The sequence below is a fragment of the Paraburkholderia sp. 31.1 genome, from assembly GCF_014397645.1.
Lineage (GTDB): Bacteria > Pseudomonadota > Gammaproteobacteria > Burkholderiales > Burkholderiaceae > Paraburkholderia > Paraburkholderia tuberum.
In genome coordinates, this window is the sequence record NZ_VZQN01000004.1 from 1 (window position 1) to 114,214 (window position 114,214).

Below are 114,214 nucleotides of genomic sequence, written 5' to 3' on the forward strand. Positions count from 1 at the left end.
GTTTGCCCGGCGCGGCTCTCATCATGGGGCGGGAACCTGTTCCCACAACGACCCCGGATAGATTTGCGCAAGCCCAATTTACGTCAACACCACCTCGCTTGCAAAAGTCAGGCTGACCATAGATTTGTTTTTGAAAGCGCCTGGAAGGTATATGCGTTCCACTAGAACGCAATGTCGAATGAGTACGTTTTCGAGTACACGAAAGTTCGAGCTCCGGAAAACGTACTCACCGCACGCCTGGCATCTTTCCCTCCCCGATAACCGGGCACCACACATGAGGCAAAGTTTGTCCTTCACCACTTTGCCGCTCTATGCCGCATGGCCCACACCGTGCGTCACAAAAGATCGCTGACGAGTTACTGCGCCGGCCTGGCGATCCCGACAATATGCGCCTTAATCTCGTCGCGATCGTAAATTTGAGTTCAGCACAAATTCTTCTGCGTGGCCGCCCCCGTTCACCGACAGGGCTCCTTTGGCAGCAAGCGAGCGTAGGGAACCTGAGGGTTGTGGCTGCCTGGCAGGTTCTCGGTTGCGAGGCACACCAGGCCGACCATGTTCGAATCCGCAGCGGACCGCGCACGGCCCGCGGGCAGCCTGGTCACACCGGCCCTTGGCACGCGAGCGCATCGACCACACGATTTCGCCGCTGAAAACAAATCGATGCGTCGTCTGGCACGGGCGCTGCCCGCCTCGGACGGCGCCATGCTGCAGACGCTCTCCAGACATGGCGCTCGATCTGTGCGAGGCGGGCAGCGCCGGCATCGGCCTGCTGGAACGCAACAGTGACGGCCCCTCAGCCTTCAGATGGATCGCGGTTCCAGGCGCGTGCGTTGGCCTACAGAAACGCCTTGTTAGAGGCTCGCGCCGGCTTTGGGCACGACGTGCATCGCGAGGTCGAATGGGCCGCTCACGACCCACACCGCCCGCATTCAACGCTGAACTTCGTCAGGCTGCCTCACACCTGTTTAGCGGCGCGAGACCTGGGCGTCCGTTACGCACATGAGAGAAGGTTTCGCCGACGGCTTTCCGCTTCAACGTCCTTGAATAGAGAAAGACTCGGCTTGCGCTGCTGTTACTGTTTTGCCGCCCGCGGAGCATCAGGATATAGAGTTTTTCAGGTTTCGGATCCAGCGACGAACTTCTCAATTGCGTCCTTCACCTTCTCGATGCTTCGTGTCGACGTAACCTGCGCCCCTATCTTCCCGTCGAGCGACAAAAGATCAATAGCGGGGTGGTTTGGATTTTCTATGTTCAGTTTCGTGAACGGTCCCCAGCCGCACAGGTCCGATAGCAGATCACACATCAGAGTCTCAGTGAGCCGGGTGCTGTCGAACAGGAACCCTCCGTTCTTGATTTGAAAGACTGGATGAATCTTGTGGACGCCGTGCAGCTTGGCGGGTGGGTCATCTATCCGCTCAGTGTGCTCGCGATCGTGGCGATTGCAATTACATCTATTAGCAAGGAAATTCGTGAACAGGCTTGCTCACGTGCTGTACCCCGTCGCGCTTGCGCTTGCGATTGGCGTCTGCAGCCAAACGGTGGCGGCGGCACCGTCGGTACCCGTCCCGGCCGTGATTTTTACGGTGACGTGGTCAGGCAGCTCGGCGGCGACCACGTGCAGGTCACAAGCATCCTGAGCAATCCCGACCAGGATCCGCACCTGTTTGAAGCCAGTCCGAACACGGCGCGGGCGCTGCAGGGTGCGGCGCTCGTTGTGTACAACGGCGCTGATTACGACCCGTGGAGGGAAAAGCTATTGGCGGCCTCGAAAAGGTCGAACCGCACGACAATTGTCGCGGCACAACTCATGGGACGAAAGTCCGGTGATAACCCGCATCTCTGGTACGACCCGAAGACGATGCCCGCCGTCGCGAAGGCGGTGAATACGTATCTGGTAACCACCGATCCGGCGCATAAAGGTGACTACGATGCTCGCCTGGACCGCTTTCTCAACTCGCTCAAACCCGTCGACGACAAGGTCGCTGCCCTGAAAGCGCACTACGAGCACGTGCCGGTGACAGCGACGGAGCCGGTTTTTGGTTACATGGCGAGTGCAATCGGTCTGGACATGCGCAACGAGCGCTTCCAGCTTGCAACGATGAACGACACAGAGCCGAGTGCGGCGGATGTCGCGTCATTTGAGACGGATTTGACCGCTCGCCGCGTACACGTCCCACAACAGCCAGGCGAGCAGTGCAATGACCCGGCACATGCTGAAGCTCGCGAGCAACTCGCACGTACCAGCCATCAGCGTGACCGGGACTTTACCCGCTGGGAAGAATTTCCAGCAGTGGATGGGTTCGCAACCCGACGCACTATCGGCCGCGCTGAAGCGCTAGCCTGTTGAAGGCTACAGCTCCGCCCAACCGATGCCCGGACGCCCTCTTTCCCTGTCCCATCGTTGACGACGGTGTGGGTGATGCCATTAACGCACGCGCAAGTTCATGACGTTTGCCGTCCGGCAGTCGGGGCCGCGCACTTCTCCGCGCTGGGCGTCACGATGCGCGAAGGCGGTCTGATCGTTATACCCGCAGGACCGAGCAACCTTAACTGACAGGTAATCAATCATGACCGGACTCGCCGACCCGGCTCCCGTTGCCCAGACATTCTTCGTCGACGAGACAGTGCAGGAAAACTACCTGCTCGACGCGATCGTTACAGTCGTCGATGCCAGGCATGGGAATGCACAGCTCGCCGAACATCACGAAGCGCAGGAACAGGTTGGTTTCGCTGACCGTATCCTCGTATCAAAGGCAGACCTGGCCGGCGACGCGCAAACGCAGGCACTGATGCAGCGGCTGCGGCAGATGAACCCGCGCGCGCGCGCTCGACCAGCAGAAGCTCGAAGCCTTCTTCAGCACGATTGTCACGATTTACGGCACGTCGATGCTGCGCTACAAGGGTGTGCTGAACGTGGCGGGACTGGAGCGGCGCCTTGTGTTCCAGGGGGGCCACATCTTCGGCGCCGACCTGGGCACGCCGTGGCGGGAGAACGAGTTGCGGGAAACACAGATCGTCTTTATCGGCAAACAGCTCCCCGCAGACGTCTTCACAGCGGGGCTGGACGGTTGCCTGTAGGCTGGCCGGCTGCGACGTAGCCAGCGGTTCCACACTGGCGACATCGGCGAACGGGAGCTACGCCCGTTCGCCCCGTATCAGCCACACAAGGCACGCACCGCCAAAGAGCGAAGTAACAACGCCGATGGGCAGATCGTCGGGCGCGGCGAGCATGCGCGCGGCCACGTCCGACCAGACCAGCAGCACGGCGCCAAAGAGCGCCGACGCGGGCAACAGCCGAGCGTGGCCGGCACCGACCAGCCGTCGGCACACATGCGGCGCAACCAGCCCGACGAATCCAATTGCACCACTCACCGCGACCATCGCGGCCGTGACGAGCGAACTCACGACGAACACTTCGCGACGCACCCGCGCGACATCCACGCCGAGCGTTGCGGCGGCGACATCGCCACTCATCAGCGCGTCGAGCTCACGCCGGCGTGCGGCCAGCAGCACCATGCCGCCGACGGCGAACGCGGCTGGCGCGCCCAGCAGGTCCCACCGCGCCAGTCCAAGACCACCCAGCATCCAGAACAGCACCGACGACGCGGCGCGCTGGTCCCCAAGATAGAGCAGCAGGTTCGCCAGCGCCATCATCACGAACGACACCGATACCCCCGACAGCAGCAGGCGTTGCGAATCGAGCCGGCCGGCGCGCGCACCCAGCGCGACGGCGAGCGACATCGCCGCGAGCGCGCCGGCGAACGCCGTGGCTGGCAGCGTCAGCGGGCCGAACACGGCGCCGAGCCACAGCGTTGCGGTCACCGCGCCGAGCGTCGCGCCCGAACTCACGCCGAGCAGATGCGGATCGGCCAGCCGGTTAGCCGTGGCAGCCTGCAGCGCCACGCCGACCACCGCAAGCGCCGCGCCGACGACCACTCCGAGCAATACGCGCGGCAGTCGGATCATCCAGACGATCGCATCCTGCGCATCAGCCGGCACGGCTCCAGTTAGATCGCCCGACAGATGATGGAGCAGAATGCGGACGGTCATGCCCGGCGAAACCGGCACCGGTCCGAGCCCTGTTGCGACCATGATCGACCCGGCGAGCACCAGACCCAACAAGGTGAAGGGAATGAGCGCGCCACGACGTGTTCGCGACGCCGGCCTGCCGCCCGATAGCGTATCCATGCTCAGCGCGCCTCCCCGGTAGCGGCACCGGCCAGTGCGCCGAACACCTCCGGATGCAGCCCCCGCGCGAGGGTCTCGACGGCCCCGGCGTTACGCACGCCCGGCGTCGCGGCATCGTAAGGCACGACGATGAAACGGCGTGAGCGCACCGCGTCGACTTTTGCGAGCACCGGATTGCCGGTGAGAAAGCGGATTTTCTGTGTGGCGGTCACGGCGCCATAGTCAACGATGACGATGGCCTGCGGATTGCGTGCGACGACGCTCTCCCAACTGACCTGCGTCCAGCTCTGCTGAACGTCGTCCATCACATTGCGACCGCCTGCCGCGTCGATCAGGGCGGTCGGCATCGCCAGCGCCCCGGCCGTAAACGGCTTGTCCTCGCCGCTGTCGTAGACGAACACGCGCGGGCGCACCGGGTCCGGTCCCAGGGCACGCGACACCGTCGCGATACGCGCCTGCATCGACGCGACAACGCTCGCCGCACGCGCGTCCACATCGAAGATCGCGCCGAGGTTGCGCAGGTCGCGATAAACGTCGTCGAGCGACGCCGCCGGCATCGGCATAACGTGCGCGCAGGACTCCGTGAGCTCGTACGACGCGATGCCGAAGCGTGCAAGCGCCTCGGGCGTGACGGGACCGCCGACGCGCATGCCATAGTTCCAGCCGGCCAGATAGAAATCCGCACCGGCGCCGACGAGCGTCTCGATGGACGGATAGCGGCGCGCCAGTTCCGGGATCCCCGCAAGGCGTACGCGCAGAGACGGATCGTCCGTCTTCCAGCCGCCGATTCCCGTGAACCCCGCCATCCGTGTCCTGAGCCCCAGCGCGAGCATCATCTCCGTCAGGTTCGAATCGTTGCTGACCGCCCTGGCCGGCGCACGCGCGAACGTCACATCGCGGTTGCAGCTGCGCACGGTAACCGGATAACGGTCAGCCTGTGCGTACGATGCGGCTACGCAAAAAATGGTGGCCGCCGTCGCGCGCCAGAGGGAAGTCTTCCTTTTCGTCATGTCCCGGACTCCGGTCCTGTAATCAGCGTGATGCGCGGACGTCCCGTCACCGGGTGCCGGTCGACAAGCGCATCGACGCCATACACCGTCTTCAGCAAGGGCTCGGTTAGTACCGCCTGCGGCGTGCCGCACGCGACGATCTCACCCGAGGCAATCACGTACAGCCGGTCGCAGAACGCAGCGGCGAGATTCAGGTCATGAATCGTGGCCAACGTGGTGATCCGCTGCCGCCGCACGAGGCCGAGCAGTTCGATCTGATGCCGCGGATCGAGATGATTGGTCGGCTCGTCGAGCATCAGCACACGCGGCTGCTGCACCAGTGCACGGGCCAGCAGCGCGCGTTGCCGTTCGCCGCCCGACAGCGAAGCGAACGGCCGCTGCCGGTGCGCGTCGAGTTCGACATCGTGCAGCGCGGCGTCGACGAGCGCTGCGTCCACGGCGGTGTCGCCGTCGAGCAGCCCCTTGTGCGGCGTACGGCCCATCGCGACGACCTCTTCCACCGTCAGGCCGAAGTCGTCGGGCGGGTCCTGCTGTACCACCGCGATGCGTTGCGCCGCCCAGCGCCCGGACTTGACCCAGACGTCGTCGCCGTCCAGCCTGACGGCGCCGCTGTGCGGCCTTGCGTAACGGAACGCACACCGCAGCAGGCTCGTCTTGCCGCTGCCGTTGGGTCCGATCAGGCCGACGAATTCGCCCGGCCGCACTTCGAGCACGATCCGCCGCAACAGGCTCTCGCCGTCGTCCGGGCGTCTCGCGTCCCGCGACGGCGGCGACCAGCGTAGCCCTTCGATATGCAGTGAGGTCATGGCTTTGCCGATCAATGAGGCTAGAAAGTCATCGTCGCGGTGACCCACCCCGAGCGCGGCGCGCCGAGCAGCCATTCGGTGCCGTCGTTCTGCGTGGAGACCGCATAGGTCCGGTTGGTCAGGTTGCGCAGATAGAGCGCGAGCGTCAGGTTGCGCGTTGCGCGCCACGACGCGGACGCATCGACCAGTGTGTACGACGGAATCGACACGCTGTTCGCGTTGTCGCCGAAGCGCCGTCCGACATACTGCACCCCGGCTCCCGCGCGCCAGCCAGGCGCGAACGCCCAGTCGAGCCACACGTTCGCGGTCTGCTCGGGGATGTTGTAGGGCACGTTGCCCGCGCGCGACACGCTCTGACCATCGACCGCCTCGTCGAAATCGTCGTACCGCGCGCGCAGCAGCGCCGCGTTCGCCTCGACCGACCAGCCGCCGCCCAGCCGCAGCGCGCCCGACCATTCGACACCGCGCGACGACTGCCGGCCGACCTGCTCGCTCAGGTCCGGGTTCAGCGGATCGGTGCTCACGAGGTTACGCTTCACGATCTGGTACACCGCGAAGGTCCACGATCCGCGGCCGCCGAGCACTTCCTGCTTGATACCCGCCTCCCACTGCTGACCGGTCGACAGCGTGAACTGACTGTTCGATTGCGACAGCGTAATCAGCGAACTGACGCCGTCGGTGCCGGTCGTGTACTGACCGTACACGGACAGTGTCGGCGTGAGCGAGAACACAAGGCCCGTGCGCCATCCGGTATGGGCGAACGTCCTGTCGAACGACGACGCCGCAGTCGTGGCAGTCGCGAACGTGTCGCGATGCAAGTCGATATGGTCGTAACGCAGGCCACTCACCCACGCGAGCCGCTCGGTCAGCTCGAACCGGTCCTCTGCAAAAAGGGACGCCTGATGCGTGACGGTGCGAAACGCGGGCACGGTCGAATCGGGACTGTCGAACACGCCCGGATCGAAACCGAATGCCGGCACGATCGACGAGCCGCCGTATGGTGAATTGCTTGTATCGACAAACGAGATCACATTGAAGTCCGCGCCGACGACCAGCCGGTTCTGATGGCCCCATGCACGCCCGTCGATCGTCGTGTCGAGCTGGTCGCCGATCTGCCGCTGATGATGGAGGATCTCGATGTAATCGCTGCGCAACACATCGCCATCCGGCTGCAGGGCGTAGCTCTCGCTATCGTGCCAGTGGCGGTTGGTCAGCAAATAATAGAGCTGGTTGCGCACCGTGATGCCGGGCATGGCGTGCCACTTCGCGTTCAGCCGCGTCCACTGGTCGTAATAGGAGATTGCCGAATCGGCGACGTTGTAGTTCTGGTAGCGGAACGCCGGATTGAGCGCACCGTCGAGCACCGGAATCCCGAAATAGCGCGCCGGCTTCTGGCGGCCGTAGTCGTAGTCGAGTGTGAATGACAAGGTCGGATCGACGTCGAGGCGCAATGCGCCGCCGAGCGCCGTAGTGTGCGAATCGCCGCGCGGTACCCAGCCGTTCGAGCGGTCGTCGCTCACATAAAAGCGATATGACAGCATGGGCCCGAGCGCGCCCGTCGTATCGAGCGCCACGCGCTTCTCGCCATAGGCGCCCGCGCCGAGCTGGACCGTGGTCGCGTAGTCGCGCTGCGGCGCCTTCGGCACGACGTTGATCACGCCGCCGATGCCACCCTCGCCATAGAGCACCGACGCCGGACCGCGCAGCACCTCGATCCGGTCGACCGACCACGTATCGAACGGAAAGGTCACCGTGCCTGCGCCAGGATACATGCGCGTGCCGTCATAGAGCGTCGTGATCGACTCCGGCCCGCTGAAGCCGCGCACCGAGACCGACGTGCCGCCATTGCCGGGTGCCGCGTCGGTGGCAAAGCCGGCCGCACGCGTAATGGCCTCGTTGACCGTGGTGTCGCCGCGCACCTGAATCTGCTCACCGGTGAGCGTCTCGACGCTCGCCGGCGTATCGAGGCTCGACAGTCCAAGCCGGCTGCCGGTACGGATCGGCGTGCTCAGGTCCGGTGTATCCGTATGGCCCGATGCCTGGACCTTAACAGCCGGCAGCGTCTGTGCCGGCTCCTGCGCAGATTGCGTGCTGTCTGCCGCCGGGCCGCTGCCGTCATCGGCAAACGCGGACGACGCGCCGATCAGCCACGCGCAGCCGAGCATCCCTGCTGTGAGCTGACGGCTGCGGCGTCGCTGCGTTCGCGACGGCGAAAGGATCGAGATTTTCTTCATTGTCCTGCTCTCTTTTCTTTTTTCTCTGGCGCTACCGTATGCGGTGCGCCTGTTTTTTATGCGCTCGACACACGTGCCTATCCACCATGTCATCGACGCAGTGAAACACCGCACGATTGCCGGAAACACGAACCAGGCATGCCGTGCTGACCGGCGACACTTACCGGGTCAACACAGACGACGGGAGAAAAAGAGGAAGCAACGGGCAGCCGATGCCCGGTGGACACTGACGATGCAGGTCATGACGGTTCTCCTGGGGTTTCGCGCCCCATGACAGGTGAAGGAAGACAAGGCCCAGGTCTGACTCCCGGTTTCAGGAAACCGGTCACAGTGGCGCGACCGCGCTGGATTTGCACCAGCTTCCGGGCTTTGCGTGCGCAATTCTAATCGATCGCACACTCAATTCCGCCGCGCCCCAGCCTGGCTACCGCATGCCTGCCCTTGCAGGCTGCCCGCTTCATGTCCGGGTCATCGCGCCAGCGGTCGGATCGCCCGCGATTCCGGCAGAACGATATCTAACCCGCATCGTAAACGCAACATAGTTGCGATAATTAGAAAAAGGGAACGCTATACTTGAGTCTGCTTCACCGCATACATTCCTGCATTCATGCCCCGCCTGATCCAGATCCGACGCAGTCCCATCCATGGCAAGGGTGCTTTGCCGTTGCCGACATGCCGCGCGGCATGCGCATCATCGAATACAGGGGGGCGCGCATTACCCACGCGGCAGCACGACGCCAGCATCCCGTCAACGCCGAAGACCCGTTCCACACCTTTCTGTTTGCGCTGGGTGACGGCCGCTACTGCATTGATGCGGGCACCGGCGGGAACGCCGTCCGCTGGATCAATCATCGTTGCGCACCGAACTGCGAGGCGGTTGAAGACTACGACCGCCAGGGGATCCTGCGCGTGTACCTCCATGCCGCCGCAGTGAACGATGGAACGAGCTGTGCCATGGCTGTACCCGGCTTGATTTTGCGCTGCTCGATCCAGCCTTCGATGGTCGCCAGCCGGTCACGCCAGCGCGTCGCCGCGCCGACCCGGCAGGCTGGGCCCGTGACGTCGACCGCCTCGCTGCGCTGTTCGACGACTATCGGCCGCGCATCGTCTTCTGCCCGCACGAGCGTGATGGCTCTGCGACGCACATCGGTGTCCACTGGCTCGTATGTGACGCCCTGCAGCACCATACCCACGCCGTCTGGCTTGCGCAGACAGAATTCTGGGGCACGCTTGAGCAGCCCAACACCCTCGTCGAACTCGACAGCTCAAGCGTCGCGACCATGATCGAGGCGCTGACCTTTCACCGTGGTGAAATTGCCCGCAACCCCTATCACCTGCGCCTGATGTCATGGCTCGCGGACAGCGTGCGGCGCGGTGGCGAGGCTGTGTTCGGTGCCGGAATGCAACCGCCGTCCTTCGCCTTCGGCGCGTTGTACCGGCTCGAGCGCTGGGCAGGCGGCCGGCAGACGGCAGTCGGGCGTCCGATGGCCATCGCTGCGGAGGATGGCCTGCAACCGCTGTTCGACCAGGGCATGCCGCCTGGTCCATGACGACGACCATACGACACGCGTGGCCTTGCCCGCGCGGGACGATGTATCATTCCATCATTGGACAGTTGCATCCACGGTCATCCATGCCTACCCGCCACTCTCCGCGCAAACATCCACCACACGCTCCTACCGACTGGCCATCGCGCCTGCGCGAGGCGGGGCTGCGCTCCACCGCGCTTACCGTTGCCGTGCTCGAACGCCTGGAGGGCGCCGAACAGCCCCGTTCGCACGAAGAACTCGCCCGCGATCTGGGCGCCGCTACAGGCGCGGGAAAAGTGGATCGCGTGACCCTCTACCGGATCCTCGACCGGCTAACTGCCGTTGGCCTGCTCACCCGAATTCAGGGATCTGACCGGGCCTGGCGCCATGCAATCGCAGAGCACGAGACCTCCACTGGTTATTTCGAGTGCGATCATTGCCACAACATTTCTGCGCTTCCGGAAGATCCGGAACTGGCCGGTGTGCTCGCCCGGATAGAGCGCAAGCTTAGCCGCCGCGGCGTTCATAGCACGAACTCTGCCGTCACGATTCACGGTACCTGCCGCGACTGCTCGACCCACGGCGTGTGAGCACGCAGGATCATTGCACCTGATTCGGCGGGTCCGAAATCAGGTTATTAACGCCACTTTGTTGCATTAATAACCAACCCTGCTACCATGGGATTTTCCGCTGGCGCCCGCCGTACCCATGACCTCGCCGATTCCCCAGAGCTTCGATGACTGGCAGCACTGCATTGAGCACGAGTGCGGCATCACGCTGACACCGGCGTTCATCCAGGCACGGCTGGCCGTACTCGGCGACCCCGACAATGCCGAGACACAGCGGTTTGCGCGGCTCTACGGCGAAGTGCACCTGCAAAGGGTACTGGGCTGGTTTGCTGCCGCGCTGGAAAACACGTCACTTCGGGCATGATGCATCGGGTGTGAACCAAGTGCCTCGTCTGCTGACCGCCCCCCAGGAGAATCTTCCCATCATGACTGCCTCGCTTCAATTCGCTCCTCGCACATCCGTCGCCGAAGTCGAGGAAGGTCGCTCGCTCTCGCCCACATTTGGCCCTGATGGACTGATTCCCTGCGTCGTCAGTGATGCGGGCAGGGACGACGTCCTGATGGTCGGCTATATGAACCGGGAAGCCCTTGCGCGGACGATCGAGACCGGTATCGCCCACTACTGGAGCCGCAGCCGCCAGACGCTCTGGTCCAAGGGTGCGACGAGCGGACTGACCCAGCGCGTAGTCGAGATGCGCATCGACGACGACCAGGACGCGCTGTGGATTCGCGTCGAGGTGGCGGGCAGCGGCGCGAGTTGCCACGTCGGTTATCGCAGCTGTTTTTACCGCGCGGTTAACCTGCCCGAAGCAACCTTGCGGTTCACGGAAGGTGCGAAGAAGTTTGACCCCGTCGCCGTGTACGGCGACGCGCCCAATCCCACGCAGCTCTGACAGCTTCCGGGCGTCATACCGGCGTGATCGCCATTGCCCTGTCGAAGCGGACCGGCTGTCCCACTGGGTATCCCTGCACGGCGTCATCGCGCATCACCACACGGCCACGAATGATTGTGGCGACCGGCCACCCCGTCACCCGCATGCCATCGTAGGGCGTCCAGCCACAGACGCTTGCGATCCAGCGGTTCGTGATTTCGCGCTTTGCCTTGAGATCGACGAGCGTCAGGTCGGCGTCGTAGCCCACGTTGATGCGTCCCTTTTCCGCTATCCCGAACACCCGCGCCGGACCCGCGCTCGTCAGTTCCACCAGACGCTGCAGCGACAGCCGTCCCTCGCTGACGTGATCGAGCATGACCGGCAATAACGTCTGCACGCCCGGCATGCCGCTGGGTGACTGCGGGTACGGGCGGCCCTTCTCTTCCAGCGTATGCGGAGCGTGATCACTGCCCAGCGTGTCCACTCGTCCCTCCCGAAGCGCGCGCCATAGCGCCTCCCGGTGCCGGGCCTCGCGGACCGGCGGGTTCATCTGCGCAAGCGTGCCCAACCGCTCATAACATTCGGGCGCACACAGGGTCAGGTGGTGCGGCAATACCTCGACTGTCACCCGGCTGCGGTGCGACGCCAGCAACGCGATTTCTTCCGCCGTCGAAACGTGCAGGATATGCAGCGGCCGTCCTGTTTCGCGCGCCATGCCGACGATCCTGCGCGTGGCATCGAGCGCGCTGTCCACGTCACGCCAGCGCGGATGGTCGCGCACGTCGCCCGATGCTTCTGCGATTGACCGGCGCAAGCGCAGTCTCGCCTCGTCCTCCGCATGCACGGCCACCCGCCGCCGGCCGTGCTCGAGGATGCGCCGTAGTACAACGTCGTCATCCGCGAGCAGATCGCCGAACGAGCTGCCCATAAAAACCTTGATGCCGGCGCAGCCCGGCAACGCTTCCAGGGGGCCCAGCTCACCAGCGTTGACGGACGAGCCACCGATGTAGAACGCGATATCACACCACGCGCGTCCCGACGCTGCCGCGATCTTCCGTTCGAGGTCGTCGCGGCGCAGCGTCAACGGACTGGTGTTGGGCATCTCGAAAACGGCCGTCACGCCACCGAGCACCGCGCCTCGCGTGCCCGCTTCGAGATTCTCCTTGTGCTCGAGGCCCGGTTCGCGGAAATGGACCTGTGAGTCGATCACGCCAGGCAGCACGTGCAGGCCGTATGCATCCACGACCTGGTCAGCGCTCCAGCCGCGCGCGTCGATCGAAACGATCCGGCCGTCAACGCAGGCAATGTCCGCCTGCCCACTTCCTTCCAATCTGACCACGGTACCGCCGCGCACGAGCAGGTCGGCATGACGGCTGGCGGCGCCCATCGACGTCAGCATGCCGGTGCGCACGCCACAGCGCTGGTCAGTTCATCCAGGATACCGGTCGTCGCCTCCCGGCGCACGGCATCCGAGAATCCGATCAGGGCGGGACTGACCAGCCCCATGCGCGGATTGTAGGCATCGCGCCGGAAGCACTGTGCGTAGCCGGTCGCCGTCTCATGCACGATCACCGACTGGACCGTGACATCCGCCTCGCCGTTACGCATCGGCATCGCACGCATCACCACATCGACCAGCACGAAGAACACGCGCGAGAGCTGCTCCGCGCTGGGCGACACCGGCAAGGCAATCCAGCGCTGCGAATGGCTACGGCACATCTCCATGTACGCCGGGTCGTCGCAGTTCCAGAACACGAGCGTATGGTCGAACGCGTCCACGATCTCCCGGACCTCCCCCTTGAGGAGGCCGAAGTCATAGACCATCTGGCCGTGATCGAGCGCATCGGCCTCGAGAATGATCTCCACGCGATAGGAATGGCCGTGGATCGACCATGCACAACGATGCGATGACGCATGCCGCACGACATGCGCACCTTCAAACGAAAACAGCTTGCGGATCAACATCAGTCATCCCCTACGGTCACAATTCGTTCGCGATGCGGCGGTATCCCTGAACGAGCCTCACATTGGTCTGGGCGACGTCCTCGGAGAACTCTGACGCACTGGCAGTCACCTTCGGAATCGTCGACAGGTCGGTGCCCGGCCCGATGCGCTGGGTCGACGGCACGTAAAAGCCTGCGGGAAGGTTGCAGCCGTCAACTACGGCATTGTGGCGGACCACACAGCCTTCACCGACGGTGCAGTTGAACAGCACGCTGTTAAAGCCGATAAACACACGGTCGCCGACTTCGCAGGGACCATGCACAATCGCGCGGTGAGCGATCGATGTATGGCTGCCGACCGTTACCGCAGCGCCCGACTTCGAGTGGATCACAACGCCATCCTGGATGTTCGAGTGCGCGCCGATATGGATCGGTTCAATGCCGCCCTGCGCATCCGTCTCGTCGGCACGGATCACCGCGTACGGGCCGATGAATACATTCTCGCCGACGATGACCCGTCCGCACAGGATGGCGGTCGGATCAACAAACGCGCTTTCGTGGACCACAGGCAGGTCCCCACGTGGATTTTTGCGGATCATGCCAGGACCCCGTGACTTCGGTGCCAGACTGTCCCTTCCAGCGTGTCCTCGATCTGGATACCGGCGCGCAGCAACTCGTCGCGCAGCGCATCGGCCTCCCCAAACGCGTACTGCCGGCGTGCCTCGGCGCGGCGGGCCACGATTGATTCCACCCACGCGTCTTCCGTGACGGATGTCGCGTCGATACGGCCGCGCAGTGCCACCAGTGCCTGAGCCGGTTCCTGCTGCAGCAGGCCGAGCAGTTGTGCGGACGCCAGCAGGCGCGCCTTCGCCCATTGCTGCGCCGATCCCTGGGAAGCTTGCTCAAGATCCTCCAGCAGCCGATACAGACGGGCGAGCGCGCGCGGTACGTTCAGGTCATTCGAGAGGGCCGCCTCCACCTCGCTGTCGGGTCCGGTCCCAAGATGCGGAAGCCCCGAGACGGCATCGAGCGCCATATAGGCCCGCTGCAGCGTCCGGCATGCCGCCTGTAGCCGCTGCACGCTCCAGTCGAGCGGATGACGGTAGTGGGTCGAAAGCAGCGCCAGCCTGAGCGCCTCGCCGGGCGCGTGCGCGAGCAGATCGCGCACCAGCAGCACGTTGCCGAGCGACTTCGACATCTTCTGGCCGTCCACGGTGACGAAGCTGTTATGTACCCACATCCGGCAGTACGGCTCACCATCGTGCGCGCAGACGCCCTGCGCGATCTCGTTCTCGTGATGCGGAAAGATCAGGTCCTGGCCGCCACCGTGGATGTCGATGGTACGTCCCAGATGTCGTCCGATCATCGCTGAACATTCGATGTGCCATCCCGGGCGGCCGCGCCCCCATGGACTGTCCCAGCCCGAGATGTCGTCGCTCGAAGGTTTCCAGAGCACGAAGTCGAGCGGATCGCGCTTGTATGGCGCCACTTCCACCCGCGCCCCGGCAATCATGTCCTGGGTGCGGCGCCCCGACAGCCGGCCGTACTCCGTAAAGGACGGGACATGGAACAGTACGTGCCCTTCCGCCACATAGGCGTGTTTCCGTTCGATCAGGGTTTCAATGAGCCCGACGATGTCGGGGATATGCTCTGTCACGCGCGGCTCGATATCCGGTGGAAGGACGCCGAGCGCCTGCATGTCCTCGTGGTACGCGTCGATATACCGCGACGTGACGTTGCCGATCGGCACGCCGTCGCGGCGCGCCATCTCATTGATCCGGTCATCGACGTCCGTGAGGTTGCGCGCATAGAGCACGGAGCGGTAGCGCCTGCGCAGCAGCCGCACGAGCACGTCGAACACGACTGCCGGCCGTGCGTTGCCGATGTGCGCGTAGTTGTACACGGTGGGACCGCACACGTACAACGTGACCGCATCGGGCATGCCGGTCTGCAGCGGTTCCCTGCGGCGGGTCAGCGTGTTGTAGAGCGCAATGGGGAGCCTCGTCATCCGGAATGCGCCTCCTGCGCACGGATGGCGCCCACCTCGCTGAACAGCCGGAAAGTCGATTCGACCGTTTCACGTTCGACCGCGCGGGTAATGAACACGATCCGCGAACGCCGGTCCTCACCCGGCCAGGCGTCGAGCGGCACCGGCGGGTGAAAGACGTGCTGTACGCCATGGATGACGATCGGCCTGTCCTCGCCTTCGACATTCAGAATGCCCTTGATCCGCAGCATCGACGGCCCCATCAGCGACAGCAGCACGTCGAGCCAGTCGGTCAGTACCTGCTCCGGAATGGGCTCCTCGACCGTGAAGCAGAACGCGCGGATCTGGTCGTCGTGCCGGTTGACGTCATGTGCATGGTCATGATGCGGGTGTTCACCATGCTCGTGCGGCTCATCGGCATGAGCTTCCTGCGCTTCGTGATCGCCGTGTCCGGGCCCGTCACCTTGCGCATGCGCAAGGTGATCCACATGATCGTGGTCGTGATGGGCTCGGCCGTCGTGATGTCCATCGTCGCCTGAACCATACTGCTCTTCGGCGAGCCACCGTTCGACGTCCGCAATCTTGCCGTCTGCCGTGAAAAGACCCAGGTCCAGTATCCGGCTTGCCGCCAGCTCGCCGTGACTGACGCGGATAATGCCCGCGGCCGGATTGATCGCATGCAGCCGATCGGCAAGCCGTTCCAGCGTCTCCACGTCCACGAGATCCGTCTTGGTCAGCAGCAGCCTGTCTGCCATCGCGGCCTGTTTGACCGCCTCGGCGTGCGCGTCGAGCGTCGCCTCCGCGTTTCGCGCATCGATCGTCGTCACCAGCCCATCGAGCCGGTAGCGCTCGCGCAGGTCGCGATGCGTGGCCAGTGTATGCACAATCGGCGCCGGGTCCGCGAGCCCGGTCGTCTCGATCACCACCCGGCTGAACTGCCGCCGACCGTCGCGCGAGAACCGCCAGTGGATATCCTTGAGCGTGCGGACCAGGTCGCCCCGGATCGTGCAGCACAGGCAGCCGCTGCTCATCTCGACCACGATGTCCTCACGGCTGTGGGCGATGAGCATGTGATCGAGCCCGATCTCACCAAACTCGTTGATGAGCACCAGCGCATCGGCCATTTCCGGCTGCTGCACCAGCCGGTTCAGTACCGTCGTCTTGCCACTGCCAAGAAAACCCGTCAGCAGCGTTACCGGAATCAGGTCCATCGCGCACTCCCCGTGTGGTATGTCCAGCTTTCCAAGATCTAGCGGTTGTGCCTGGGTGCCCGTACGGGACCCGCGCCCCCGCCGCGTCGGGCGTTGCCCACCACGCTGCGAACGACGTGTCGTCGCGCCGGCTCGCGGGGTCATACCGCGCCTTCTTCCTCGGGCACGCGGCCGCCCCACGCAGGGAACGGGTCGTCATACTGCGTCCATGCCTGCGGACCTTCAGCCATTTCAGCGTCGGTCAGCAGGCACGCATCCAGGCGTTGGCGCAGTGCCGGCTCGTTCATGTCGACACCGATCAGTACCAGTTCCTGGCGCGCATCGCCGACGTCCGGCTCCCAGTTGCGGTTGATGAATTCGAGGGATTCGGGATCGGTCGGCCAGTGCGATTTCGGCACTGCCGCCCACCAGAGGCCCGCCATGCCGTGGCGGCACACCGCGCCCGCCTGCGACCACGAGCCCGCGTGCGTGGGACGGCTCGCGAGCCAGAAGAACCCCTTCGAGCGCACGACGCCCGGCCATTCGCTGTTGACCAGCGCCCCGAAGCGCTCAGGATGCATCGGACGCCGTGCGCGCCACACGAAGCTGCGGATGCCATATTCTTCCGTCTCGGGCGTGTGCTCCCCGCGCAGTTCCTTGAGCCACCCCGGCGCCTTCGACGCTTCCTCGAAGTCGAACAGCTTCGTATCCAGTACGCGGGCGAGCGGCACGCGACCGAATTCCGAGATCTCGATGCGGGCCCGGGGATTCAGACTGTGCAGGATCGCCATCAGTCGCTCACGGTCAGCAACGCCGATCAGGTCGGCCTTGTTCAGCACAATGACATCACAGAACTCGATCTGCTCGATCAGCAGGTCAACGACCGTACGCTCATCTTCATCGCCGAGCGATTCTCCGCGCGACTGCAAACTGTCCTGTGAGCTGTAGTCGCGCAGGAAGTTGAACGCGTCGACTACGGTGACCATCGTATCGAGGCGTGCGACATCGGACAGGCTCTGACCGCTCTCGTCGGCAAACGTGAAGGTCTCGGCCACGGGCAGCGGCTCGGAGATCCCGGTCGATTCGATCACGAGCTGGTCAAATCGTCCCTCTTTCGCCAGGCGGTTGACTTCGAGCAGCAGGTCCTCGCGCAGCGTGCAGCAGATGCAGCCATTGCTCATCTCGACCAGCTTCTCGTCGGTGCGCGAGAGCTGCGCGTCACCGTCACGTACGAGCGCGGCATCGATGTTCACCTCGCTCATGTCGTTGACAATGACGGCGACGCGCCGCCCTTCCCGGTTGTTCAGAATGTGATTGAGCAGCGTCGTCTTGCCCGCGCCGAGAAAGCCTGAAAGGACCGTAACCGGCAGTCGTGCATCCATGAAATGACTCCTTGTATTTCTGTATCAGGGGATATCGATCGCAACCATGACGCGGGGGCTGGCGCCGGGCGACATCGCCGGCGAACGGTGAATCGCCCCGTGCGAGCGCGCATCGGGCCACCGCTCGCCCTTGAGGACGGCAACGGTGAAGGTGGGAATCTCGTGAACGCACGCACTGTCGGGAATCAGGCCCGAGCGCCCGTCCGGCAGGCCGCCGCTGTCCGGCCCGAGCCGGCTGCGATCGGCACACCGGCCCTCAAGATATTCGGTGCCGGGGCCCCGCCACGTGCATAGCAACCGCGCCGGCACGTTGTCCACGTGAAAGCGCGGGCACGTCGTCTGCCTTGTTACCTCAATGCGTAGCCTTGCACTGCGACTGTCGAGCAGTATGCAGAGCGTCGCCGCAAGCGTTGACAGCTCGCGCCCGAACACCGCGCCCCCCTGCAGCCGTGGCCACGGGCCATCGACCACCGGCTCACCCTTCTTCCACTGCGCCATCCAGCGTGCGGAATCAATACCTGAACGAACGACGGCATCCAGATAGCCGCTCACGCGCGCGTCGCGTAATCGCGCTGCCCACGCGATCTCACGCAGCGGATCGTGGATCGCCGACAGTTCGCCCGCCAGGTTTTCGTACGCCTGATCGCAGACGTCGGCTTCTTGCGCATGCATCACAGCTTCCTTAATCGGGTACTGCATAGGGAGCGGGCTTGCGATGCGCTCCGGCACATCGCCCGAATTATACACAAACGCAACTATGTTGCATTTGTGAAGGTTGATGGGATTGTGCGGATTGCGCGTATGCGCACGTATTGAGAGGTGACAGCAGGAACCGATCCGTCGCGTCGCGTAACAGAATGGCCACCGGCTGGATGACGGCATGTGGCACATCCCGTGCCGACGGGGCCGCGTCGACGTTGCCCTGAAAAGGGGGGAGACATGCGCCGCCCCCTACTGCCGATGCATGTCCGGCGGCCAGGCTAGAACTGTCAACGCAGCCGTCGCGTTGGCAAAGCCACCCAGGCGTCCGCCTGACTACTGGGGCCCGGCATGCGCCCGCGCGACCGGCTGCGTGCTACATGCACGCGAGGGATATGTTCAGGTCGATAATCGGTACGCCAACCATGGGATCCACAGGATTGTTCATCCGGAAGCCCGCTGATTCGACACAGTTCGGGCGCTCGCGAAAATCTGGGGGCAAGACGCCAGCTGCCGCCACGGTGGTCGCGCCCGGCGTACTGCCTTGAACTGGTGCATAACCGCCAAATCCCGCAGATCCACTGCGGCCATGCCATCCAGCCCGCATTGGCAACGGGACCTGTTGGGCCCCTACTTCCGGCGAAAGCACTTGACAGTCCCGCAGAAGCCTTTATCATTCTAACGAACTATAGATTGATAAATATGACGCCTGCCTGTACTCACAACTGTTCGGACCGGCCACCCGTTGCCGCTTCGCCCGCCCAGCTCGAAGCGGCCGGTGCGATGTTTCACGCGCTGCGCGATCCCGCACGCTTGCGGCTGCTTGTCCTGCTGTCGCAGGGCGAGCGTTGCGTCACCGAACTTGTAGGGTTTGAGCAGGCCAAGCTGGGCAGCATTTCAGCCCGACTGAAAGTGCTGCATGCCGCCCGGCTGGTGAAGCGCCGCCGGGAGGCTAAGCATGTTTTCTACGCCCTCGCGGACGAGCACGTCCTGACGCTTCTTCAGAGCGTTCTGACCCACGCCGCCGAGCACCCCGAACCTGCATCATCCTGACGGAGCAAACACCATGGCCACCTGCAACGAACCGCACCACGTTCACCACGACCACCAGCACGGTCCGCACTGCGGACATACGGCGATCCGGCATGGCGATCACGTCGACTATCTGCACGACGGTCATCTGCATCACCCGCATGGCGACCACGTTGACGAACACCGCCTCGAGGTGAACACCACCAACCCTGATCGTTGCACGCCCGATCATCAGTGCGGCGGACATGAGCCGGGCCACGTGCATGGCCCAAGCTGCGGCCACCCGGCCGTGCCGCACGGCGATCATGTCGACTATCTCGTCAACGGACATCTGCACCACCCGCACGGCAACCACTGCGACGATCACGGACCGGTCAGCATCGTTCAGTAACTTCGCATCGAGCTATCCGGCGGAATGTCCGACGTTCGTCTGACCGGCCGGCGTCCGATGCAGGGCCGCCGGTGCGACGGCCTGGCCAACAAGCCCATCCGGCTGCCCCTTGGACGGGCGCAGCAGCTTTTCCTCACAACGCGCAGGCCGCAGGTCGAGGCGCTGTCACGTTGATGAGATGGCCGAGTAAGAACGCGTGATAAAGAACGAAGAGGCGCTTTATGGTGGTCACCGCTTTCCGGTAACGGTTATCAGTTGCGTGGTGCGCTGGTAGAGCGGGATCCGCACGCAAGCGGTGACGCTTCGCGAGTGCCATCGTCACATCCGGTCTTGCCGACGGTTCGACATAAAGCGTTTGCGCGGCCGGCCGAAGCTGCCCTGTCAGTTTTGCGGCAGCAACCTCCCCGCCCCACCACGCCTGCCTGCCCTGCAGGGAGCTCGGCATGCTGCCACCACGATGGATCGCCTACTGCGAACCGTTGCACGTTGAGCTTCGGCAGCAGGCGAAGCGGATGGTTGATCGCCCACTCTTCCCTGAGCGCCGCAGGATCGAGCAATCGCCGGTCGTCCGTGCCCGCCAGCAAGCCGCGCTCACGCAGGTCGTCCAGCACACTGCCAACTGTGCCAAGCGCCACACCAGCCGCTGCCGCAATTTCCCGGTATGGACGGTTAAGCAACTCTGGAGCAGATAACAGCACAAAAATCATTCTGAGCGCAGAGGCGCTCGCGGAGATGGCGGGCTTCCCCGATTTCGATGTCAAACGCCTGATCTCGGAATTCGCGGGCCTGCCTGTTACAAGTCTGTACTGGCCAGGCGCGTGCACGTACAGATTACCGGCCAGATCGATGAACTGCAGGTCATGCTCGACGCATTCCTGCGCCAACGCGAGCGTCAAATAGGCAGTGGCCAGCAGGACTGGAAAAGCCGCGGTGCGGTTCTTCGCCACAAGGACGCTCACTTCCGCCCGCGATCTTATCCGGCCTCGGGCCGCGAGCGTGTATTGCTGGACCACGCCGTTCACATCGAGCGTCAGCTTCCCCTCCTTGGTCAAACCATCACTTCGCCCAGCCGGACGAAAGCCGATAACACTCAATGGAACGCGGCTGCGCCGGGTTGCGTCGCTGATAAGCTGGTTCACACTTTATGAACGCATAAAAAATCTGAACATCCCCTGACTTCCCTGCGGCACGTGTGGGCGCGGGGGAACCGTAACCTGAAACATCCATCACTGTATCGTCGACCCAGCGTTGCGTTTGCGCAAAAAGCGTCACAATTTCAAGCGAGCCGCAAATGAGTACATAAAGAAGTACGTTTTAAGGGCGATTTTGAAAAATAATCGTTAACAATCAATGCACTACAAGACAAATGCGAGTCCTCTCCTGGCACCACAAGTTCTTCCGGCGTAAGCCGGAGTAGTTCGAGAAACCCGGTAAGATCAACGTCTTACGGGGTTTTTTGTTCTCTACGGATCCCTTGCGTTCCACTGACATCGACGATTTTTGCGTATCCCAGATTCGGGGGCAAACCCATGCCCAGACGCGTCGAACCGAAGTCAGAGTTGGTGATCCGTGCCGCCAGAGCTCTCGACCGTTCCTACCTGCTCGCGGATGGAAACGGGCTCGCGCTGAGGGTCCAGCCGAACGGCACCAAAACCTGGCTGTTCCGCTATCGACGACCGAGCACGAGCAAGGAGAACTTCCTCAGCCTCGGGCCCTACCCCGATATCACGCTCGTTGATGCGCGACGGTCGGCCACTACCGCGCGCAATCTTGTACGCGAAGGCACCGATCCGGTCGAACATCGCCGCGCCGAGTCCACCGCACGCAAACGCGTAGCCGAAGGCTCCTTCCATCTCGTGGCCCAGCGCTGGCTCGACTTCAAACGCAAGGAATGGGCAGACGAAACCCTACCGGAAGGCGGAGTTTGTCGTACGCGAATACCTGACTCCTGCGCTCCGCAACAAGCCCATCTCAACGCTCGCCACGCCAGAGGTCAAACCCATACTCGAAGCGATCGCCTCCCACGCGCCCAACCTCGCAACCAAAGCACGGCAATATGTCGGCGGCATCGTGACGTACGCCGTCCAGAACGGACTGCGCGAAGATGGCGCCGCCTTGACACTCCGCGGCGTTGTGCCACGCCACAAGAAAGGCCACATACCAGCGATTACCAAGCCTGCGGACATTGCTCCCCTCGTCGTGGCTATCAATGCCTACAAGTCGCGCATCACCCGCGCCGCCCTCAGCTAACCATGTTGACCGGCCTTCGCCCAGGTGTGGTTGCCGCAGTGCCGTGGGATGAGGTGAATCTCAAGACAAGGGAATGTCATGTCGCGGCCGAGCGGATGAAAATGCGCCACGATCACATCGTGCCATTGCCAACGCGGGCAATCGCCGCTTTGAACGGGTTGCAGGCACTTACCGGAAAGGGTCATTACGTGTTTCCGTCACCAGCCCGTCAAAAAACGCCTCATTTACATCGGGACCCGTTGAGCAAAGCATTGCGGGAAATGGGATTTCAGGGAAAACATGCAGCGCACGGATTCCGCGGCATGCTTCGTACGGTCGGACGAGAACGGCTCGGCATTGATATAGATGTACTCGCGGCGCAACTGGCGCACGCCAAACGTGGCGACGTGCAAAAGGCCTACGACAGAACAACGTCTGACGACGATCGTCGCAGGGTCATGCAGGAATGGGCCGACTACATTGATCGACTATTGATTTTTCCGTAAATCATGACAAGTTTGAGCGTCTCAAGCGTTATATTTTCAGGACGGTCCTGGAGACAAGTTGGCATGGCGCAACGGCGAATGAGCGAAGCAGCAAAGAAGCGATTGAAGGCGGGTCGGCTGCTGCTGGCGGGCAAGGGCTGCGCCGAGGTGGCGTTGGCGGTGGGTGTGGCTCGGCAGACGGTGTACACATGGAAGCGGCTGCTCGATGAAGGCGGCATCGATGCGCTGCGAGAGGTGCGCGAGCGAGGGCGGCCGGCCCAACTCGATGAGCAACAGTTGGCGGCTGTTCGCGCCGCCCTGCTGCAAAGCCCCGTCGAGCATGGATTTGGCACTGAACTGTGGACTCTCAAGCGTGTGGGCGCGGTCATCGAACGCATGCACGGCGTTCGCTTTGGCCAGACGCAGGTTTGGCGCATCCTGGGCTCACTGGGCTTTAACCCGCAAAAGCCCGAGAAGCGGGCCATCGAACGCAACGAGGATGCCGTGCGCAACTGGAAGCGCCGCACCTGGCCGGCCCTTAAAAAAAAGCCCGACGAGAAGGGCGGCTGATTGTCTTCGTGGACGAGTCCGGCATCAGCGAGCGCCCGACCAGAGTCCGCACCTGGGCGCCCAAGGGACAGACGTCCATCATCCAGTTTCACTTCAACTGGAATCACGTCTCTGTCATCGCCGGGCTCACGCGCACCAACTGTTTGTTCCGGCTGCACGAGGGGAGCATCAAGAAGGAAGAGATCGTCCAATTCCTCGGCCTTCGATCATTGCCGCTTGCTGGATGCAGGCTACGCTGTGGTGACGTCATGAATTATGGAACTCTCAAATAAACGCGCGCCAGCGATTTTCGAACCCAGGTCCCACGTCTTGCAAGGGAGCAAGCGCCTGGCGCTCGGTAGCAAGGCGTTCGATCTGCGTACCAGGCTGACGATCAGTTGAGACGGAATAACTACGGGGCACTAGCTGTTGTCCGTTTGATGCCGCGCGCTCGTTGGACGCGCCCTGTCGTTGTAGTCTCAGCGCCCTTCCTTTTTCGCCAGCCAATCATGACGCCATTCGATCCAGATCACCTGCTCCGCCCCATCGATGACAGCACGCCGACAGGCGAGAACCTCGAATACGATCCAGAATTCATCGCGCTGGAGCGGCTCGCCACACCGACATCCGAGCGGGCGATGGGCGACAGCCTGAAGGCCGCCGTAGAACCGGACTGGGATAAGGTGGCAACCGCCGCCGAGGCTTTGTTCAACCGTACCAACGACCTGCGTGTGGCCATCCATCTGACCGCCGCCTCGACCCGCATTCATGGCATTGCAGGCTGGAGCGCCGGTCTGGGGCTGGTTCGCGGTCTGCTGGAACGTTACTGGGAAGCGGTGCACCCGCAATTGGACGCCGCCGACGACAACGACGCTACCGCGCGCACCAACGCGATCATGCCGCTCGGCGATCCCCGGAGCGTACTCGCCTATTTCCGCAGCGCGCCCTTCGTGAGCTCACCGCGACTCGGCCGCTTTTCGTTGCGCGATCTGCGTATCGCGACGGGCGCAATCACCCGGCCACCCTCTGCGGAGGGCATGCCTGCGCCCACGCTGATCGATCTCGAAGCGTGCTGCATGGATTGCCCCGAACACCAGTTGCCCGATGCGGCCGCAGCACTCGCGATAGCGCTAGAGCACGCGCGCGCCATTGATGCAATTGCGAGCGAAAAGCTGGGTACCGCTGGACCCGATCTGGGCCACCTGACCGACGATATCGAAGAGTTGAAGAAGTTCGTCGATGCACAGTTGGCGCGGCGCTTTCCAGAGCGCGGCGAAGCGCTCGCCGCCGGATTGGTGTCGACCGGCGAAGACGCGCCCACGAACCCCGCCCCTCGGCGCGATAGCGGACGAATCCAGGGACCCGATGACGTCGTCCGGTGCATCGACGAAATCTGCGACTACTACGAACGTCACGAACCGTCCAGTCCGCTGCCGATCCTGCTCAAGCGAGCCAGACGTCTGGTCGGCAAGCGCTTCGCGGAGGTCCTTCAAAACATCGCGCCCGGCGGCCTCGCAGAACTGCAGACGCTATCCGGGCCGGACGAAGAATAATCCCTGCAGATCGGCGCAACATTGAGCGGCTGTTGCGCTCGGACTGGCTGCTTCGAAAACGCGGCTCAATAGGCGAAGACAAACCAGCAAAACAGCATGACGCCCACCGCGGCCACGCCGAGCAGCACGGCGGCCCACGCGGCGAGCGGTCGCGCGTCGAGGTCCGTGCGCACTGCCCCCGCTTCAGCACTTGCCGCACTTCCGGCATCGTGACCTTCCGCCAATACGTCCGGCTGTTGCATGACGCCCGACAGCACGACCCGCCGCACGGTGTCGCCTGTACCCGCAGTGTCCCGCCCCAGCGATTCGAACAACATGCGTCGGCGGTACCGGTATTCGTTGCGCTGAATCCGCTGTAGTCGATGGGCTTCGTCGAGCGCGCGCAATGCGTCGTTGACCTGCTGCTCGTCCAAACTCATGCCTGCTGCCTCCTCGGTCGCAGCCGCTCGCACTGCACGACATCCTGCCCGTCCGGATCGCTGCGGACCGACAGCGCAGGCGGCACGATAGTCATGCCGTGGTTGCGGCGCACGGATGCCGATAACGCACCGGCCATCTGTGCGGACGATGAAGTGGTGGAACGCGCGCCAGTTCTCGCGGGTGCCGACCCGCTGCGAAGAACGTCGATCTGACGCTCACAATGTGTCCTGAAAGCGTCGGATAGCGCGGTCAGCTTCGGCGTGCGCCCGTGATAAGCGGAAGGAATGGGGTCCGGATGGTTCATGGCGGAAATTTCACGATGCTTCGAGCCGCACGATGACGGCGGAAATGTTGTCGCGCGCGCGACGCGCAAGGGCGAGCTCGAACAGGCGCTCGATCTGCCGGCGTGGACTGTGCTGCTCGCGACAGGCGGCGGTCAATTCGCCATCACTCAGCTCCTTGTTGACGCCATCCGAGCACAGCAGGAACTGCATGCCGGGCCGGCTGCCGGCCATGGCCCAGTCGACGTAGAGCGTCTCGTCGACGCCGACCGCCCGGGTCAGCACGCCAGTGCCCACGCCTGCCGGCGCGCGTCGTCCGAAATGCGTGATGTCGACCGGTTGACCATGCACGTGGTCGCGAGTGAGTTGCGTCAGTGCGCCGTTTTCCTGAACGTACACGCGGCTATCGCCGACCCAGCCGCACAGCACGAACTGCTGGTCATGCACCAGCAGCGCGACGGTCGAACCGATCACGTCGGTTTGTCGCGCGACGGCGGCCTCGCGCAGTTCGGTGTTCACCTGCTGCAGGCTGTCTTCGATCGCAGCAATGAAGTCGAAGACGCTGCCTTCGCGCGTCAGCGCACCAAGGCGTTCGATGATCAGCGTGCTCGCGTAGTCGCCGGCCGAATGGCCGCCCAGACCGTCGGCCACAGCCCACAGTCCGAGGTCCTCGCGAACCAGAATCGCATCTTCATTGCGGCGGCGCACCTTGCCTGTCTCGGTGTGGCCGGCGGAGCAACAATGCGTCGTCATGAGCCGGCTTCAATCACGGCCAGCGGCCATTGCGCGGGCTGCGTGCCGAGGCCCGCGCACATCGCGAGATGCAGGCGGGCGTCCTCGTTCGTGGTCAATGCCAGCGCCTCGAGCAGACACGCGTGCGGAAGCTGGATGAGCGCGCGGGTGACGAGCAACAGCAGGCGATCGTCATCCTCGAGCGTGATGCACGCTTCGTCGCAATCCGGCTCTTCGGAGGCGCCGATGCCGGGCATCGCGAGCCATGCATCGCCGAACAGCAGATCGTCAAATTCGCCGCCCGCGCCTGCCGCCCGCTCGACGAACAGTGGTTGCAACTGGCCGCGCCGCCAGTGCCAGGCTGCTGCGGCGCCGATCCGCAGCAGTCGCACCTGCGCTGCGTCAAAGCGCGCGACGAGGGCAGCGCCGTTTGCTGCCGCTGCGTAGCGCGCATCGTGCGCATCGTGCCGGGCCCCGCGCAGTTGCGCGTGCAGCGCCAGCAGGCCGGTCCGCAGACTGGGCAGATCCGCCGCACTGCGCTGCGCCGTCTCGCGGATGGCGCGCGCTGCACGTTGATGCGAGTGAGACGGGCCGTCATCGGCACTCAGCACCAGCGTGCGGCCGTCGTCGAGTAGCAGCAGCGCATCGCTGGCATCTGCAGCGTGACCGGCTGCCGATGAACCGACGGGCAACACTCGATCATCGTGACCATCCTCCGCGCGCAGACCGGATTGCCCGGCAGCGAACTCTTCATCGCCCGGCAACGCAACAGACTCCCACTGACGAGCGAATGCCGAGCCGAACTCGCGCAGCGCATCGCCCATGTCACCCACGTCGCCCACGTCGCCCGCCTTCGACACCACCGGCTCCAGTAGCGCTGCGTAGCTCAACGGCAAACCACGCGTCGCCAGCAGGCACGCAGCACGTTCGGTCCACCAGAGGCACCACGGCCCCGGCCGCTTGCCGAGTTGCGACCATGCCTCGGCCAGCACCATCCCAACGGCCGCGCCTTCGGGCATCGCCAGTCGCCATTGACCGCCGTCCCACGGCAGCGCGCGCCAGAACGCAGCCATGTCGGTCGCCGGTCGCACGTGCGTCAGCGGACCGGGCAACGCCGCCACGCGCACATCGAAGGTGTCGACGCTCACGACCTCGTGCTGCGCACTGCGATAGACGCGCTCGAGCGCGTCGAACCACGCGTGATTGCCGAGCACGGTCGCGACATCGCCGCCACAGGGCGCAGCCAGCACCATCGGAAAGGCGCGGCCGAGCCGATCGACGGCCGGTCCGATCAGACCGCACCACGCGACGTTGCCGCACACCGGTGCCGGCAGCACGAAGCGCCACGCCGCGCCCTGTCGCCATGCGGCGTCCCAGTGCGCTCCGAGTTCGCGGCGCCCGGTTTCGACCGCGCGCTGGAAGTCACGGTCCCAGCCTTCGACGAACACGGACGGCAGCCGTCGCTGAACAAAATCGCCCGCGCTGGGCAACTTCCCGAAGAAGCCGACTCCACCGTTCATCGCGGACACCTGAAACGACGGACTTCGTCGTTGAGGAACGGGTTCTTCAGACTCGCGGGCGCGATCGGCAGCTTCACTGCATGGCCGCCGAAGTCGAAGGTCGCGAGATAGCGCAGGTCGCTTTGCTTTTGCAGACGGGCCGCATCGAGCGCGTGGAAGAGTGCCCAGTCCCCATCGAATTTCAGCGGCGTGCCGACCGGCTGGCCGGACGTATCGAACGCACTGACGACCACGTGTCCGGGCTGCGGTCCAGGCCACGTCATCGATATGCTCGGGGGGCCGTTTGCCGCGTAGTCGTACTTCTGCCCGTCGATTTCGACGGTCAGCTTCGCGATTGCCGGATCGAGCTGCGGCGCGAGCAGCGTAAAGCCGACCTGCAGTTGCGCGCCGTTGCGGAAATAGATCTGGCGGATCGCGTCGGCACTCTGCGCTTCGCTCAGCACGGCGTCGGGGCCAGCCGGCGCGCCGGGCTTCCAGCGCCAGTTGCGGCCACTCGTGTCGACTGATTTCGCGAGCGTCGACTTGAAGAAACTGTCGAACCGTCCGCCATTGCCGAACAGCTCGGCGAAGTTCTGCACGGGGATGTCCGATGCACGGTTCGACGCAAACGGATAGCGGCCATCGACAAAGCTCGCGCAGTCGTTGCCCGCTGCCTCGCGAAACTGGCTGGCGAGCGCGGCGCTGCTTCCGCTTGCGACCAGATCCGCGCTCCTGCCGGTGAGGCCGGAAATCAGCGAAGCCACCTGCGGCGGCAACTGGTCGCTCTCCTGGCGCGCCGCGAGCACGGCCGGATTGTTCTGCGCGCCGGGTGCGCTCAGGTCAGTCATCGTCAACAGGTTCTTGCCGAGCTGGTCGAGCACGGTGGACATATGATCGAGCGGCGTCGAACCCGGCGTGCCGACGCTCATCTGGTTCAACTGCGCGAAATGCGCCTCGATGGCGGCGCCCGGCTGGCTGGCCGGCGCTTCGCCCGAACCCGGTTTGGTGCTTGCGGTGCCGTTGGTCGTGGTGCCGTCCGGCAACGTTGCGCCCGCATCGCGCAATTCGCCGGCAAGGCGCGTGTTCGCAGCGCGTCTCGCGACCAGGCTCTCGCCTACAGACGCCGCCTGCGCGCCCACCGCCGAAGCCGACAAAACCGATGAAGCCGAAGTTGCACCGTCAGCCGTGGCGCCGCGCAACATGTCGCTGGTGTTGTCACGCACGAGATGCAGCAGCGCTTTCAGCGGCGAACTCGGACCCGACAGTTTCGCGGCCAGCGCACTCGCGCCCTGAATGTCGGACACCGGCTGAAGTTGCAGGTCGGCGAGCAGCGCGTCCCACGCCTTGATGTAGTCCTGCTCATACAGCGCCAGCACCTGCTGTTCGTAGCGCGAGCGCGCGAGCGGATCGATGCGGCTGGCGTTGAAGACCCAGTAGTCCTTCACGAAGCCGTCCACCGACCGATCGATTCCGCCGTTCACCTCGGCGGCGAAAACCGGCCTCGTGAACAGCGCGGGGAACGGTTGCGAAAGCGGCGCGCCACTCTTGCAGCGAAACACGCTGCCAAGCAGTCCGAGCGACTGGTCGAGTCGCACCGGCGGCGCCCCCGAACGCCCGGCGTCGAGCTGGACGCTGCCATAGATCAGCGTCGCGAGATCGGCGGTCTTCAGCGTCGCGCGCGCCTGATCGATCAACGCGTTGTCGAGCGTCAGCGCGCGCGGCTTCGCCGGATCGTCGACCAGCGCGGAAAAGTGTTTGTCGAGCGCGTTCTGGATCGCCGGGTCCTGCGGGAACATGCGTTGCCATTCGATGCGCGCGAGCGCGGCCAGCTCGCCGGGATCGAGATGCTGCGGCTGGCCGAGCATCAGATAGCCCTTCAGGTAGTCGTAGAGTGCCTGCGGAGCGTTGGCACTGGCGTTGAGTCCTTCCCGAAAGCGCACGCCGACGCCGGGCAGCAAGGTGCCGTCGAGTTCGCGCAGATACGCGGCATGCACCTGCCCGAACAACGCGTGGCCCTGGAACAGGCCGAAGCGCATCAGCCAGGGCACGTGGCCCTGATACTGGCCCGCGACGCCCTGCGCGCCCGAGATGACTTCGAGGCGCGCGAGCGCACGCGCGAAATACGTCTTGAGATCCGGTGCGCCGACGAGGCTGCTGGCTGGCGGCAGGTCTTCCAGGGTGTCCTGCACCTGCGCGACGTAGAGACGGTTGCGCGTGTAACTGGTGGCGAAGCCGGTGATCAGCAGCGCCGTGACGAGCGCGATGCCGATATACATCCCGACCTGTATCAGGAGCTTCTGCCGTTCCAGCCGCGGATTGGTGCCGGCGAGGCCCGACTCGCGGAACAGCACTTCCTTCAGCAGCCGTTCGACGAAAAAGGTCCGGCGTTGCGTGCCGCCGCCCTGCACGCGCGCCGCGTCGACGCCGAAGGTGCGCGCGACGGCGCTCAGCATGCGGTCGATCGGCGCGCCCTGCTGGGTGCCGGAGGTCAGATAGGCGCCGCGCAACAGCGGCGCTGCGCCGTACTGATGACGCCTGAACGCGCCTTCGACGAACTGCCGCGCAATTTCGCGAAACGCGCCGAGCTGCTGCGGAAAGCTGAGCACAGCGGCGCGTCGGCTGCGATCGCGCTCCCCATGCAGACGCTCGATCACGCGCGTATTCAGACGCTCCAGCAACAGGTCGAACTCGCCCGCGAAGCGCGCGCAGGCGCTACCGTCGATACTCGCGTCGACGGGAAACGTCATGCCCCAGACCTGATTGCGCAGATCGGGCCCGAGATCGTCGAAGAACTCGGTGAAGCCCGCCACGAGATCGCACTTGGTGAACACGAGATACACGGGCACCGCCACCTTCAGGTGCTGCGCGAGTTCATCGAGGCGCCGGCGCACGGTGCGGATGTGCTGTTGACGCGTGTCTTCGTCGAACGTCAGCAGATCGGACACGCTCATGGTCACGATCACGCCGTTCAGCGGACGGCGCCGCCGATAGCGGCGCAGCAGCGACAGAAACGCCTGCCACGCGGACGCGTCGGCGGCCGCATCGGAGTCCTGCGTCGTGTAGCGGCCCGCGGTGTCGAGAAACACCGCTTCGTCGGTGAACCACCAGTCGCAGTTGCGCGTGCCGCCGATGCCGCGCAGCGCCTCCTTGCCGAAGCGCTCCGAGAGCGGAAACTCGAGCCCGGAATTCTGCACCAGGGTGCTCTTGCCCGAGCCCGGCGGACCGATCACCACATACCACGGCAGCGCGTAGAGATTGCTGCCATTGCTGCGGGTCTTGCGCAACATATCGATTGCTTCGCGAAAGCGACGCTGCAACTGCTCGCGTTCGACGCTGCCGGGATCGTCGAGCGGAAGCTGCGCGTCCTGTCCGGCCAGCTCGCCGGACAGTTGCGACGTCTTGCGCCGCGCGCGCCATTGCATGACCTGTTCGACCAGCAGCCAGCCGAGCACAATCGCGAAGATCAGCGCCAGCCGGGCCGCGGCGCTCGCGAGCGGTTGCCGTTCTCCGATCCCGAGATAGGGGGCGCCCAGCCAGATCAGCGCAGCGATCAATAGCAATCCGATCGCGACGGTGAACCACCGGGACGTCACCCAGGTTTTCAGCGTGTTCATGGGTTCAGTGCTCCGGGATATACAGGATTTCCACGCGACGGTTGCGCGTGCGGTTCGCCGGCAGATCGGCCGGCGTCGCGATCGGCTGCGACGAGCCAGCGCCGCTCGCTTCGAGACGATGCGGATCGTCGAGCCCCTGCGCGAGAATCTGCTGCGTGTTCTGCGCGCGCGCCGTCGACAGCGCGAAGTTGTCCTTGAAGGTCAGCGAACGCACGGGCTGGTCGTCGGTGTGGCCGACGACGATCACCCTGCCCTTCACCTGATTCAGCGCCGACGTGATCCGGTGCAGGAGCGACACCACGTCGGGCGCGATGTCGGCGCCGCCCGACGGGAACAGTTCGGCGGCGGCGAGACGCACCGTGTCGCGGCCATCGGGTTGTTCGTCGACGCTCAACTGACCGGCCTGTTCCTGTGGCGCGAGCAGTTGCTTGAGCGTCACGCGCGCGGCCGTGGGCGCGGGCGTCGCGACGGTTTGCGGCGGCGGCGTGTTCTCGAGACCGATCGCGGCAAGCTGTGCGCCGACTGGCGCAGCGAGCGCGTTGAGCTTCGTGAAAAACACCAGGAATGCACCCAGCAGCACGACGGCCGCAGCCGACGCGGCGACCCACATCGGCACATGCCGCATCACCGGATTCGGCACATGCCGCATCACCGGATTGCGGCGGTCTTCGACGCCGCGCCAATGCGGCGCCAGTTCCGCGGCGGGCGCTTCGCGCAGCCCGCGAATGCGCCGATAGAGATCGTCCTGAATGTCGGCCAGGCGCGCGAGGCCGCCTGGTTCCACGAGATAGCGTCCGCCGAAGCCCAGCGCGAGACAGATGTACATCAGCTCGATCAGATCGAGATGGCGCGAGAAGTCGACGCTCAGGCGATCGAGAATCTGAAAGAACTTCGCGCCACCGTAGGCCTCGCCGTGGAATGTCACGAGCAGCGTCTTTTGCGCCCAGCCGCTCAGGTCGCCCCACGGCGCGTTGTTCACCGACTCGTCGAGCATCGTGCATAGCACGTAGCGCGCTGCCACGATGGTTTGCGTGTCGATGCCCGCGCCCTGTGCGTAGCGCTCGAAGCTGCGCACCTGTGCGACCGCCTGTTCGCGCAGACGGCCGACGTCGGTGGGCGGCGCAACGCTGTGCCGCAATTGCACCGTCAGCAGCAGCAGCGGATTGGCCGCACGGACGAGCGGATTGGCGACACCGCTCAGGAAGTCGCCCAGCTCGGCGCGCAGCGGCGGCGGGCCAGGCGGCTGCGACGGCCGGTTTGCCGGCATCACGCGCGAAGTGGGCGATGCTGGCCGCACGATGCGCGTGAGCTCGCCGGCGTCGGTGTTGGGATCGGCGTTGGGATCGCCGTTGACGGCGCGCTGCGGGCGCACCATCGTCGCATCGCCGCGCCGGGTTGCGTCGGCGGAACGGTCGTTGGTGGTATTCATGCGCGTACCGCCCACAGTTGCAGGTCGAGACCGGCGAAGCCGCTACCGAAGTGCATCGCGATGCCGCCGGACGTCTTCAACATGCGCCACATCGGCGAGTTTCTGTCGCACTCGAAATAGAGGAAGCCCGACATGTAGGGCAACTGGCGCGGCGCGACCGCCATCGGCGATACGCCGATGCCCGGCAGTTGCAGGTTCACCAGATCGCGGATCTTTTCGACAGGACCGATCTTCGATTGAGTCGGCAGTTGCCGGCGCATGTCTTCGGACTTCAGGTCGGCCTTCGCGGCGAGCACGAAGCTTGCCGTATCGAGCAGCGTGAGATCGGCCACCATGCCGACCCACACGCCATACTTGCGCTGCTGCAGCGGAATCGCGACAGCACTCTGTTCGAGCACCGCGCTCAACGCGATGCGCAGCGCCGCGATCACCGGCTCGAAGCTTTCGCGCAGCAGTTCGTGCCGATACGGCGGAAAAGCCTGCGCGCGCTTGCCCGGCGTCGTGAATGTAGCCAGCTCGCCGGCCAGTTCGAGCAGCAGCCGGTAAAGCGCTTCGGGGTGCAGCAGCGGCGCCTCGGCAAGATGCGCGACGAGCGGCTGATAGCGGTTGATCACCTGCAGCAGCAGAAAGTCCGCGATTTCCGCGGCACCGCCGCGATCGGTCTCGCTCACACGTCCTGCGAGCGCCTCGCCGCGCTGATGCAGCAGGCCGAGCAGCTCGGACAGGAACGTGACGAGCCGCCCGGCCGCTTCGGTGCTCTGCGCGGTCGGCATGAAGCCATCGTCGAGGATCACCCGCCGATCGGCGCGGCATTCGACGACCCGTGCCAACGGAATCCGCATCAGGCCTTCCATCGGCTGCAATTCGGGTAAAAGACGTGTGCTCATGCCCGCGACTTCGAGCGCGGTGACGCCTTCCATGCTGCCCGACGCATCGCGCACTTCGGCTTCGCGCACGCGATAGCGGAACAGTTGATCGCTGCCGGCGCCGGGCCATGCGCTGTCCGGCTGCGTGGGCGAACGCAGCGGCAAGGTTAGATGAACGATCTGGTCGCGCCAGTTCGCATCGATATCGAGCGGCGGCGGCAGTGGATCATCGCCGGGCATTGCGAACGGCGTGCCGTCGGGAAACACGCCGCGTGCGCGCTTGATGCCGAGCTTGCCGATTGCGAGCAGATCGCTTTCCAGTTCGAGTTCGTGAAAGCCCCATGCGTGCGGACGCAGATTGCCCGCGCGCAGCTCCACGTAACGCTCGAAATAGCGTTCCTGCTGCTGCATGTGCTGCGGCCTGAGGAACAGGCCTTCGCTCCATACCACCTTGTTGCTCTGGGTCATGTCGGTGAACCGGATAGGGGTTGTCACACGTCGCGCGACAAGTGCGGGTCGCGACGGCATCGGGCCTCGCCGCACCGCGTTACGCCGGCGGGTCGCGTTGGCTGGTTACGTTGGCTCGTTGCGCCGCCTTTTCAGGCGTCCGAGCTGTTCTTCGTAGGCGCGCGCGAATTCATCGCCGAAAAGCCGCCTGAAGCATTCATCGGGATTGCTCGTGACTTCTTCGAACTGTTCCTTGTAGCGCTCCCAGTGACGCGGCCGGCCACCGAGCGGCAAACGGCGCACGCTGCCTTCGGCTTCCCGTTCGATCCTCGCCGGATCGAAATGCGCGAGCAGCGACTGGAACGCGGAACGCACGCCAGCAAGCATCGCCATCTGGTGATTGCGGATGTCGTCGGCGGCATCGTTCAGCGCGGCGTTGCCGCGGAGGAAGCCGCCATCGGGCGGCGCGAGCAGCCTCGTGACGGCTTCCTGCGCGGTCGGCGCGAACTTCAACGGGTTGTTTTCAGAACGCTGGATCAACGTCGCGGGCAGCCGGAAGCTGTTCTTCAGTTCGGCGCGCGCGCGTAGCACGTCCATCATCGCGTCGACGGCAATGTGGAACATTTCCATCAATTCGGCAGCGTCTTCGCCGGCGGGCGACGGGGCGGCAGAGGCGAGCGGAGCCGTCGGAACCGCAGGCACTGCCGGCGATGCAACTGCCGCAGCGATCACGACGGGTGTTGTGTCCGGCGACGCGTGCGAATGCATCGGCGTTTCCGACTGCGTTTGATTTTGCGGCGGCACCTGCGTCGGCGACGGTGCGGGCACAAGCGCCGGGATCCCGCCAGTCGTCATGGACACATCTTCAGAAGGTTCGAACCGCCCCTGCCCGGAACGCGCGGCGACCAGGCTCGCGCTCGCGTCCCAGTCTTCCGGGAGCACGGGCCCGCCAAGCCGTGCTGCCTCGGCCTGCGGCGGCCGGAAGCGGTCGGCCGCCGCAGGCGTGTGGTTCCAACCGGGCGCGGACGATACGCGAGGCAGCGGTTCGTCGGCGTAGGACGATGGCACATCGAACAACGCGAGTGGATCGAGACTCGCACCCGGCGCCGATCCATCGGCGACGCCCGGAATCAGGCCTTCGGCCTCGCCCGCATGCTCCTGCGCCGGGGTGGCGCGCCGTGGCGCGAGCAGCAGGCTCAGGTCCAGCGGACCCCTGTTTTGCGCAGGCGCAGGCGCCGGTGCGCAGGCAGGGGCCGGCGCGGCAGCAACGAAAGACGCGGTGCGCCCCGGATCGACCGAGCCGGCCCGCGGGTCCGGTTCGGTCGATCCGTTGCCGCTCAAGCGCACGCTGACATCGAACGTGTCGATCTGCAAGCGGTCGCCTTGCTTCAGCGCGGCCGGATCGCCTTTTCGCAGTGGCGCGCCGTTCAGCGACATGCCGTTCGTGCTGCGGTCCTCGATGAAATACATGCCGTTCAGGTAGCGCACCAGCGCGTGCAGACGCGACACGCCTTCCGTGCCCAGCACCCAGTCGCACTCGTCGGAACGGCCGATGCTGCCATCGCGGCAGTCGAACACCTGCTCGCGGCTTGCGTCGAAGCCGCCAGTCCCCTCGCCTTCTATCGAGAGAATCAGCCTCTGCGCGGCGCTCATTGCATACCTCCATCGCTACCTTCAGGAACACTCAGCAGGCCCAGCGCATCGCGCACGAACGCGGCACGGCGTGCATCGAACCGCGCGGGAACCAGCGCGGCCATGTAGCTCACCGCGGCCGTCGCCGCGATCGCCGTCAGATGCTCCGGCGGCGGCGTCGGCCGCTCGTGCTCCGGATTCAGGTTGCCGCCCGACCAACCTGCGGCGGCAGCCGTCCATGCGCCGATCGTCCGGTAGCGATGCGTCTTCGCGAACGCGAGCGCCGCGGCGCGTTGCGCTTCCATGGGATCGCGCACCCACGCTTCCGCGAGTTCGAGACCTGCGCGGTCGTGGTCGTCGAGCGTCTGACGGCGGCAGCACTGGCACGCCCACGCCACCGCATAACGGCGCGGCAGCAGACGACCAAGCAGGCTCAACGCATCGGCTGAATGTCCGGCGTCGAGCAATGTCTGCACCGCCGAACGCGCCGCCATCGACGGCCGCAGGCACGCTTGCGCGCGCGTGGAAAGCCGCATCTGGCGCGCTGCTTCGACAATCGACGGCGTGCTCATAAGATCATCGGAGCCGCGCCGCCCAGCACCGCCGTCGCGGTCCCGATCAACTGCAGGTTGGTGGACTGCACGAGGCAATCGGCCTCGGACAGGATTTCCATCGCCGCGATCGAACTCATGTTCAGATTCGCTTTCGAGTTGATCTCCATCGCAAGACCCGATGCCATCGTCACGTTCATCTCTCCGTTAAGCGAGATGCTGGTGCCTTGAATCGCGATCTCGCCGGTGCTATTCATCGTGATGCTGGCAAGTCCGGTGACCAGCCTGATCCGGTTGCCCGCCGTCAGCGTGTAGTTGCGCGCGACCTGTACATCGTGGTCGTGCTCCGACTCTTCGCGCAGATCCTTTTGCGCGTGAATCAGCACCTGCTCGCGGCCCATCCGGTCTTCGAAGCGGATCTCGTTGTAGTCGTCACTACCGCCACCTTCGTGGCTGCGGCTTTTCACACCGCTTTGGGTCTTGTTGTCCGGCAGGTTGTACGGCGGCATGTTGTCGGCGTTGTAGACACTGCCGATGATCAGCGGCCGGTCCGGATTGCCGTCGAGAAAGCTGACCACCACTTCCTGTCCGACGCGCGGGATGAACTGCGCGCCCCAGCGCTTGCCGGCCCACATCTGCGCGACGCGCACCGGGCACGAGTTCCGCGCGTTCGGCTTGCCCTGACGATTCCAGAAGAACGTGACCTGCACGCGGCCGTATTTGTCGACGGCGATGTCTTCGGGCGTATCGCCGTACACCACCGCCGTCTGCAGGCCAGCGATCACCGGACGCGGCGTCGTCGGCATCGTGCGAAACAGCTGGCGGCTGCGGATCGCCTTGAAGCCGCACCTGAACGGCGCCTCGCCATCGTCTCCACCGCCGCCCGCCGAGTAGTCCGGCTCGACGAGGCGCGTCACCGCGTCGATCACGAGGTATTCGTGATTCGCGTCGGCAAGCGGAAAGTCCTTGAGCCTGAACAGCGCACCCGTGGCAAGACCACAGGCGTCGGTGTGGCCGGCGCTCATCGCGAGCGGCACATTCAACGCATCCGCGCGCACCTGCGCGTAGCGCTGGCCGTCGGACAGACGCTCGTCGTAGCCAACGTAGTCGTACGCATAGTCGTAGATGTCGAGGCCGCTCACGTTGTGCGCGGCCTCCATGTCGGTCAGCTCTTCGGTGGCAAGCAGCGATGCTTTCGGCTTCAGATAGTCGTAGTCGTCGAGCTGCACCTTCGTCGCGTTGACCGCGCGAGAGGTCTCCCAGTCGCTGATCGACGCCTTCATGCGCTTGCCCCGCCCGATCGGCGGCGCATAGGGAATCTGCTCGAAGCCAGCCACGCTCGAGTGCGCGCCGAGCGCATCGGCGAGCACCATCGTGTGCGTGCTCTGCGTATGCGTGAAGAAGTAGTAGATGCCTTCCTGCTCCATCAGCCGGCTGACGAAGTCGAAGTCGCTTTCGCGGTACTGCACGCAATAGTCGCGCGGCGGATAGCTACCGCTGAGGCTCACCTTCAGATCGCTATAGCCGATGTCGCCAAGTACCGACTGGACGATCTGCGGCACACTCATGCTTCGATAGATGCGGCAGTCGCGTCTGCGCGTCGCTAACCACGGTTTCGGCACGAGCGTGAACGTGTAGACCGCATAGCGCACGTTGTCGATGTTGACGAAGCCGCCTTGCTCGCCTTCGCGGACAATCGCGTTGAAGTAACGCGTATAGCCTTGCGGCGTGACAAGCTTCACCGTCATCGGCGTGCCCAGCAGCGAACGCAGATCGACTTCCGCGTTCTTGCTGATCGCTTCGAGCCGATATGAAAACAGCCGACCGAGCGACTCGGTCGCGGTCATGTTTGCGAACAGGAGACTGCTGCCGAGACTGGAAGTGAGTGTGATTGCGTGGGCCATGACGTGATCTGCGAACCTTCTTTACGTTGCGGGTAAGTCGTACTGGACGGAAAGCCGCAGCGCGGTGATCGAACCGGTATCGGCGCCGCTGTTGCGAACCGGACGCCTCCAGGTTGACGGTTTTTGCCTGCTGGCATCGCTCCATCTCCCGGCGCGATTAGTACGCCCTTTGGCAAACAGAACACCCGGCCCACGCGATCTATTCCTTCGCCATGGCGCAAATGAATTTGATATAGGTCGTCCTGCGTGTTATGGATCAACCCGATATTGACGTGATCCCGGATTCGCTCGAAGAACTCATACGCCAAGCCAATCGTGAAAGTAACTGTCCTTGACCTTGTGCATGGGGAAGTACCAGTTATCTCGCATGAATAGATTGTTCTGCAGTTTCTGATCCGAGGTCTGAGAGCGGACTTGCTCCTCGAACATTTTGTCCCGGACCTTTTTGAAGCCTGAACTCTCCGCTGCTGCCTTTGGTCCCGTCATTCTGATCGTGCTCGTCCGGACGTCATTCATATATTCTGTTCGCAGAGCATCGCTGTTCCTGATCGATCTGAAGTTGCTGTGTATGAGCGATTTGTAGGACTTCAAGCCACCGCTGCCAGCGTGACTCGCAATGATTGAGTTGCTGATCGATGGCGTCTGGTCGTCTCTGACGTGCTGTTCCCACCAGTTTGGATTCACCCAGTCGCTCTCGCTTATTCCGTGATACCAGGCGGAATGCACGGCGGAGAATCGCGGGTAAGACTGGTGGCAGATGATTTCCCCCAAGGGACCGACGCAGCTGACGTCGGTATCGACATAGAGACCGCCATGCTGAAGAAGAATCTCGATTCGCAGAATATCGCTGGCCGAACCGAAGTTGGCTCCGCGATTGACCAATTCGCGTCGGTAAATCGTCGAGTTCTTACCCATCTTCAAATCATGCTGCACCTCGCGCAGCTTGAGCCTGTTCTGCTCGCAGAAGTTTATGATCGAGTTGACCTGGCGGCCCCGCATTCCACGCAAATCCTCGCCGCGCATGTTCAGATACTGATTCAGATATCTCATCGTTGCCGAATCGCCCCCGTCCTCACCCAAACGTTGAGCCACCTCATCCCATTGGTTCGGCGTAGTGCTGGCATTGTGTTGTACGCTGATCTGGCGGCGACGTTCGCCTGTCAGTAACTGATTGGCGTCAATCCAGAGATTCACCTCCCAATCGGGGTTCAACCTTGGAAACGTTATGATGCAATCGCGGTTTCGTTGCGGGATATCGCCGCCAATCCAGATAATATGAATTATCTTTGGAATAGCTTTCACGTTTTGAACTCCTCGTAAAGGTCAATTTCTTTCGACCGCCTCAGCGTGCGGCGCCCCGGTCACACTAATCAGGAATGCCGGGAATCGCGGCGATGAGCGGCGCACACTCGTCGAAGCGATACGCAAAATCGCCGTCCTCGACGCTCACGCCAACCCGCTCGATCGCGACGCCGTCGATCATGCGTGCGAGAAACTCGCGGCTGATCGCAGGCAACATCGTGTTGGTCAGAATCGCATCGATCATCCGGCCACCCGATTCGCTCTCCGTGCAGCGACTCACGACCAGTTGCGCCACGGCGTCGTCATAGTCGAGCGGCACGCGATAGCGATCCTCGATACGCCGCTTGATGCGATCCAGTTGCAGTCTCACGATCTTCGCGAGCATCGCGCCACTGAGCGGGAAGTAAGGGATCGGCACGAGCCGGCCTAGCAGCGCGGGGGGAAACACCTCGAGCAACGGTTCGCGCAGCGCTTTGGCGAGGCCCTGCGCGTCCGGCATCAGCTCCGGGTCCTGGCACAGGCCGGCGATCAGATCCGTGCCGACGTTCGTGGTCAGCAGGATCAAGGTGTTCCTGAAATTGATCGAGCGGCCTTCACCGTCATCCATCACGCCCTTGTCGAACACCTGAAAGAAGATTTCGTGGACATCGGGATGCGCTTTCTCCACTTCGTCGAGCAGCACCACCGAATACGGCTTACGCCGCACGGCCTCGGTCAGCACTCCGCCTTCGCCATAACCGACATAGCCTGGCGGCGCGCCCTTCAGCGTCGAAACCGTGTGCGCTTCCTGAAACTCGCTCATGTTGATCGTGATCAGGTTGTGCTCGCCACCGTACAGCGCCTCGGCGAGCGCCAGCGCGGTCTCGGTCTTGCCGACGCCCGACGTGCCGGCGAGCATGAACACGCCGATCGGACGGTTGGGGTTGTCGAGACCGGCGCGCGATGTCTGGATGCGCCTGGCGATCATCTCCATCGCGTGGTCCTGACCGACGACGCGCTCGCACATCAGGTCGGCGAGATTCATCACGGTCCGCAGTTCGCTACGGACCATGCGCCCGACCGGAATGCCGGTCCAGTCAGCGACGACCGACGCGACCGCCTGGTAGTCGACATTCGCCAGGATCAGCGGGTTTTCGCCCTGCCGCTCGGCGAGCTGCGCCTGCAGTCGTTTCAACTCGGCAAGCACCTCTGCCCTCGTGTCATCGTCGAGCGCCGGCGGCGCGAACGAGTTGGTCGATGCGTCGGACTTCGCGTCGCCGTGCGCGGTCGGTTCCCGCGCACTGCCGGCGAGCTCGCCCGGCGCGGCCTCGCCTCCTAGACGCGCGCGCAACGCCAGAATCTGCTGGACCAGCGATTTCTCGTTGTCCCACGCGGCTTCGAACTGCTGCAAACGCAGCCGTTCCGCTTCGAGCGTCGCTGCAGCCAGCGACTCGCGAGCCTCCACCTCCATGCCGACGCTTTTCTCGCGCGCGATGATCGTCTGCTCGGTCTCCAGCGCCTCGATCCGCTTGAGTGTGTCGTCGATTTTCGCCGGCACCGCGTGCTGGCTGATCGCGACACGCGCGCACGCGGTATCGAGCAGGCTCACGGCCTTGTCCGGCAACTGACGCGCGGGAATATAGCGATGCGACAACTTGACGGCTGCTTCGAGCGCTTCGTCGAGAATCTGCACACGATGATGCTGCTCCATCACGCTCGCGGTACCGCGCATCATCAGGATGGTCTTCTCTTCGCTCGGTTCGTCCACCTGCACGGGCTGGAAACGTCGCGTCAGCGCCGGATCCTTCTCGATGTGCTTGCGGTATTCGGCCCAGGTGGTCGCACCGATCGTGCGCAGATTGCCGCGCGCGAGCGCGGGCTTGAGCAGGTTCGCCGCGTCGCCGGTGCCCGCCGTACCGCCCGCGCCCACCAGCGTATGCGCTTCGTCGATGAACAGGACGATCGGCTTGCGCGAAGACTGCACTTCGTCGATCACCTGACGCAGGCGGTTTTCGAACTCGCCCTTCATGCTCGCGCCGGCCTGCAACAGGCCGATATCGAGTGCACGTACCTGCACGTTGCGCAATTGCGGCGGCACGTCGGCACGCGCAATGCGCAGTGCGAACCCCTCCACCACAGCCGTCTTGCCGACACCCGCTTCGCCGACCAGCATGGGGTTGTTCTGGCGCCGGCGCATCAGTACGTCGACCAATTGGCGAATCTCGGCGTCGCGGCCCACCACCGGGTCGATCTTGCCGTCGCGCGCCTGCGCGGTCAGATCGACCGTGAACTGCTGCAACGCCTGTTGCCTGCCCATCTGCGCGGGCGCCATCGCACCGCTGCTCTCGCCCGGCGCAACCGCACCGGACGCAACCGCGCCGGCACGAAACCCGTCGGTGGCAAGCTGGCCGTCTTCCGGCGAGCCTTCGACGATGCCGGCGAAGTCGTCGGCCAACGTCTCGGCGCGTAGCTTGTCGAATTCCCCCGAGACATCGAGCAATGCGTGGCGCAAGTGTCGCGTACGCAACAGGCCGACGATCAGATAGCCGGTGCGCACCTGGGCTTCGCCGAACAGCAGCGTAGCGAATACCCAGCCGCGCTCGACCGCTTCTTCCACCTCGGCCGACAGATCGGAGATGCTCGTACTGCCGCGCGGCAAACGTTCGAGTGCGACCGTGACGTCGCGTGCAAGGTGCGACGGATCCAGGCCGAAATGCCTGACGATGCGATGCAGATCCGAATCCTGCAGTTGCAGGATCTGATGAATCCAGTGCGCCAGTTCGACGTACGGGTTGCCGCGTAGCCTGCAGAACACGGTAGCGCTTTCGATACCCCGATAGGCCAGCGCGTTGAGCTTGCCGAACAAGGCGCCACGACTTATTTCAGCCATGATTCCAATCCTGTATGACCAGAGGCGGCCGCGAAGCAGTCGCCAGTTCAGTTGAAAGATGCCCGGACATGCGTACGCCGGACTTCACTCGGCCGGGCTCAACACGACCTGGTCGGCATCGTTGTGCTGCGGATAGCGGCCCATCCACGTGTTGAAGCCCATGCGGGCCGCCTGACCCAGATGCGTCAGCGGCACTTCTTCTTTCTTCAGCACGAGCTGCACGTCCCAGCCCTTCTCTTCGCCCACATACAACTTGACCGCCGCCACCAGTTGCAGGAGCGTGTCGCCGCCCGGCAAAAAACGGTTGAACTCGTTGCGGGTCAGCGGCCCGACGCGCAGCCGGAAGCGCTGCTGCGCGCCGCGCACATGCGTGCCGAGCAATGCGTCGCGGCCCATCGAGGCCATGCTCTTGCCGATATGCAAACGCGCGTCCCGAGGCAATTGCATCCACCCAGGGACGAACTCAAGCACGCGCACCGGCACACCGAAGAAGTGCTCGAGAAAACGCCTGAGTCCTTCGGCATTGCGCGCTTGCGGCACCAGACGCCCGGCGAAAAAGCGCTTGTACTGATCGGGCAGCGCGTCGCGTGCGTCGAGGTGCGGCGTGGCGATGCCGATCAGCGCGCCGACATAGGTGCGAAACCGATCCTGTTCCGGACGGTCCAGCTGCACGGTGGGCTGCGCATCGGCCCACGCGCGATAGAAGAGGCTCAGCATCCGGTGATGAAACACGTCGGCAAACGCGACGAACGTCGGGTCTTTCGCGTTCCGCTCCCGATCGACGGCGTATTCGGTGAGGTGCAACGGCAGCGGCCCGTTCGGTCCGAACAAACCGAGAAACAGCCCAACCAGCCGTGCCGGCCGGCCGGCCTTTCCCGCCTCGAAACGCGCGATGCTGCGCGACGGAAATTCCAGTGCCGCGGCATGGGCGAGACGCACAGGATCTTCGGCCGGCCTGGTCGAATGACCGAACCGCGGCCGTTGCGGATACGCGCATTCGAGACGGCGCATTGCCTCGAAGAACTCGAAATCTTCCGGGCTCGCGCGCAACGCGGCTTCGAGCACTACAGGATCGGGCGCTTGCCGGGATTCGCGGGCCATCGGGCCACCTCGTTTCGTTCGAGCGTGCGCAACACCGTCTCGGCGAACGAATTCAGCGAGACATAGCGCGCAAAGAAATGCTGCAATACCGACGCGAGCAGAAATGCGCCGCTGCCTTCAAAAGCGGCATCGTCGCAGCTCAGCGTGATCTCGAGCCCGCGGCCATACGTGATCGGCCCGGGCACCGGCACGCGACGCGTGATGGGCTTCGCCGCGACATGCTTGATGCCTTCGATCTGCCGTCGCGTCGCGGCGTCGAACTCGTCGTGATACAGGCCGAGCATTTCGCGCAGCGCCGCCGCGCCCGTTTCGCCTTCCTCGTCGAGCAGTGACAGATAGTTCAACTGCAGGTGGCTGATGAGCCGCCACGCGGATTCGCCGGTCGCGGTCGGCGCGCGTGGCCGGGTCGGTCCGGCCACACAGCGGATCGACGCCACGGGCGCGTCGGTATCGAGCGTGAAATCGGTGTACGACTTGCCCACCGGCATATGCAGCGGCAAATCGCGATTCGTGCACAGCAGCCGCAGTCCTAACTGGCGCAGCGTGGTCGCATAGGGCGCGTCGTTGGCATCCACGAGCGCGATAAACGTTTCGCTGCCGACGTAGCTCGAGCGTGCGCCGCGTTGCTTCTGGCGGCTCGAGATCAGCCGCGGCTCGCGGCGCAGCGTGTAGAAGGCCGCCTGCCCGCCGTGCCATGTGCGAGCGGTGCTGTCATAGAACGGCAGGAAGCTTTGCTCCGGCTCCTGGCGATCGCCGTAGCCCTGCACTTCCAGCACGCTATGCACTTCGAAATCCATCGGCCGGGTGTGGTCGCCGAGCACGTGATACTCGGTGTCGCCCTGCTGCAGATGAATACGGTCCGCGCGGCGCTCGAACAGATTGATTGCCGGCGTGCAGAACAGGCGGAAGTTGCCTGCATCGATCGCGTTGTGCAGGCGCGTCACGCTGCGCTCGAGCCACACCACGATCTCGAACTCGTTGCCCCGCGAACGGGCGAGCAGCGGACGCAGCTCCGTGAACTCGGCAAACAGGAAACGCTCCGGACACGCGAAATACTCCTGCAACAGCCGGTAACCGCTGAACGAACGGCCACCGTAGGGCAGTATCGCGTCATCTTCGTCGAAGCCTTTGGCGCGCAGCGCCGACGCGTCATGCTGTGTCTCGATGGTTTGCCCATCCGGCGCGGTTGCGCGCACCGTATAGCCGATGCGGTTGGCCATCAGCTGCTCGTAGAGCCATCGCGGCAGATCGTCGGCGCCGGCGAGATAAACCGGCAGGCTGTCGAGCGCGAGCGTGTTCGCCGGCACGCCGCAAAGCGTTGCGAACTTCAGGCGCAAACCCGCGCGGACCTGCCCGGCTTTCGACGGCGGCGGCACGAGGTCAGCGGCGGCAAGCGCCGCGGGAGTGTCCAGGTATCTCGCCTCGGTGATCGCGAGCGGCCACAGCGTCACGTCGTGCGCGGTGCGGTATTCGCACGCCGTGCGCTCGCCGAAGCCGGTGAGACTGCGCAACACCGTGTGCCGCGCGACCGGGTGTCCGGTGGCAGGAAGGTCTTCGGCTTGATCCGGATACAACTGCACGACCGCCATCGACGGAATCGGCGTCAGGTAATGCGGGTAGATCATCTCCAGAAGATGCTGCGTGAACACCGGATACTGCGCATCAAGCTTCATTTGCACGCGCGCCGCCAGAAACGCGAAGCCTTCGAGCAACCGTTCGACGTACGGGTCGGCGCAATCGAGACCTTCCATCCCGAGACGGCCGGCAATCTTCGGATACTCGCTCGCAAACTCCGCTCCCATCTCGCGGACGTGTTGCAGCTCACGGTTGTAGTAGCGCAAGTGTCGTGGGTCCATGACGATCAGCCGAAGCGTTGCGACACGTGAAACTCGCCGGTCTCGAGATCGACGTCGGTGCGAAGATAGAGAGAAAGCGGCATCGGGTTCGCCCACATGTCGGCTTCGATCAGGAAACGCAGCGAACGGCTGCCCATGCGCGCTTCGTCGACCTCGACGCTCACCTGAACAGTGCTGGCGATCAGACGTGGTTCGAAGTCGAGCAGCGCCGAACGGATCCGGTTCTGCAACAGCTCGGCATCGATACCCGACAACGCCGCACCCGCAAGATCGGGGATACCGAAATTCAGTACGGAATTACCCACCTGCGCGAATCCGGTCAGCTCGTCGCTGCTCCAGTGCCGCGTGCAGTTGAGCAGCCACGCGATATCGCGTGTCACGTATTCGCGCAAACGCGCGGCCGCAATGACGCGCTGCTCCCGGCTCTCCTCGCGCTGCGCAGGATCGAAATCGGTGAGACGATCGAGCAGCGACGGCTGCAGACGCTCCTGGGGCATCAGTTCTGCCATGACGTGCGCCCCCTCAAGCTGTTTCGAACGTGATCGAGCGCACGTCGAGCAAAGGATATTCGTCGACGTCGGTGATCAGCATGCGCTGACCAACGCCGATGAAACAGCCGTCGCCGAGATCGGTCCACGCCGTACGCTTTGCCAGCGCGAGCGCGACGTCTTCACCTCGCTCGCTGCCGCAATAGCGGCAAGGCACGAAGCCGATCGCCTCATCACCGCTCTTCCAGGTGATTCGCACCGGCGCCCAGATCTTGTCGCGCAGATCAGTGGGCGCATCGAAAGACAGCGCAGCGACGCGCGAGAACGGCACCCACGCATAGCTGTCCTTCAGGATCACTTCGAGGCACGGCCCGAAACGCGGGTCTGCGTCGGCGATCCATTTGAACGGCACGCCGTCGATGCTGCCGCGCACCGTTTCCGCTTCGTCGAAGGCTCGCGCGCGCAATGCGAGCGCTTCGGCGATCCGTCCGCCGCACAGTTGTTGCAGCGACTGCAACAGCAAGCGCTCCCATTCCGACCGCTCGCCGACCGTCGCCGGGTTACGCAGGGCGGCCAGCACGGCTTCGCGTTCGCGTTCGCCGACCAGTGCCGCGCGGTAGGCGGCGACCATCAACGCGTTTTGTCGTTCCAGGTCGCCTGCCACGGTCAACTGGGTTCCGGCACGCTCCCAGTCACCCCGCAACGCAAGCAACTGAAACAGAAACACGCGCAGCGTCGCGTCCGCCGGCGAGTTTTTCACTTTCGCGGCCAACGCTTGCAACGCGTCGTTCAAGTGACCGTCCGCGAGCAGCTTTTCAGGTTTGACATCGACTGAAGAAAGTGTCACTGGATGTGCTCCATTCAATGAAAGAAAGCGGGCGAACAGACCGGTATCGCCGCCTGCTTACTGCTTGGTGACCTGCTGGATATCGAATGTGAAATCCTTGGTGCCGCCGTTTGCCTTGCCTTCATCGTCCTGCGGCTGGAACGAGTACTTGAACTTCCCGAAATGCAACGTGATGTTCTCGGTGAGTCGTTCGTCGCCACCGCTGCCGCCCGTGGATACCGACGTGACCAGCACCCCTTCGCTCAGCTCGATGGTCAGGAAGTCGGTCTGCTGACCCGTTGCGTTGGTGACGTACAGATAGGCGTTGTCGACGCGCGCGCCCGTGCAGCAAGCGTTTAGCAACGCGTTCGAGCAACTGTCGATGTACTTCGTGACGGTGATGTCCTGAATGTTGGCCTTGCCGCCCGATGCATAGCCCGCACCCGTGTGCAGATTGCCGGTATTGCTGGCGCCCCACGACCACGCGATGATCGGAACCTGGTTCTTGTGCTTCGAGTGATTGGAAGCGCCCTGGATCGTGACCGCTCCGGAGCCGAATTTCAGGTGCATGTCGAATGCCATAGTGACCTCTATTTGTGAGCCAAAGAGTGCGCTCGCCGTAGCGACGAACGATCAGGACCGGAACGCTGCCGCTCCGGACGATTACCTGCAAGGTGAGATGCAGCGGAAGCTTCAGGCCGCCTGCGCGGAAGGCAGTCGCGATACGAGCCGCAGCGATACGGTGAGTCCTTCGAGCTGGTAGTGCGGCTTCAGGAAGAACTTCGACGTGTAGTAGCCGGGATTGCCTTCGACGTCCTCGACGACGACTTGCGCGGCAGCGAGCGGCTTGCGGGCTTTGGTTTCCTCGCTGGAATTCACCGGATCGCCATCGACATAATTCATGACCCAGTTCGACAGCCAGCTCTCCATCTGCTCGCGCGTGCTGAATGAGCCGATCTTGTCGCGCACGATGCATTTGAGGTAGTGCGCGAAACGGCAGCACGCGAACATGTATGGCAAACGTGCCGACAGATTCGAATTCGCCGTGGCGGCCGGATCGTCGTACTCTTCCGGCTTCGCGACCGATTGCGCGCCGATGAATGCCGCGATGTCCGAATTCTTGCGATGCACGAGCGGCATCAACCCCATCTTGTCGAGTTCGGCCGAGCGCCGATCGGTGATCGCGATCTCGGTCGGGCACTTCATGTCGACGCCACCGTCGTCGCTCGGGAAGGTATGCACCGGCAGACTGTCGACCGCTCCTCCCGACTCGACGCCGCGAATCCGCGTGCACCATCCGTAGTACTTGAACGAACGGTTGATGTTCACCGCCATCGCATACGCAGCGTTCTGCCATGTGTACTTCGATGAATCCGCGCCTTCGGTGTCTTCTTCGAAGTCGAACCCGTCGACTGGGTCGGTCTTCGCGCCGTACGGCAGGCGTGCAAGCGTGCGCGGCATCGTCAGCGCGAGATAGCGGGCGTCGTCCATTTCGCGAAGCGAACGCCAGCCCGCGTAGTCCGGCGTCGTGAAGATCATCGACAGATCGCGCGGATTGGCCAGCTCGTTCCAGCCTTCCATGCCGAGCAACGTCGAATCCGCCGCCGAGATGAACGGCGCATGCGCGGCGGCGGCGACCTGCGAAATGCCGCGTAGCAGTTCGACGTCCTGGGGACCGTGATCGAAGTAGTAATCGCCGATGAGGCAGCCATACGGTTCGCCGCCCAGCTGACCATATTCTTCTTCATAGATGCGCTTGAACACAGGGCTCTGGTCCCATGCAACGCCCTTGAAGCGCTTGAGATTTTTTGCGAGCTCCTTCTTCGATATGTTCAGCACCCGGATCTTCAGCATCGGATCCGTTTCGGTGTTGGTAACGAGATGGTGCAGCCCTCGCCACGCGCCTTCCAGCTTCTGAAAGTCCGCGTGGTGCATGATCTGGTTCAACTGCTCGCTGAGCTTGCGGTCGATCTCGGCGACATACGCGTTGATGGTTTGCGTCACGTCATCCGAAACGATGTGCGAATCCTGCAGCACCTGTGCAGCGAGCGTGCGCACGGCCGATTCGACTTCCTGCTTCGCGCGCTCGTTCTTCGGCTTGAACTCCCTGTTGAGCAGCGCGGCGAAATCATCGGCGCCGCTCAATGAGTCCTCGACGCCTTGCTCGATCTGATTCTGGCTTTCCATGATCGCGCTCACTCCTGTGCGGGTTCGGTGTCGGCGGCTTTCGGCGCCGCGCCCAGCGATTGCAGCAAGGCGGGATCCTTGATCGCCTGCGCGATCAGCTTCTCCGCGCCCGACTTGCCATCGAGATAAGTGCCGAGGTTGGCGAGCTGCGTGCGCGCCTCGAGCAGCTTCGCGAGCGAGTCGACCTTGCGCGCCACTTCGGCGGGCGAAAAATCGTCCATGCCTTCGAAGGTGATATCGACCGCCAGATTGCCTTCGCCCGTCAGCGTGTTGGGCACGCTGAAGTTCACCCGCGGCCTCATCGACTGCATGCGGCTGTCGAAGTTATCGACGTCCACTTCCACCGCCTTGCGCGCTTCGAGCGGCGGAAGATCGCCGGCATTGGCGCCTGACAGATCCGACATCACACCCATCACGAACGGGATCTGCACTTTTTTCTGCGCGCCGTACAGCTCCACGTCGTACTCGATCTGTACGCGTGGCGCGCGATTGCGCGCGATGAATTTCTGACTGCTCTGTCTCGTTGCCATGCGCTGGTTTCCTCTGGTATCCGTAGGGTTTCGTGAATCCGGCGATGCGTCTCACGAGCCTGCACTCGACTTGCAGCGTTGCAGACGCGTCGTCCATGCACCCAGAACAGCGCAGCATCGCGATCTATTCCACGTCTGTCGAAGCTGTTGCGTTCATGTTCCAGCTCGCACTCGCCGCCGTCTGCGCAAATTAGAACAGCCCAGCCGGGCAGATATTCCGTTCGGTCGTGGGCTGCATCTTTTTGTGCGTGCGTCACGCAGAGACAGGCTCACCATATGGGACGCGCGAAGGCGAGTTTGTGATCATCGAAACCCTGGAATAAACCCGCGAGCCGGCTGTTCTGTTGATACTCGCGCGATATAACGCGCCGTCTTCACCGCGCTTCGCCAATTGAAACGCTCAACCAGGCTCATCCGGATGATCTTCGGACTTTTCAAGCGGTCTGTACCGTTCGCCTTGCTACTGCTCGCACCCTATGCCAATGCGGCGTGGACGCTCGTGCAGGCCGATGCGCCCGTCACCGTCATTCATGAGACGGGGCGTTATCAGGCAGATGTCGGGCAGCGCTTTGCGCTTGACGATATGGTCGAAACGCCGACGAGCGCAGGCGTGCAGATCCAGGACGACGCGGGCAATAGCGTCGCGCTGGGTCATGGCACTCGCGTGATGCTGATGCGCGACGGGCATATCGCGGTGCTCGGCGGCTGGCTGAAGGTGCTGCACGCGTGCGACGCAAACACGGCGAATTGCGCCGCGCCTGTGATCGAAACCGCGCGCACGCGATTCACGCCCGCGGACAATGCCGTGCTGGTCATCGCGGCAACGGCAACGAATTATCGGAGTGACAATGAGCGGAACGCCAACGTCCAGGACACCGACGCAGTGTTCTGTGAGAGCGGCGCGGCCAGCATTCTCGGCATCGGCGCTTCGCACGGCAATGTTGCGCCGCTCAAGCTCGATGCGCCTCGCTTCGCCATGCATCCCGCGGCGAGCGACACGATTGCCGCGACAGCAGGCCCTGATCCTGCTTTCGTCGCCGCGATGCCCGTTACATTCCGCGACGCGTTGCGTGTGCTGCCGATGCCGGCCCATCCACGCAACGAGCCGCCGGGCAGCATCCGACCGGTCGCTTACGACGACGTATCGGACTGGCTCGACAGCGAACTCGCGGCGCGCAGGGGTCCATCGACGCGCTTCACTTCGCGCTTTCGGGCGCGCCTGACCGATCCCGCGTTTCGCCGCGCAGTCGTGCAGCGCATTCGCGATTTGCCGGACTGGCGTGCGCTGGTCTTTCCGCCGCCAGCGCGTGCCGTGATACGGAGCCCCGCAATCCCGACCGGTTCCGTCTACGGTTCCGCTTACCGTTCCGCTTACCCATCCGCTCCGGTTCGCCCATGAAGCTGTCACTCGCCATCAAGTTCAATCTCGTGTTCATCGCGATCTTCGCGATCGGACTGACCGCCATCGGATTCGTCGCGGATCGTGTGTTGCAACAGCAGGCGCTCGACGAAACCCGTCACGATGCGGACGTCCTTCTGAACGCCGCCAGCGCGATGCAGAACTACACGGCGCAACACATCACGCCGCTGCTCGCGACGCAGATCAAATATTCGTTCGTGCCCGAGTCGGTGCCGGCGTACTCGGCGATCGAAATGCTGAACTCGTTGCAGAGCGCGTTTCCGAACTTCTCGTACAAGTCGGCGATGCTCAATCCGACCAACCCGCGCGACCGGCCAAGCGACTGGGAAAGCGAAGTGATCACCCATCTGCACGACCATCCGGAATTGAAACAGGCCACCGGACAGCGTCATACGCCGGGCGGCGAGCAGTTGCTGTTTCTCGCCCATCCGAGCCGCATTACCGACGCCGCGTGCATGCAATGTCACAGCACGCCGTCCGCGGCGCCGCGCACGATGATCGACAAGTACGGGCCGGCCAATGGTTTCGGCTGGACCATGAACGACGTGATCGGCGCAGAGTTCGTGTCGGTGCCGATGTCGGAGTCTATCGCGCGCGGCCGTGCGGTATGGCGCAGCCTGATGGTCTCACTGACCGCTGTATTCGCGGTGGTGCTCGTCGTGCTGAACGCGATGGTGCACTTCCTCGTCACGCGGCGTTTGCAGATGTTGTCGCGCGCCGCGGACGAAGTGAGTCTCGGCAAACTCGGCGACGTCGAACTGCCGGCCGGCGGCAGCGATGAAATAGCGTCGCTCGCGGTGTCGTTCGGACGGATGCGCACGAGCCTCGTCGCAGCGTTCGAGATGATCGAAGAGCGCCACGAGTAAGCGTGCCGCACACATCGTGGACGACTCCATGACTTCCCAAACCGGCGCGACTCCGCGACAGATCGGCCGCTATCGGATCGAACGGGTGCTCGGTCGCGGCGCGATGGGCACGGTCTATCTCGCGACCGATCCGCATATCCAGCGCGAGGTGGCGCTAAAAACGATTCGCACCCCGTCACTGAACGACGGAAAAGGCACGGCGGAGCCATCCGGTGCGGAGCTGACCGCACGCTTTCTCAACGAAGCGCGCGCTGCCGGCCGTCTCGTGCATCCGCACATCGTCGGCGTGTTCGACTATGGCGAGGCGCAAGGCGTCGCGTTCATCGCGCTCGAATACGTACGCGGCGAGAACCTCGCGCAACGGCTCGCGCAGCACGCCCGCGATGGCAGCATGATGCCTTTGCTCGATGCGCTCACGTGGTTCGCGCAACTGCTCGACGCACTCGCTTATGCGCACGAACTCGGCGTGATCCATCGCGACATCAAACCCGCGAACCTGCTGATCGCGCCGCGCGGCGAATGCAAGGTGACCGACTTCGGCATCGCACAGCTCGATACAGGACGCCTGACGCAGGCCGGCATGATGATCGGCACGCCAAGCTACATGTCGCCGGAGCAGTATGCAGGCGCGGAGATCGACGCACGCAGCGACCTGTTTTCCGCCGGCGTCGTTCTGTACGAGATGCTGAGCGGGCAATGCCCGTTTAGCGGCGCGCCAGCCGCCGTGATGCATCAGGTGATGAACGAGATGCCGCCGCCCCCATCGACGCATGTCACAAGCCTGCCCGCCGAACTCGATGCCATGGTGCTGAAGGCGCTCGCCAAACGGCCAGACGACCGCTATGCGTCCGCGCAAAGCTGGCGCAACGCCTTGTCGACGCTGCACGACTCATTCATGGCGCGGCTCGATCCCGACCATACCGTCGTGCGCGCGCAGCCGTTCCGCCAGACGCTTGCGCCACCGGCGGGGGCTGCCAGACCAGACTGGCCACCCGAGTTTCTGGCCCAGCTGGAGCAACGGCTCGCCAGCCACGTCGGCCCCATTGCCTCGCTGCTCGTGCGGCGCGCCGCGTCGCACGCGACCGACTCGCAAACACTGGCGGCTCAGCTTGCGCGCCATTTGTCCAACGACTCGGCTCGTCGTGAGTTCGATACGCTGCTCAAGCAGCACGTGATCGCTTCGGGCGATGACTCGAAGCGCAGCACGCTGCCCATCGAATCGACATCCGCGGCGTGCATGCCGCTCGATGCCGAGCACGTCGAGGCCGCTGCGCGGCGGCTCGCATCGCACGTCGGACCGTTCGCACACGTGATCGCCGAGCGGGCCGCGCGTGGCGCGGACGCAGCGACCTTCCGTGCGCGACTGGCCGACGCGCTGCCGGCGTCGGTGGATCGCGAGGCTTTTTTGCGTGCCTTCGACGACCCGCCACCCTGAGTCTCCCGGCTCGCGCCGCCGATCGATCGTCAGGCGGCCGCGATCAGGCGATCGATCCGTAACCGCAGCGCTACGGGCAATGCGGGCAAGCTTTGCCGGCCAACGATCTCAGTGTATGAAAACTTCGATGCCATCAGCCATATCACGCGCTTCGCAATATCGACGGACTCGTGCATCGCTCGCTCTATGTCGGCCACGCGCGCGTGAGGCAACGTACGATCGACATAAGCAAGCAGGTCGGCGTCGTCGATCGTCATCGCCCGACTTCGACCCGAGGCGGAGCCGAACGTGCGGCCGGTCCCGCGCCGCTGTCGAAGCGCGCGCCAATGCTTTGCCGCGCGCGCGACAGGCGGCTCATGATCGTGCCGATCGGAACATCGAGCACCTGCGCGGCTTCGGCGTAACTCAATCCTTCGAACGCGACGAGCAGCATCACCACGCGCTGAGCCTCGGGCAAGCGCCCGACGGCGGCGATGATCTCACGGCTCAGCAGCACATCTTCGGGGGAACGCGCGGCAGGATCGGAGACGGCTAGCAATGCGTCATCCCACTCGACACTCGCCCGGCCTCGTACGCTGCGTGCCCGCAATTCGTTGAGCCACGTGGAATGGATGATCGAGAACATCCAGCTGAGCGGTGCCGTGCCGGGCTGCAGTTGATGCGCCCGTTCGAGTCCGCGTACGCACGAACGTTGCAGCAGGTCTTCGGCGTCGTGCTGATTGCCGGACAGGCGCAACGAGAAAGCCCACAATCTGGGCAGCATTCCGGGTAAAAGGTCCGGCAAACTCTCAACGACAGTGGTGGACATGGTTGAGTGGCCAATTTCGAGTAGAGCCCTTGAACGACGGCTCGACGTGCCGCTTGAGGGTCACGTCGAACCAGGCCCTAACATCGATCACATCAGGAACAAGGCCAGACAGAATTTCTCTGGACCGGTTGATTGGTCTCTTCGCCGAGCAGAGGTTTGGCGGATCTGACGCCACCTCTTTATCTCGGACCGTTGCATGGAGTTCGTCAACGGCTTAAACGCGGATGCTTGCAGAATTGCCAAAGGCAGCGCCGCTCCATTTCGATTTTGACCGAACGCGTGCGCAGGGCATCTTTATCCAAAAACCACTGTTGCGACCAATCGTTTGTGGCTATGACCTCGATTACGAATCGCGGCTCACGGGTCGCCGTTTACTGAATAGAGCGAAACAACGACCAGCGAGGTCATCGTTTCGTTTCACTACGACTCTCCTGTCATACCCCGTCACGCAAAAAACCGGCAGAACTTGACTCCGGACGCCGTCACGCGGAATGGCCCGCACTGCGATCAGATCGCGCCGCGCTCATGTACGCGCATCCCTCGGCTTCGCATCGGGCGCATCGTTAAGCGCGAACAACGCGTCCACGCTGCTGTTCGAGATCCGCTGTGCGATCGACTGCAGATCGGTTGAGTCCGGTTTGCCGATCAGCGCATAGGCAAGATCGTTCTGCCGCCACGATACGACGGTCATGCCGTTCAACTGCTGTTGCGCGATCGCCTGGTCCGGTCGCGCGTCCTTCATCACACACAGCGCAACCGGCGCGCCGTGGTCGGGCAGATAGACGATCTGGACCAGCGGCTTGTCGTTGAAGCGCAGGCGCGCGACTGCCTTGAACGACAGCCCCGCCTCCCGCAAATCCGGCACCCGCAATGCAATGCCGTCGACGTACCGGATCGCCGTGACGGTCTTCGCCGACGCGCCGAGGTCGGGCGTGATGTCGGCAACGGTATCGCGTGTATAGAGCCGTTGATAGCCCACCGCTGCATGGATCCACGACGTCGCGTCGTTCGACGCGACAATTGCGCCGCCACTGCCGGGCACGCCCAGCCATGCAGGTCCGAGCCGCATCGCGAGGCCCGCGCAAAACGCGCCGGCGACAAATGCCGCGGCAAGCCACAGCCGCGCCTGCGGCTTTCTTGCGGGTATCGGCTGATGGGATGCGTGATTCGATTCGTCGCGCCGTGCGGCGCTCGCCATTGCTTCGATACGGCGCTGCAATTCGCCCGGTAAAGGCGGTAGCTTCTGCGTTGCAAACGCCTCGCGATAAGGGAGCTGCGACGCGCGCAGCAAATCGACGCTCTCCTGCAACTCAGGCGAAACGGCGAGTTCCTTTTCGATCGATGCCGCCTCGGACGGGTCAAGTTCGCCATCGACATACGCGATCAATTTACTGTCGTCGGGTCTCATAGGACGATAGGCTTAAAGGAGGTTGAGCGCGATCAGCATTCGCCTGCAAGGCGCAGGGCGGGCACCGCCCGTTCGTCATCAAATTCTATGATAACCGTAGTTGCGCGTTGTTCGCAGGTCGTACGCAGCGCGCGGATGAAGCGTGGATCACTGGCCAGGACTTGCTATTGCCAACCGTTTTCTCAGGCGTCGCTCCCGACACCTCGCGGTAGAGACGACATTCAATGACCGTTCGATCCGGCAACGGCCTCCTCCCGAGTTCGGCGATTGAACGATACGCTATACGTCGACGACCGCGCGGCCAGCAACGGATCGGCGGATGGCGCGATGCCATCGGGCAGGATGGTCGGATTGAACGTGATGTCGCGACAGGGACCATCGATCTGCGTCTGCGCGCGATCGATGACGATCGTGCCCACGTCGACCCGCTCGCGTTGCGGTGAGTCGATCCATTGCCGCGTCGAGTCGTCGATCGGATCGCCGGGCATCGCGACGTTCAGCACCAGATGCCAGCGCAATGGCCCCTTCGCGAGTTGCGTCATCAGAGCGTGCGACAGAAAATCTGGATCGCTTTGCGCGCGTGCTTCGACAGGTCGCCAGGGACTGTCCGGCACCACCTCCCAACGCACGAAACGCTGCACGCCCTGCGCATCCGTAGTCTGGAACGAACTGATACCGAAATAGGCCGCGTTATCGAAGCGGGACGATGGCGGGTGCAAGCGGACCCATTCGAGAAACGCGCGGGCCTCAGGATGGCCGTCGAGAAACGCCTGCATTTTTGCGGGGTTCGCCTGACCGGTGTGCGGATCCAGCGCTTCCGCCTGAAGCTGTTCGAATAGCGCCTGCGGCGTGCGCACCGCGAAAATCGGCGTCGAATTCATCGCGAGACGCCATTGCTCGCCGTGCGGCAGCGCGATCAGCAACGCGAAGCTGCGCACCAGGGCTTCGCCGTCGTCTTGTTGCGGATTGCCGCCGGGCCTCGACAGTCGCCCGACGACGGCGTAGCTGCCGCGTTCGAACACGCTTGCGCGCGATACCGACGCGCCGTTGCCGTTGCTGTCGAAGTGTCCGGTGATGCAGATGCCCTTCGCGTGGTTGCGCCGGAAGCCCGGGTGCGGCGTCGTCGTCGCTTCGAATGCATCGACGATCCGCTGCGAAGTCAGGCGCGGCGGGAACCATCCGGCGCACCAGACGAACAGCGCCAGCAGTAACATAGGCGCCGCGAAAACCGCGAGCCAGCGCAGCAGCAAGCCATGGCCTCGCTGGTGATCAGCCCGACCGGGCATCGTCATGCGCGTCCGTGCGGCCGATGGTGGTCGACACCTCGCCGCCGTAAAGGCGTTTGCCGAGTGCTTCGAGATCGACGCCGCCGTGCTCGCCGATCAGCGCATAACCGAGTTGGCCGCGCCGCCACGCCACTACGTCCATGCCGCCGACGCGATCGCGCGCGGGCGCCGCGTCGGCCTTCGCTTCTTTCAGCACGCATAACGCGACGGGGCCGCCATGCTCCGGCAGGTAGACGATCTGCACGAGCGGTTTGCCACGAAATCTCAGGCGCTGCACGCGCTTGAACGAGAGCCCTTGACTGCGCAGGTCGGGAATCTGCAACGCCAGATTGTCGTATTGACGAATATTGGCGGCGGTGACGGCGGTCGCGCGCATGTCGGGTTGCAACGAGGCGACGGTGTCGCGTGTGTAAAGCTGCTGATAGCCGGCCGCCGCAGCGATCCACGGCGACACGCCCGGATCATTCGATGCCGTCGTGATGGCGCCGCCACCGGTCAATTGCGGCAACAGACGGAACGCGATGCCGCAGGAGAACACGCCCGCGACGAACGCCACCGCCAGCCACGGCAATGATGCGCGCGGCTTCAGCCGATGCACATTGCCACCGGACGGGATCGATGACTCACCGCTGGTCGCGGTATCGATTGCGTCGGCGGCATTGACCGCGCTTTGTGCGGACGAACCTGCGAGGTGCAGTCGAATCAATTCGTCGACGTTGCGGCGCAATGTCTCTGGCACCGGCGGCAACGCCTGCTGGCTGAATGCTTCCGCGTACGGCAATTGCGAGGCCCGCAGTATCGACAGGCGCGACGCCACGTCGTCCGACTTGCCGATCGCGCTCTCGACATGTGCGCATTCGTCCGGCGGTAATTCTCCGTCGACGTACGCTAACAGGGTGGTGTCGTCGATCGTCATCACACTTCTCGCTCGCTGCTGGATGAGCGCGCCGCCGTGGTTTCACGATTGCCGAATTGCGCCCCAATGGTCTGCCGCGCGCGGGACAGGCGACTCATGATCGTGCCGATCGGCACGCCGAGCGCCTCGGCGGCCTCGGCGTAACTCAGGCCCTCGACGGCCACGAGCAGCATGACGATCCGTTGTGCCTCGGGCAGACGGTTGACGGCCGCGATGATCTCGCCATTCAGCAGGTTCTCTTCCGGCGTGCGCGCATCGGGATCAGCAACGGTCTGCAGAAAATCGTCGTCCCATTCCATGCTCGAGCGGTTGCGCACGTTGCGCGCTCTCAGCTCGTTGATCCAGGTGGAATGAACGATCGAAAACATCCAGCTCAGAGGAGAAGTGCCTGGCTGCAATTGATGGGCGCGTTCGAGTCCGCGGACACAGGCCCGCTGGACGAGATCCTCGGCGTCGTGCTGGTTGCCGCACAGGCGCAGCGAGAACGCCCATAATCGCGGCAGCATTCCCGGCAGTTGACTGGGCAGACTCTCAACCTCTGCTGTTGGCATGATTGACTGGCTAATGGCGGATTGATGGCGGCCGGGCGTGGCGGCCAACGACTGGCCAATTCCGGCTGGTTTCCCCAAGCCGTATTGTGCAACGTTCGCAAAATGTTTGCCGACGCGCGGCAATCGGCTCGCAAACATCATCCGCGGGCAATGAGCGTCAGATCGGCGAAGCACGCGCGCCGTCTTTGACGGTTGCGTCGGCATTCGACGCGCCTTCCTCCGCTTACTTCATGATCCATGGTCGCCGGTGTCCTCACCGGCGCCAATGTGTTGTGGAAATTGCCATACGTCAGCCTGGCTTGCCCTTGGGCACATCGTGCGTTGATCGGGCGGGCGCTCAGGGGCTTGAACGAGATGGTCAGTATGTCGGTGGTCCACTGGCTGATGCTCGAGCACGGATGGACCTTCGCTGAGGGGCCCGGTACCGTGCCCGAAGCGCGTACGAGGAAGCAGTCGAGCCGCTATTCGAGACGCTGGCGTGGCACGAGGAGCCGCCACACACGCACTGAAGGACCGGGATGGTCGTGGGCCATCTCAGGATAGCCAGCCGCGCAGCCGCGCGTGATCGAGAAAGCGATAGACGTCGGGTGCAAGTTCGGACGTGCCGAAAAGCCGTTCGAGTTCGCCGATGATGTCGTCGAGCTCGTGTTCTCCGTCGCAACGCGCGAGGATCGCGCCGGCGCTAGTGTTGAGCTTCACCATCCCTTCGGGATAGAGCAGCACGTAGGCGTCCTGCGCCGCTTCCCACTGCAGGCGGAAGATGCTCCGCAGGCGGGGGCGCAGCGGCACGCCGCTATCCGCGTCACGCGTGTTCATAGGGGCCAGGCCTTTTCGACCGCATCGAGGATCGACCAGAGAATTATCGAGTTTGAACCGCAGGATATCGAGCGCGCGCTGCTGCGCCTCGGGCGTGCCCGGCGTGGCGAGCGCCGCCCGCGGCGCCACTACGGCACTGCGGGCGGCACGCCGCAGCCCGCTCAGCGATTGGCGATATACATCGTGACTTCAAAGCCGAAACGCACCTCGGCGTACGACGGAGTGATCCATTGCATGGCATGTCTCCTTGTTTGCGATGGGACGGAAGAACCGCACTCGATGCGCGGCCGTTCCCTTCAAAGCAAAGGACATGCCGATGTCGCCACGCGAGGCTCGTTTGGCTCGCGCACAAGCCTTCGCCTGGGTATGGGCATCGACATCGTCAATTCGCTGACGTAAGCGGGACGAACGCGTCGCCATACGACGCGTTCGGGAGATGGCAGTGTTGATTTTTGGAGCACCACTGCTGCGGGACGCAACAACGGTGTGACATTACGTGGGCGAAACAGAAGTGCTGATGAAAGCGGCGCGGTGGGTTCAGAAGTCGTCCACCTCACGATCCGGCTCGACCGCGGGCATCTTGCGATAGATCGTGTTGCGCGACACGCCGAGCTCGCGCGCGGCCGCCGAAACGTTGCCGCCATGCCGCGCGAGGGCGGCGGCAATCACCGACACGGTCACGTCCTGCAGGCGCGCGCACTCCGGCGCGAACGCATTGCCCGAGCCCGGCGTATCCGCCGCGCCGCTCGACGAAACGCCGCAGCGCAGATCATCGAAGAAGTCATCGGGCAAATGCTCGCGCCGGATCTCGCCGTCCGCATCGACCATGGCCGCCGCGGTGCGCAGCAGGTTGCCAAGCTGCCTGAAGTTGCCCGGCCATGGACAGCGCTCGAACATCGCCATGACATCGGGTGCGACGTGAAGCGGCCGTCCGCTCGCGCTGGCGATCGATTCGCGCAGCAACATCTTCTGGATCACGACCGCGAGGTCGGTACGGTCGCGCAGCCGCGGCAGACGCACCACGAGGCCATTGAGCCGGTAGTAGAGATCCTCGCGGAAGCGGTTTTGCGCGATCATCTCGCGCAAGTCCCGGTGCGTCGCGCAGATGATCGCGACGTCCACCGCAATGCTCCTCGTCGAGCCGAGCGGGTTGACGACGCGTTCCTGCAGCACGCGCAGCAGCCGCACTTGCAGCGAGTACGGCATGTCGCCGATCTCGTCGAGAAACAGCGTGCCGCCGTTTGCCTGCAGCAGCTTGCCGATCGCGCCTTTGCGCCGCGCCCCGGTGAATGCGCCCTCCTCGTAGCCGAACAGCTCGGATTCGATCAGCGTCTCGGGAATCGAAGCACAGTTGAGCGCCACGAACGGCCCGGCGCAGCGCGGCGAATCGTTGTGGATCGCCTGCGCGAGCAGTTCCTTGCCCGTGCCGGTCTCCCCATTGATCAGGATCGGAATGTCCTTGCCGATCACCCTCCTGACCTTCGCAATGACCGCGGCGACCTGCGGGTCACCCGTGTCGAGATAGCTCAGACGCGAGAGTCCGGCGGCCGCCTGCGGCGGCTCCTCGCGCCCCACCGCGCGGGCGCCGTCGTGCACGGCGACCGGGCGGCTGCCCTCGGCCAGCGACGCCCGCCTGAACTGCACGCGCGCGCAGACGACCGCGCCGCTGCTCAGGTTGAGCATCAGGTGCGGGTCGAGGCTCACGCGCGCGCGATCGATCAGTTGCGCGCTCGTGGTCTGGAACAGCGACGACAGCGTATATGCGCGCAGCCCGGCGAGCGACATGCCGAGCTGGAACTGGGCGCTCCGGTTGGCCGACAGAAAGCGTCCGTCGCTCGTGAACGCCACGATGCCTTCCATCAGCGTGCCCAGAAACTCCGGACGACTATGGAAGGACACTTGCAGCGTTTCGTGAAAGGTGGTCGTAAAGAGATGATTCTCGATCATCTGCACCGACATTTTGGCGAGCGCCATCGTGTGCTGATGGTAGCTGCGGTAGTCGCCCGTCACGTCGAGCACCCCGATCGCGTCGCCATACGGATCGAGAATCGGCACGCTCGAGCAGGTCAGGAAGCGGTTTGCCGCCAGGTAGTGCTGGTCGCCGTGCACGACCATCGCGCAGCGCTCGGCCAGCGCCGTACCGATCGCATTGGTGCCCTGGCGGTCCTCGGCCCAGTTCGCGCCGGGCCGCAGCGCGACTTTCTCCGCGCGCGCGAGGAAGTCGTCGTCGCCGATCGAATGCAGGATCAGCCCTTCGGCATTGGTCAGCACGATCATGCTTTGCGTGTCGGCGATCTGCTCGTGCAGCGACTCCATCACCGGCGTCGCATGCGCGCACAACACCCGGTTCTGCTCGCGTTTGAGCACGAGACCCGGGTTCGAAAGAACCTCGTATTCCGGCCGCGCCGACGCGCACAGACCAAATGTTTCGGAGCGTTCGTGCGCTTTCTGAATTGCCGGCACGGGAAAGTCGTTGGACCGTACGGCAGTCTGAGCCACGGCCCGGTGAACGTCATCGCGCATTGTCTCCCTCCTGGAAAGCCTGGTACCTTGCCGGACTTTTCTCCGTCCTCTTAAGCAAGCTCCGGGCCATCCATTTCAGCGACAGCTTCGCCCGCGATCCTGGCGTCGCGCTCGACCCGAGCGATGCGCGCCGGCGCTGCAACTGTCCTGTTTCTCAACACTCCATCGCCCGGCGTTGTACCGGGATGCAACACATGGAGCGCTCTACGCGCGATATGTGCCGCCGCACGTTTCAGGCGTGCCGCCCTTTCGGACTCGCCCACAAAAATGGCATGTGACTTGCAGTAACGGCACCGCAACCGGATCGACACGGAACAAAGGGGCGACGCCTCTCCCGGCACTGCATCGACAAACACTCAGGAGACGACCATGAAGAACCGTTCGCCCGCCGCAGGCCGGCTGGCTGTCCTTGGAGCGAGCATCGCGATCGCGATGGCACTGAACGTGGCTCCGGTGCACGCCGCCCCGGACTATCCCGCCGTGACCTACGAGCGCCTCGCTCAAGCACAGAGCGACCCGGGCTGGCTCACCTACTACCGCAGCTATAGCGGCCAGTCACATTCGCCACTGAAGCAGATCGATGCATCGAATGTCGCCGGGCTCAAGGAGGCCTGGAGCTATCAGTTCCCCGCGGAACTCAAGCAAGGCTTCGAAGCAACCCCGATCGTCAACGGCGGCTACCTTTTCGTCAGCACGCCGAAAGACAACGTCTATGCATTCGATGTCAAGAGCGGCACGAAGCTCTGGAAATACGAGCCGAAGCTCGGCGCGGAATCGTTCAGGACCGCATGCTGCGACGTAGTGAATCGCGGCGTCGCGCTGTATGGCAAGAACGTCTACGTGGCCATGCTGAGCGGCGAGGTAGCCGCGATCGACGCGCAGAGCGGCAATGTCGTATGGAAGAAGCAGATGTTCGAACCGGGTCTCGGCTACGCGTTCTCGCTCGCGCCGCTCGCGCTCGACGGCGCGATCGTGGTCGGTACATCAGGCGGCGAGTATGGGATTCGCGGCTATATCGCCGCACTCGATCCCGACGACGGCTCGATCATCTGGAAGCGCTATACGATCCCGAATGCCGGCGACAAGGGCGGCGATACGTGGCCCGACGGCATGCAGGAACATGGCGGCGGCGCGGCGTGGCTGACCGGCACCTACGACGCCGCCACGCAGACGCTGTACTGGGGCGTCGGCAATCCGGGACCGTGGCTCGCCGCGCTGCGTCCCGGCGACAATCTGTACTCCGATTCCCTGCTCGCGCTCGATCCGAAGAACGGCGACCTGAAGTGGCACTATCAGTACACGAGTAACGACACGTGGGACTACGACGGCGTCAACACGCCGGTTCTTGCCAACATCAACTACAAGGGCAAGCAGTATGACGCCATCATCCATGCCGACCGCAACGGCTTCTTCCACGCGATCGACCGCAAGACCGGCAAGCTGATCTACGCCGAGCCGTTCGTCAAGGCGCTGTCGGTGACGGGCTATACCGCCGACGGCAAACCAGTTCAGGACGCCAGCCGGTTTCCCAAGGCCGGCACGACGATCAACACCTGTCCGAGCTTTCTCGGCGGCAAGAACTGGTGGTCGACTTCCTACGATCCCGAGCGGCACATCGCGGTGGTGCCCTCGCTGCATGCGTGCATGAGCCTGTCCGGCAAGTCGGTCAGCTACATGGAGGGTCTGCCCTACCTCGGCGAAGGCTTCGAGATCCAGCCTGAACCGGGCAGCCAGGGTTATGGCGAGCTTCAGGCCATCGATGTCAATACGGGCAAGAAGCTGTGGGGTCACTGGACCAGGATGCCCTGGAACGGTGGCGTTGCCACGACGGCCAGCGGCCTCGCCTTCAGCGGCTCGCTCGACGGCCATCTGTACGCGTTCGACGTGACGACGGGCAAGGTGCTGTGGGAGAGCCCGCAACTCGCGAGCGGCATCGTCGCGCAACCTTCCGTGTTCGAAGTCGACGGCAAGGAATACGTGGCCGTGCTCGCGGGCTACGGCGGTGCGAATCCGATCTGGGGCGGCCCGATGGCCGACGTCGCGAAGGACGTTCCGCGCGGCGGCACGCTGTACGTGTTCGCGCTCGATCGCAGCTAGGCGCAGCCACCGCACCCGCATCGTTCTGCCCATCCGGCCTTCGCAGCCGCATCTTTCCGCGCCCGCGCGCAGCCCATGCGGGCGCGGTGTTCCCGCCATCACAGGAACGCACCATCATGAACATTCGATTCACTCACCTTGCTCTCGCCAGCGCGCTCGTCGCCGGCGCCGCACATGTTGCCGCCCAGGCGGCCGCGCGGATGTCTTCCAGCGTCCGCGTGTGCACGATGCCCGGCAGCCCTTCGGCCGAACTGGACAAGTCCGTTGCACGCGCGGTGTTGAGCGCGGCGGGCATTACCGCGACATTCGCGCCGCGCGGCATCGACGACGACGGCGGCGACGACGGCATCTCCGCTCGCGAGCTCTCGACATCGCTGCAGCGCAACTGCGACGTGATCGCGGGCTTTCCGCGTTCGAGCGTGGCCGACGGCTCCGACTCGCACCTGCTCTTTTCCGGGAGCTATCTGCACTCCGGTTACGTCAGCGTCACGCTGCGCGGCGGCCATGCGGCCAACACCCCCGTCGCGGCGCCGGACGGCAAGATCACCATTGCCGCCACCTGGTCGAGCCCGTCGCAACTGATCGCGGTCCAGCAGAAGAACGCGCGCTTCGATCTGGAAACCACCTCCGAGCTGACCGTCGACGCCCTCGCGAAAGGGCGCGCCCAGCGCGCGATCGTCTGGTACCCGGCCGTGGTGGCGTATCGGCATGCGCACCCGCAGCAGCACTTCGACGTTGCCGTCGCCGAGTCGCCCTATGCCGACTGGAATCTGGTGTTCGCGTCGGGGCCCGACACGCAGCCGCTGCAAAAGCGCATCGATGACGCGCTCACGCGTCTGCGCAGCGATGGCCGGCTCGCAGCGCTCACGCGCAACTGGGCGCTGCCAACCACCCTCGCGAGCGGTTTGGCGACCGCGGCCAGCACTCACGCGAATCTCGCGCGCTATCTCGACGGCCCGAACCAGGCGTCGCCGCGTGCGGACCTATGGCGCGTGGGCGGCATGCCCGCCGCCGGCGGCTTCATCAAGGTTGCGGCGACGACCGAGACACCGTCGTTCGATCACGATCAGGTCACCCACGGTGAACATCTGTATGCCGATTCGTGTGCGAAATGCCACGGCGAGAAGCTCGAAGGCAACACCGCGCCGTCGTTGATCGGACCGGCGTTCGCGCCAGCGGCGAACTCGCATCTGACGATCGGCGGCATTTACCAGTACATGTCGACCAACATGCCCGCGGATCATCCCGGCAAGATGAGCGACGAGGAGTACGCCGATCTGATGGCCTTCCTGCTCTATACGAATGGCTACGACACCGGCAGCGCGAAGCTGACCGCGCAAGCCGCGCAATCCTCGACCACACCGCTGAACGCCGGACCGCGCCACTAACACTTTGCTTCGCACCGCATTACGACGCCACGCCGCTTCAATCGAATGCGGCATGGACGACCCATTTCTTTTCTCAGGGCATCATCATGGTCTCTCACAACCGCAGACACTTCATTCTCCAGGCCGCGGGCCTGTGTGCCGCGCTCGCCAGCGCCGAGCTCGCGTTAGCCGCGCCGCCCGCCGTCGATGAAAACGACGCCGCGGCCAGCTCGCTCGGCTATCGTGCGAAAGCGGGCAGCGTCGACGCCGCGAAGTTCCCCAAGTACCACGCGGGCCGGGACTGCGCGAACTGCCGTTTCTATACCGGCGCAGCGGGCGAGGCTTCAGGACCGTGCCCGATGTTCCCCGGCAAATCGGTTGCCGCTGACGGCTGGTGCAACGTCTATGCGCAACGAGTTTGAGCGCTGGTCCGTGGGTGCGCCGCAAAGCGGTGCACGCGCGATGGCCGCGGCCGATGCCGTGATCGGTCCGTCGGACGGGGGACGCGTCGGCCCCCCTTCAGGCGCTGATCGAACTCGGCCTCACGCGCGGCTTTCTCACCCGCGGCGACATCGTCGACGCCCCTCCGCAGCACGCAGCCGACGGCGCGCAAATCACCGCGGCAACGGTGACGCTGCGCGAGTTGGGCATCGCCGTGCGCGAAGCCGCCGCTACGCAGGCGGCACGGACGCCCGAACGGCATTTCGCGAACGCCAACGCCGTGCCGGGCGCGCCCGTCGATCCGCTCGTGGGCCACACGAGCGATCCGGTGAAACCGTACCTGCGCGAAATGGGAACGAGACCGCTGCTCGAGCGCCTCGGACGCGCGGCACATTAAGCGCGAACGTCGGGATCCATCACACGTTCTGACGCCGTCTCCGGTCGGATGATGCTGCGTCGCAGCCGCGGGGGTGTCGTTCATCGGTCTCGCCGCTTCGCTTGCCCTCGCGCCAGAGACGCGCTCGCTGAGCCTGCAAGAGGCGGCATCGCTGAATCACTAACCCGCTCACCGGCGTGCCGTTGCCGGTCAGGCAACGGCACGCCCATCGTCTCGACTCCCGTTTCCCTCTATCCGGAACAACATCATGAAATTCGAAGGCATCTACACCCCTGCTATCACGCCGTTGACGCAAGGGCAAATCGACAGGACGCCCTTTGCCGACGTGCTCGAATCGCTGATATCGCGGCCGGCCGGATGAGCGTGTCGATGGGCCGCGAGTACTTCGAGACGGTCTGCCATGCATCGAAGACCAGGACGATGCTCTGCCAAGCTACGGTCCGTTATACGTATGCTTAGGCTCCCGAGCTAACACTGGATCACTTGAACCGGAGAAGATCCATGTCGACTCCCTGGATGGGACGCTGCCTGTGCGGCGCGGTGCAATACGAAGCTCGCGGTGAGTCACTTGCGCAACTCATCTGCCATTGCAGGGATTGTCAGCGTGCTTCCGGTTCCGCGGGTTTGCCGGTCGTCGTAGTAAGAGCCGCCGGCTTTTCGTTCAAAGGCGAAATCAGGCCTCATATGAAGATCGAATGCGATCATCTATCGCGGCCCTGTGATTACCCACGAGGTAGCGCGAACGGCGATGTGACGTACATGCGCGACGGCGCCGCGTTGCTCGTCGACGAGGGATCGTCATTGCGCATGTGGGAGACGGATACCGGCCGGCGTGCGGAGCGCTTGCGCGCCAAGTACTTTCCCCTTCATTCAGCGAACACTTCCTGCAACGTTCTCAGGGTGTCCATCAAAGTATTCTCGGCAACAAAACCCTCTTTCTTGACCAGCCGCACCTTATCAACGGTGCGAATTTGGTCTAGCAAAATCAATCCTTGCTTTCGCTTGAAAGTCACCGGCACGCGGAAGGGCGCGGGGCGGCCCTTCGAGGTCATCGGGGCGACAATGACCGTGCGAAGGTGATCGTGCAGTTCAGGCGGAGAGACTACGACGCAAGGACGTGTCTTTTGGATTTCGCTACCTAACGTCGGATCGAGAGCGACTAGCCAAACCTCGCCGCGCACTACCACGTTATCTCCGCATCACCTGCGTTGCCGAACTCACCCATCACCAGTGCGTCGTCGCCGGTTTCCGCAACCCGTTTGCTTGCAACGGCCCAGCCTTCGCGCACAGCTTTCTGCGGACGACGAATTACTAGCGCGTCGTTCTCGACTTCCATGTCTACCTCATCCTCTAAACCAAGCTGGGCAAGTATCGGCTTGGGGATCAACACCCCTTGCGAGTTGCCCATTTTGCGAATCGTCGTTTTCATGGCTATACCGTATATACAATGTTATACCCAGCCCAATGCGATGGAAACACAATGTTATTACATTTTTCGAGGTTTTGAAATGAATCTAGCGCGCGGTCAGTCGTACAACGCGTCAAAGCCCGCTATCGCCTCGCGGCGATCTTTCAAGCCCGAGTTCGCCCAGTTCACGTCCGAACGCCATCAACTGGACGCCCACCGCCTCACCATCCGCGCAGAGCGCCCTGACCGGCGCAATCAAAGCTGCCGCGTTTCCGAAGGCGGATTGCCCCAGTCGTTGTGCAGGCCATTCCGATAGGTCACCGGCGCATTCAACGCCGCATCGAGATCGAGTTCATCGAGGCACATGATGTTCACGTTGATATACGGATACCCCGTGCCGTTTGGCATATCTATGCGATCGAATACGTGAACCCCGCAGCGTTTGCAGAACGGGTGATGCGCGACCGCATTGTGCCCCTGATATTCGCTGAGCGCGGCTTCATCCGAAAGAAGACGAAAATCTTCCCGGCGAACCTGCACGTGCCAGAATCGCAGCCTGCTGCAGTAGCTGCAATTGCACTTCGACGTGCCCTCGTCGAAATCGATGCGAGCCTCGAACTTCACGAATTGGCAATGGCAACTTCCGAGGTACGTGCGCAACATGGGGTTCTCCGGGGTTGAGGGCCGCTGCCATTATGGACGGCACGACTTCGCGCTGCCAATGCACGAGCCGTCGCAACCCTCGCAGTAATGCCGGTCGCGCACCGCGCGATCCACGCGCCAGACGTTCGCCGCAACCGGCGCCGCCGTCCCCGCCGAGCGCCCGTTTTCCCGCGCATGAAAGGTCGGCTCGCCCGCCTTGCCGCGGCGAATCGCTTCATCGATGTCCGGCTCGCCGAACACCGCTTTCAGTTCGGCCACGAACGCCGCGATCTCCGGCATCGGATGCCCGGCTGGCTTGCGCACTCGCATGTCCATGAACCCGCCCCCCAAAAAAGTGCCTGTTCGCTATCTCATAAAACCATGTAGGATACTGTATATCCATACAGGTATTTTCGCAAATGACAGCTGCCCTGCCAGCACCGGAAGCCATTCACCCGTCCTTGTGGCGGGCGTCCCAGCTTGGCGCTGGCCGCGGCCGCAGCGTCGATACCGGTTATCCGGCCCTGTCGGCGGAGTTGCCCGGCGGTGGCTGGCCGCTCGGCGCGCTGGTCGATCTGCTCGTGCAGCAGGCCGGCGTCGGCGAACTGCGGCTGTTGCAGCCGGCGCTCAGCGCCGTCGGCGAGCGTCCGCTCGTCTTCGTGCAACCGCCGCATACGCCGGACGGCCTCGGGCTCAACTACATCGGCCTGTCGCTGCAGCAGGTGCTGCGGATCAATGCGCCGAAAACCGCCGACGCGCTGTGGTCCGCCGAGCAGATCCTGCGCGCCGGCAGTTGCGGCGCGCTGATCTTCTGGGCGCAGTACGCGCAGGCGTCGTCGCTGCGCCGTCTGCATCTGGCCGCGCAGTCGTCGGAGACGCTTTTCATCATGGTGCGGCCGCTCGCCACCGCGCAGGAGGCATCCCCCGCGCTGCTGCGGCTCGCGCTCAGGCCATCGGCCGAAGGTCTCACCATCGACATCGTGAAACGACGAGGGCCCGCTCGCGCAGAGCCCCTGTCGATTCCCCTTCAACCCACTCCCGTTCTGCTTTCCCGACATGCGCGTCTTTCTCGCCGTTCATCTGCCAAAGTTGCCGCTCGAGGTCTTCAGACCGAAGTGGTCGCCTGAGCCCGCGCATGGCTGCGCGGTGCTGGAGAAAGACAAGGTGGTCATGGCCGACCCCGCCGCGCGCTCGGCAGGCGTGCGTCCGGGCATGAAGCGCGGCGGCGTGCTGACGCTGTCGCCGCAGACCGAGATGTATGAGCGCGATAGCGGTCGTGAAACGGCAGCCCATCGCGAGGTGGGTATCGCGCTGATGCGCTTCTCGCCCGAAGTCGCGCTGCTCGATGAGGCGACGGTCGTCGTCGAGATCGGCGCGAGTTTGCGGCTCTTCGGCGGCCTGCTCGCGCTGTGCCGCGATACGAAAGCCATCCTCGACGCGCTCGGCTTCACCGCGCGCATCAGTGCCGCGCCGACCGGCCAGGGCGCGTGGCTGCTCGCGAAGTTCGGCAACCGGCGCGTGCTGAAGCTCGCGTCGCTCGACCAGCGCCTGTCCGCCCTGCCGATGCTCGCCGTGCCCGAAGTCCGCCCGTTCGCCGACTGGTTCACGGGCCTCGGTTGCGAGCGCATCGCCGATCTGCGCCGCCTGCCCCGCGCCGGCTTGCAGCGCCGCTGCGGCGAACATCTGCTCGACTCGCTCGACCGCGCGTTCGGGACCGCGCCCGAACTGTTCGACTGGCTCGAACTGCCACCCACGTTCTCGGCGCGCATCGAGATGCCGGACCGGCTCGAACACGCGGATGGCGCGGTGTTCGGCGCGCAGCGCCTGATCGTGCAACTGTGCGGATGGCTGTGCGCAAAACAGCTCGCGCTCACCGGCATTCGCCTGTCGCTCGAACACGAGCGCGGACGCGCTGCGATCGAGCCGACCACGATCGACGTCGCACTCGGCGAGCCGACCTGGCGCGAAGAACATCTGATGCGGCTGCTGAAGGAGCGGCTGCATCGTATCGAGCTCGCCGCGCCCGTGATCGCGTTGCGGCTCGACGCGTCGAACGTCGAGTCGGCCGCGCCCGCGTCGGACACGCTGTTTCCCGAACCGGGCGGCTCGCAGGAGGATCACGCGCGGCTGCTCGAACTGCTGGTCGCGCGGCTCGGCGAAGAGAACGTGCTGAAACCCGCGCCGAGCGCCGATCATCGTCCGGAGATCGCGAACCGCTGGCTGCCGGTGTCGCAGCCGGTCAAGCCCGGCCCGCTGCCGCAGAATCTGCCCCGCCCGACGTGGATGCTCGACACGCCCGTGCGTCTGCTGATGCGCCAGCACCGCCCGTTTTATGGCTCGCCGTTGCGCATGGTGTCGCCGGGCGAGCGCATCGAGAGCGGCTGGTTCGACGGCGAGCTCGTCACGCGCGACTACTTCGTCGCGCAGGCGGACGACCAGAGCTGCTACTGGATCTACCGCGAGCGCGTGAGCAGCCGCGACGCGGAAGAAGAGCAACGCTGGTTCCTGCATGGCCTGTTCGGCTGATAGGCGCGGATGAGCGGCCATGGACACCACCTTCACGATGCTGCCGGCGTATGCCGAGCTGTTCTGCTTTTCCAACTTCACGTTTCTGCGGGGCGCGTCGCACGCTGAGGAACTGGCCGGGCGTGCCGCGCAACTCGGCTACTCCGCGCTCGCGATCACCGACGAATGCTCGCTCGCGGGAGTCGTGCGCGCGCATGTCGCGGCGAAAGAAGCGAAGCTGCCGTTCATCGTCGGTTCGTATTTCCGGCTCGTCAACGCCGATGGTTCGCCGGCGTTCGGCCTGATCCTGCTCGCCCGCAACCGCAACGGCTACGGCAATCTGTCCGAGTTGATCACGCTGGCGCGCATGCGCGCGCCCAAGGGCGAATACCGGCTCACGCCGCAGGATCTGTCGCGGCCGGAGAAGGAGTATCGCCACCTGCTCGGCATGCCCGACTGCCTCGCGATTCTCGTGCCGGATTTCCCGGCCAGCGAAGACGCGCTCGATGCGCAGGTCGAATGGCTCGACGAAACGTTCACCGGCCGCGCATGGGTCGGCCTCGTGCTCCATCAACGCGCGATGGACGACCTGCATCGCGGCGCGGTCGAGTTCGTCGCGCGCAGCCGCGACGTGCCCGTCGTCGCGCTCGGCGAAGTCGTGATGCACGTGCGCTCGCGCAAGCCGCTGCAGGACACGATGACCGCGATCCGGGTCGGCAAACCGGTCCATCAGTGCGGCTATGATCTGGCGCCGAACGCCGAGCAGCATCTGCGCTCGAGGTTGCGGCTCGCCAACCTGTACCCGCAAGACGCGCTGGCCGCGACGGTCGACATCATGAGCCGCTGCACGTTTTCGCTCGACGAGCTGCGCTACGAGTATCCCGACGAGCTGGTGCCGGCCGGCCATACGCCGGCCTCGTATCTTCGTCAGGAAACCTATGTCGGCGCGCAGCGGCGTTTTCCCGCGGGGATTGCGCATCACGTGCAGCAGCAGATCGAGCACGAACTCGAACTGATCGCGGACCTGCAGTACGAGCCGTATTTCCTGACCGTCTACGACATCGTCCGCTTCGCGCGCAGCCAGCACATTCTGTGTCAGGGGCGCGGGTCGGCCGCGAACTCGGCGGTCTGCTATTGCCTCGGCGTGACGGAGGTGGACCCCGCGCGCGGCAACATGCTGTTCGAGCGCTTCATCAGCAAGGAGCGCGGCGAGCCGCCCGATATCGACGTCGACTTCGAGCACCAGCGGCGCGAAGAAGTGATCCAGTACATCTATCGCAAGTACGGCCGCGACCGGGCGGCGATCGCGGCGGCGGTGTCGACCTATCGTCCGCGTGGTGCGCTGCGGGAAACGGGCAAGGCGCTCGGCGTCGATCCGCAGATCGTCGACGCGGTCGCGAAGTCGCACCACTGGTTCGATACCAGTCGGGATCTGCTCGCGCGTTTCGCGGAATCCGGCCTCGATCCGAACCAGCCCCTGATTCAGGCCTGGGCGAAGCTCGCCTCGCAACTGCTGAATTTTCCGCGCCACCTGTCGCAGCATTCGGGCGGCTTCGTGATCAGCCGCGGCAAGCTCACCCGGCTCGTGCCGGTGGAAAACGCGGCGATGGCCGACCGCTCGGTGATCGAGTGGGACAAGGACGACCTCGAATCATTGGGCTTGCTGAAGGTCGACGTGCTCGCGCTCGGCATGCTGTCGGCGATCCGGCGCACGCTCGACCTCGTTTCGGAACAGCGCGGAGAACGCTTCGAAATGCAGGACATCCCCGCCGAGGATGAGGCGACCTACGCGATGATTTCGGCCGCCGATACGGTCGGCGTGTTCCAGATCGAATCGCGCGCGCAGATGAGCATGCTGCCGCGCATGCGGCCAGAGAAGTTCTACGACCTCGTCATCGAAGTCGCGATCGTGCGGCCCGGTCCGATTCAGGGCGGCGCCGTGCATCCCTATCTGCAGCGCCGTCAGGGCTTCGAGCCCGTGACCTATCCGAGCGACGCGTTGAAGACCGCGCTGGGCCGCACACTCGGCGTGCCGATCTTCCAGGAGCAGGTGATGCAGGTGGCGATTCTCGCGGCCGGCTTCACCGCCGGCGAAGCCGACCAGTTGCGACGCGCGATGGCCGCGTGGAAACGCAAGGGCGGACTCGAAAAATACTATGACCGCATCGTGCTCGGCATGCAGGAGCGCGGCTACGACCAGGCCTTCGCCGAGGCGATCTTCGAGCAGATCAAGGGCTTCGGCGAATATGGCTTCCCCGAAAGTCACGCGGCCAGTTTCGCGCTGCTGGTCTATGCGAGCAGCTGGCTCAAGCGTCACGAACCCGAAGCCTTTCTCGCCGCGATGCTGAACAGCCAGCCGATGGGCTTCTATTCGCCGTCGCAACTGGTTCAGGATGCGCAGCGGCACGGCGTCACGGTGTTGCCGGTCGATGTGACGATCAGCGGTTGGGACTCCTCGCTCGAACCCCGTGCGGGGGCGACGCGCCCCGCCGTGCGTCTCGGTCTTTCGCTGCTGCGCGGCATGAAGGACGGCGCCGCCGAACGGATCGAGAACGCGCGCGCGGTTCGCCCGTTCGCGAGCGTCAACGATCTCGCGCGCCGCGCGCAGCTCGACCGCAAAGACCTGCATGCGCTCGCGGATGCGAATGCGTTGGCAGCGCTCGCGGGAAACCGCCGCGAAGCGCTGTGGCAGTCGGTCGTCGCGGTGCCGGACAAGGATATGCTCGCGGCCGCGGCGACTCAGGACGAAACGCCCGAACTGGGCGCACCGAGCGAAGCGAACGACATCGTCGCCGACTACCGTTCGCTCGGCCTGACGCTCAACCGCCATCCGCTGGAACTGCTCCGGCCGCAGTTGCTCGCGAACCGGCTGATGCCGGCCTCGACGCTGCGGACCTATCGCAACGGCCGCCTCGCGCGCGGCTGCGGACTGGTGACGGTCCGTCAGCGTCCCGGCACGGCCAAGGGAGTCGTGTTCGTCACGCTCGAAGACGAGACGGGCAACGTCAATGTGATCATCTGGCCAAGCCTGCTTGAAAAACAGCGCAAAGAAGCGTTGGGCGCCGCGCTGCTCGCCGTGTACGGCACGTGGCAGTGTCAGGGAGAAGTACGGCACCTCGTCGCGCAGCGGCTCGTCGACATGTCTCATCTGCTGGGCGAGTTGCAGACGACGAGCAGAGACTTCTGCTGATGCGAGCGCGCAAATACGTATCATCGGAACAGCAAACGGAGGCATCCATGTGCTATTCGGCTCAGATTCTGGCGGACTACCGGCGCTACGTCCGCATGTTCGGCGCGCACATGAGCATTCGAACGCGCGACATCATCATGGCAACGCGTCCGGGCAGCACGATCCTCTGCATGTCTGAGCCGGACGCGTTGCGCATCCGGCAGGTTTGTTCTGGCTTTTCGATCAGCCCAGGTTGACGGGCATGTCGTCGTAGCGCTTGAGCTTGTAGAACAACACGGACACCAGCCAGCTGACGACGAACAGGCCGATCACCACGTAGCCGAGCAGGCCAAAGTTGTCCGATGCCGTGCCGATCAGATCCCAGAAGCCGCCCTTGAGGTCGAGCTTGTCCGCGATCAGCGCCAGCACCTCAATGCCGCCGATCAGCACCGCCACAATCACCGACACGAACGTAATCGTGATGTTGTAGTACAGCTTGCGGACCGGCTTCATGAAAGCCCAGCCATATGCGCCGAGCATCAGCACGCCGTCGGCGGTATCGACCAGGCACATGCCCGCAGTAAACAGTGCGGGGAAGATCAGGATAGTCGCGAGAGACATGCCATCAGCGGCCTGAGCGGCAGAAATACCGAACAGCGCCACTTCCGTCGCCGTATCGAAGCCCAGGCCGAACACGAAGCCGATCGGGTACATGTGCCAGCTACGTGAGACAAGGCGGAACAGCGGACGGAAAATGCGCGACAGGAAACCGCGCTTGTTGAGCAGCATGTCGAGGTCTTCCTCGACGAGGCGCTCGCCACGCTGCACGCGCCGGAAAGTCTTCACCACCGACACCAGAATCATCACGTTGACGATTGCCAGCACCAGCAGAAAACCCGCCGACACTGAGGTGCTGATGATTCCACCGATTGCCTTCATGTCTTCGAAGCGTGCTTTCAGCGTGACGGCCGCGAACGCGACGGCAACCGAAAGCGCGATCACGATCGTCGAATGCCCCAGCGAAAAGAAAAAGCCCACTGCAACCGGGCGTTTGCCGCCTTGCATCAGTTTCCGTGTGGTGTTGTCGATAGCGGCGATGTGATCTGCGTCGACCGCATGGCGCAAGCCGAACGTATAAGCGAGCAATGCAGTGCCGATCAACGCGGGGCGGCCATGAAGGGCAGTGAGCGCCCAGATCCAGACGCCGACGTTGGCCGCTATGAGCAGTGAAAAAATGCCGATGACCTTGCCGCGTAGCGCCTGCGGGCCGTCGTCGAACAGGTGAGAAAGATAAGGCTGTCGCATGAATGTCCTCGCATGCTGGTGAAGCGCCCGGTATGGGCGGGTTTACCGGGCGCGATTACGTCCCGGGCGCGGCAGGTCTCCTGGCTTACGTGTCTGCGCCCGACGCCGCCTTCCCGGTTGCCCAGTGGCCTGATGACATCGGACTTCGCGTTTACAGTTGCGGGCACAGCTATGGTCTTGGCGTTTGCCTCACCATATTCCCTATTAATGCCTTGCGGCAGCCGTCGCGATGGCGATTATCGCGTACAAACCGTGCAGATAGCTTTCGATCGGAAAGCCGACTGACAGTCGTCTCTCTTTGCGTTGTTGCGTGCGCCACCAGTCCTGGCGACACGGCGGTCGGCAAATGCGCGATGGGCCTACACGCTCGCCGCGCGCTACAGTTCGCGCTCGCACGGCTTTGAACGCCGCCGGCTGTTGCAACCCATCGCCACAATGTTATAAAGCTGTGTCGGAAAAGGCAGACTTGGTTTGGTAAGCCCAAGTCCTTTCGGTAACGAAAGCTCTGGTCTTTGGCCTCGCGCACGAGATCCCCACGACGAACATTCGACGCTGTACAGGCGTCCAAACGTTCGTCCGTGTGGTTCTCAACTGAGGAACGCTCCGGTCGGACATCGACACAGGAGTAGTTCATGCGCAGACATCATCCAGATATCTATGACGTTGTGATTGCCGGGGCCGGCCCCGTCGGCCTGTTTCTCGCCTGCGAGCTGCGCCTGTTTGACCTCTCGGTCCTGGTGCTGGAGCAAGCCGAGGACCCACACTCCCCATTGAAGCGCCTTCCATTCGGAATGCGCGGCCTTTCGGCGCCGACCCTTGAAGCGCTGTATCGTCGTGGGTTGCTGGATGAGGTAGTCGCGGCGCAGCGTGAGAGTGATGCCGCAGGCAAGAATGCGACGACCGCACACTGGACGGGACAGCCGCGTCGGCCAGCCGGCCACTTCGCGGGCATCCAGTTCTATCACGACGACGTTGACACCTCGAAGTGGCCATATCGTCTGCCAAGCCCGGCCGACACCAGCATGGCAGTCGAATTGGAGACACTCGAAACTGTCCTGGCTCGCCGAGCCAGTGCGATGGGGGCCGAGATCCGGCGTGGTTTTAGTGCCAACGCGATAAGGGCGTCAGACGACGAGGTAAATGTTCACGCGGGTGGCGAGACTTTCGCCGGACGCTGGCTTGTCGGTTGCGATGGTGGTCGTAGTGCGATGCGCAAGGCAGGCGCCTTTGATTTCGTTGGCACCGAACCGGAGTTCACCGGCTATTCCGTTGAAATCGAGATGGCAGACCAGCAAGCGCTCCGCCCCGGCCGGCACTATACGTCGAAGGGCATGTACACCTATGCACGGCCTGGCACGATCGCGATGGTGGAATTCGATGGCGGCGCCTTTCACCGGATCCAACCGATCACGCTGGAGCATGTGCAGGCAGTGTTGCGCCGCGTGTCGGGCACAGATATCACCCTGACAAAACTTCAGATCGCTACCACCTGGACGGATCGAGCTTTCCAGGCGACAACGTATCGCAAAGGACGCGTGCTGCTTGCGGGTGACGCCGCACACATCCACTCCCCCTTGGGCGGTCAAGGGCTTAATCTCGGTCTGGGAGACGCGATGAACCTGGGTTGGAAGCTGGCATCCACGATCCGTGGCGACGCGCCGACCAATCTACTCGACAGCTATCAGCGGGAACGGCATCCGGTGGGAGTGAACGTTCTCGACTGGTCGCGCGCGCAGGTTGCGCTCATGCGCCCCACCCAAAGCACGCGCGCGCTTGCAGCCGTCATCCGTGATCTCATCGAGACCCGCGATGGCGCGACGTACTTTGCTGAGCGCGTGTGGGGCGTTTCGCTCCGCTACGACCTTGGCGGCGGTCATCCGCTGGTAGGCCGCAGCGCTCCTGATTTCGAGCTCGTCGACGGAACAAAGGTCGGCGGTCTTCTGCGCGAAGGAAAAGGCCTATTCCTGGAGTTCGACCCGGGCGCATCGCTTCAGGCGCTCGCGAGCCGTTGGCGAGAGCAGGTCACCTATGTCGCAAGCGACGTCAAGGAACGGCTGGGATTGCGCGCTGTACTGCTGCGTCCTGACGGGTTCGTCGCGTGGGCAAGTGAAGCCGCCATTCGCGATGAGGAGATTGCCGAAGTCTTGGCGCGATGGTTCGGCAAACCTGGGAATGCGCGTGGATCCGTTTAGCTGAGAGCATCATCGGAATGGCGGGTTTCCTGGGGCCTACAGACGTCCCCTCACATCGATCGACTATCTTGCGGCTCGACTAGCCGGCGGCGGTCTTCGAGACCAAGTCTTCCAGAAGCAGCCTGCCAACTGCAGCATAATTTCGTTGCTGGGCCACGACGTGTTGCGCCCCGGCGTGAAGGTCACGCAATCGCCGCTGCAGCGGCGAGGCGTCATAGAGAGCGCTCCCGCCACCCAGCGCGAAGCACGCGTCGGCAATACGCACACAGGTCGAAGCGATCCACACGGCGTTCTGCGTGCTTTGCATGCGCAGCGCGTCGTCGTTGATTGTTCCCGCCAGCGCATGGCCCCAGTGGCTTGCGGCCTGTACCTCCATGAACGCCTGCGCCGCCCTCAGGTCGGCTTCGACTCGGCCGAGTTCTGCCTGGAACAGCTCCGAATCACGCATCGCAGTCACCGCGCGATGCTGCCTCCGGCCGGTATTCGCAAGCGCGACGAGTTCCCCCAACGCTCCTTCGGCCACACCGACGGAGAAGGCGCTGTGCATCACCGGAATGAGTTCCCGCCCGCTCTGATAGAGCGGGCCCGGAAGACAAGGCACGCCGTTCTCGATATCAAAGAAGTTCCTTTCCGGCACGATCTTGTCGGCGATCGCGATGTGATGACTGCCGGAACCCTTGAGCCCTGCCACGTGCCACGTATCCTCGATCCGCCATTCGGACGCTGGGAGAATGAAGCCGCGCACCAGCGGCGGCCCGTCTTCGCCGGCGCAACCGGGAAGCGGCCTCCCGTCTTTCGTCATCGTGCAGAAACCCATCATCCATTCGGCTTGCTGACAACCGCTGGCGAACGGCCAGCGCCCGCTCACGCGCCAGCCGCCCGTCACCGCCTGCGCGGTACCCGCAGGCTGGGACGAACCGGCAAGGATGACGTCCGGACCCGTCTCGTAGACCTGATCATATGTCCGAATGTGCAGCAAGGATGCAAACAGCGCACCTACGCTGGCAATCATCGCGAGCCAGCCCAACGACCCATCGATCTTTGCGAGTTCGACGATCACCCTGAGCCCCTTCGGAAGATCAAGCTCCATTCCGCCGTGACTCCTGGGTACGAACATGCGATAGATGCCGATCGCCTTAAGCGTCTCCACCAGGTCTGGAGGCATTCGGCGTGCCGCTTCGATTTCGGCTGCGCGCGATGGAATGCTTGGCGCCAGTTTGCGGATTTCATCAAGCATACGGTCGACTTCATTGGTCATGGCGTGGGTCCTTTGACGTGAGTATCGCGGAGCGACTCTTTCAAAACACCCTTGATCCACGAGGTATTCCATCCGATGCAACGCGTCACGTCGCATTAAACCGAATGATCGCCGAGCTTGCGCTGTTATTCTGGGCGAGGGGCTCTGCGCCGCATCGAGACGGTCAGCAATCCTTCCGACGTTCACGCCATCTGTGTTTGCCATCCCGCGGGGGACCGCAAGTGTCGCTTGCGGCGTACGCGCTGCGTCGTCTCCGTCGATGATCGGGGTTGCCCTTTCCAGGACACGTCGATGAAATGCTGTAACTGGTTCGCGTAAATGTTCCCGTCCGCGTTTTCGATCGGGACATGACAAATCAGCCCGTGCTGTCTCTTTTCACCGTCATAAGTCCAAATCCTCATATCAGAAAAAGCGCACCATCTGTTCCCGCAAAGAAGTGCGTAGGGACCGGGCGGTAGTCGAACAATTTCCGGTCCTCGCCGGCTGCCGTGTCCCAGCTCCACGGCGTGGCGGTTGTATCCGACAGACATTATCGCTGGCTCAGGCCCCCGCCAAACCACTTATTCGACTGTCCGAACTTGCGCGGCCACCTCTATCCGCCTGGCTATTCGGCTCAGGACTGGGACGCAGCTTCGATTCCGGCAACCGGTTTCCAGTTCGGCAGGGGCGTCACGTAGTGCAAATCGAATCTGCGCTCCGTGAATGCCCAGTGGCCGTCACGGCGCTCGAACCGGTCGTGATAAAGGCCGCTGATCTGGACCGGCCCCATCTCCGCATGGGTAACCAGCGCGTTGAGCGCCACCTTGCCCGTGGCGAGGTCGCCGTTAATGTCGATCAGTGGATTGGCCGTCCAGTGATGCATGTACGGGATCTGCGCCCAGTTCTTGTGAGCTGACTCGATGATGGCATCGATACCGGTACAGTTGCCGAACGCGTCGCCCAGTAACAGACTCGCATCGCTATGCCAAATGCTGCGCAGCAGTGCCTCATCGCGATTGTCGAACGCCTGACTGTATGCGGCGATGAGCCGTTCCAGCGCGAATTGGCTTTCGAGTGCATCGATCCGTGCAGCGATATCCTGGGTGGTCGCCATGTGTTCTCCTTGAACGTTTCATTGGCTGGTTACACGTCGGATCAGTGTTTGCCGAAGGCGAATGACATGTATCGGCACCCTTGATCGGAGCCGCGAATCCTTGATGTGTCTGATTGCCCTCTACAAGGCGAACTTATCGGCGTGTGTTGTGTTGGCCAGCAGGGACGGCGGCAGAGCGCATCCGGCGCTAAAATCTCATAGCGCCACCTCGCCTATACAAGTTCCACGTCGTACCTTTCCAGCCAGTCCGACATCGCGAGCGCGTGATCGATGTCCCCTCGCTCCCAACCGATGCTAACTTCGTTCAGCGGTTGATCGATCAGCTTACGAACCGCGTCCACGTCGAAAGTCTGTGCCGTGCGCGGCGACGCCTTCGAGATCACACTGCCCATGCAGTCACGCAAAGCGCGTTCATACGCTGGGTCTTGCGTGGCCGGATAGGGGCTTTTCACGCGTTTGAGAATCGCCTTGGGCACGACGTCGCCTGCCGCTGCGCGCAGCAGGCTCTTCTCGCGACCATCGAACGTCTTCATGCTCCACGGCGTGTTGAATACGTACTGCATCAGTTCGTGATCGCAAAAGGGCACACGTACTTCGAGGCCCACCGCCATGCTCATCCTGTCCTTCCGGTCTAGCAGGATGGGGAGCCAGTTGATCAGATGGAGGTGGCATATCTCGCGCATACGCTTTTCGGCGCCCGTCTTGCCGACATGCGGTACTGCGCGGAGTGCCTGGGCGTAACAGTCGGCCTCATACTCCTTCAGGCGCAGCTCCTTTGACAGGTCCGGCAACAACAGCGTGTCGAGCTTCGACGGCGCAACACGCATCCAGGGGAACGTGTCGAGGTTGACGGTTTCCGGCGTGTGAAACCATCTATAGCCGCCAAACACTTCGTCGGCGGCCTCGCCGGACAATGCGACCGTCGAATTCTCGCGCACTGCTTTGAAGAGTAGATAGAGCGATGGGAACAGGTCGCCACCGACGAACCATGCCGAGTCGAGCGCGTCGACAACGGCACGCCGCACTTGCATGTTCGCGAGTTCGCGGTCGTTCAACACGACCTCGGTGTGCCGCGTATTCACCTGCTTGACGAACTCACGCACGAACGGCGTATCGGCGGTATCACGGTACGGGTCCTTGGCGAACGCCTGCCCATGGTCCGCAAAATCGACCGAATAGGAGTGCACTGCACTGCCGCTTCGTTGGCGCAATATCCGATCGGCCATCGCCGTGACCAACGACGAATCGAGCCCGCCCGATAGCAGGCTGCAAAGCGGCACGTCGGCAACGGTCTGCTGGCGCATGATCCGGTCGAGGTGTCCACGAATCGTTTCGATCGTGACACCCAGCGAATCGGTATGTTCGTAACCCTCGAGCTTCCAGTAGGACCGTTGCGCGATGCCACTGCGCGACACGCGAACCAGGTGTCCAGGCATCACTTCGCGCATGCCTTCGTATACCGCGTCGCCGGGCATGCGGAACATGCTGATTATGTGCCGCAACCCTTCCAGCCCCACTCGCGGGACAATATCCGGATGAGCCAGAATCGCTTTTGGCTCGGAACCGAACAGCACGCCGCTGCCGAAGGGTTGATAGAACAGCGGCTTCACGCCTACACGGTCGCGCACCAGCAGCAACTCCTCTTTGCGCGTATCCCAGATCGCGAACGCATAGATACCAACCAGACGATCGACAAATGACTCGCCCCACTCGAGGTAGCTGCGCAACACGACTTCGGTATCGCTGCGGCTCGTAAAGCGATGGCCGCGCTTCATCAACTCGTCGCGTAGTTTAACGAAGTTGTACACTTCGCCGCTGTAGGTCAGGCATGCAACCGCTTTACCTTCTTCCGCAGCTTGCATTGGTTGCGCTCCGCCTTCGAGATCGATGACGGAAAGCCTGCGGTGTCCCAGTGCTGCATGGCGGTCGATCCAGATGCCCTGCGCGTCCGGCCCGCGCAGTGCCATCGTGCGTGTCATTGCCTCAATGATCGGCTTTTGCTCGCCCAGATCGCGTTCGTAGTCCACCCAGCCCACAATCCCACACATCACGTATCTCCTCTGACATTTGAAGGACGTGCAACGGACTGGCCTTCATCTACCTCTCTAAAAAGCTCAAATGAAGCCATTGCTTCCTCAGATAACACGTCACGAGAAGGAAAATTCCGAGATATTCAGTGGATGAGTGCACACCCTGCCGCAAGCTTCAGGATAGGTATCTGACGGTTTGTAATCACCTCTGGCTTCGACGATCATCGACCCGATAGGGTGAGCGGCTGTATTCTGGGAAGTTGTCGGGAGAAGTGAAATGACGAGAGTCAAAATAGCTGAAATAGCGGACATAAATTTTGTGCGATCGGGGCCCAAGAGCGCGCCGTCGCTGGTCTTTCTCCATGCAATTGGAATGGATCTCACGTGGTGGGAACATCAGATTGCAGAGTTCGCACGCCACTACGATGTTATCGCTCTGGACTTGCCTGGCCACGGCCTATCCGCAAAGCTGGATTTCCCTACATTCGATGCTATGGCGCAGATCGTAGCTGGGTTGCTTGAGCATGTTGGTGTGAAAGCTGCTCATGTCGTAGGGGTCTCTATCAGCGGCATGATTGCTCAAACGCTGGCCATCAAACGCCCAGATTTAGTTCGTTCGTTGAGTTTGATTTCAACTCGCAGCACGTTTCCTGCGGCCGGACGCCGGGCTATGTCAGAATTCGCCGGGATGGCACGGCGGGACGGCATGCCAAAGATGGCGCAGCTATTGAATGAGCGCATGTTTCCCGAACCTTTCAGAGCGCTTCGCCCCGATGTGCTTGATCGGATAACGAAGGCGCTCCTGCTTCAGGACAAAAATTTTCACGCATCCATGTGGGAAATGATCTCTACTTTTGACGTGGAATCGCAATTGCACAACATCAAATGCCCAACCATGGTTGTTATCGGGGCGGCAGATCTTCAAATCAACCAAGAAGCGGGCAGAAACCTCGCGAGAAAAATTTCTGGTGCGGTCTTGCGTGAAGTGCCTGATGCTGGCCATTTGCCGCCAGTTCAAACACCAGAGCAGTTCAACACGTTGCTCCGAACTTTTCTGCCCATCGAGTAGGTCGTGGGATGCTCATGTAGCTTCCCCGATAGTAGACGTCGAGGCTACTGCTCAGAAAAATACTAGCTACCAAGTCGATATGGCCGGCATCGTGTTCGCCAGGGTGGGCCGCACAGGGTTCCATTGAACTGGTCAACTATCCGTTCGAGTCGTGGCGTTGGTCCTATGGAGACCGCTATTGGGCTGCCGTCACGGACCATCCGCACGCTTTGTATGCTGCTGTAGCCGACTGTTAGCAATCCCGGCTCGCGCGCTGATCCGACGAGAACCGTTAAAGGTTGTCCTTCGTTAAGCGTTGTCCAACGCCTGCCCGCACGCGTCCTGGCGTATTCGCGCGCCAGCAGACATGGGCAGGCGTCGAACAACGCTTAACGATTTATTGGCCTTCGCGGCGATCACCGACGCGCCGCCACGCGAGGTCGCCGCCGCGGGGCATGAACGCTGCATCATTCCTATCAAGCCTGAGCATATCGACGCGCGGTTGAATCCGGATCCGCGCGAATGAGCATCGATCGCGGCGTGAATGCGCCGTGCGGTTCTGCAAGCCGCGCGACACGGTGTCGGATCATCCTTGCAATCCTCGCGCAGTAACATATTCTGCGTTATGAATGTTCAGGGTCTCGCGAAGAATACCCGGTTGTAGAGGTCCGCCAACAGGCGCGATTCGGACCCCATCAATCATCGAAGCGCCTGCGCAGCGCACCCGACGCGATCCACACCCTCGGGTTGCGGCTGCAAGCACAGGAGACGTCGGTATGGGCAAACATCCCGCGGCGGACGCTTCGCAGCAGACCGCGCTCGGCAGCGACGAACTTCAACTGATCGATGCGTGGTGGCGAGCATGCAATTATCTTTCGGTCGGCATGATCTATCTGCTGGACAACCCGCTGCTGCGGGAGCCGCTGAAAGTCGACCACGTCAAATATCGCCTGCTCGGACACTGGGGCGCGAGCCCGGCGTTATCGTTCGTCTGGGCGCATCTGAACCGCGTGATCAAACGCGACGATCTCGACGTCGTCTTCATGGCCGGTCCCGGACACGGCGCACCGGGCGTGCTCGGCCCCACCTATCTGGAAGGCACCTACTCGGAGATCTATCCGGACAAGAGTGCGGATGCCGAGGGCATGCAGAAGTTCTTCAAGCAGTTCTCGTTTCCCGGCCATATCGGTTCGCATGTGACGCCGGAGACGCCCGGGTCCATCCATGAAGGCGGCGAGCTTGGCTACAGCCTGTCGCATGCGTATGGCGCCGTGCTCGACAACCCGGACCTCATCGTGGCCTGCGTGGTCGGCGATGGAGAAGCGGAGACCGGGCCGCTCGCCACCGCGTGGCATTCGAATAAATTCATCAACCCGGCCCGCGACGGCACCGTGCTGCCGATCCTGAATCTGAACGGCTACAAGATCGCCAATCCGACCATCCTGTCGCGCATCAGCAGCAGAGAACTGGAAGCGCTCTTTGTCGGCTACGGCTACACCCCGCATTTCGTCGAAGGATCGGATCACGCGGAAATGCATCGGAAGATGGCGCACACGCTCGATACCGTGCTCGGCGAAATTCGCGCAATCCATGAGCAGGCACGCGCGAACGGCAATCTCGAGCGGCCGCTCTGGCCGATGATCGTGCTGCGCACGCCCAAGGGCTGGAGCGGACCGAAGCAGATCAACGGGCACAAGGTCGAAGGCTCGTGGCGCTCGCATCAGGTGCCTTTTTCCGATGTGCGCAACAACTCCGCGAATCTCGAAGTGCTCGAAGAATGGATGCGCAGCTACCGGCCCGCCGAACTTTTCGATGCCGAGGGCCGGCTGATCCCCGAACTCAAGGCGCTGTCGCCCCAAGGCCCGCGGCGCATGAGCGCCAATCCGCACGCGAACGGCGGCGTGCTGCGCCGCGAACTGAAGCTGCCCGACATCCGCGCGTACGCGGTGGATGTGCAGCACGCCGGCAAGGTGCTGCAGGAGAACACGCGGCCACTCGGCGAATTTCTGCGCGACACGATGCGCGCGAACATGAACACCTTCCGCGTGTTCGGCCCGGACGAAACGGCCTCGAACCGTCTGCAGTCGATCTACGAGGTCAGCAAGAAGGTGTGGATGGCCGAGATGCTCCCCGAGGACGAGGACGGCGGCGAACTGGCGCGCGACGGCCGCGTGATGGAGATGCTGTCCGAACATACGCTGATGGGATGGCTCGAAGGCTATCTGCTGACGGGCCGCCACGGCTTCTTCCATACCTATGAAGCGTTTGCGCACGTGGTGGATTCGATGTTCAACCAGCACGCGAAGTGGCTCGACATCAGCCGCAATCACGTGCCATGGCGCGCGTGGGTGTCGGCGGAAAACATTCTGCTGTCGTCGACCGTGTGGCGGCAGGATCACAACGGCTTTTCGCATCAGGACCCCGGCTTCATCGATCTCGTCACCAACAAGAGCCCCTCGGTCACGCGCGTCTATCTTCCGCCCGACGCGAACACGCTGCTGGTGGTCGTCGACCACTGTCTGCGCACCACCGACTGCATCAACGTGATCGTCGCCGACAAGCAGAAACACCTGCAATTCACCACCATCGACGAAGCCGTCGTGCACTGCGCCAAAGGCATCGGCGTGTGGCGGCGCGCGAGCAACGACGAGGACGCCGAACCGGACGTGGTGATGGCCTCGTGCGGCGACGTCGCCACCCAGGAAGCGCTGGCGGCGACGGCGATCCTGCGCGAACGTCTGCCCGAACTGAAGCTGCGTTTCGTCAACGTGGTCGACCTGTTCAGGATGCAGCCGGCGAGCGAGCACCCGCACGGCTCGACCGAACGCGAATTCGACAGCCTGTTTACGACCAATAAGCCGGTGATCTTCAATTTCCACGGTTACCCGTGGCTGATCCACAAGCTCGCCTATCGCTTTCGCAATCACGAGAATCTGCACGTGCGGGGCTACAAGGAGAAAGGCAACATCAACACGCCGCTCGAACTGGCGATTCTCAATCAGGTGGACCGCTTCAATCTGGTGATCGACGTGCTCGACCGCGTGCCGCGCTTGCAGGGCAGATCCGCGCATCTCAGGGAAGACATGAGGAACGCGATCGTCAGCAACCTGAACTATGCGCATACGCATGGCACGGACCGCGCCGAGATCGTCGACTGGGTCTGGCCCTTCTGAACGTCACGCGCAGCATGCACCGAGGAAAGCATCATGGCCGACGCTCCCACCACGACCTCGCAGCAAAGCGCGGATGCAGCGCGCACCGGCCTGAGCGCCGCCGCGCTCCAACGCGGCGTGCTCGACAATCTGCTGTGCCTGCGGGGCCGCTATCCGGCGATCGCTTCCCCGCATGACTGGTACATGGCGCTCGCGTATAGCGTGCGCGACCGGCTGCTGGCCCGCTGGGCAACCTCCGTACAGACCTACGCCGGAAGCGATGTGCGGGTCGCCTGCTACCTGTCCGCCGAGTTTCTGATCGGCCCGCAACTCGGCAACAACCTCGTCAATCTCGGCATCGAGGCCAACGCACGCGAAGCGCTGCGCGCGCTCGGCGTCGACCTCGACATGCTGCTCGAACTCGAGGAAGAGCCGGGGCTCGGCAATGGCGGACTTGGCCGCCTCGCGGCCTGCTATCTGGATTCGCTCGCAAGTCTGGAAATACCGGCCATCGGCTATGGCATCCGCTACGAGTTCGGCATCTTCGACCAGCAGATTCGCGACGGCTGGCAGGTCGAAACCACCGACAAATGGCTGCAAAAGGGCAATCCATGGGAGATCGTGCGCCCGGAGGTTGCGTACTACGTGGGGTTTGGCGGCAGCACCCACAACGAAACCGATGCACGCGGGCACCTGTGCGTGCGCTGGACACCCACACGGCAGGTCAAAGGCGTGGCTTGCGACACGCCGATGCCCGGCTATCACGTCAACACGTGCAACACCTTGCGGCTGTGGAAGAGCGAGGCGGTCGAGTCGTTCGACCTGCAGGACTTCAACGCCGGCGACTATTACGAGGCCGTCAACGAAAAGGTCATCTCCGAGACGCTGTCGAAGGTGCTGTATCCGAACGACGAGCCCGAGATCGGCAAGCGCCTGCGTCTCGCGCAGCAATACTTCTTCGTGTCGTGCTCGCTGCAGGACATGCTGCGCCTGCTCCAAATCAAGGGCGAACCGGTCGGACACTTCGCTCAGTTGTTCAACGTGCAGTTGAACGACACGCACCCGTCGATCGCCGTCGCCGAGCTGATGCGTCTGCTGGTGGACGACAGGCAGGTGCCGTGGGACGAGGCCTGGGACATCACGCGGCGCGCGCTCGCGTACACCAATCACACCCTGCTGCCCGAAGCGCTCGAAACCTGGGGGCTGCCGCTGATGCGCAACCTGCTGCCGCGCCTGCTCGAAATCATCTACGAGATCAACCGCCGCTTCCTCGACGAGGTCCGGCAGCGCTATCCGGGCGACGACGCGCGCATCGCACGCATGTCGCTGATCGACGAGCGCGGTGACAAGCTCGTGCGCATGGCGCATCTGGCGACGGTCGGCAGCCACGCGATCAACGGCGTCGCCGAACTGCATTCCGGGCTGCTCAAGCAGACCGTGCTGCGGGACTTCGCCGAATTGTGGCCCGAGCGCTTTCACAACGTCACGAACGGCGTCACGCCGCGCCGTTTCATGCTGCTTTGCAATCCGGCGCTCGCGCGGCTGCTCGACGAGACCATCGGCGCTGGCTGGGTCACTGATCTCGCGCGACTGCGCAAGCTCGAAGCCTATGCCGACGACGCCGCGTTTCAGCAGCATTGGCGTAGCGTGAAGCAGGCGAACAAGACCGTGCTCGCCGAGCATATCCGGGGCGTCACGGGCATCGGCGTCGACACCGCCGCGCTGTTCGACGTGCAGGTCAAGCGCATCCACGAATACAAGCGGCAACATCTGAACGCGCTGCTGATCGTCACGCTGTACCGGCGCCTGCTGCGTGATCCGCAGCTCGCGCTGACACCGCGCTGTTTCGTATTCGGCGGCAAGGCGGCGCCCGGCTACGCGACGGCCAAGCTGATCATCCGTTTGATCAACGGCATCGCCGAAGTCGTGAATAACGACCCGATGGTGAACGGGCGGCTGAAAGTCGTGTTCTATCCGGACTTCAATGTGAAGAACGCGCACTTCATCTACCCTGCCGCCGACCTGTCCGAGCAGATTTCGACGGCCGGCAAGGAAGCATCGGGCACCGGCAACATGAAGTTCATGATGAACGGCGCGTTGACGATCGGCACGCTCGACGGCGCCAACGTCGAAATCCGCGAAGAGGTCGGCGACGAAAACTTCTTCCTGTTCGGCCTGAGCGCCGACGAAGTGGAACGTGTGAAGCGCGCGGGTTATCGCCCCGCGGACTATGTGAAGGACGACGCGGAACTGAGCGAAGTGCTGCAACTGATCGCCGACGGTCATTTCTCGCGAGGAGACCGCGAGATGTTCCGCCCGCTGATCGACAATCTGACGCACGCGGACCCGTTTCTCGTGCTCGCCGACTATGCCGCCTACGTGGCGCGTCAGGACGACGTGAGCGCCGCCTGGCAGGACACGCGGCGCTGGACCCGGATGTCGATCCTGAACACCGCGCGCTCGGGCAAGTTCTCTTCCGACCGCGCCATCGGCGAATACTGCGACAAGATCTGGAAGATCCGCCCGATGAGGATCACCCTTGATCAATGACCCTGAAACGGGATCGGTGCGTGCTCATGCGGTTCGCTCCGGGTCGCGGTTTCCCGTGGGCGCGTCGGCGGTGCCCGGCGGCATCAATTTCTGCATCTTCTGCCGTCACGCGACGCGCGTCGAGCTGTTGCTGTACGACGCGGCTGACAGCCCCGAGCCGTTCCAGATCATCACGCTCGCCGCCGGTTGCAACCGCACCTTCTACTACTGGCATGTGATGGTCGAAGCGCTGCCGTTCGGCACCTGCTACACGTGGCGGGTGGACGGTCCGCGCGATACGCGCTCTAGCGGCTACGCGTTCGACCCCGACCGCGAACTCCTCGACCCGTATGCCCGCGCGGTCAGCGACGTGCTGTGGACGCGGCCTGCGCTCGGCCAGCCGAATCCCGACGGGCACAAAACCCACCGCGCGATCGTGACGGAACCCCTGCCCTCGTCGCCTGGGCGTATCTCGCGCGGACTCGACGACGCGATCATCTACGAGCTGCATGTCGGCGGCTTTACACGTGATCCGTCGAGCGGCGTGCAGCATCCCGGTACCTTCGCCGGCCTGATCGAAAAGATTCCGTACCTGACGCAGCTTGGCGTGACCCACGTCGAGCTGCTGCCGGTGATGGCCTTCGACGAACAGGACGTTCCGCCCGCCACGGCGGCCCTCGGCCTGAGCAACTACTGGGGTTACAGCACGCATAGCTATTACAGCCCGCATCCTCGCTACTGCCGCGATCCCGCGCGCGCGCCCCAGGAGTTTCGCGCGCTGACCGACGCCATGCACGCCGCGGGCATCGCCGTGCTGCTCGACGTCGTGTTCAACCATACGGCCGAAGCGGGCGAGACGGGCCCCGTCATCAACTTCAAGGGCCTCGTCAACGATATCTTCTACCACCTCGACGCGGCCGACCGGCGCCGCTACCGGGACTACACCGGCTGCGGCAACACGATCAATTGCAACCATCCACTGGTGACGACGTTCATCGTGCGCTGCCTCGAATACTGGGTGGAAGAACTCGGCGTCGATGGCTTCCGGTTCGATCTGGCGAGTATCTTCGCGCGCGACCAGCGCGGCGAGCTGATGGTCGATCCACCGCTGCCCTGGGCGATCGAGTCTTCGCGTGTGCTGTCGCGCGTGCCATTGATCGCGGAGGCGTGGGACGCCGCCGGCATGTATCAGGTCGGCGCCTTTCCCGGCATGGCATGGGCCGAGTGGAACGGCCAATATCGGGACGTGATTCGGCGTTTCGTGCGCGGCGACCCGGGGCTCATCGGGGCAGTCGCGACCTGCATCGCGGGCAGCTCGGACCTCTATGCGGACGACGGCAGGCTGCCCAACAACAGCGTCAACTTCGTGACGTGCCACGACGGCTTCACGCTGATCGATCTCGTCAGCTACGAATCGAAGCACAACGAAGCCAACGGCGACGAGAATCGCGACGGCAGCTCCGACAACCTGTCGTGGAACTGTGGGGCCGAGGGCGAGACCGGCGACGCCGGGATTCTCGGTCTGCGACACCGCCAGGCGCGCAACGCGATGGCCATCCTGTTCCTCAGTCTGGGTGTGCCGATGACGCTCGCCAGCGACGAGGTGCTGCGCAGCCAGCGCGGCAACAACAACGCCTATTGTCAGGACAACGCCCTCAGCTGGTTCGACTGGACACCCACTGAAGCCGGCTCGGCCATGTCGCGCTTCGTGCGCGAGCTGATCACGCTGCGCAAGCGCCACGCAAGTTTGCGGCGGCGGTATTTCCTGACCGGCCGGCCCTCGCCGGGGCAGACTCGGCAGGATGCGGCATGGCACGGCGAGCGCCTGAACGAGCCGGGCTGGCACGATCCAGGCGCGCGGCTTCTCGCCGTCACGCTGGGCGGCGAAGAGCCGGGCGAGCCGGCACTGCACGCGGTGTTCAACATGGACGATTGCGCCCGCACGGTCCAGTTGCCCGCGCCCGACGGGCGGCGCTGGCGGCGTATCGTCGATACCGCGCGCGACAGTCCGCATGACATCGTGCAAGCGGCGCAACAGGCCGCTGTCGAAAGCGATCAGTCGCGCGTGGAGGCACGCAGTGTCGTGGTTCTGGAAGAAGCGAGCTGAACCGACGCAAATAACCCGGATTCTTGTCCTCTAATGTCGATACTGTGGCGGATATGCCGTGCGCAGTTTCGATTTACTGGCGGAACAATCCACCGGCAACGATCGCGGAGGGCATCATGAGAATCAGCGTAGACGGGCCGTCCGTCGTCTTTGCGATGGTTGCGGTCGTGGCCCATGGCAGCGCATTCGCGAGGTCCGAAGCCTGCCATCCCACCTCCGAAAAGCAGATTTCCGCACTGTTCGATCGCTGGAACGACTCGCTGAAAACCGGCGACCCGCAGAAGGTCGTGGCGAACTACGCGCCGAACTCGATCCTGCTGCCGACCGTCTCGAACAAGCCGCGTTTGACCGTCGACGAAAAGCTCGACTATTTCAAACACTTCCTCGAAAACAAACCGGTCGGCACGATCGACTTCCGCGACATCATGATCGAATGCAACACGGCGATCGACTCGGGGCTCTACACCTTCAAGTTCGCGGACGGCTCGGTCGTCAAGGCGCGCTATACGTTCACCTACGCGTGGAATGGGCACAAGTGGCTGATTACCAGCCATCATTCGTCGAAAATGCCGGAAGGCAATTAGCCGATGTGGTTTAGAAAAAGTCAGGCTGGGACTTGAACCTCATTCACGAATGACCTGAATACGTCCAGCCTTGACTGCCGCCTTCAAAACCGTCCAGTCCGTCTCGTTCTGTTCCGCGCCTCGCTATCCCGTCCTTTCCGCCCGATGCGCGGCCTCCTGCACACCTCGTACAGCCGCGGCCACGATCAAGCCAGTGAATACCACGCCGATCAGCCCGAGGCATGCGGCGTCGATCCGGCCGAACGCCGAAGTGGGCACGACATCGCCGTACCCGATGGTGAGCGCCGTGATCGCGCAGAAGTACACGGTTTCACCCAGCGGCGACGGTGTCCGGTTCGCTGTCTCGACGGGCGCGCCCCAGTGGTCCATGCCAAACGTCAGCAGGACGAACAGTAGAAGCAGACCGATCAGAATCGCTCTCAGATACCACAGGGTTATCGCCATTTCCTTCAGGATCTCGCCGGCCCGAGGACGGACCGCGCCATCGCCTGTCGCATTTCCCATTGCACGCTCCTGTTGCGATCACCGGATCGGCTTTGCAGCATGCCGCACCGCCTCACTCCGCACAGCGGTGCTGCTCGAAAAGCAGAAGCATCAAATACGCATAGGCCGTTACGGCCAGAAAGAGCCCCATTCGCACGGCAAACGCGGTGTAGACATCCTTGCCCGCCACGCTGTCCTGCACCGATTGCCCGAGCAGAATGATCATCGTCACGAGACTGTTCAGCCAGAAGCCCGGCGAACAACGCGTGGGTTGCAGGCCGTACAGCTTGCGTCCCACCAGCAGGCCGAACAACAGCATCCACAGAAAGAACATCCACAGATGCACGAACAGCCTCAGTGCAAACCAGAACGCGATGGCGAGCAGACCGCCGAGCAGCGTCGAGCCGATCAGATCGCGTGCGGCGCCGCGGGCCGAGGTCGTGCAGGTTTGTCTGCCGAGGCTGACGGACTTCATGATGATCGGCATGTAGTTCGCCGGGTCGGTCATCGCGAGCAGATAGGCCGGCATGACGACGAGCGCGGCACGCAGCGCGATATAGGCCGCCTCGTCTTCCGCCATCGCTGCCGCGGCGGGCTGTTCTCGCGCGCCCATGCTTTCAGGAAACAATCTGTGCGCCAGCGTCGACGCCAGCACGGCAAGCAGAAGTCCCTTCGCCAGCGCGCCGACGACCGTCAGGGCCAGTTCGAAGTCGGCCGTGCCCGCGGCGGAAATCATCGTCAGTCCCGCGACCAGAAAAGTCGCGACGAGATTGTTGCCGCCACGCAGCCCGTAACGAAACGCGAAGAACAGCATGAGGCCGACGATCATGATGCCGGCCAACGCATAGTGACGAAGCAACGGAACGAGGAGCAGGCCGCTGCCGGTGGTCGACGCCACGACCAGCGAAAGAATCATGCCGGCCTTCAACGATAGCGGGCGATTCTGCGTGGCCAGCAGAAAAACCGTGAATACCGGCGCGACGACGGGTATCGGGAAATCGAGTCCAAAGCTGACGGCAAGAGCGATCGCCGTTCCGATGGCCACACGTATCGCGCGATAACCGAGGCGCTGGGTCACGGGTTGCATGGGCTTCTCAATAGACGTAGGAGAGCCAGCTCATCAGCCGGATGAACGCGTGTCCCAGCGGATTGAGCGGATTGCCCTGGGTCGGAAAGGCCATCACTTCGGCCTGCCCGCCCACCCGCAGATCGCGCAGACGCGCGCGCTCGCCGTCGTCGAATTCGACGATTACCGGGAAACGCTGCGCGGGACGCAGCCAGTCGCGGCTATTCTGCACGGTGGGCAGGCTGCCCGCCGGCGTGCTCTGCCCCACACTCACGCCATAGCCGATACTGCGAACCCGCCCGCCGAACACTTCGCCGGGCAGCACGTCCAATGCGATCTCGACGCGCGTGCCGGGTTTGAGATGGCCCAGATTGTTCTCCGTCATGTCGGCGCTGACCCACACGTCGCGGATCGCGATCAGCGTCATGACCGGATTGCCCGCCGCGGCGAACTGACCGACTTCCGTGCGCAGATCGGTCACGACGCCGCTCGAGCGGGCTCTGATCCGCGCGTTGGCGAGATCGAGTTCGGCCTTCTCCAGCGCGCCAGCGGCGCTGCGCAACTGCGCATTCTCCGCCTCGCTTCCGCCCTGCTGCTCCCGCGCCCGCTCGACTTCGGCACGGGCCCCGTCGACCTGGCTTAGCGCCTGTTCATGCGTCGCCCGCGCGACCTCGAGGCGTCGCAGGGAGACGGTGCCCTCGTCTTCACGATAGAGTCGCTCGAGACGGTCGCTGTCCTGGCGCGCCTTGACCTCGTTCGCGATGGCGGCCCGCAACGCCGCGACTGCCGACTCGATGCCGGCCGTGCTGGCACCGAGCTGCCGGCGCGTGGACTCCAGATCGGCGCGCGCCCGGTCAGCGGCAATGCGGTAGGGCTCGCTATCGACTTCGAACAGCACGTCCCCCGCGTTGACATCCTGGTTGTTATGGACGAACACCCGCGTCACGCGTCCCGACACCTCGGCGGCGACGGGCACGACATAGGCCTGAATCCGCGCCTGCTGCGTATACGGCGTGAAACGGTCGGCGAGCAGATACCAGATCAGGCTCAGCACGATCAGACAGACGACCCATTTGACCGCCCTGCCCGAAGGGTCGGCGGCAGGCGTCGACGACTTCGGCGGGGCGGCGGTTCGAGGCTCGCGGGTATCCTGGGTATCGCTCATCGTGACGCCCCTTCGGCTTGCCCCGGCGTAGCGGAAGACGGCGCCGTCTGGTCGAGCAGGTCGCCCCAATCGGTGCGTTGCCGCATCTGCGCGCGCGTCGCCGCGTCGACGAGCGGCTGTTCGGTTTCCCAGCCGCCTCCGAGCGCCTTGTAAAGCGCGATCACACTGCCGAGCGCATTGCTGCGATTGACCACGTACGCGTCCTGCTGCGCGAACAGCGCGCGCTGCGCATCGAGGACCCGCTGGAAGTCCGAATACCCTTCCCGATAGATCGTATTGGCGAGCGTCAGCGAGCGCCGCGCCGCGCCCTGCGCGTCATTCAGAATGGTGTCGCGCTGCAAGGCGGCGAGCAGCGCCGTCGCGGCGTCGTCGGCCTCGCGCGCCGCCTCGCGCACCGTGTTCTGATAAGCGAGCGTCAACTCTTGCAGCCGTGCGTCCTGGACGCGCACGTTGTTCGTGATCCTGCCGTAATCGAACACGTTCCACGTCACGCTCGGGCCCGCGGCAAAGAGCAGTGTGCTCGGTGCGCCCGCGAGCGAACTGGCGGTCCACGTCAGCGTGCCGAGCAACGATACCGACGGGTACAGATCCGCTTTTGCCACGCCGATGAGCGCCGACTGCGAAGCCATCTGATACTCGGCCGCGCGAACGTCAGGGCGGCGCAACAGCAGATCGGCCGGCACGTCCTGCAGCACCGCATGATCCACCAGCGGCACCACGCCTTCCTTGCCCGTCTGCACGTCGAGTTCCGGCAGCGGACCCGGCGCTCGCCCGATCAGCACCGACAGCGCATGACGCGCAAGCACGATCTGGCTTTCGAGATCGGGGATGCTGCTCAGCGTCCCAAGGTACTGCGTCTTCGCCTGCTGGAAGTCGAGTTCGTCGGATTCGCCAGCCTTGAAGAGCTTTTGAGCGATGTCGTAGCTGCGTTTTTGCAACTGGGCGTTCTCGCGAGCGATACGTAGCCGCGCCTGCGCGACCCGCAGTGTGAAATACGTATCCGCGACCTGCGCGTGCAACAGAACCAGCGCATCGTCGCGGTTGGCTTGCGCGGCGAAGAACCCGGCGTCGGCCGATTCGATCGCGCGGCTGAAACGTCCCCAGAAATCGAGTTCCCAGCCGATGCTGAAGCCCGCGCCGTACTGCACGAAGGCGCCCGAGCGCGGATTGGAACCATCCGAGCGCTTGCGCGCCGAAGCCAGTACATCGGCACTCGCCTGCTGCACCTGCGGATAGCGTCCCGCGAGCGCGATGCCGAGCTGTGCGCGCGCCTCGAGCACGCGCAGTCCGGCGATCTTCAGGTCGCCGTTGTTCGCGTCGGCTTCGGCGATCAGACGTTCGAGATTCCTATCGTCGAAGATCAGCCACCACTGGCGCACATCGGGCTGTGCACCCTGTTGCGTGACCCGCGTGATCGATTCGCTACTCCAGTGCTCGCTCCACGCTTCATGCTGCGGCTTGAAGTCCGGGCCCACCCGCATGCATCCGCTCAGGCCAACCGCCGCCCCGAAAAGCACTGCGATCCCGTACGGACGCATCAACGGTGACACGGAGCCATCCTCGAGCTTCAGGTCTGCTTCTGTTCGTGGGTCTGCGTGGGTTGCGTGGGTTGCTTGGGTTGCGGCTGGTCTCGGACCCAGCGCCAGAACAGCTGATAACCGACGGCCAGCATCACGGGCCCAACGAATAGCCCGATGACGCCTCCCGTCACCATGCCGCCGAGCGCTCCGATCAGCACGACGGGCATCGGCACCGCGACGCCACGGCCCAGCATCAATGGCTTGAGCACGTTGTCGGCGAGGCCCGCGACGAACACGTAAACCGAGAAGATGATGTTTGCGGTGTTCACGCCGTCCGTGACGATCACGAAGGCGATCACCGGAATGGTGATCAGCGTGGCCGGCAATTGCATGATGCCGAGCAGCAGCACGGCCAGCGCGAGCAACCCCGCGCCGGGTATCCCCTTCACGACGAAGCCGATGCCGATCAGCAGCATCTGGATAAACGCGATGCCCACTACCCCCTGGGCCACCGCGCGAATCGTCGCCGTGCACAAGTCGGCGATCTGAGCGCCGTTCTCGGGGCCCGAGATGCGCGAGGCGATCTGCACCGCGCTGTGATAGCCCTTCTCACCATGGGCCATCAGGATTCCTGCGACGATCAGCGCGACGAAAAATATCACCAGGCCGGCACCGAGACCCGTCACCGTTGCAAGCACAGCGAGCCCGGCCTCCTTCAGCTGCGGGGCGAATTTATGCGCAAGACCGGTCAGGTCCGTCGATGCCTGTTGCCAGAAGTCGTACACACGCTGGCCGACCAGCGGCCAACTCGCCACCGACTCCGCGGGAGGCGGAATCCGGAAGCTACCGCTCCTGGCAATGGCTATCGATTTCTCGACCGAATCGGCTACCGCGAGACCCAGCGCATACGTTGGCACCAGAATCACGACAAGCGCGACAAGCACGATCAGCGTGGCGATCAGGCCATCCTTGCCGCCGAGCATGGAGCGAAGCAGGACCTGCAGCGGATAGAGCGTGATCGCAAGAATCACCGACCAGGCCATCAGGTTAAGAAACGGCGCGAAGATCCGAAAACAGAATACGGCCAGGACCGCGATGAGTCCGGCGCGGATCAGGACGTCGAGCATCTCTCGGGACGGAGTCCGTTGGGGAATCGGTGTGAGCAGCATAAGTTGTTCTCCCGCCAGGTCGCGTCGCGGTTCGGCGGCGACACCGTGATAGGCCTGCAATCGCGAAAACTCCAACCCACTGGAACGTTCTTGACGCCAATACCAAGACCTGCCTGCAATTCCGGCATTTTAGGAAGAGGATCGCGCCGGCTTTGTCGTCGACAGAACGCGGCGTTTCACTACTATTGAACCCGCGCCTGAAATATTCAATTGGACTTTGGTCTCATAGACCTCGAGCCGTCCGGAGCTCAGCCGCCGAGCCGCCGCTCACGGCCGGAATCTGGTATCCCACCGATGCGCCGGCCACGCCGCACGCCTTGGGCGACGTCACCCGGACCGTCGCGGCCGGCGCGCCGATAGCAGGCCATCACCTGCCGCTGATCGTGCTGTCGCACGGCGGCGGCGGCTGGTACGGCGCCTTTCGAGTCGATGTTGCGATAGGAAAGAGACTCACCCGAATTCGTCGTGTTGCGGCAATGGGTCGGTGATCGAATACCACGGTGCCTTTGAACCCACGAAAATGTGGGCAGTGGGAGACATGGCGGGCGAGTCCGTGAGTGTTCCCAGCGTGACGTGAACGTACTGCCGCTGACGAACCACTGAGAACATCAGGCTTCCACATATTTTGCAGCGCACGTCATGCGACGCTCGTTCATCGCCGAAAATCAACAGGCTGTCTTCGCCCCGAGTGATGCGCAGCTTGTCGCGCTCGATTCCCGCGAAGGGTTTGAACGCCGAGCCGGTCGCGCGCCGGCAGTTTGAACAGTGGCAGTTCAACGCATAGACGAATTCGTCTCTTACCGAGTAATGGACGGCACCGCAAAGGCATCGGCCGGCAAGCAATGGTTTCATGGCTGCTTTTAAACAGAAGGTACGTCGCAAATTGGAAAGTCACGCAGCCGTGATTATTCGCGAGCCGACGCGCGATGTCGAACCGCCAGGCCGCTAGCGCCTGAAAATGACCTGCGCCGTGCCGACCTCGATCGGAGAGGAGGTGTGCTGGTGGACAATTTTCCATCCGTCGGCCTGCTGCCTCAGCGTCATGGTCAGGCGATTGTCCATGGAGCGCAGTTCCAATCCGTCGGCGTCGACGGCTTTATACGTCGCGAAGGCGTGGACGACGGCGAGGTCCGCGGCGACGATCGTTCGCGCCGCGCTGAAATCGACTATCACACGTTCCGTACCCAGCGAACCGAACCAGCCCTCCACCATGGCGCGCCACGATGCGATGCCGTGGTACGACCATGTCCCCCACATGTCGAAGACCACCGCATCGCGGTCGTATAGCGCAACGAACGCGTCCACGTCTTTTGCCAATACCGCGGCTTTGTAGCCCTCCAGGACTTGCAGGATCGGATTGTCGAGTCGGTTCACAGTGTGCTCCCAGGTCGGATGACGATGGCGGCCAGACTTGGCGCAAAACGGCAGATCCAAGGTTCCTGACCAATTGTCTTACCAGGTAACGACGATCGACGCACCATCGGATCGACATCCCCCCGAAAAAACCTTCAACGCGATATTGAGTTGCATTGATCAGATCCCCGCCCGCTGCGCGGATCACTGGGCGATCTGCTGACGTTGATACTCGTCGTGCTTCATTTGCATATAGTCGGCGCGGCTGACCTCGTGCAATTGCCGCGGATACTGCTCGGTGGCATCGAACCAGTCAGCGAGGCGTTTGTCGAGGCGGGCGTTGGGCGGGCTGGAAAGCGCGCCAAGATAGGCATCGATGGCGAGGTAGTAGCGCATCGTATTGCGTTCGACCAGGCCGCGCACGCCGCCGATGTATTGCGGCTCGCTCGTCGACGAATCGGGCGTAGCGGAAAAGCCGACCTTGTCGCTGCCGATCGTCGCCAAGTAGGTTTTCATGGCAATCCGTCCCGCCGTGCCATATCCGTACGCGTAGGTCAGGTGAATAAAGGTGCGGTTATCGCCCACCGGTATCGCTTCCAGCACGATACGGTAGTCTTTCGTGCTCAGCGGACCCTTGGCGGCAGTGAGCTCGACGCGAAAATAATCAGGGGTGCTCGCTACCGCACGAAAGTTGAATTGCACGCGGTACGACGACGAAAGCGATTCCTCGGTTTTCTTGCCGATGTTCACGGTGAGGATCGTACCGCTGTCGCTGGTCGACGCATGGCAGTATTTGGTGTTCAGATGCAGGATCAGCACGTCGCACCAGTTGGCCGGGCCCTGAGTCGGGTCGTTGAGCGCGCCGCTGACCACCGCGAAAGGATAGTTGAGCACCCCGTAAATATCGCCCTTGAGCGCCGACGGCAACTCCTGCGATTCGAGGTACAGCGGTCGCTGAAACTGGTTGTGCGCGAGTTGCTGCGTCAGACTTTGATATTTCGCGTGCAGGCGAGCCGCGCCGTCGTCCGCTTGCGCGACGACGCTCTGGCATAAGAAACAGAACACCGTCGTGATCAAGACAATCCACCACGGTCGCGTCCGCCGATTACCTGCCGGGGATGTCGCAAGCCTGCTCATGGTCCTCCTCCTACTTTGGCTCAGGTCGTGGCGCAACGGAGGCGGATCCGATCCTGGCGCCCTCGTGGTTCCGGCATATCGCCGACGTCATACGGCCATGCGCAAATACAGGCCGCGGAACCCGGACCCTCATCGCTCGCCTACGCTGATTCGCCTGACGTCCACCGACATCATCCGAGCATAGGTCTCACTCATTTTCGCCGCGAGCAGTCTTTTGCTCTCGACAGAGTAGTGATCGTTTACATCAAGCTGTAGATAAGGCATTGCGTCGATCTCCGATGAGAGTGTTGCGCACGCGCCAACTATATGCCGCGCCATCCAATCGATCAAAACCGTCGCCGCACCACGCTCTGGCGAGCCGATCGTCGCTCGTGTCCGTAGCAGTGTCGAACGCCAGGCAGGCATGGCTGACGGGCACTCTGTTTTGGCCAATTGCCCTTGCATAATGGTCTTCACTATTGACACGAAGTCCCGGATCAACGAGGTACGTTCGCTGCCGGGGAGCTCGCCACCGACATTCAACAGCGATGAGTCGGTTATTTCATTGGCTGTCCTATTGTTTGTTCGCGTTCTCGCCCACAGCGTGCCTGCTGTCAAATCGATCGTCAGGAGAATCGTCATGCGTAAGATGCTTACCGTCGCTGTCGCAGCGTTTTGTATTGCGTCCTTTTCGCACGAAAGTCGTGCCTCTGGCGATGATGATGTCCCACAAGCCCGATGCACGCTACCGCAAGGTACGGTCGCATTGGTGGAAAAGCAGTTGAATACGGTCGTGAACCTGCCCGATGCGAACGGCGGGATCTTCAAGCCTAACCGGATGTGGGCGGCCCTTGTCGATCGGCAGGGGCATCTGTGTTCGGTGATCGTGACCGGCGACGCCTGGCCCGGTAGCCGGGCCATTGCAATCGCGAAGGCTTATACCGCGAACGGTTTCAGCAACGACGCACTCGCCCTATCGACGGCAAATCTCTATGCGGCCGCCCAGCCGGGCGGCTCCCTTTACGGCCTGAATAATTCGAATCCTTTTGACGCGCGCTTCCTCGAACAGGGCAGCGGCATCGGACACACGCTTGGCGGCGTCATTACCTTCGGCGGCGGCGTCGCGCTTTATGCAGCAGGGAAAGTCATCGGAGGATTGGGTGTGAGCGGCGATAGCGCCTGCGCCGATCATGCGATCGCCTATCGCATGCGCAAACTCGCGGGGCTCGGCACTGTACCCGCCGGCCAAGGCCCGAACAACACGGATAACATCGTCTATTCAACGAGCGGATCTCCGATCGGCTTTGAGCATCCTCATTGCTTCCCGAGCGACCTGAGCGCCGATAAGATCGAGCAGATACCTTCGCACTGACCGGCTTCGAACGGTTGGCCGGCGACACCCACTGACGACGGCAATCATCGACCCGTGGCATCGGGCTTCCGGACAACGTATCGGAAGCCCGCGTAGCGTCTCGGACAGTCGGATCTGGATTGCGTTCGTACCCGCAGAGTGATGCGGTGAAAATCGTCAACGCATCTGCCCGTCAATTTGCCTGCGCAGACGATTTTCCTCGTCTTGAAGCTCGGGCGTAAAAGCTTCGCCAAAGTCCGCAGGCTCAAAGAACGGGCGAATCTCGATCTCTGAATCACTGACCATCGGATTCGGGCAGCGCTTTACCCATTCAATCGCTTCGTCCATCGATTGAACCTGCCAGAGCCAGTACCCGGCGATCAATTCCTTGGTTTCCGCAAACGGGCCGTCAATGACGGTGCGGTCCTTCCCTGAGAACCTCACACGAGCGCCGGCCGAACTCGGCTTCAACCCGTCGCCGCCCTGCATGATGCCGGCCTTGACCAATTGCTCGTTGTACTGCCCCATCGCCGTGAGGAGTTCGGTACTCGGCATTTGCCCGGCTTCCGATTCGGGGGTTGCCTTGATCATGACCATGACGCGCATTTGGGTTTTCCCTTAGAAGACGAAAGTGTCTGGAGGCAACGGCGCCTCCAGTGACGACGACGAATGATCATAGGGGAAATCGACACGCGCAAGACACGATTGCTGGTCACGGCACTGCGAACGCGTTGTGCACCGACTTTTCGCCTGTATCGGCGGGCCATTGTGCGCGGATCTTCGTCACGACCGGCTCCGGAAGCGGTATGTAATCCAGCGCGTTGACCGTCGGCCCACCATGACTCAACGCCCATTCGAAAAACTTCAAGGTGGCTTCGTCGTGGCCCGGCTTGTTCGGCATCGCGGGAAGCAACACGTAAGTCGCACCCATGACCGGCCAGGCATCCTTGCCCGGCTGGTTGGTCAGCGATTGCGAGAGAGAACCCGACCAGTCGGCGCTCGCCGCGGCTGCCCTGAAGGTCGCGGCGCTGGGCTGAACGACATTACCCGCCGCATTGGTCATGGCAACGTACTTCAAGCGGTTCTGTTTCGTGAAATCCCATGCGACATAGCCGATTGCGCCGGGCAGATAGCCGACGTACGTGGCAATGCCCTCGTTGCCTTTGCCGCCGATGCCGAGCGGCCACCGCACGCTAGTGCCTTCGCCTACCCTGCGCTTCCATTCGGGACTGACCTGCGCGAGGTAGTGAGTCCAGATCAGCGTCGTGCCCGAGCCATCCTGGCGACGCACCACGGCAATCGGGTAGTTAGGCATCTTGATCTTTGGGTTCAACCGCACGATTGCCGGGTCGTCCCAGAACTGAATCTTGCCGAGATAGATGTCGGCGACGACCGGCCCCGTCAACATCACCTCGCCGGCTTTGAGCCCCGGAAGGTTCACGACGGGTACCACGCCGCCGATTACGGTTGGAAATTGCCGCAAGCCGTTGCGGGTCAGTTGATCGTCGGTCAGTGGCGCGTCCGAGCCCGCAAAGTCGACTTCCCGGGCGATGACCTGCTTGAGCCCATCGGACGAACCCGTGCCCTGATAGATCACCGTGCTGCCACCCGACTTCTGGTAGTCGGCGGCCCATCGGGTGTAGAGAGGAGCGGCGAACGTGCTGCCGGCTCCCTTAATGTCGGCGGCGTAGGCCGCGGCTGCGCATGAACAGCAGATCAGACCAGCCATGATGGCGTCGAATGTTCTCACGAATGTCTCCCGTCGGTTCTTGTTCCGGGACATCGCTGATCCAGACCTGCTGCATCAACTCGTTGGAGGGCGACCGTGCCGGCGATTCAATGTGCAGTTTTCATCGGGTGTGTCAGGTCTCCGGCATGACGCGCCATACGACACATTAAAGAACGGTGACAGACCGAATTCCAGTTGAATCGTGCTATCGAACGCGCCGTGCCCGGCGGCCTCTTCCCCAATTTCAGGCATCCGGTTTCCGGATAGCCGACACACCTCAGACATCCCTTCACGTCTCGTCCCACGGTGGCACGCCCGAGAACGCGTTGACCAGGAAATCGATTGCCGCACGAACTTTTGCGCTCACGTGGCGACGGCTCGGATACAGCGCGAGCACATCGATATCCGGCAAACGGTATTCAGGCAATACCCGGACGAGCCGGCCTGCGCGTAGGTCCTCGCCGATCAGAAACGTCGGCTGCCAGATCACGCCGTGCCCCGCGAGCGCCGCCGCGCGCGCGGTGTCGCCGTTATTGGTGTGCATGTGGCAGTCGACCTCGACAGCATGCGTTTTGCCGTCTTTGTCCATCAGTTGCCACTCGTCCGCCGTGGCGGCATACGTATAGCCGATACATCGATGTCCGAGCAGGTCCGTCGGCGTTTCAGGATGTCCCCAACGCTTCAGATAGTCGGGAGATGCACACAGGATGTTTGTCGACGTCGCCAGTTTGCGGGCCGCGTGATCGACCGTGCCGGCGCGCGAGATGCGGATGGCGAGATCGAAGCCCTCCTCGACGATATCGACGACGCGATCTATCAGCGTGATGTCGAGTTCGACGTCGGGATATTGCTGCATGAACCGTGGCCACAGCGGCGCGAGATGCAGGATGCCGAAGCTGACCGGTGCATTGATACGCAGCCGTCCACGCGGTTCGATCGACGTTGTCGACACGAGCCCTTCCGTTTGCGCAACGTCTTCGAGGATTGCCTTGCATCGCGAATAAAGCGTTTCACCGGCCTCGGTAAGAGACAATCTGCGTGAGGTGCGATTCAGAAGCCGCGCACCGAGATGCGCCTCCAGTTCATTCACGTAGCGGGTCACGTTCGCGGGCGAGGTTTCGAGCGCATCGGCCGCGCGCGCAAAGCTGCCCCGGTCGACTACGGTGACGAAGATCTCAAACGCGCGCAGCCGGTCCATATGGCACTCCGGTCATTCATAAAAACTGAATGATACCGCCATATTTTTGGCCTTTTTGTCTCAAGAACGGAATCTTATAGTACGTCTCGACGAGCCGACGCATTGGGCATCGCCGATGATCAAACCGGAGATTCAACATGCAACGCTTGACAGGAAGAGTCGCTATCGTCACTGGCGCCAGCGCGGGCATTGGTCGCGCCGCCGCCAGGCTGTTCGCCGCGGAAGGCGCGAAAGTTGTCGTGGCCGCACGCCGCGAAGCTGAGCTCGAGGCGCTGGTGAGCGAGATCGCTCGCGACGGCGGCACGGCTGTCTCGCTGGCAGGGGACGTGCAATCCGGAGAATTCGCGAAAGCGCTGGTCGAACTCGCCGTCAGCCGCTTCGGCCGCCTCGACATCGCCTACAACAACGCGGGGACGCTCGGTGAAATGGGACCGTCCACAGGCGTATCGGAAGCGGGCTGGTCAGCGACGCTGGCCACCAACCTGACGAGCGCGTTTGTCGGCGCCAAGCATCAGATTCCTGAAATGATCAAGCAAGGCGGTGGGTCGATCATCTTCACGTCGACGTTCGTCGGCTACTCGTTCGCCTTCCCGGGGACCGCCGCCTATGCCGCGAGCAAAGCCGGGCTGATCGGACTGACGCAAGCGCTCGCGGCTGAATACGGCCCGCAAGGCGTGCGCGTCAACGCGATCCTCCCGGGCGCGGTGGACACGCAGATGTATCGCGGCATGAACGATACGGCCGAATCGCAGACGTTCGTGACCGGGCTGCACGCGCTCAAGCGGGTCGCAAAGCCGGAAGAGATTGCCCGCTCGGCGCTCTACCTTGCTTCCGACGATTCGTCCTTCGTGACGGGTACCGCTTCGTTGGTGGACGGTGGGGCTTCGATTACGCGCACCTGAGCTTTCTTGACGACGGCACCCGCGGGAATGCGGATGTTCGACGACGACCTGCGAACGGCTGCTTGACCCACGCTTCGATGATGTCGGCTCGTGTCCGGAGGTACGGTCTCGGATGCGCGGCCGACATCGGAGCGTTCGGGCGCGAGCGTCGACCAGCGTCGGCTGATGGGCGAATCCCCTACCATGAAAAATAAACGACCACTGTGCGGTTCCTCACCTAACCTTTGATCAGTTGAACCGCGAAAAGCAAAGCGCGAGTCAGCCGGAGTAACCAACAAGGAGGCGGGCCATCATGAAGACGTTAGTCCACACAGCTTGCGCGGTCGCGGTCATGGCTGTGTCAGTTGCATCGCTGGCGCAGTCGGACGGGGCGCTGACGCACGCGCAAGTGCAGGCAGAAATCGCTCAGCTCGAGCAAGCCGGCTTCAATCCGGCCAATGCGAATACCGTCGACTTTCCTACCAACATGCCGACCACCAACGCCACTGCCGCAGGCCAGAGCAGCGGCTACGGCCCCGCGACCAGCGGTACGCAGCAGATGGGTAATCCGGCCAGCACGAGTGGGATGAAGCCGGTGTTCTTTGGCGGATCGTAAGCCTGTCCGTCTGACCAGTTCGCCACTGCAGAGCATGCTGTCCCCGCCGGGGACGGCGTGGAGTGTCGTGCTATGCGCGCTTGCAGAGTGGTTTCGGCCGCCGCCTGAATGCCCGAAGCCGTCATGACGACGATTTCGGACGCACCCGGTCGAGCGCCATATTGCATGGCGCCTGTTGAATTGCCCGCGTTCATTCGCTGAACGCCTGGGCGCGAACAGCTAACACCTCGTCAGCGTTTCTTAACGTCGATGGTCAGGATTTCGTATCCGGGGTCGGCGTGCTCGTTCGCGACTTTATTCGCTTCCTCGTACGAGCGAAAGGACGTGGCTTCCTTAATCTCCGGTGCCATGCCGATATCGCCGTCCTCTGCGGTGCAGAGGAACTTTTCGCCGGTCTTTACGACGTAGACGGTCGTCATATCTCCCTCCATGGCTTGCAGGGCAACTTCCAGTCTAGCAGGCTGGTAGGGTTGCACACGGTTCGCTGAGGCGATTCTGCTTTGCCTGGTCCGATCGCTGCATTCGCTCAGGGCGTCACTGCGCGATCGACCGCCGCACATTACGGGCGATCCACGCCGCAAGACCGGAACGGCCCGCGATCGACAGCGTGCGGCGCGGCCCCAGCACGATGCCGCCGATCACCAGCGCGAGAAGCAGCGCAACATGCGGCGCCTGGGCGAGCGACGCGAGCACATTGCCGGCGGAGGAGCGCGAGGCTGCCCGCACCGCCGGCAACGCGGCAGTCTGGTTCGCCGCGACCAATGCGGCTCGCGACGCCTCCATGCGTTCCAGAATGGTGACCCGGGCAAGCTCATTTGCGTGATGTGGCTGACTCATTTGAGCGACTCCCTGAGAGCGTCGAGATCGGAATGAATCTCGGCCTTGAGCACGTGAAGCGATTGCGCCGGTTTCTGCGCCCGCAAGACGAGCAAGGACACGATGCACACGAGCAGCCATGCGGCGGCCACGCCCCAGACCACCGCAAGGAAGTAAGGCGTCTGCCACGCGGTGGCGATGATCGCGATGCAAATGAAGGACAGCGTGAACAGGCCCGCGACTGCCAACGCCATGAGTGCGCTCAACTCGCGCACCAGACGCTTTCGCGTCTCCTCGACTTCCAGCGCGAGCAGTTCGCTATAGTCGGTGACGCGTTCGACGCAGAATCGCCCGACGTTGCGCCACCTCGTGACCTTCGCATGGATCGACATTCCGTCCTCCTTACGATTCATTTGCGCCGGCCGCCATCAGCAAAGACTTCGCCTCTCGGCCGACAGAGCGAAGCGACGCCAGCGTTGAGCGCAGCGCAAGAGCCGGGCCCGCGCTGAGCGATCGCACGCCGCGTGCCCGTTTCTGGACGGATGCCTCCACGCGTTCGCCCTGTCGGCACAGCGCTTGCTCGAATCAGGCAGATCATTCGCTCGCCGAGGACAGCATGACCCCGCTCCCCCCAACCGATCACACTGACCGCAGCGCCGGCGCAAGCATCGGCGAGACCGGCTCCGATATGGCTAGCGCGGACGGACGCGCGATGCCGGCCGCGCGCGCCGAGCCCGGCTCCCACCACGCGATGTATGACGCGCACCGCGGCGCGCTGATCACGGTGACCGCGCATCGGAACTCGCGAGGCGCCTGGATCGCCGACGTGTCGATTTCCCGCGAGGGCCGGCCGCTGGAGATACCCGCCAATCTGGCCAACGCGGAGCCCGTGACGCCGGAATGGCTCACCGAGGCGGAAGCGTTGCGCGCCGGCGTCGAACAGGGCCGCTATCTGATCGACCGGACGCTGGGCGGCGGCTCCGCACCTCTGTCGGCGTCGCTGGGGCCGGTGCGCTGACGCGGGCGTCGCCACACGCGCACGTCGCAATACGGGCACGTTGCAATACGCGCACGTCGCAATACGCGCACGTTGCAATACGCGCACGTTGCAAATGTTGTAATTGCGGATTCGACGGATTGTCCGGGTCGAGATTGTCTTTCCGATCGCCGAGGCGTTAGAACCGCGCCCGCGCCGGCGACCCGGCGCAAACGCGTTACTCGTCGCTATCGAGCCCGCCCGGCAGCGGCCCGATCGTCATGCCCCCGCCCGACCCTGTGCGGGTTCCTGGGGGATAGGCATCGGTTGCTGTCTCGGGCGGAACGTCCGCGACGCAGCGGCTCGCGTCGCCGTCGCGTAGACATTGCACGAAACGGTCCGCCTCCTGTGGCGAGCGAAATCCGTAGATCTTGCTGGCAACCTGCACCTGTGTGTCCGACAGTCGCTTCGACGGCGTTTCCATCACCACTCCTTTTTGCTCGAAGATCTATCGCTACGAGCAACGCGCGCGCCACCTCCAATGCAATCGCGCCGCGACTGCGGCACAGCGCTTGCGTGGGCCCTACGCAGACCTGGCAGGCCTAGCGCGCCGCGCTCAACCGTCTTGCGTCGGCGATGCCGACGGCGGCCCGCAAGTCGTCCGGATGAACCATCAATTCACGGACCTCGCGCAGCGTCGCGTACTGGTCGAGCGCCGTCCGCCATCTCGGCGATTCGAGCAACTGATGCCACACCGGTTCCAGCACCGCGCAATCGGCATCACGGCCATCCGCCAGTGCTGCCGCGAAATCGAGGCTGGCGTGCGCCGACAGCAGCTGCATCCGGCTCGCAGGGCCCAGCACGCGCGGCGCCGCTTCGACGGGTGCGTCGCAGCAATAGAGCACGGTCCTGCGAAGACCGGCCCCGTCGCTCGTCAGCGCGGCGAGCGACGCGCCGCTCAAACCCACCGTCCCCTGCTGCGTCCGAAACGGGTAGACGGTGTGCGGGTCCGCATGCGCAAGCAGCGTCAGTCCACGCACGAGCCGCGGCAGATCGGTGGTGGCCGCATCGACCGATGCCTTCGCTTCGACGAGCAGGCAGACGTCCCATGCCGCCGCGTCGGCCGGGGGCTGTGCCTGGCGCAGCAGCACCACGTCCCATTCGGTTTTCGCGCGCTCGTGGCTCGCGGGTATCGCGGCCGGCACGCGCATCGAGTTCACGACACGGTACGAGGCGAGCGCACCCTGCGCGTCATTGAGGCGCCGCGCGAGCGCGTCGAGCGCATCGGCGGCCGATGCCTCGACCGCGGCGCCGCGCTGCTTCGAACTCAAGCCTCGTGCCACGGCAGTCGAGCTTCCCGGGCGCGGCCCCTGGCGATCCCACAGCATCTGGTACTGACGCACGCGCTCGTCGGACGCGAGCGCGTAAAGACGACGCAAGCGCTGCAAAGCGGCACTCTCCAGCAATTGCGCGAGACCGCGTTGCAGCGCCGCGTCGTGCGCGATTTGCGGCGTATCGATGCAAGCTTGCACGGCTTCGGCCAGTTCGGGCCACGCTTCGGCGAACGCCAGCGCGTGCAGACGCGCCAGCGCGTCGCGTTGCAGGCCGGGTAGCAGCCGCTGCTGTTTGGCCGGATGTGCGATCGCATTGACGGCCGCGTAGATCAGCCGGCGATCGACGCTCGCGTGCGCGGCCAGCGACGCGTACTCGCGCACCACCGTGCTGCGATGCCGTAGCAGCATCGCCTGAAACACCGGGTCGCCGGCTTCCTCGCGCATCGCCTCCCGAATCATGCGCGCGAGCGCCTCGACGAAGAAGCGCCGGTTCGCCGCATCCGGCGCTTCGCCACGCGCGCTCGCCTCGCGAGCCTGCTCGATCGCGAGCGCGAGCACGGTGGCGGGTCTCGCTTGCTGCGTCGGCGCGCAGACGGCCGCAAGCGCCGGCAGGCGATAGCGACGCGCGACAGCGTCGAGCATCTCGTCGAGCAACGAAGGCGATGGCGTCAAGGACATAGCGATATGTCGATCAGTTGGCGAAATAACTGTACATGAAGGTTCGATGCGGCGCGCGGACCGGCACGGGCCGCCCCGTCAAAACGCCATTGCCATAAACTTCATAAAAAATGGGCGCTGGGAAATCCCGATAAACATTACAAAATACAAACACGAATCGAACCGGCAATTACATTTTTCCGACATTAAACATGCATGACGAATTCAGCACGAAAATTGCTCTCCGGATTAACACGGAGAAAACCGGCTTCAACCATGCAGACGTTTAACGCTCGGCGTACACTCGCCGGGAAGCGCTTGTCATAAGGCGCAAGGGCTACGGTGCCGTCCGCGATCAAAACGCGGTTTTGTGGAGACTGAGGAGAACAATCAATGAGCTGGACTCGGGAACAGAGAAACGTCACGATCGCCGCCTATCTAGGCTGGACCCTCGACGCATTCGATTTCTTTCTGATGGTGTTCGTATTGAAAGATATCGCGCAGGAATTCAATACGGACATTCCTTCGGTCACAGTCGCGATCATGCTGACCTTGATGATGCGCCCGCTCGGCGCATTGATTTTCGGCTGGCTCGCCGACAAATACGGCCGCCGTCCGACACTGATGATCAACATCGCGTGCTTCTCCCTGCTCGAACTGCTGTCCGGTCTGTCGCCGAACCTGATGACGCTGCTCGTGCTGCGCGCGCTGTTCGGTATCGCGATGGGCGGCGAATGGGGTGTCGGCGGCGCGCTGACCATGGAAACCGTGCCGACGAAGTCGCGCGGTATCGTGTCGGGTCTTCTGCAAGCCGGTTATCCGAGCGGCTACCTGCTCGCGTCGATCGTGTTCGGCCTGTTCTATCAATACATCGGCTGGCGCGGCATGTTCTTCGTCGGCGTGCTGCCCGCGCTGCTCGTGCTGTACATTCGCGCGCACGTGCCGGAGTCGCCCGCGTTCAAGACGCTCGAGAAGAAGGTCCGTCCTGGCCTCGTCGCGACGCTCAAGCTGAACGTCGGTCTGTCGATGTACGCGATCATCCTGATGACCGCCTTCAACTTCTTCTCGCACGGCTCGCAGGATCTGTATCCGACCTTCCTGCGCGTACAGCGCCAGTTCGACGCGCACACGGTGTCGTGGATCACGATCACGCTGAACATCGGCGCGATCTGCGGGGGTCTGTTCTTCGGCTGGGCGTCGGAGAAGATCGGTCGCAAGCGCGCGATTTTCATCGCCGCGTTGATCGCGCTGCCGGTGCTGCCGCTGTGGGCCTTCTCGACCACGCCGATCCTGCTCGCGCTCGGCGCGTTCCTGATGCAGATCTCGGTGCAAGGCGCCTGGGGCGTGATTCCGGTGCACCTGAACGAAATCTCGCCCGATGAAATCCGCGCGACCTTCCCCGGCCTCGTGTATCAGCTCGGCAATCTGATCGCGTCGGTCAACGGTCCGCTGCAAGCGAAAATCGCCGAAGTGCACGGCAACAACTACGCGCTCGTGCTGGCGATCGTGGTCGGCATCGTCGCGATCCTGATCTGCGCGCTGATTCCGTTCAGTCGCGAGCGCCGTGGCATCGACATGACGCAGTCCGCGCGTGAAGTCGTCGGCGCGGAATCGACGGACGGCGCGGTCGGAGGACGAGTTTAAGAGCTTGAGGCTTTCGAACCAGACGGCTAGCCAATACGCGTCAACGCGTGGGAGCCGGGTCAACCTGGTCGTCGAGCGCAAGGCCAGATTACATCGCAACACGACACGAGGCCGTTCCGATTCGTTCGGAACGGTCTTTTTATTTTCCGCGCGGCATGACGCGCCGCGCTTCGCCAGCATGGCTCCCCGACAGGTCTTCTAGAGGAGTTCGTCGAGCCCGTCCCTTGATCGCACCGACCATCCTTTCTTATCCTAAAAAACGGTCGTTTCAAATATCGATTTGAATCGCGTGTTTGCGAGCCGGCAGCCCCGGCAACTGGGAGACGGCAACATGGCAGTTCGCACACCCGGCCGGCATGCCGGCGATACGAAGTCACGCATTCTCGACGCCGCGGAGACGCTGTTCATCGAATCCGGCTATGAGGCGATGTCGCTGCGCCAGATCACTTCGCGCGCCGAAGTCAATCTCGCGGCGGTCAACTATCACTTCGGCAGCAAGGAATCGCTGATTCACTCGATGCTGTCGCGCCGGCTCGATCAGTTGAACCGGGAGCGCCTGAAGCTGCTCGACCGTTTCGACGTCATGCTCGGCGCGCGCCTGACCTGCGAGCACGTGCTCGGCGCGATGTTCATTCCGGCACTGCGTCTGTCGCGCGATCCGCGTGTCGGCGGCAAAGCGTTTCTGCGCCTGCTCGGGCGCGCCTACACCGACCCCTCGTCGTTCATCCGCGACTTTCTGAACGCGCATTACGAAGCGGTGGCGATGCGCTTCTTCGACGCGTTCCAGCGCGCGCTGCCGCATCTGCCGCGCGAGGAGCTCGGCTGGCGCTTGCATTTCGCGATCGGCGCGCTGTCGGGGGTGCTCGCCGGCACCGATACCGACAGCCTGATTGCCGAGTTCTCGCAAGGCAAGTCGATGAACGATCTGCAGCCCATCGCGCGCCTGGCGTCGCTGATGGTCTCCGCGCTGAAGGCGCCGCTGCCGGACGGCTCGCAACTGGCCGCGTTCGGCGCCGTGCTCGGCGATGCGACCGACGGCGGCGTGGACGGCACGTTCGCCAGTGCGCAAGAACATACCAGCGGCGAGGCGGCCGCGTGCGCAGTGGCACGCGACACGTTCGACAGCAACAGCCGCGGCGGCACTATGGAAGCGGCGCCGGCAAGCTATCAGCATGGGCTGCACGGCACCGCCTGACGACGTCTCACGGCGTCATCACTCGACGTAACCACCACACGTCGTACATGGAACCCGATCGAGCTCGCTTACCCGAGGAGTACAAGCAGTACATCTACGTTGCGCAGCTGCGCCGTGCCCGTCAGTCGAATCGGTAAGACACGGTAACGCCCGACGCAAGTGCGCGACTCGCAGCTGGCCCGGCGATTGCGTCACCACAGAGGAGGAAACGTCATGCCGTGGTTCATCCTGGCGCTCGTCATCGCCGCATTCGCTCTCGTCTACGTTCAGGCCCGCGCCTCATGGTGGCTCGCGGCGCTGATCGTCTGGGTCGCGGCCGCGCTCGTGAGCGGCGCGGCCGGCCCGCTGCTGACGACACTGCTCGCGATCGTGTTCGTACTCCCCGCCCTCGTGCTGACGATCAAACCGCTGCGCCGCGCATGGCTCGCGAAACCGGTGCTCGACACGTTCCGCAAGATCCTGCCGCAGATGTCGCCGACCGAGCGCGACGCGATCGAGGCGGGCACGGTCTGGTGGGACGCCGAGCTGTTCTCGGGCCGCCCGCACTGGGACACGCTGCTCGGCTATGGCCCGGCCATGCTCAGCGCCGAAGAGCAGACGTTCCTCGACGTCGAATGCGAGCAGCTGTGCGACCTCGCGAACGACTGGGAAACCACGATGGTCTGGCAGGACCTGTCGCCGCCAACGTGGCAGTTCATCAAGCAGCACGGCTTTCTCGGCATGATCATTCCGAAGCAGTACGGCGGCAAACAGTTCTCCGCGTACGCGCATTCGCAGGTGATCATGAAGCTCGCGACGCGCTGCTCGGCCGCGGCCGTGTCGGTGATGGTGCCGAACTCGCTCGGCCCGGCCGAGTTGCTGATGCACTACGGCACCGAGGCGCAGAAGAACTACTATCTGCCGCGTCTCGCGCGCGGCGAGGAAATCCCCTGCTTCGCGCTGACGAGCCCGTATGCCGGGTCCGACGCCGCCGCGATTCCCGATGTCGGCGTCGCTTGCCAGGACCTGCACGAGGGCCGCGAGACGCTCGGCTTTCGCGTCACGTGGGACAAGCGCTACATCACGCTCGGGCCGATCGCGACCGTACTCGGCCTCGCGTTCCGCGCGCTCGACCCCGACCATCTGCTCGGCGCGAACGACGAACCCGGCATCACCTGCGCGCTGATTCCGACCGACCACCCCGGCATCGACATCGGCCGCCGTCACTGGCCGTTGAACGCGGTGTTCCAGAACGGCCCGAACTCGGGCAAGGACGTGTTCGTTCCGCTCGACTGGGTGATCGGCGGACGCGCCCAGGTCGGCAACGGCTGGCGCATGCTGATGGAGTGTCTGGCGGCGGGCCGCGCGATCTCGCTGCCGTCGTCGAACGTCGGGATGGCGAAGATTGCCGTGCGCGGCACCGGCGCATATGCCGCGCTTCGGCGCCAGTTCCGCACCGCCGTCGGCAAGTTCGAGGGCGTGCAGGAAGCGCTCGGCCGCATGGGCGGCAACCTGTACGTGATGGACGCCGCGCGCCGCCTGTCCGCGCAGGCGGTCGATCTCGGCGAAAAGCCCTCCGTCATTTCGGCGATCGCCAAATATCACATCACCGAGCGCGCGCGCATGGTCATCAACGACGGCATGGACGTCGTCGCCGGCAAGGGTATTTGCATGGGGCCGTCGAACTTTCTGGCGCGCGCGTATCAGCAAATGCCGATCTCGATCACCGTCGAAGGCGCGAACATTCTGACGCGCTGTCTGATCATCTTCGGCCAGGGCGCGATTCGCTGCCATCCGTACGTGTTGAAGGAAATGACGGCGACGCGCGAGCCCGATCGCGCGAAAGCCTTGCGCGAGTTCGACGCGGCGTTCTTCGGTCACGTGAATTTCACGGTGTCGAACGTGGTGCGCAGTGCCGTGTATGGGCTGAGCGGCGGCGCGCTGATCGCGAAGCCGCGCCGCGCGTATGCGCCGCTCCATGCGTACTATCGCGCGGCGACGCGTCTGTCGGCCGTGTTCGCGTTGCTCGCCGACGTGTCGATGTTCGTGCTCGGCGGCGATCTGAAGCGTCGCGAACGCATCTCGGGACGCCTCGGGGACGTGCTGTCGCAGCTGTTCCTGATCTCGGCGACGCTGAAGCGTTTCGAGGACGAAGGCCGACAGCACGACGACTTGCCGCTCGTGCGGTGGGGCGTCGAGGATGCGCTGTACAAGGCGCAGCACGCGCTCGACGGCGTGCTCGCGAACTACCCGAACCGGGTCGCCGCGACGCTCGTGCGTGTGCTCGCATTCCCGTTCGGCCTGCCGCATCGCGAGCCGTCGGACCGGCTCGGCAGCGAGATCGCCGAACTGATGCAAACGCCCGGCGCCGCGCGCGAGCGGCTCGTCGCCGACTCGTACGTGCCGCACCCCGACGTCGATGCGCTCGGCTATGGCGAGCTCGCGTTCGCGCTCAATCCGCAGTTCACGCAAATCGAGCAGAAGCTGCGCGAGGCGGTGAAGCAGGGTCTGCTCGAACCGCTGCCGCAAAGCCTGCCGCAGTTCGCCGCATGGACCGATGCGGCGCAACGCCAGGGCCTCGTCGACGCGGACGAGCGGCGCGTGCTCGACGACTACGCGCGCTACGGCGCGCAGGTCGTCAAGGTCGACGATTTCCCGCCCGACTTCGACCTGCTCGCGAGCTTGCAACAGCGCAAGCAGGCGCTCGAAAAGGCGCTGGAACTGCTGGCCTGATGCGCGCGCTCACGCAGAAAAAACTACCGACCCAGCGCGGCAAACCGTACCGGAGTCACGCAACTCAAGGCACACTGACACACGTCCGGCGCCCCTGAAAATCACGGGGCTGCCTGCGGCGCGTCCAGCGGAGCAACCGATAACATGAACGACTCCTACCTGAAGTTCGTCAACTCGCCGTTCGGCGGCCGTCTCGCGCGCTCGCTCGGGCTGCCGAAGCCCGAGGTGCTGCGGCGCTATCGCGCGGACCGGCCCGAGTTCGACGGACTGATCGCGATCGGCGCGGGCCGCGAGCCGCGCCTGTTCGACGCGCTCGCGAGTCTGATCGCCACCATCGGCATGACGAGCGTCGCGCACGAAAGCGCCGGGCTGTGGGTGCCGCTCGCCCATCGCCACGGCCTGATGACCGGTCGCTTCGAGCCGGCCGAAGCCGGTGCGCCGGGCAAGCTTGCCGCGTTGATGTTCGACGCGAGCGGTATCGACGACAGCAGCCTGCTCCAACCGCTGCACGGCTTTTTCCACGACACGCTGCGCTCGCTCGGCAAGTGTGGGCGCATCGTCGTGCTGGGCCGGCCGCCCGAGGCCTGCGCGAGCCCGCGTCAATGGACTGCCCAGCGCGCGCTCGAAGGGCTCGTGCGCTCGCTCGGCAAGGAAGCGCGGCGCGGCATCGCCGCGAATCTCGTGTACGTGGAGGAAGG

Annotated in this window: 104 protein-coding genes, 9 pseudogenes and 2 riboswitches (1 of these 115 cut by a window edge); of the genes and pseudogenes, 46 read left to right on the forward strand and 67 right to left on the reverse strand. The window is 63.6% G+C overall.

The window, feature by feature from the left end:
• Positions 1-1,114 precede the first annotated feature (1,114 nt).
• Positions 1,115-1,477 (reverse strand): SMEK domain-containing protein, encoded by a 363-nt coding sequence (locus tag F6X37_RS37845; protein ID WP_410451203.1) that lies wholly within the window; start codon positions 1,475-1,477, stop codon positions 1,115-1,117.
• On the opposite strand from F6X37_RS37845, the pseudogene F6X37_RS03335 reads away from it, so the two are divergent.
• The 3 genes and pseudogenes from F6X37_RS03335 to F6X37_RS36630 all read left to right on the forward strand — a co-directional run bounded on the left by F6X37_RS03335 (position 1,406) and on the right by F6X37_RS36630 (position 3,078).
• Positions 1,406-2,339 (forward strand): annotated as a pseudogene (locus tag F6X37_RS03335) (metal ABC transporter solute-binding protein, Zn/Mn family). The gene F6X37_RS37845 and the pseudogene F6X37_RS03335 sit on opposite strands and share 72 nt — an antisense overlap.
• 228 nt (positions 2,340-2,567) lie before the next feature.
• Positions 2,568-2,765 (forward strand): annotated as a pseudogene (locus F6X37_RS36625) (GTP-binding protein); the annotation flags it as partial.
• Between the two features lie 106 nt (positions 2,766-2,871).
• Positions 2,872-3,078, forward strand: a complete 207-nt coding sequence (locus tag F6X37_RS36630) for a GTP-binding protein (protein ID WP_316251938.1) — start codon at positions 2,872-2,874, stop codon at positions 3,076-3,078.
• Between the two features lie 57 nt (positions 3,079-3,135).
• Here the strand turns inward: F6X37_RS36630 and F6X37_RS03345 are convergent, their stop codons facing one another.
• The 4 genes from F6X37_RS03345 to F6X37_RS03360 are packed head-to-tail and all read right to left on the reverse strand — an operon-like array spanning position 3,136 to position 8,238.
• Entirely contained in the window at positions 3,136-4,188 is a 1,053-nt protein-coding gene (locus F6X37_RS03345) for an iron ABC transporter permease (RefSeq protein ID WP_187610315.1), read from the reverse strand.
• 2 nt (positions 4,189-4,190) lie between these two features.
• Positions 4,191-5,198: an ABC transporter substrate-binding protein gene (locus F6X37_RS03350; RefSeq protein ID WP_187610316.1), complete on the reverse strand. Its 1,008-nt coding sequence runs from the start codon at positions 5,196-5,198 to the stop codon at positions 4,191-4,193.
• The gene (locus F6X37_RS03355) at positions 5,195-6,004 is read right to left on the reverse strand and encodes an ABC transporter ATP-binding protein (RefSeq protein WP_187610317.1); all 810 of its coding nucleotides are present in this window, start codon (positions 6,002-6,004) and stop codon (positions 5,195-5,197) included. The genes F6X37_RS03350 and F6X37_RS03355 overlap by 4 nt, the downstream gene beginning before the upstream one ends.
• A gap of 20 nt (positions 6,005-6,024) precedes the next feature.
• Entirely contained in the window at positions 6,025-8,238 is a 2,214-nt protein-coding gene (locus F6X37_RS03360; RefSeq protein ID WP_187610318.1) for a TonB-dependent receptor, read from the reverse strand.
• A gap of 298 nt (positions 8,239-8,536) precedes the next feature.
• Positions 8,537-8,602: riboswitch (cobalamin riboswitch) on the reverse strand.
• 320 nt (positions 8,603-8,922) lie between these two features.
• Between F6X37_RS03360 and F6X37_RS37850 the strand changes: the two are divergent.
• Positions 8,923-9,075: pseudogene (locus F6X37_RS37850) on the forward strand (SET domain-containing protein-lysine N-methyltransferase); the annotation flags it as partial.
• A gap of 47 nt (positions 9,076-9,122) precedes the next feature.
• Here the strand turns inward: F6X37_RS37850 and F6X37_RS03370 are convergent.
• A complete protein-coding gene (locus tag F6X37_RS03370; RefSeq protein WP_187610320.1) occupies positions 9,123-9,425 on the reverse strand; it encodes a hypothetical protein in 303 nt (100 codons plus the stop codon).
• 93 nt (positions 9,426-9,518) lie between these two features.
• Here F6X37_RS03370 and F6X37_RS03375 point away from each other — a divergent pair, with 93 nt between their 5' ends.
• From F6X37_RS03375 to hisI, 4 genes are all read left to right on the forward strand, one after another.
• Positions 9,519-9,788 carry a hypothetical protein gene (locus F6X37_RS03375; protein ID WP_187610321.1) on the forward strand — a complete coding sequence of 90 codons (270 nt, stop codon included), beginning with the start codon at positions 9,519-9,521 and terminating at the stop codon, positions 9,786-9,788.
• Positions 9,789-9,829: 41 nt separating this feature from the next.
• Complete coding sequence (locus F6X37_RS03380; protein ID WP_143037154.1) at positions 9,830-10,357, forward strand: Fur family transcriptional regulator; 528 nt, start codon at positions 9,830-9,832, stop codon at positions 10,355-10,357.
• A 118-nt stretch (positions 10,358-10,475) separates the two neighbouring features.
• A complete protein-coding gene (locus F6X37_RS03385) occupies positions 10,476-10,700 on the forward strand; it encodes a hypothetical protein (protein WP_090804297.1) in 225 nt (74 codons plus the stop codon).
• Positions 10,701-10,761: 61 nt separating this feature from the next.
• Positions 10,762-11,229 (forward strand): phosphoribosyl-AMP cyclohydrolase, encoded by a 468-nt coding sequence (hisI, locus tag F6X37_RS03390; RefSeq protein ID WP_187610322.1) that lies wholly within the window; start codon positions 10,762-10,764, stop codon positions 11,227-11,229.
• Positions 11,230-11,242: 13 nt separating this feature from the next.
• Here hisI and F6X37_RS03395 read toward each other — a convergent pair whose 3' ends face one another.
• The 7 genes from F6X37_RS03395 to F6X37_RS03425 form a co-directional block, all read right to left on the reverse strand.
• Positions 11,243-12,607 (reverse strand): dihydroorotase, encoded by a 1,365-nt coding sequence (locus F6X37_RS03395; RefSeq protein WP_187610323.1) that lies wholly within the window; start codon positions 12,605-12,607, stop codon positions 11,243-11,245.
• Entirely contained in the window at positions 12,601-13,173 is a 573-nt protein-coding gene (locus tag F6X37_RS03400; RefSeq protein WP_090804293.1) for a 6-pyruvoyl trahydropterin synthase family protein, read from the reverse strand. The genes F6X37_RS03395 and F6X37_RS03400 overlap by 7 nt, the downstream gene beginning before the upstream one ends.
• A gap of 16 nt (positions 13,174-13,189) precedes the next feature.
• Complete coding sequence (locus F6X37_RS03405; protein WP_187610324.1) at positions 13,190-13,750, reverse strand: carbonate dehydratase; 561 nt, start codon at positions 13,748-13,750, stop codon at positions 13,190-13,192.
• Positions 13,747-15,159, reverse strand: a complete 1,413-nt coding sequence (cysS, locus tag F6X37_RS03410; RefSeq protein ID WP_187610325.1) for a cysteine--tRNA ligase — start codon at positions 15,157-15,159, stop codon at positions 13,747-13,749. Before cysS ends, F6X37_RS03405 begins: the two co-directional genes overlap by 4 nt.
• Positions 15,156-16,349 carry a CobW family GTP-binding protein gene (locus F6X37_RS03415; protein WP_187610326.1) on the reverse strand — a complete coding sequence of 398 codons (1,194 nt, stop codon included), beginning with the start codon at positions 16,347-16,349 and terminating at the stop codon, positions 15,156-15,158. The genes cysS and F6X37_RS03415 overlap by 4 nt, the downstream gene beginning before the upstream one ends.
• Positions 16,350-16,489: 140 nt before the next feature.
• Complete coding sequence (gene zigA / locus F6X37_RS03420; RefSeq protein WP_187610327.1) at positions 16,490-17,710, reverse strand: zinc metallochaperone GTPase ZigA; 1,221 nt, start codon at positions 17,708-17,710, stop codon at positions 16,490-16,492.
• A gap of 24 nt (positions 17,711-17,734) precedes the next feature.
• A complete protein-coding gene (locus tag F6X37_RS03425) occupies positions 17,735-18,382 on the reverse strand; it encodes a DUF1826 domain-containing protein (RefSeq protein WP_187610328.1) in 648 nt (215 codons plus the stop codon).
• Between the two features lie 810 nt (positions 18,383-19,192).
• Here F6X37_RS03425 and F6X37_RS36355 point away from each other — a divergent pair.
• Both F6X37_RS36355 and F6X37_RS36360 read left to right on the forward strand, forming a co-directional pair.
• Positions 19,193-19,462, forward strand: a complete 270-nt coding sequence (locus tag F6X37_RS36355) for an ArsR/SmtB family transcription factor (protein ID WP_222944748.1) — start codon at positions 19,193-19,195, stop codon at positions 19,460-19,462.
• Positions 19,463-19,475: 13 nt separating this feature from the next.
• A complete protein-coding gene (locus F6X37_RS36360) occupies positions 19,476-19,832 on the forward strand; it encodes a hypothetical protein (protein ID WP_222944749.1) in 357 nt (118 codons plus the stop codon).
• Positions 19,833-19,965: 133 nt separating this feature from the next.
• On the opposite strand, the gene F6X37_RS36635 is transcribed toward F6X37_RS36360, so the two are convergent.
• Positions 19,966-20,277, reverse strand: coding sequence for a type IV toxin-antitoxin system AbiEi family antitoxin (locus F6X37_RS36635; protein ID WP_262419789.1), 312 nt, complete (start codon positions 20,275-20,277; stop codon positions 19,966-19,968).
• On the opposite strand from F6X37_RS36635, the gene F6X37_RS37855 reads away from it, so the two are divergent.
• The 7 genes and pseudogenes from F6X37_RS37855 to tssA all read left to right on the forward strand — a co-directional run bounded on the left by F6X37_RS37855 (position 20,276) and on the right by tssA (position 24,648).
• The gene (locus F6X37_RS37855) at positions 20,276-20,524 is read left to right on the forward strand and encodes a hypothetical protein (protein ID WP_410451199.1); all 249 of its coding nucleotides are present in this window, start codon (positions 20,276-20,278) and stop codon (positions 20,522-20,524) included. The genes F6X37_RS36635 and F6X37_RS37855 overlap by 2 nt on opposite strands.
• 126 nt (positions 20,525-20,650) lie before the next feature.
• The gene (locus F6X37_RS37860; protein WP_410451200.1) at positions 20,651-20,980 is read left to right on the forward strand and encodes a hypothetical protein; all 330 of its coding nucleotides are present in this window, start codon (positions 20,651-20,653) and stop codon (positions 20,978-20,980) included.
• A gap of 381 nt (positions 20,981-21,361) precedes the next feature.
• Positions 21,362-21,634: pseudogene (locus F6X37_RS36645) on the forward strand (Arm DNA-binding domain-containing protein); the annotation flags it as partial.
• Positions 21,635-21,800: 166 nt separating this feature from the next.
• The gene (locus tag F6X37_RS37865; RefSeq protein ID WP_410451204.1) at positions 21,801-22,082 is read left to right on the forward strand and encodes a hypothetical protein; all 282 of its coding nucleotides are present in this window, start codon (positions 21,801-21,803) and stop codon (positions 22,080-22,082) included.
• A gap of 2 nt (positions 22,083-22,084) precedes the next feature.
• The gene (locus F6X37_RS36650; RefSeq protein ID WP_262419796.1) at positions 22,085-22,567 is read left to right on the forward strand and encodes a tyrosine-type recombinase/integrase; all 483 of its coding nucleotides are present in this window, start codon (positions 22,085-22,087) and stop codon (positions 22,565-22,567) included.
• A gap of 63 nt (positions 22,568-22,630) precedes the next feature.
• Positions 22,631-23,313, forward strand: a pseudogene (locus F6X37_RS03445) (IS630 family transposase); the annotation flags it as partial.
• A 291-nt stretch (positions 23,314-23,604) separates the two neighbouring features.
• On the forward strand, positions 23,605-24,648 hold the full coding sequence (gene tssA / locus F6X37_RS03450; RefSeq protein WP_187610329.1) for a type VI secretion system protein TssA: 1,044 nt from the start codon (positions 23,605-23,607) through the stop codon (positions 24,646-24,648).
• A 65-nt stretch (positions 24,649-24,713) separates the two neighbouring features.
• Here the strand turns inward: tssA and F6X37_RS03455 are convergent, their stop codons facing one another.
• The 19 genes from F6X37_RS03455 to tssB form a co-directional block, all read right to left on the reverse strand.
• The gene (locus F6X37_RS03455) at positions 24,714-25,061 is read right to left on the reverse strand and encodes a hypothetical protein (RefSeq protein ID WP_187610330.1); all 348 of its coding nucleotides are present in this window, start codon (positions 25,059-25,061) and stop codon (positions 24,714-24,716) included.
• A 2-nt stretch (positions 25,062-25,063) separates the two neighbouring features.
• Complete coding sequence (locus tag F6X37_RS03460) at positions 25,064-25,372, reverse strand: hypothetical protein (RefSeq protein ID WP_187610331.1); 309 nt, start codon at positions 25,370-25,372, stop codon at positions 25,064-25,066.
• Positions 25,373-25,382: 10 nt separating this feature from the next.
• A complete protein-coding gene (locus F6X37_RS03465; protein WP_187610332.1) occupies positions 25,383-26,102 on the reverse strand; it encodes a PP2C family protein-serine/threonine phosphatase in 720 nt (239 codons plus the stop codon).
• Complete coding sequence (gene tagF, locus F6X37_RS03470; RefSeq protein ID WP_187610333.1) at positions 26,099-27,601, reverse strand: type VI secretion system-associated protein TagF; 1,503 nt, start codon at positions 27,599-27,601, stop codon at positions 26,099-26,101. The genes F6X37_RS03465 and tagF overlap by 4 nt, the downstream gene beginning before the upstream one ends.
• On the reverse strand, positions 27,598-31,194 hold the full coding sequence (gene tssM, locus F6X37_RS03475) for a type VI secretion system membrane subunit TssM (protein WP_187610334.1): 3,597 nt from the start codon (positions 31,192-31,194) through the stop codon (positions 27,598-27,600). The genes tagF and tssM overlap by 4 nt, the downstream gene beginning before the upstream one ends.
• Before the next feature lie 4 nt (positions 31,195-31,198).
• Positions 31,199-32,623: a type IVB secretion system protein IcmH/DotU gene (icmH, locus tag F6X37_RS03480; protein ID WP_187610335.1), complete on the reverse strand. Its 1,425-nt coding sequence runs from the start codon at positions 32,621-32,623 to the stop codon at positions 31,199-31,201.
• On the reverse strand, positions 32,620-33,957 hold the full coding sequence (gene tssK / locus F6X37_RS03485; RefSeq protein WP_187610336.1) for a type VI secretion system baseplate subunit TssK: 1,338 nt from the start codon (positions 33,955-33,957) through the stop codon (positions 32,620-32,622). Before tssK ends, icmH begins: the two co-directional genes overlap by 4 nt.
• A 105-nt stretch (positions 33,958-34,062) precedes the next feature.
• A complete protein-coding gene (tagH, locus tag F6X37_RS03490) occupies positions 34,063-35,589 on the reverse strand; it encodes a type VI secretion system-associated FHA domain protein TagH (protein WP_187610337.1) in 1,527 nt (508 codons plus the stop codon).
• The gene (locus F6X37_RS03495; RefSeq protein WP_187610338.1) at positions 35,586-36,140 is read right to left on the reverse strand and encodes a DUF6931 family protein; all 555 of its coding nucleotides are present in this window, start codon (positions 36,138-36,140) and stop codon (positions 35,586-35,588) included. Before F6X37_RS03495 ends, tagH begins: the two co-directional genes overlap by 4 nt.
• Entirely contained in the window at positions 36,137-38,023 is a 1,887-nt protein-coding gene (tssI, locus tag F6X37_RS03500; protein WP_262419790.1) for a type VI secretion system tip protein TssI/VgrG, read from the reverse strand. The genes F6X37_RS03495 and tssI overlap by 4 nt, the downstream gene beginning before the upstream one ends.
• A gap of 297 nt (positions 38,024-38,320) precedes the next feature.
• Positions 38,321-39,325: a TcdA/TcdB catalytic glycosyltransferase domain-containing protein gene (locus F6X37_RS03505; protein WP_187610339.1), complete on the reverse strand. Its 1,005-nt coding sequence runs from the start codon at positions 39,323-39,325 to the stop codon at positions 38,321-38,323.
• 64 nt (positions 39,326-39,389) lie between these two features.
• On the reverse strand, positions 39,390-42,194 hold the full coding sequence (gene tssH, locus F6X37_RS03510; RefSeq protein ID WP_187610340.1) for a type VI secretion system ATPase TssH: 2,805 nt from the start codon (positions 42,192-42,194) through the stop codon (positions 39,390-39,392).
• Between the two features lie 84 nt (positions 42,195-42,278).
• On the reverse strand, positions 42,279-43,295 hold the full coding sequence (gene tssG, locus F6X37_RS03515) for a type VI secretion system baseplate subunit TssG (protein WP_187610341.1): 1,017 nt from the start codon (positions 43,293-43,295) through the stop codon (positions 42,279-42,281).
• Positions 43,259-45,151: a type VI secretion system baseplate subunit TssF gene (gene tssF, locus F6X37_RS03520; protein WP_187610342.1), complete on the reverse strand. Its 1,893-nt coding sequence runs from the start codon at positions 45,149-45,151 to the stop codon at positions 43,259-43,261. The genes tssG and tssF overlap by 37 nt, the downstream gene beginning before the upstream one ends.
• 5 nt (positions 45,152-45,156) lie before the next feature.
• Positions 45,157-45,660 (reverse strand): type VI secretion system baseplate subunit TssE, encoded by a 504-nt coding sequence (gene tssE / locus F6X37_RS03525; protein ID WP_187610343.1) that lies wholly within the window; start codon positions 45,658-45,660, stop codon positions 45,157-45,159.
• A 13-nt stretch (positions 45,661-45,673) separates the two neighbouring features.
• Positions 45,674-46,486: a type VI secretion system accessory protein TagJ gene (locus tag F6X37_RS03530; RefSeq protein WP_187610344.1), complete on the reverse strand. Its 813-nt coding sequence runs from the start codon at positions 46,484-46,486 to the stop codon at positions 45,674-45,676.
• A gap of 57 nt (positions 46,487-46,543) precedes the next feature.
• Positions 46,544-47,047 carry an Hcp family type VI secretion system effector gene (locus tag F6X37_RS03535; protein ID WP_090804249.1) on the reverse strand — a complete coding sequence of 168 codons (504 nt, stop codon included), beginning with the start codon at positions 47,045-47,047 and terminating at the stop codon, positions 46,544-46,546.
• Positions 47,048-47,158: 111 nt separating this feature from the next.
• On the reverse strand, positions 47,159-48,652 hold the full coding sequence (gene tssC, locus F6X37_RS03540; protein WP_187610345.1) for a type VI secretion system contractile sheath large subunit: 1,494 nt from the start codon (positions 48,650-48,652) through the stop codon (positions 47,159-47,161).
• Between the two features lie 8 nt (positions 48,653-48,660).
• A complete protein-coding gene (gene tssB / locus F6X37_RS03545) occupies positions 48,661-49,182 on the reverse strand; it encodes a type VI secretion system contractile sheath small subunit (RefSeq protein ID WP_090804246.1) in 522 nt (173 codons plus the stop codon).
• Between the two features lie 418 nt (positions 49,183-49,600).
• Here tssB and F6X37_RS03550 point away from each other — a divergent pair, with 418 nt between their 5' ends.
• From F6X37_RS03550 to F6X37_RS03560, 3 genes are read left to right on the forward strand one after another with little or no spacing between them, the layout of a single operon-like run.
• Positions 49,601-50,581 carry a hypothetical protein gene (locus F6X37_RS03550; RefSeq protein ID WP_187610346.1) on the forward strand — a complete coding sequence of 327 codons (981 nt, stop codon included), beginning with the start codon at positions 49,601-49,603 and terminating at the stop codon, positions 50,579-50,581.
• Positions 50,578-51,468, forward strand: a complete 891-nt coding sequence (locus F6X37_RS03555; RefSeq protein ID WP_187610347.1) for a DUF3365 domain-containing protein — start codon at positions 50,578-50,580, stop codon at positions 51,466-51,468. The genes F6X37_RS03550 and F6X37_RS03555 overlap by 4 nt, the downstream gene beginning before the upstream one ends.
• A 28-nt stretch (positions 51,469-51,496) precedes the next feature.
• A complete protein-coding gene (locus tag F6X37_RS03560) occupies positions 51,497-52,903 on the forward strand; it encodes a serine/threonine-protein kinase (protein ID WP_187610348.1) in 1,407 nt (468 codons plus the stop codon).
• Positions 52,904-52,932: 29 nt separating this feature from the next.
• Here F6X37_RS03560 and F6X37_RS03565 read toward each other — a convergent pair whose 3' ends face one another.
• The 6 genes from F6X37_RS03565 to F6X37_RS03590 all read right to left on the reverse strand — a co-directional run bounded on the left by F6X37_RS03565 (position 52,933) and on the right by F6X37_RS03590 (position 57,872).
• On the reverse strand, positions 52,933-53,160 hold the full coding sequence (locus tag F6X37_RS03565) for a hypothetical protein (RefSeq protein WP_187610349.1): 228 nt from the start codon (positions 53,158-53,160) through the stop codon (positions 52,933-52,935).
• Positions 53,157-53,711, reverse strand: a complete 555-nt coding sequence (locus tag F6X37_RS03570) for an RNA polymerase sigma factor (protein WP_090804233.1) — start codon at positions 53,709-53,711, stop codon at positions 53,157-53,159. The genes F6X37_RS03565 and F6X37_RS03570 overlap by 4 nt, the downstream gene beginning before the upstream one ends.
• 523 nt (positions 53,712-54,234) lie before the next feature.
• Positions 54,235-55,119, reverse strand: a complete 885-nt coding sequence (locus F6X37_RS03575) for an anti-sigma factor family protein (RefSeq protein ID WP_187610350.1) — start codon at positions 55,117-55,119, stop codon at positions 54,235-54,237.
• Positions 55,120-55,340: 221 nt separating this feature from the next.
• Positions 55,341-56,405 (reverse strand): catalase family peroxidase, encoded by a 1,065-nt coding sequence (locus F6X37_RS03580; protein ID WP_187610436.1) that lies wholly within the window; start codon positions 56,403-56,405, stop codon positions 55,341-55,343.
• A complete protein-coding gene (locus F6X37_RS03585; protein ID WP_187610351.1) occupies positions 56,389-57,321 on the reverse strand; it encodes an anti-sigma factor in 933 nt (310 codons plus the stop codon). Before F6X37_RS03585 ends, F6X37_RS03580 begins: the two co-directional genes overlap by 17 nt.
• On the reverse strand, positions 57,321-57,872 hold the full coding sequence (locus tag F6X37_RS03590) for an RNA polymerase sigma factor (RefSeq protein WP_187610437.1): 552 nt from the start codon (positions 57,870-57,872) through the stop codon (positions 57,321-57,323). Before F6X37_RS03590 ends, F6X37_RS03585 begins: the two co-directional genes overlap by 1 nt.
• A 285-nt stretch (positions 57,873-58,157) precedes the next feature.
• Here F6X37_RS03590 and F6X37_RS03595 point away from each other — a divergent pair.
• Positions 58,158-58,307, forward strand: a pseudogene (locus tag F6X37_RS03595) (glutathione S-transferase family protein); the annotation flags it as partial.
• Between the two features lie 99 nt (positions 58,308-58,406).
• Here F6X37_RS03595 and pqqD read toward each other — a convergent pair.
• From pqqD to F6X37_RS03610, 3 genes are all read right to left on the reverse strand, one after another.
• Positions 58,407-58,688, reverse strand: a complete 282-nt coding sequence (gene pqqD / locus F6X37_RS03600) for a pyrroloquinoline quinone biosynthesis peptide chaperone PqqD (RefSeq protein ID WP_187610352.1) — start codon at positions 58,686-58,688, stop codon at positions 58,407-58,409.
• Positions 58,689-58,849: 161 nt separating this feature from the next.
• Positions 58,850-58,924 (reverse strand): pyrroloquinoline quinone precursor peptide PqqA, encoded by a 75-nt coding sequence (gene pqqA / locus F6X37_RS37870; RefSeq protein ID WP_090805708.1) that lies wholly within the window; start codon positions 58,922-58,924, stop codon positions 58,850-58,852.
• Positions 58,925-59,225: 301 nt separating this feature from the next.
• Positions 59,226-61,211 (reverse strand): sigma-54-dependent Fis family transcriptional regulator, encoded by a 1,986-nt coding sequence (locus F6X37_RS03610; protein WP_187610353.1) that lies wholly within the window; start codon positions 61,209-61,211, stop codon positions 59,226-59,228.
• Between the two features lie 369 nt (positions 61,212-61,580).
• Here F6X37_RS03610 and F6X37_RS03615 point away from each other — a divergent pair, with 369 nt between their 5' ends.
• From F6X37_RS03615 to F6X37_RS36655, 6 genes and pseudogenes are all read left to right on the forward strand, one after another.
• The gene (locus F6X37_RS03615; RefSeq protein ID WP_187610354.1) at positions 61,581-63,308 is read left to right on the forward strand and encodes a methanol/ethanol family PQQ-dependent dehydrogenase; all 1,728 of its coding nucleotides are present in this window, start codon (positions 61,581-61,583) and stop codon (positions 63,306-63,308) included.
• A 116-nt stretch (positions 63,309-63,424) separates the two neighbouring features.
• Entirely contained in the window at positions 63,425-64,696 is a 1,272-nt protein-coding gene (locus F6X37_RS03620; protein WP_187610355.1) for a c-type cytochrome, read from the forward strand.
• 86 nt (positions 64,697-64,782) lie between these two features.
• A complete protein-coding gene (locus tag F6X37_RS03625) occupies positions 64,783-65,097 on the forward strand; it encodes a high-potential iron-sulfur protein (protein ID WP_187610356.1) in 315 nt (104 codons plus the stop codon).
• Positions 65,098-65,246: 149 nt separating this feature from the next.
• Positions 65,247-65,291 (forward strand): annotated as a pseudogene (locus tag F6X37_RS37875) (hypothetical protein); the annotation flags it as partial.
• A gap of 12 nt (positions 65,292-65,303) precedes the next feature.
• Positions 65,304-65,513, forward strand: a complete 210-nt coding sequence (locus F6X37_RS03630; RefSeq protein ID WP_244144869.1) for a hypothetical protein — start codon at positions 65,304-65,306, stop codon at positions 65,511-65,513.
• 516 nt (positions 65,514-66,029) lie between these two features.
• Positions 66,030-66,146: pseudogene (locus F6X37_RS36655) on the forward strand (GFA family protein); the annotation flags it as partial.
• 233 nt (positions 66,147-66,379) lie between these two features.
• On the opposite strand, the gene F6X37_RS03645 reads toward F6X37_RS36655, so the two are convergent.
• From F6X37_RS03645 to F6X37_RS03660, 4 genes are all read right to left on the reverse strand, one after another.
• Positions 66,380-66,700, reverse strand: a complete 321-nt coding sequence (locus tag F6X37_RS03645) for a type II toxin-antitoxin system PemK/MazF family toxin (protein WP_187610357.1) — start codon at positions 66,698-66,700, stop codon at positions 66,380-66,382.
• Complete coding sequence (locus F6X37_RS03650) at positions 66,694-66,942, reverse strand: AbrB/MazE/SpoVT family DNA-binding domain-containing protein (protein WP_090804210.1); 249 nt, start codon at positions 66,940-66,942, stop codon at positions 66,694-66,696. Before F6X37_RS03650 ends, F6X37_RS03645 begins: the two co-directional genes overlap by 7 nt.
• 234 nt (positions 66,943-67,176) lie before the next feature.
• A complete protein-coding gene (locus tag F6X37_RS03655) occupies positions 67,177-67,584 on the reverse strand; it encodes a GFA family protein (RefSeq protein ID WP_187610358.1) in 408 nt (135 codons plus the stop codon).
• A 30-nt stretch (positions 67,585-67,614) separates the two neighbouring features.
• Entirely contained in the window at positions 67,615-67,899 is a 285-nt protein-coding gene (locus F6X37_RS03660) for a hypothetical protein (protein ID WP_090804206.1), read from the reverse strand.
• 83 nt (positions 67,900-67,982) lie between these two features.
• Here F6X37_RS03660 and imuA point away from each other — a divergent pair, with 83 nt between their 5' ends.
• Genes imuA through F6X37_RS03680 form a run of 4 tightly spaced genes read left to right on the forward strand, consistent with a single transcriptional unit; the run spans position 67,983 to position 73,494 of the window.
• Positions 67,983-68,690, forward strand: a complete 708-nt coding sequence (imuA, locus tag F6X37_RS03665; RefSeq protein WP_184029676.1) for a translesion DNA synthesis-associated protein ImuA — start codon at positions 67,983-67,985, stop codon at positions 68,688-68,690.
• Positions 68,620-70,089 (forward strand): Y-family DNA polymerase, encoded by a 1,470-nt coding sequence (locus tag F6X37_RS03670; RefSeq protein ID WP_184071321.1) that lies wholly within the window; start codon positions 68,620-68,622, stop codon positions 70,087-70,089. Before imuA ends, F6X37_RS03670 begins: the two co-directional genes overlap by 71 nt.
• A 19-nt stretch (positions 70,090-70,108) precedes the next feature.
• Positions 70,109-73,258: an error-prone DNA polymerase gene (locus tag F6X37_RS03675; protein ID WP_187610359.1), complete on the forward strand. Its 3,150-nt coding sequence runs from the start codon at positions 70,109-70,111 to the stop codon at positions 73,256-73,258.
• Between the two features lie 47 nt (positions 73,259-73,305).
• Positions 73,306-73,494 carry a hypothetical protein gene (locus F6X37_RS03680; protein ID WP_090804200.1) on the forward strand — a complete coding sequence of 63 codons (189 nt, stop codon included), beginning with the start codon at positions 73,306-73,308 and terminating at the stop codon, positions 73,492-73,494.
• Here F6X37_RS03680 and F6X37_RS03685 read toward each other — a convergent pair.
• Complete coding sequence (locus tag F6X37_RS03685) at positions 73,481-74,542, reverse strand: HoxN/HupN/NixA family nickel/cobalt transporter (RefSeq protein ID WP_187610360.1); 1,062 nt, start codon at positions 74,540-74,542, stop codon at positions 73,481-73,483. The two genes, F6X37_RS03680 and F6X37_RS03685, sit on opposite strands and share 14 nt — an antisense overlap.
• Positions 74,543-74,594: 52 nt before the next feature.
• A riboswitch (cobalamin riboswitch) is annotated at positions 74,595-74,783 on the reverse strand.
• 391 nt (positions 74,784-75,174) lie between these two features.
• Here F6X37_RS03685 and F6X37_RS03690 point away from each other — a divergent pair.
• Complete coding sequence (locus tag F6X37_RS03690) at positions 75,175-76,734, forward strand: FAD-dependent monooxygenase (RefSeq protein WP_187610361.1); 1,560 nt, start codon at positions 75,175-75,177, stop codon at positions 76,732-76,734.
• Positions 76,735-76,813: 79 nt separating this feature from the next.
• Here the strand turns inward: F6X37_RS03690 and F6X37_RS03695 are convergent, their stop codons facing one another.
• The 3 genes from F6X37_RS03695 to asnB all read right to left on the reverse strand — a co-directional run bounded on the left by F6X37_RS03695 (position 76,814) and on the right by asnB (position 81,133).
• Positions 76,814-77,992, reverse strand: a complete 1,179-nt coding sequence (locus tag F6X37_RS03695) for an acyl-CoA dehydrogenase family protein (protein ID WP_187610362.1) — start codon at positions 77,990-77,992, stop codon at positions 76,814-76,816.
• Between the two features lie 613 nt (positions 77,993-78,605).
• Complete coding sequence (locus F6X37_RS03700) at positions 78,606-79,085, reverse strand: nuclear transport factor 2 family protein (RefSeq protein ID WP_187610363.1); 480 nt, start codon at positions 79,083-79,085, stop codon at positions 78,606-78,608.
• A 212-nt stretch (positions 79,086-79,297) separates the two neighbouring features.
• Positions 79,298-81,133, reverse strand: a complete 1,836-nt coding sequence (gene asnB / locus F6X37_RS03705; RefSeq protein ID WP_187610364.1) for an asparagine synthase (glutamine-hydrolyzing) — start codon at positions 81,131-81,133, stop codon at positions 79,298-79,300.
• 259 nt (positions 81,134-81,392) lie between these two features.
• On the opposite strand from asnB, the gene F6X37_RS03710 reads away from it, so the two are divergent.
• From F6X37_RS03710 to F6X37_RS03735, 6 genes are all read left to right on the forward strand, one after another.
• A complete protein-coding gene (locus tag F6X37_RS03710; RefSeq protein WP_187610365.1) occupies positions 81,393-82,184 on the forward strand; it encodes an alpha/beta fold hydrolase in 792 nt (263 codons plus the stop codon).
• A gap of 346 nt (positions 82,185-82,530) precedes the next feature.
• Complete coding sequence (locus F6X37_RS03715) at positions 82,531-82,689, forward strand: hypothetical protein (RefSeq protein WP_187610445.1); 159 nt, start codon at positions 82,531-82,533, stop codon at positions 82,687-82,689.
• A gap of 250 nt (positions 82,690-82,939) precedes the next feature.
• A complete protein-coding gene (locus F6X37_RS03720; RefSeq protein ID WP_187610366.1) occupies positions 82,940-85,336 on the forward strand; it encodes a phosphoketolase in 2,397 nt (798 codons plus the stop codon).
• A 33-nt stretch (positions 85,337-85,369) separates the two neighbouring features.
• Positions 85,370-87,865 (forward strand): glycogen/starch/alpha-glucan phosphorylase, encoded by a 2,496-nt coding sequence (locus tag F6X37_RS03725; RefSeq protein WP_187610367.1) that lies wholly within the window; start codon positions 85,370-85,372, stop codon positions 87,863-87,865.
• Positions 87,855-89,951 (forward strand): glycogen debranching protein GlgX, encoded by a 2,097-nt coding sequence (gene glgX / locus F6X37_RS03730; RefSeq protein ID WP_222944750.1) that lies wholly within the window; start codon positions 87,855-87,857, stop codon positions 89,949-89,951. The genes F6X37_RS03725 and glgX overlap by 11 nt, the downstream gene beginning before the upstream one ends.
• A 116-nt stretch (positions 89,952-90,067) precedes the next feature.
• Positions 90,068-90,535, forward strand: coding sequence for an SgcJ/EcaC family oxidoreductase (locus tag F6X37_RS03735; RefSeq protein ID WP_187610368.1), 468 nt, complete (start codon positions 90,068-90,070; stop codon positions 90,533-90,535).
• Between the two features lie 123 nt (positions 90,536-90,658).
• On the opposite strand, the gene F6X37_RS03740 is transcribed toward F6X37_RS03735, so the two are convergent.
• The 9 genes and pseudogenes from F6X37_RS03740 to F6X37_RS03780 all read right to left on the reverse strand — a co-directional run.
• Positions 90,659-91,039 (reverse strand): potassium channel family protein, encoded by a 381-nt coding sequence (locus F6X37_RS03740; protein ID WP_187610369.1) that lies wholly within the window; start codon positions 91,037-91,039, stop codon positions 90,659-90,661.
• A gap of 52 nt (positions 91,040-91,091) precedes the next feature.
• Entirely contained in the window at positions 91,092-92,105 is a 1,014-nt protein-coding gene (locus F6X37_RS03745; RefSeq protein ID WP_187610370.1) for a DUF2955 domain-containing protein, read from the reverse strand.
• A gap of 7 nt (positions 92,106-92,112) precedes the next feature.
• Positions 92,113-93,249, reverse strand: coding sequence for an HlyD family secretion protein (locus F6X37_RS03750; protein ID WP_187610371.1), 1,137 nt, complete (start codon positions 93,247-93,249; stop codon positions 92,113-92,115).
• A complete protein-coding gene (locus F6X37_RS03755) occupies positions 93,246-94,787 on the reverse strand; it encodes a TolC family protein (RefSeq protein WP_187610440.1) in 1,542 nt (513 codons plus the stop codon). Before F6X37_RS03755 ends, F6X37_RS03750 begins: the two co-directional genes overlap by 4 nt.
• A 29-nt stretch (positions 94,788-94,816) precedes the next feature.
• Positions 94,817-95,938, reverse strand: coding sequence for an AI-2E family transporter (locus F6X37_RS03760; protein WP_187610372.1), 1,122 nt, complete (start codon positions 95,936-95,938; stop codon positions 94,817-94,819).
• A gap of 450 nt (positions 95,939-96,388) precedes the next feature.
• Entirely contained in the window at positions 96,389-96,790 is a 402-nt protein-coding gene (locus tag F6X37_RS03765; protein ID WP_187610373.1) for a GFA family protein, read from the reverse strand.
• A gap of 93 nt (positions 96,791-96,883) precedes the next feature.
• Positions 96,884-97,312: a YybH family protein gene (locus F6X37_RS03770; protein WP_187610374.1), complete on the reverse strand. Its 429-nt coding sequence runs from the start codon at positions 97,310-97,312 to the stop codon at positions 96,884-96,886.
• Between the two features lie 183 nt (positions 97,313-97,495).
• Positions 97,496-98,428, reverse strand: a complete 933-nt coding sequence (locus tag F6X37_RS03775; RefSeq protein ID WP_090804177.1) for a hypothetical protein — start codon at positions 98,426-98,428, stop codon at positions 97,496-97,498.
• Between the two features lie 132 nt (positions 98,429-98,560).
• A pseudogene (locus F6X37_RS03780) lies at positions 98,561-98,692 on the reverse strand (tautomerase family protein); the annotation flags it as partial.
• 355 nt (positions 98,693-99,047) lie between these two features.
• Here F6X37_RS03780 and F6X37_RS03785 point away from each other — a divergent pair.
• Complete coding sequence (locus tag F6X37_RS03785) at positions 99,048-99,779, forward strand: GlcG/HbpS family heme-binding protein (protein ID WP_090804175.1); 732 nt, start codon at positions 99,048-99,050, stop codon at positions 99,777-99,779.
• A 156-nt stretch (positions 99,780-99,935) separates the two neighbouring features.
• Here the strand turns inward: F6X37_RS03785 and F6X37_RS03790 are convergent, their stop codons facing one another.
• The 3 genes from F6X37_RS03790 to F6X37_RS03800 all read right to left on the reverse strand — a co-directional run bounded on the left by F6X37_RS03790 (position 99,936) and on the right by F6X37_RS03800 (position 102,685).
• On the reverse strand, positions 99,936-100,364 hold the full coding sequence (locus tag F6X37_RS03790; protein WP_184066858.1) for a YciI family protein: 429 nt from the start codon (positions 100,362-100,364) through the stop codon (positions 99,936-99,938).
• Positions 100,365-100,470: 106 nt separating this feature from the next.
• The gene (gene pstS / locus F6X37_RS03795) at positions 100,471-101,541 is read right to left on the reverse strand and encodes a phosphate ABC transporter substrate-binding protein PstS (protein ID WP_410451201.1); all 1,071 of its coding nucleotides are present in this window, start codon (positions 101,539-101,541) and stop codon (positions 100,471-100,473) included.
• 235 nt (positions 101,542-101,776) lie between these two features.
• Positions 101,777-102,685: a LysR family transcriptional regulator gene (locus F6X37_RS03800; protein WP_187610375.1), complete on the reverse strand. Its 909-nt coding sequence runs from the start codon at positions 102,683-102,685 to the stop codon at positions 101,777-101,779.
• A 137-nt stretch (positions 102,686-102,822) separates the two neighbouring features.
• Here F6X37_RS03800 and F6X37_RS03805 point away from each other — a divergent pair, with 137 nt between their 5' ends.
• Both F6X37_RS03805 and F6X37_RS03810 read left to right on the forward strand, forming a co-directional pair.
• Positions 102,823-103,587, forward strand: a complete 765-nt coding sequence (locus F6X37_RS03805; protein WP_187610376.1) for an SDR family oxidoreductase — start codon at positions 102,823-102,825, stop codon at positions 103,585-103,587.
• Between the two features lie 292 nt (positions 103,588-103,879).
• Positions 103,880-104,182 (forward strand): DUF4148 domain-containing protein, encoded by a 303-nt coding sequence (locus F6X37_RS03810; RefSeq protein WP_184029736.1) that lies wholly within the window; start codon positions 103,880-103,882, stop codon positions 104,180-104,182.
• 230 nt (positions 104,183-104,412) lie between these two features.
• Here F6X37_RS03810 and F6X37_RS03815 read toward each other — a convergent pair whose 3' ends face one another.
• The 3 genes from F6X37_RS03815 to F6X37_RS03825 form a co-directional block, all read right to left on the reverse strand.
• The gene (locus F6X37_RS03815; protein ID WP_090805701.1) at positions 104,413-104,601 is read right to left on the reverse strand and encodes a hypothetical protein; all 189 of its coding nucleotides are present in this window, start codon (positions 104,599-104,601) and stop codon (positions 104,413-104,415) included.
• A gap of 115 nt (positions 104,602-104,716) precedes the next feature.
• Positions 104,717-105,019 (reverse strand): hypothetical protein, encoded by a 303-nt coding sequence (locus F6X37_RS03820; protein WP_262419791.1) that lies wholly within the window; start codon positions 105,017-105,019, stop codon positions 104,717-104,719.
• The gene (locus F6X37_RS03825) at positions 105,016-105,390 is read right to left on the reverse strand and encodes a phage holin family protein (protein ID WP_090804170.1); all 375 of its coding nucleotides are present in this window, start codon (positions 105,388-105,390) and stop codon (positions 105,016-105,018) included. Before F6X37_RS03825 ends, F6X37_RS03820 begins: the two co-directional genes overlap by 4 nt.
• 224 nt (positions 105,391-105,614) lie before the next feature.
• Here F6X37_RS03825 and F6X37_RS03830 point away from each other — a divergent pair, with 224 nt between their 5' ends.
• Entirely contained in the window at positions 105,615-106,016 is a 402-nt protein-coding gene (locus F6X37_RS03830) for a DUF6566 family protein (protein ID WP_187610377.1), read from the forward strand.
• Positions 106,017-106,212: 196 nt separating this feature from the next.
• Here F6X37_RS03830 and F6X37_RS03835 read toward each other — a convergent pair whose 3' ends face one another.
• Both F6X37_RS03835 and F6X37_RS03840 read right to left on the reverse strand, forming a co-directional pair.
• Positions 106,213-106,458, reverse strand: coding sequence for a hypothetical protein (locus F6X37_RS03835; protein ID WP_187610378.1), 246 nt, complete (start codon positions 106,456-106,458; stop codon positions 106,213-106,215).
• Positions 106,459-106,576: 118 nt separating this feature from the next.
• The gene (locus tag F6X37_RS03840) at positions 106,577-107,986 is read right to left on the reverse strand and encodes a 3-deoxy-D-arabino-heptulosonate 7-phosphate synthase (RefSeq protein ID WP_187610379.1); all 1,410 of its coding nucleotides are present in this window, start codon (positions 107,984-107,986) and stop codon (positions 106,577-106,579) included.
• Between the two features lie 372 nt (positions 107,987-108,358).
• Here F6X37_RS03840 and F6X37_RS03845 point away from each other — a divergent pair, with 372 nt between their 5' ends.
• The 4 genes from F6X37_RS03845 to F6X37_RS03860 all read left to right on the forward strand — a co-directional run.
• Entirely contained in the window at positions 108,359-109,609 is a 1,251-nt protein-coding gene (locus F6X37_RS03845) for an MFS transporter (RefSeq protein ID WP_187610380.1), read from the forward strand.
• A gap of 331 nt (positions 109,610-109,940) precedes the next feature.
• On the forward strand, positions 109,941-110,804 hold the full coding sequence (locus F6X37_RS03850; RefSeq protein ID WP_187610381.1) for a TetR/AcrR family transcriptional regulator: 864 nt from the start codon (positions 109,941-109,943) through the stop codon (positions 110,802-110,804).
• 213 nt (positions 110,805-111,017) lie between these two features.
• Positions 111,018-113,516 (forward strand): acyl-CoA dehydrogenase, encoded by a 2,499-nt coding sequence (locus F6X37_RS03855; RefSeq protein WP_187610382.1) that lies wholly within the window; start codon positions 111,018-111,020, stop codon positions 113,514-113,516.
• Between the two features lie 144 nt (positions 113,517-113,660).
• A protein-coding gene (locus F6X37_RS03860; protein WP_187610383.1) for a 3-oxoacyl-ACP reductase crosses the window boundary here: on the forward strand, positions 113,661-114,214 show its beginning. The gene runs 862 nt beyond the window's last position; 554 of the gene's 1,416 nt are visible here — the first part of the coding sequence; its start codon is at positions 113,661-113,663; its stop codon lies off the right edge, out of view.

Coding starts and splice junctions, on each gene's coding strand:
- F6X37_RS03735 (WP_187610368.1), top strand. CDS start 90,068: ATGAGAATCAGCGTAGACGGGCCGTCCGTCGTCTTTGCGATGGTTGCG.
- F6X37_RS03675 (WP_187610359.1), top strand. CDS start 70,109: ATGGACACCACCTTCACGATGCTGCCGGCGTATGCCGAGCTGTTCTGC.
- tssF (WP_187610342.1), bottom strand. CDS start 45,151: ATGGACCCACGACACTTGCGCTACTACAACCGTGAGCTGCAACACGTC.
- F6X37_RS03750 (WP_187610371.1), bottom strand. CDS start 93,249: ATGAGCGATACCCAGGATACCCGCGAGCCTCGAACCGCCGCCCCGCCG.
- F6X37_RS03830 (WP_187610377.1), top strand. CDS start 105,615: ATGACCCCGCTCCCCCCAACCGATCACACTGACCGCAGCGCCGGCGCA.
- zigA (WP_187610327.1), bottom strand. CDS start 17,710: ATGGATGCACGACTGCCGGTTACGGTCCTTTCAGGCTTTCTCGGCGCG.
- tssA (WP_187610329.1), top strand. CDS start 23,605: ATGACGCCATTCGATCCAGATCACCTGCTCCGCCCCATCGATGACAGC.
- F6X37_RS03560 (WP_187610348.1), top strand. CDS start 51,497: ATGACTTCCCAAACCGGCGCGACTCCGCGACAGATCGGCCGCTATCGG.
- tssG (WP_187610341.1), bottom strand. CDS start 43,295: ATGGCCCGCGAATCCCGGCAAGCGCCCGATCCTGTAGTGCTCGAAGCC.
- F6X37_RS03355 (WP_187610317.1), bottom strand. CDS start 6,004: ATGACCTCACTGCATATCGAAGGGCTACGCTGGTCGCCGCCGTCGCGG.
- pstS (WP_410451201.1), bottom strand. CDS start 101,541: ATGTCCCGGAACAAGAACCGACGGGAGACATTCGTGAGAACATTCGAC.
- F6X37_RS03460 (WP_187610331.1), bottom strand. CDS start 25,372: ATGAACCATCCGGACCCCATTCCTTCCGCTTATCACGGGCGCACGCCG.
- F6X37_RS03755 (WP_187610440.1), bottom strand. CDS start 94,787: ATGCGTCCGTACGGGATCGCAGTGCTTTTCGGGGCGGCGGTTGGCCTG.
- F6X37_RS03360 (WP_187610318.1), bottom strand. CDS start 8,238: ATGAAGAAAATCTCGATCCTTTCGCCGTCGCGAACGCAGCGACGCCGC.
- F6X37_RS36650 (WP_262419796.1), top strand. CDS start 22,085: ATGTTGACCGGCCTTCGCCCAGGTGTGGTTGCCGCAGTGCCGTGGGAT.
- F6X37_RS03680 (WP_090804200.1), top strand. CDS start 73,306: ATGTGCTATTCGGCTCAGATTCTGGCGGACTACCGGCGCTACGTCCGC.
- imuA (WP_184029676.1), top strand. CDS start 67,983: ATGACAGCTGCCCTGCCAGCACCGGAAGCCATTCACCCGTCCTTGTGG.
- tssE (WP_187610343.1), bottom strand. CDS start 45,660: ATGGCAGAACTGATGCCCCAGGAGCGTCTGCAGCCGTCGCTGCTCGAT.
- F6X37_RS03790 (WP_184066858.1), bottom strand. CDS start 100,364: ATGCGCGTCATGGTCATGATCAAGGCAACCCCCGAATCGGAAGCCGGG.
- F6X37_RS03375 (WP_187610321.1), top strand. CDS start 9,519: ATGATCGAGGCGCTGACCTTTCACCGTGGTGAAATTGCCCGCAACCCC.
- F6X37_RS03825 (WP_090804170.1), bottom strand. CDS start 105,390: ATGTCGATCCATGCGAAGGTCACGAGGTGGCGCAACGTCGGGCGATTC.
- F6X37_RS03810 (WP_184029736.1), top strand. CDS start 103,880: ATGAAGACGTTAGTCCACACAGCTTGCGCGGTCGCGGTCATGGCTGTG.
- F6X37_RS03815 (WP_090805701.1), bottom strand. CDS start 104,601: ATGACGACCGTCTACGTCGTAAAGACCGGCGAAAAGTTCCTCTGCACC.
- F6X37_RS03655 (WP_187610358.1), bottom strand. CDS start 67,584: ATGTTGCGCACGTACCTCGGAAGTTGCCATTGCCAATTCGTGAAGTTC.
- pqqD (WP_187610352.1), bottom strand. CDS start 58,688: ATGAACACGCGTGACGCGGATAGCGGCGTGCCGCTGCGCCCCCGCCTG.
- F6X37_RS03765 (WP_187610373.1), bottom strand. CDS start 96,790: ATGAAACCATTGCTTGCCGGCCGATGCCTTTGCGGTGCCGTCCATTAC.
- F6X37_RS03670 (WP_184071321.1), top strand. CDS start 68,620: ATGCGCGTCTTTCTCGCCGTTCATCTGCCAAAGTTGCCGCTCGAGGTC.
- F6X37_RS36635 (WP_262419789.1), bottom strand. CDS start 20,277: ATGCCGAGCTCCCTGCAGGGCAGGCAGGCGTGGTGGGGCGGGGAGGTT.
- F6X37_RS03725 (WP_187610367.1), top strand. CDS start 85,370: ATGGCCGACGCTCCCACCACGACCTCGCAGCAAAGCGCGGATGCAGCG.
- F6X37_RS03710 (WP_187610365.1), top strand. CDS start 81,393: ATGACGAGAGTCAAAATAGCTGAAATAGCGGACATAAATTTTGTGCGA.
- F6X37_RS03555 (WP_187610347.1), top strand. CDS start 50,578: ATGAAGCTGTCACTCGCCATCAAGTTCAATCTCGTGTTCATCGCGATC.
- F6X37_RS37855 (WP_410451199.1), top strand. CDS start 20,276: ATGCTGCCACCACGATGGATCGCCTACTGCGAACCGTTGCACGTTGAG.
- F6X37_RS03370 (WP_187610320.1), bottom strand. CDS start 9,425: ATGGTGCTGCAGGGCGTCACATACGAGCCAGTGGACACCGATGTGCGT.
- F6X37_RS03565 (WP_187610349.1), bottom strand. CDS start 53,160: ATGACGATCGACGACGCCGACCTGCTTGCTTATGTCGATCGTACGTTG.
- cysS (WP_187610325.1), bottom strand. CDS start 15,159: ATGACGAGGCTCCCCATTGCGCTCTACAACACGCTGACCCGCCGCAGG.
- F6X37_RS03385 (WP_090804297.1), top strand. CDS start 10,476: ATGACCTCGCCGATTCCCCAGAGCTTCGATGACTGGCAGCACTGCATT.
- F6X37_RS03425 (WP_187610328.1), bottom strand. CDS start 18,382: ATGCATGCGCAAGAAGCCGACGTCTGCGATCAGGCGTACGAAAACCTG.
- F6X37_RS03585 (WP_187610351.1), bottom strand. CDS start 57,321: ATGACGATCGACGACACCACCCTGTTAGCGTACGTCGACGGAGAATTA.
- hisI (WP_187610322.1), top strand. CDS start 10,762: ATGACTGCCTCGCTTCAATTCGCTCCTCGCACATCCGTCGCCGAAGTC.
- F6X37_RS03580 (WP_187610436.1), bottom strand. CDS start 56,405: ATGCCCGGTCGGGCTGATCACCAGCGAGGCCATGGCTTGCTGCTGCGC.
- tagF (WP_187610333.1), bottom strand. CDS start 27,601: ATGAACGGTGGAGTCGGCTTCTTCGGGAAGTTGCCCAGCGCGGGCGAT.
- tagH (WP_187610337.1), bottom strand. CDS start 35,589: ATGAGCGCCGCGCAGAGGCTGATTCTCTCGATAGAAGGCGAGGGGACT.
- F6X37_RS36360 (WP_222944749.1), top strand. CDS start 19,476: ATGGCCACCTGCAACGAACCGCACCACGTTCACCACGACCACCAGCAC.
- F6X37_RS03745 (WP_187610370.1), bottom strand. CDS start 92,105: ATGCAACCCGTGACCCAGCGCCTCGGTTATCGCGCGATACGTGTGGCC.
- icmH (WP_187610335.1), bottom strand. CDS start 32,623: ATGAATACCACCAACGACCGTTCCGCCGACGCAACCCGGCGCGGCGAT.
- F6X37_RS03835 (WP_187610378.1), bottom strand. CDS start 106,458: ATGGAAACGCCGTCGAAGCGACTGTCGGACACACAGGTGCAGGTTGCC.
- F6X37_RS03395 (WP_187610323.1), bottom strand. CDS start 12,607: ATGCTGACGTCGATGGGCGCCGCCAGCCGTCATGCCGACCTGCTCGTG.
- F6X37_RS03850 (WP_187610381.1), top strand. CDS start 109,941: ATGGCAGTTCGCACACCCGGCCGGCATGCCGGCGATACGAAGTCACGC.
- F6X37_RS03695 (WP_187610362.1), bottom strand. CDS start 77,992: ATGACCAATGAAGTCGACCGTATGCTTGATGAAATCCGCAAACTGGCG.
- F6X37_RS03550 (WP_187610346.1), top strand. CDS start 49,601: ATGATCTTCGGACTTTTCAAGCGGTCTGTACCGTTCGCCTTGCTACTG.
- F6X37_RS03535 (WP_090804249.1), bottom strand. CDS start 47,047: ATGGCATTCGACATGCACCTGAAATTCGGCTCCGGAGCGGTCACGATC.
- F6X37_RS03760 (WP_187610372.1), bottom strand. CDS start 95,938: ATGCTGCTCACACCGATTCCCCAACGGACTCCGTCCCGAGAGATGCTC.
- F6X37_RS03615 (WP_187610354.1), top strand. CDS start 61,581: ATGAAGAACCGTTCGCCCGCCGCAGGCCGGCTGGCTGTCCTTGGAGCG.
- F6X37_RS03855 (WP_187610382.1), top strand. CDS start 111,018: ATGCCGTGGTTCATCCTGGCGCTCGTCATCGCCGCATTCGCTCTCGTC.
- F6X37_RS03345 (WP_187610315.1), bottom strand. CDS start 4,188: ATGGATACGCTATCGGGCGGCAGGCCGGCGTCGCGAACACGTCGTGGC.
- F6X37_RS03820 (WP_262419791.1), bottom strand. CDS start 105,019: ATGAGTCAGCCACATCACGCAAATGAGCTTGCCCGGGTCACCATTCTG.
- tssI (WP_262419790.1), bottom strand. CDS start 38,023: ATGGCCCACGCAATCACACTCACTTCCAGTCTCGGCAGCAGTCTCCTG.
- F6X37_RS03610 (WP_187610353.1), bottom strand. CDS start 61,211: ATGCGCGATGACGTTCACCGGGCCGTGGCTCAGACTGCCGTACGGTCC.
- F6X37_RS03775 (WP_090804177.1), bottom strand. CDS start 98,428: ATGAGCAGGCTTGCGACATCCCCGGCAGGTAATCGGCGGACGCGACCG.
- F6X37_RS03590 (WP_187610437.1), bottom strand. CDS start 57,872: ATGCCAACAGCAGAGGTTGAGAGTCTGCCCAGTCAACTGCCGGGAATG.
- F6X37_RS03685 (WP_187610360.1), bottom strand. CDS start 74,542: ATGCGACAGCCTTATCTTTCTCACCTGTTCGACGACGGCCCGCAGGCG.
- tssM (WP_187610334.1), bottom strand. CDS start 31,194: ATGAACACGCTGAAAACCTGGGTGACGTCCCGGTGGTTCACCGTCGCG.
- tssB (WP_090804246.1), bottom strand. CDS start 49,182: ATGGCAACGAGACAGAGCAGTCAGAAATTCATCGCGCGCAATCGCGCG.
- F6X37_RS03660 (WP_090804206.1), bottom strand. CDS start 67,899: ATGGACATGCGAGTGCGCAAGCCAGCCGGGCATCCGATGCCGGAGATC.
- F6X37_RS03465 (WP_187610332.1), bottom strand. CDS start 26,102: ATGACGACGCATTGTTGCTCCGCCGGCCACACCGAGACAGGCAAGGTG.
- F6X37_RS03625 (WP_187610356.1), top strand. CDS start 64,783: ATGGTCTCTCACAACCGCAGACACTTCATTCTCCAGGCCGCGGGCCTG.
- F6X37_RS03350 (WP_187610316.1), bottom strand. CDS start 5,198: ATGACGAAAAGGAAGACTTCCCTCTGGCGCGCGACGGCGGCCACCATT.
- tssC (WP_187610345.1), bottom strand. CDS start 48,652: ATGGAAAGCCAGAATCAGATCGAGCAAGGCGTCGAGGACTCATTGAGC.
- F6X37_RS03720 (WP_187610366.1), top strand. CDS start 82,940: ATGGGCAAACATCCCGCGGCGGACGCTTCGCAGCAGACCGCGCTCGGC.
- F6X37_RS03800 (WP_187610375.1), bottom strand. CDS start 102,685: ATGGACCGGCTGCGCGCGTTTGAGATCTTCGTCACCGTAGTCGACCGG.
- F6X37_RS03700 (WP_187610363.1), bottom strand. CDS start 79,085: ATGGCGACCACCCAGGATATCGCTGCACGGATCGATGCACTCGAAAGC.
- F6X37_RS03620 (WP_187610355.1), top strand. CDS start 63,425: ATGAACATTCGATTCACTCACCTTGCTCTCGCCAGCGCGCTCGTCGCC.
- F6X37_RS03650 (WP_090804210.1), bottom strand. CDS start 66,942: ATGAAAACGACGATTCGCAAAATGGGCAACTCGCAAGGGGTGTTGATC.
- tssH (WP_187610340.1), bottom strand. CDS start 42,194: ATGGCTGAAATAAGTCGTGGCGCCTTGTTCGGCAAGCTCAACGCGCTG.
- F6X37_RS03785 (WP_090804175.1), top strand. CDS start 99,048: ATGCGTAAGATGCTTACCGTCGCTGTCGCAGCGTTTTGTATTGCGTCC.
- F6X37_RS03690 (WP_187610361.1), top strand. CDS start 75,175: ATGCGCAGACATCATCCAGATATCTATGACGTTGTGATTGCCGGGGCC.
- tssK (WP_187610336.1), bottom strand. CDS start 33,957: ATGACCCAGAGCAACAAGGTGGTATGGAGCGAAGGCCTGTTCCTCAGG.
- F6X37_RS03495 (WP_187610338.1), bottom strand. CDS start 36,140: ATGAGCACGCCGTCGATTGTCGAAGCAGCGCGCCAGATGCGGCTTTCC.
- F6X37_RS03400 (WP_090804293.1), bottom strand. CDS start 13,173: ATGTTGATCCGCAAGCTGTTTTCGTTTGAAGGTGCGCATGTCGTGCGG.
- F6X37_RS36355 (WP_222944748.1), top strand. CDS start 19,193: ATGTTTCACGCGCTGCGCGATCCCGCACGCTTGCGGCTGCTTGTCCTG.
- F6X37_RS03380 (WP_143037154.1), top strand. CDS start 9,830: ATGTATCATTCCATCATTGGACAGTTGCATCCACGGTCATCCATGCCT.
- F6X37_RS03840 (WP_187610379.1), bottom strand. CDS start 107,986: ATGTCCTTGACGCCATCGCCTTCGTTGCTCGACGAGATGCTCGACGCT.
- F6X37_RS03575 (WP_187610350.1), bottom strand. CDS start 55,119: ATGAGACCCGACGACAGTAAATTGATCGCGTATGTCGATGGCGAACTT.
- asnB (WP_187610364.1), bottom strand. CDS start 81,133: ATGTGTGGGATTGTGGGCTGGGTGGACTACGAACGCGATCTGGGCGAG.
- F6X37_RS03715 (WP_187610445.1), top strand. CDS start 82,531: ATGGGCAGGCGTCGAACAACGCTTAACGATTTATTGGCCTTCGCGGCG.
- F6X37_RS03570 (WP_090804233.1), bottom strand. CDS start 53,711: ATGTCCACCACTGTCGTTGAGAGTTTGCCGGACCTTTTACCCGGAATG.
- F6X37_RS03740 (WP_187610369.1), bottom strand. CDS start 91,039: ATGGGAAATGCGACAGGCGATGGCGCGGTCCGTCCTCGGGCCGGCGAG.
- F6X37_RS03805 (WP_187610376.1), top strand. CDS start 102,823: ATGCAACGCTTGACAGGAAGAGTCGCTATCGTCACTGGCGCCAGCGCG.
- F6X37_RS03845 (WP_187610380.1), top strand. CDS start 108,359: ATGAGCTGGACTCGGGAACAGAGAAACGTCACGATCGCCGCCTATCTA.
- F6X37_RS03405 (WP_187610324.1), bottom strand. CDS start 13,750: ATGATCCGCAAAAATCCACGTGGGGACCTGCCTGTGGTCCACGAAAGC.
- F6X37_RS03415 (WP_187610326.1), bottom strand. CDS start 16,349: ATGGACCTGATTCCGGTAACGCTGCTGACGGGTTTTCTTGGCAGTGGC.